The organism is uncultured Tenacibaculum sp., from assembly GCF_947494125.1.
Lineage (GTDB): Bacteria > Bacteroidota > Bacteroidia > Flavobacteriales > Flavobacteriaceae > Polaribacter.
Map to the genome: position 1 here is coordinate 288,357 of NZ_CANLTU010000001.1, position 115,343 is coordinate 403,699.

91 protein-coding genes (2 of these 91 cut by a window edge) are annotated in these 115,343 nt (G+C 29.6%); 46 read left to right on the top strand and 45 right to left on the bottom strand.

Features of this window, described 5'->3' with window-relative positions; translation table 11 throughout:
• The 5 genes from Q0881_RS01310 to Q0881_RS01330 all read right to left on the bottom strand — a co-directional run.
• A protein-coding gene (locus Q0881_RS01310) for a M4 family metallopeptidase (protein WP_299156208.1) crosses the window boundary here: on the bottom strand, positions 1-3,615 show its 5' portion. It extends 396 nt beyond the left edge of the window; the window shows 3,615 of its 4,011 coding nt (coding positions 1-3,615); its start codon is at positions 3,613-3,615; the stop codon falls past the left edge of the window.
• A gap of 190 nt (positions 3,616-3,805) precedes the next feature.
• Positions 3,806-7,288: a M4 family metallopeptidase gene (locus Q0881_RS01315; protein WP_299156210.1), complete on the bottom strand. Its 3,483-nt coding sequence runs from the start codon at positions 7,286-7,288 to the stop codon at positions 3,806-3,808.
• Between the two features lie 208 nt (positions 7,289-7,496).
• Positions 7,497-10,901, bottom strand: coding sequence for a GEVED domain-containing protein (locus Q0881_RS01320; protein WP_299156212.1), 3,405 nt, complete (start codon positions 10,899-10,901; stop codon positions 7,497-7,499).
• Between the two features lie 240 nt (positions 10,902-11,141).
• Complete coding sequence (locus Q0881_RS01325; protein WP_299156214.1) at positions 11,142-15,416, bottom strand: GEVED domain-containing protein; 4,275 nt, start codon at positions 15,414-15,416, stop codon at positions 11,142-11,144.
• A 90-nt stretch (positions 15,417-15,506) separates the two neighbouring features.
• Positions 15,507-17,861 carry a CUB domain-containing protein gene (locus tag Q0881_RS01330; RefSeq protein WP_299156216.1) on the bottom strand — a complete coding sequence of 785 codons (2,355 nt, stop codon included), beginning with the start codon at positions 17,859-17,861 and terminating at the stop codon, positions 15,507-15,509.
• Between the two features lie 289 nt (positions 17,862-18,150).
• On the opposite strand from Q0881_RS01330, the gene Q0881_RS01335 reads away from it, so the two are divergent.
• From Q0881_RS01335 to Q0881_RS01360, 6 genes are all read left to right on the top strand, one after another.
• Positions 18,151-19,812, top strand: a complete 1,662-nt coding sequence (locus Q0881_RS01335; protein WP_299156218.1) for an ABC transporter ATP-binding protein — start codon at positions 18,151-18,153, stop codon at positions 19,810-19,812.
• A gap of 57 nt (positions 19,813-19,869) precedes the next feature.
• A complete protein-coding gene (locus Q0881_RS01340; RefSeq protein ID WP_299156220.1) occupies positions 19,870-20,886 on the top strand; it encodes a sugar phosphate nucleotidyltransferase in 1,017 nt (338 codons plus the stop codon).
• A 7-nt stretch (positions 20,887-20,893) separates the two neighbouring features.
• Positions 20,894-21,850 (top strand): hypothetical protein, encoded by a 957-nt coding sequence (locus Q0881_RS01345; protein WP_299156222.1) that lies wholly within the window; start codon positions 20,894-20,896, stop codon positions 21,848-21,850.
• A 119-nt stretch (positions 21,851-21,969) separates the two neighbouring features.
• Positions 21,970-22,644, top strand: coding sequence for a DUF4292 domain-containing protein (locus Q0881_RS01350; RefSeq protein WP_299156224.1), 675 nt, complete (start codon positions 21,970-21,972; stop codon positions 22,642-22,644).
• Positions 22,644-23,864 (top strand): peptidoglycan DD-metalloendopeptidase family protein, encoded by a 1,221-nt coding sequence (locus tag Q0881_RS01355; protein ID WP_299156226.1) that lies wholly within the window; start codon positions 22,644-22,646, stop codon positions 23,862-23,864. The genes Q0881_RS01350 and Q0881_RS01355 overlap by 1 nt, the downstream gene beginning before the upstream one ends.
• Positions 23,865-23,871: 7 nt before the next feature.
• Positions 23,872-24,897 carry an AI-2E family transporter gene (locus Q0881_RS01360; RefSeq protein ID WP_299156228.1) on the top strand — a complete coding sequence of 342 codons (1,026 nt, stop codon included), beginning with the start codon at positions 23,872-23,874 and terminating at the stop codon, positions 24,895-24,897.
• A 6-nt stretch (positions 24,898-24,903) separates the two neighbouring features.
• On the opposite strand, the gene Q0881_RS01365 is transcribed toward Q0881_RS01360, so the two are convergent.
• Complete coding sequence (locus Q0881_RS01365) at positions 24,904-25,416, bottom strand: acyl-CoA thioesterase (RefSeq protein ID WP_299156230.1); 513 nt, start codon at positions 25,414-25,416, stop codon at positions 24,904-24,906.
• 60 nt (positions 25,417-25,476) lie between these two features.
• Positions 25,477-26,376 (bottom strand): SPOR domain-containing protein, encoded by a 900-nt coding sequence (locus Q0881_RS01370; RefSeq protein ID WP_299156232.1) that lies wholly within the window; start codon positions 26,374-26,376, stop codon positions 25,477-25,479.
• Between the two features lie 95 nt (positions 26,377-26,471).
• Here Q0881_RS01370 and dprA point away from each other — a divergent pair, with 95 nt between their 5' ends.
• Positions 26,472-27,578 (top strand): DNA-processing protein DprA, encoded by a 1,107-nt coding sequence (dprA, locus tag Q0881_RS01375; RefSeq protein ID WP_299156233.1) that lies wholly within the window; start codon positions 26,472-26,474, stop codon positions 27,576-27,578.
• Between the two features lie 31 nt (positions 27,579-27,609).
• Complete coding sequence (locus tag Q0881_RS01380; protein WP_299156235.1) at positions 27,610-28,668, top strand: hypothetical protein; 1,059 nt, start codon at positions 27,610-27,612, stop codon at positions 28,666-28,668.
• Here the strand turns inward: Q0881_RS01380 and Q0881_RS01385 are convergent.
• Positions 28,665-29,378, bottom strand: coding sequence for a DUF6503 family protein (locus Q0881_RS01385; protein WP_299156237.1), 714 nt, complete (start codon positions 29,376-29,378; stop codon positions 28,665-28,667). The two genes, Q0881_RS01380 and Q0881_RS01385, sit on opposite strands and share 4 nt — an antisense overlap.
• A gap of 55 nt (positions 29,379-29,433) precedes the next feature.
• Complete coding sequence (locus Q0881_RS01390; protein WP_299156239.1) at positions 29,434-30,306, bottom strand: DMT family transporter; 873 nt, start codon at positions 30,304-30,306, stop codon at positions 29,434-29,436.
• A 64-nt stretch (positions 30,307-30,370) separates the two neighbouring features.
• On the opposite strand from Q0881_RS01390, the gene Q0881_RS01395 reads away from it, so the two are divergent.
• Positions 30,371-33,124 carry an AAA domain-containing protein gene (locus Q0881_RS01395; RefSeq protein ID WP_299156241.1) on the top strand — a complete coding sequence of 918 codons (2,754 nt, stop codon included), beginning with the start codon at positions 30,371-30,373 and terminating at the stop codon, positions 33,122-33,124.
• Between the two features lie 31 nt (positions 33,125-33,155).
• Here the strand turns inward: Q0881_RS01395 and Q0881_RS01400 are convergent, their stop codons facing one another.
• The 3 genes from Q0881_RS01400 to Q0881_RS01410 all read right to left on the bottom strand — a co-directional run bounded on the left by Q0881_RS01400 (position 33,156) and on the right by Q0881_RS01410 (position 39,208).
• Positions 33,156-35,081 carry a tetratricopeptide repeat-containing sensor histidine kinase gene (locus Q0881_RS01400; RefSeq protein ID WP_299156243.1) on the bottom strand — a complete coding sequence of 642 codons (1,926 nt, stop codon included), beginning with the start codon at positions 35,079-35,081 and terminating at the stop codon, positions 33,156-33,158.
• 27 nt (positions 35,082-35,108) lie between these two features.
• Positions 35,109-38,435 carry a transcription-repair coupling factor gene (gene mfd / locus Q0881_RS01405; RefSeq protein WP_299156245.1) on the bottom strand — a complete coding sequence of 1,109 codons (3,327 nt, stop codon included), beginning with the start codon at positions 38,433-38,435 and terminating at the stop codon, positions 35,109-35,111.
• A gap of 98 nt (positions 38,436-38,533) precedes the next feature.
• Positions 38,534-39,208, bottom strand: coding sequence for a class I SAM-dependent methyltransferase (locus Q0881_RS01410; RefSeq protein ID WP_299156247.1), 675 nt, complete (start codon positions 39,206-39,208; stop codon positions 38,534-38,536).
• 247 nt (positions 39,209-39,455) lie between these two features.
• Here Q0881_RS01410 and Q0881_RS01415 point away from each other — a divergent pair, with 247 nt between their 5' ends.
• The 3 genes from Q0881_RS01415 to Q0881_RS01425 all read left to right on the top strand — a co-directional run bounded on the left by Q0881_RS01415 (position 39,456) and on the right by Q0881_RS01425 (position 41,673).
• Positions 39,456-40,190: a DNA/RNA non-specific endonuclease gene (locus tag Q0881_RS01415; RefSeq protein ID WP_299156249.1), complete on the top strand. Its 735-nt coding sequence runs from the start codon at positions 39,456-39,458 to the stop codon at positions 40,188-40,190.
• Between the two features lie 400 nt (positions 40,191-40,590).
• Positions 40,591-41,025 carry a TerB family tellurite resistance protein gene (locus Q0881_RS01420; protein WP_299156251.1) on the top strand — a complete coding sequence of 145 codons (435 nt, stop codon included), beginning with the start codon at positions 40,591-40,593 and terminating at the stop codon, positions 41,023-41,025.
• Positions 41,026-41,079: 54 nt separating this feature from the next.
• On the top strand, positions 41,080-41,673 hold the full coding sequence (locus Q0881_RS01425; RefSeq protein WP_299156253.1) for a hypothetical protein: 594 nt from the start codon (positions 41,080-41,082) through the stop codon (positions 41,671-41,673).
• A 55-nt stretch (positions 41,674-41,728) separates the two neighbouring features.
• Here the strand turns inward: Q0881_RS01425 and gltX are convergent, their stop codons facing one another.
• From gltX to Q0881_RS01440, 3 genes are all read right to left on the bottom strand, one after another.
• A complete protein-coding gene (gltX, locus tag Q0881_RS01430) occupies positions 41,729-43,246 on the bottom strand; it encodes a glutamate--tRNA ligase (RefSeq protein ID WP_299156255.1) in 1,518 nt (505 codons plus the stop codon).
• Between the two features lie 72 nt (positions 43,247-43,318).
• A complete protein-coding gene (locus tag Q0881_RS01435; protein ID WP_299156257.1) occupies positions 43,319-43,471 on the bottom strand; it encodes a hypothetical protein in 153 nt (50 codons plus the stop codon).
• Positions 43,472-43,570: 99 nt separating this feature from the next.
• On the bottom strand, positions 43,571-44,398 hold the full coding sequence (locus tag Q0881_RS01440; protein WP_299156259.1) for a hypothetical protein: 828 nt from the start codon (positions 44,396-44,398) through the stop codon (positions 43,571-43,573).
• A gap of 122 nt (positions 44,399-44,520) precedes the next feature.
• On the opposite strand from Q0881_RS01440, the gene Q0881_RS01445 reads away from it, so the two are divergent.
• The 4 genes from Q0881_RS01445 (at position 44,521) to Q0881_RS01460 (ending at position 51,225) form a co-directional block, all read left to right on the top strand.
• Complete coding sequence (locus Q0881_RS01445; RefSeq protein ID WP_299156261.1) at positions 44,521-47,844, top strand: DUF4175 family protein; 3,324 nt, start codon at positions 44,521-44,523, stop codon at positions 47,842-47,844.
• A 91-nt stretch (positions 47,845-47,935) separates the two neighbouring features.
• A complete protein-coding gene (gene ybeY / locus Q0881_RS01450; protein WP_299156263.1) occupies positions 47,936-48,352 on the top strand; it encodes an rRNA maturation RNase YbeY in 417 nt (138 codons plus the stop codon).
• Positions 48,353-48,380: 28 nt separating this feature from the next.
• Complete coding sequence (gene mnmG / locus Q0881_RS01455; protein ID WP_299156265.1) at positions 48,381-50,258, top strand: tRNA uridine-5-carboxymethylaminomethyl(34) synthesis enzyme MnmG; 1,878 nt, start codon at positions 48,381-48,383, stop codon at positions 50,256-50,258.
• A gap of 109 nt (positions 50,259-50,367) precedes the next feature.
• On the top strand, positions 50,368-51,225 hold the full coding sequence (locus tag Q0881_RS01460; RefSeq protein WP_299156267.1) for a class I SAM-dependent methyltransferase: 858 nt from the start codon (positions 50,368-50,370) through the stop codon (positions 51,223-51,225).
• A 142-nt stretch (positions 51,226-51,367) separates the two neighbouring features.
• Here the strand turns inward: Q0881_RS01460 and Q0881_RS01465 are convergent, their stop codons facing one another.
• A complete protein-coding gene (locus Q0881_RS01465; protein WP_299156269.1) occupies positions 51,368-51,766 on the bottom strand; it encodes a DoxX family protein in 399 nt (132 codons plus the stop codon).
• A gap of 127 nt (positions 51,767-51,893) precedes the next feature.
• On the opposite strand from Q0881_RS01465, the gene Q0881_RS01470 reads away from it, so the two are divergent.
• Positions 51,894-52,811, top strand: a complete 918-nt coding sequence (locus Q0881_RS01470) for an SPFH domain-containing protein (protein WP_299156271.1) — start codon at positions 51,894-51,896, stop codon at positions 52,809-52,811.
• A 3-nt stretch (positions 52,812-52,814) separates the two neighbouring features.
• Complete coding sequence (locus Q0881_RS01475) at positions 52,815-53,132, top strand: heavy metal-binding domain-containing protein (protein ID WP_299156273.1); 318 nt, start codon at positions 52,815-52,817, stop codon at positions 53,130-53,132.
• Between the two features lie 54 nt (positions 53,133-53,186).
• Here the strand turns inward: Q0881_RS01475 and Q0881_RS01480 are convergent, their stop codons facing one another.
• The 3 genes from Q0881_RS01480 to rnr all read right to left on the bottom strand — a co-directional run bounded on the left by Q0881_RS01480 (position 53,187) and on the right by rnr (position 56,374).
• A complete protein-coding gene (locus Q0881_RS01480) occupies positions 53,187-53,375 on the bottom strand; it encodes a twin-arginine translocase TatA/TatE family subunit (protein WP_299156275.1) in 189 nt (62 codons plus the stop codon).
• 34 nt (positions 53,376-53,409) lie between these two features.
• Positions 53,410-54,087 (bottom strand): head GIN domain-containing protein, encoded by a 678-nt coding sequence (locus tag Q0881_RS01485; RefSeq protein ID WP_299156277.1) that lies wholly within the window; start codon positions 54,085-54,087, stop codon positions 53,410-53,412.
• Between the two features lie 91 nt (positions 54,088-54,178).
• Positions 54,179-56,374 carry a ribonuclease R gene (gene rnr, locus Q0881_RS01490; RefSeq protein WP_299156279.1) on the bottom strand — a complete coding sequence of 732 codons (2,196 nt, stop codon included), beginning with the start codon at positions 56,372-56,374 and terminating at the stop codon, positions 54,179-54,181.
• Positions 56,375-56,489: 115 nt separating this feature from the next.
• On the opposite strand from rnr, the gene Q0881_RS01495 reads away from it, so the two are divergent.
• From Q0881_RS01495 to Q0881_RS01510, 4 genes are all read left to right on the top strand, one after another.
• Complete coding sequence (locus tag Q0881_RS01495; RefSeq protein ID WP_299156281.1) at positions 56,490-57,404, top strand: diacylglycerol kinase family protein; 915 nt, start codon at positions 56,490-56,492, stop codon at positions 57,402-57,404.
• A gap of 71 nt (positions 57,405-57,475) precedes the next feature.
• Complete coding sequence (locus Q0881_RS01500; RefSeq protein ID WP_299156283.1) at positions 57,476-57,643, top strand: hypothetical protein; 168 nt, start codon at positions 57,476-57,478, stop codon at positions 57,641-57,643.
• Between the two features lie 663 nt (positions 57,644-58,306).
• Complete coding sequence (gene rpiB / locus Q0881_RS01505) at positions 58,307-58,741, top strand: ribose 5-phosphate isomerase B (RefSeq protein WP_299156285.1); 435 nt, start codon at positions 58,307-58,309, stop codon at positions 58,739-58,741.
• Positions 58,741-59,181, top strand: a complete 441-nt coding sequence (locus Q0881_RS01510) for a GNAT family N-acetyltransferase (RefSeq protein ID WP_299156286.1) — start codon at positions 58,741-58,743, stop codon at positions 59,179-59,181. The genes rpiB and Q0881_RS01510 overlap by 1 nt, the downstream gene beginning before the upstream one ends.
• 2 nt (positions 59,182-59,183) lie before the next feature.
• On the opposite strand, the gene Q0881_RS01515 is transcribed toward Q0881_RS01510, so the two are convergent.
• From Q0881_RS01515 to Q0881_RS01525, 3 genes are all read right to left on the bottom strand, one after another.
• The gene (locus Q0881_RS01515) at positions 59,184-60,359 is read right to left on the bottom strand and encodes a T9SS type B sorting domain-containing protein (protein ID WP_299156288.1); all 1,176 of its coding nucleotides are present in this window, start codon (positions 60,357-60,359) and stop codon (positions 59,184-59,186) included.
• 70 nt (positions 60,360-60,429) lie between these two features.
• Entirely contained in the window at positions 60,430-61,002 is a 573-nt protein-coding gene (locus Q0881_RS01520; RefSeq protein ID WP_299156290.1) for a pseudouridine synthase, read from the bottom strand.
• A gap of 8 nt (positions 61,003-61,010) precedes the next feature.
• A complete protein-coding gene (locus Q0881_RS01525; protein ID WP_299156292.1) occupies positions 61,011-61,802 on the bottom strand; it encodes an aldose 1-epimerase in 792 nt (263 codons plus the stop codon).
• Positions 61,803-61,918: 116 nt separating this feature from the next.
• On the opposite strand from Q0881_RS01525, the gene recA reads away from it, so the two are divergent.
• From recA to Q0881_RS01545, 4 genes are all read left to right on the top strand, one after another.
• Complete coding sequence (gene recA, locus Q0881_RS01530; protein WP_299156294.1) at positions 61,919-62,926, top strand: recombinase RecA; 1,008 nt, start codon at positions 61,919-61,921, stop codon at positions 62,924-62,926.
• Positions 62,927-63,051: 125 nt separating this feature from the next.
• Positions 63,052-63,912 carry a GyrI-like domain-containing protein gene (locus tag Q0881_RS01535; RefSeq protein WP_299156295.1) on the top strand — a complete coding sequence of 287 codons (861 nt, stop codon included), beginning with the start codon at positions 63,052-63,054 and terminating at the stop codon, positions 63,910-63,912.
• Positions 63,913-63,932: 20 nt separating this feature from the next.
• Positions 63,933-65,624 (top strand): amidohydrolase, encoded by a 1,692-nt coding sequence (locus Q0881_RS01540; protein ID WP_299156297.1) that lies wholly within the window; start codon positions 63,933-63,935, stop codon positions 65,622-65,624.
• Between the two features lie 2 nt (positions 65,625-65,626).
• Positions 65,627-66,166, top strand: coding sequence for a GNAT family N-acetyltransferase (locus tag Q0881_RS01545; RefSeq protein WP_299156299.1), 540 nt, complete (start codon positions 65,627-65,629; stop codon positions 66,164-66,166).
• On the opposite strand, the gene dut is transcribed toward Q0881_RS01545, so the two are convergent.
• On the bottom strand, positions 66,163-66,594 hold the full coding sequence (gene dut, locus Q0881_RS01550) for a dUTP diphosphatase (protein WP_299156300.1): 432 nt from the start codon (positions 66,592-66,594) through the stop codon (positions 66,163-66,165). The two genes, Q0881_RS01545 and dut, sit on opposite strands and share 4 nt — an antisense overlap.
• Positions 66,595-66,691: 97 nt before the next feature.
• On the opposite strand from dut, the gene Q0881_RS01555 reads away from it, so the two are divergent.
• From Q0881_RS01555 to Q0881_RS01565, 3 genes are all read left to right on the top strand, one after another.
• Positions 66,692-67,687, top strand: a complete 996-nt coding sequence (locus Q0881_RS01555; protein WP_299156302.1) for an NAD(P)H-dependent glycerol-3-phosphate dehydrogenase — start codon at positions 66,692-66,694, stop codon at positions 67,685-67,687.
• 226 nt (positions 67,688-67,913) lie between these two features.
• The gene (locus Q0881_RS01560; protein ID WP_299156304.1) at positions 67,914-68,573 is read left to right on the top strand and encodes a hypothetical protein; all 660 of its coding nucleotides are present in this window, start codon (positions 67,914-67,916) and stop codon (positions 68,571-68,573) included.
• Between the two features lie 9 nt (positions 68,574-68,582).
• Complete coding sequence (locus Q0881_RS01565; RefSeq protein ID WP_299156306.1) at positions 68,583-69,851, top strand: MFS transporter; 1,269 nt, start codon at positions 68,583-68,585, stop codon at positions 69,849-69,851.
• A gap of 79 nt (positions 69,852-69,930) precedes the next feature.
• Here the strand turns inward: Q0881_RS01565 and Q0881_RS01570 are convergent, their stop codons facing one another.
• The 8 genes from Q0881_RS01570 to Q0881_RS01605 all read right to left on the bottom strand — a co-directional run bounded on the left by Q0881_RS01570 (position 69,931) and on the right by Q0881_RS01605 (position 77,375).
• A complete protein-coding gene (locus Q0881_RS01570) occupies positions 69,931-70,437 on the bottom strand; it encodes a hypothetical protein (protein WP_299156307.1) in 507 nt (168 codons plus the stop codon).
• Positions 70,438-70,539: 102 nt separating this feature from the next.
• Positions 70,540-72,186 (bottom strand): FAD-dependent oxidoreductase, encoded by a 1,647-nt coding sequence (locus tag Q0881_RS01575; RefSeq protein WP_299156309.1) that lies wholly within the window; start codon positions 72,184-72,186, stop codon positions 70,540-70,542.
• A gap of 111 nt (positions 72,187-72,297) precedes the next feature.
• Positions 72,298-72,732 carry a YHS domain-containing (seleno)protein gene (locus Q0881_RS01580; RefSeq protein ID WP_299156311.1) on the bottom strand — a complete coding sequence of 145 codons (435 nt, stop codon included), beginning with the start codon at positions 72,730-72,732 and terminating at the stop codon, positions 72,298-72,300.
• A 6-nt stretch (positions 72,733-72,738) separates the two neighbouring features.
• Positions 72,739-73,191: a YHS domain-containing (seleno)protein gene (locus tag Q0881_RS01585; RefSeq protein WP_299156313.1), complete on the bottom strand. Its 453-nt coding sequence runs from the start codon at positions 73,189-73,191 to the stop codon at positions 72,739-72,741.
• Between the two features lie 48 nt (positions 73,192-73,239).
• A complete protein-coding gene (locus Q0881_RS01590) occupies positions 73,240-74,436 on the bottom strand; it encodes an alanine racemase (protein ID WP_299156315.1) in 1,197 nt (398 codons plus the stop codon).
• Position 74,437: 1 nt separating this feature from the next.
• A complete protein-coding gene (locus tag Q0881_RS01595) occupies positions 74,438-75,724 on the bottom strand; it encodes a D-arabinono-1,4-lactone oxidase (protein ID WP_299156317.1) in 1,287 nt (428 codons plus the stop codon).
• A 1-nt stretch (position 75,725) separates the two neighbouring features.
• Entirely contained in the window at positions 75,726-76,337 is a 612-nt protein-coding gene (locus tag Q0881_RS01600; protein ID WP_299156319.1) for a TetR/AcrR family transcriptional regulator, read from the bottom strand.
• 63 nt (positions 76,338-76,400) lie between these two features.
• Complete coding sequence (locus Q0881_RS01605; RefSeq protein WP_299156321.1) at positions 76,401-77,375, bottom strand: acyl transferase; 975 nt, start codon at positions 77,373-77,375, stop codon at positions 76,401-76,403.
• A gap of 74 nt (positions 77,376-77,449) precedes the next feature.
• Here Q0881_RS01605 and Q0881_RS01610 point away from each other — a divergent pair, with 74 nt between their 5' ends.
• From Q0881_RS01610 to Q0881_RS01625, 4 genes are read left to right on the top strand one after another with little or no spacing between them, the layout of a single operon-like run.
• On the top strand, positions 77,450-78,160 hold the full coding sequence (locus tag Q0881_RS01610; protein WP_299156322.1) for a hypothetical protein: 711 nt from the start codon (positions 77,450-77,452) through the stop codon (positions 78,158-78,160).
• A 25-nt stretch (positions 78,161-78,185) separates the two neighbouring features.
• Positions 78,186-78,728 carry an RNA polymerase sigma factor gene (locus Q0881_RS01615; protein ID WP_299157008.1) on the top strand — a complete coding sequence of 181 codons (543 nt, stop codon included), beginning with the start codon at positions 78,186-78,188 and terminating at the stop codon, positions 78,726-78,728.
• Positions 78,729-80,039, top strand: coding sequence for a hypothetical protein (locus Q0881_RS01620; RefSeq protein ID WP_299156324.1), 1,311 nt, complete (start codon positions 78,729-78,731; stop codon positions 80,037-80,039).
• 10 nt (positions 80,040-80,049) lie between these two features.
• Entirely contained in the window at positions 80,050-80,445 is a 396-nt protein-coding gene (locus Q0881_RS01625) for a hypothetical protein (RefSeq protein ID WP_299156326.1), read from the top strand.
• Positions 80,446-80,465: 20 nt separating this feature from the next.
• Here Q0881_RS01625 and Q0881_RS01630 read toward each other — a convergent pair whose 3' ends face one another.
• Positions 80,466-81,506: an isoaspartyl peptidase/L-asparaginase family protein gene (locus Q0881_RS01630; protein WP_299156328.1), complete on the bottom strand. Its 1,041-nt coding sequence runs from the start codon at positions 81,504-81,506 to the stop codon at positions 80,466-80,468.
• 112 nt (positions 81,507-81,618) lie between these two features.
• Here Q0881_RS01630 and Q0881_RS01635 point away from each other — a divergent pair, with 112 nt between their 5' ends.
• Complete coding sequence (locus Q0881_RS01635) at positions 81,619-83,160, top strand: aldehyde dehydrogenase family protein (RefSeq protein WP_299156330.1); 1,542 nt, start codon at positions 81,619-81,621, stop codon at positions 83,158-83,160.
• 77 nt (positions 83,161-83,237) lie between these two features.
• Here the strand turns inward: Q0881_RS01635 and Q0881_RS01640 are convergent, their stop codons facing one another.
• The gene (locus Q0881_RS01640) at positions 83,238-83,621 is read right to left on the bottom strand and encodes an ankyrin repeat domain-containing protein (RefSeq protein WP_299156332.1); all 384 of its coding nucleotides are present in this window, start codon (positions 83,619-83,621) and stop codon (positions 83,238-83,240) included.
• A gap of 262 nt (positions 83,622-83,883) precedes the next feature.
• On the opposite strand from Q0881_RS01640, the gene Q0881_RS01645 reads away from it, so the two are divergent.
• Together Q0881_RS01645 and Q0881_RS01650 are read left to right on the top strand one after the other, a co-directional pair.
• The gene (locus Q0881_RS01645; RefSeq protein ID WP_299156334.1) at positions 83,884-85,257 is read left to right on the top strand and encodes a DUF1800 domain-containing protein; all 1,374 of its coding nucleotides are present in this window, start codon (positions 83,884-83,886) and stop codon (positions 85,255-85,257) included.
• Between the two features lie 12 nt (positions 85,258-85,269).
• Complete coding sequence (locus Q0881_RS01650) at positions 85,270-86,463, top strand: DUF1501 domain-containing protein (RefSeq protein ID WP_299156336.1); 1,194 nt, start codon at positions 85,270-85,272, stop codon at positions 86,461-86,463.
• Between the two features lie 6 nt (positions 86,464-86,469).
• Here Q0881_RS01650 and Q0881_RS01655 read toward each other — a convergent pair whose 3' ends face one another.
• Positions 86,470-87,192 carry a hypothetical protein gene (locus tag Q0881_RS01655; protein WP_299156338.1) on the bottom strand — a complete coding sequence of 241 codons (723 nt, stop codon included), beginning with the start codon at positions 87,190-87,192 and terminating at the stop codon, positions 86,470-86,472.
• 2 nt (positions 87,193-87,194) lie between these two features.
• Positions 87,195-87,752: a sigma factor gene (locus Q0881_RS01660; RefSeq protein ID WP_299156340.1), complete on the bottom strand. Its 558-nt coding sequence runs from the start codon at positions 87,750-87,752 to the stop codon at positions 87,195-87,197.
• Positions 87,753-87,869: 117 nt separating this feature from the next.
• On the opposite strand from Q0881_RS01660, the gene Q0881_RS01665 reads away from it, so the two are divergent.
• From Q0881_RS01665 to Q0881_RS01675, 3 genes are all read left to right on the top strand, one after another.
• Entirely contained in the window at positions 87,870-88,541 is a 672-nt protein-coding gene (locus tag Q0881_RS01665; protein WP_299156342.1) for a hypothetical protein, read from the top strand.
• A 119-nt stretch (positions 88,542-88,660) separates the two neighbouring features.
• Positions 88,661-89,905 (top strand): S8 family serine peptidase, encoded by a 1,245-nt coding sequence (locus Q0881_RS01670; protein WP_299156344.1) that lies wholly within the window; start codon positions 88,661-88,663, stop codon positions 89,903-89,905.
• 32 nt (positions 89,906-89,937) lie between these two features.
• Positions 89,938-92,655 (top strand): CHAT domain-containing tetratricopeptide repeat protein, encoded by a 2,718-nt coding sequence (locus tag Q0881_RS01675; RefSeq protein WP_299156346.1) that lies wholly within the window; start codon positions 89,938-89,940, stop codon positions 92,653-92,655.
• A gap of 15 nt (positions 92,656-92,670) precedes the next feature.
• Here Q0881_RS01675 and Q0881_RS01680 read toward each other — a convergent pair whose 3' ends face one another.
• From Q0881_RS01680 to Q0881_RS01700, 5 genes are all read right to left on the bottom strand, one after another.
• Positions 92,671-93,810, bottom strand: a complete 1,140-nt coding sequence (locus Q0881_RS01680; RefSeq protein WP_299156348.1) for an ATP-binding protein — start codon at positions 93,808-93,810, stop codon at positions 92,671-92,673.
• A 1-nt stretch (position 93,811) separates the two neighbouring features.
• Positions 93,812-94,678 carry an aldo/keto reductase gene (locus Q0881_RS01685; RefSeq protein WP_299156350.1) on the bottom strand — a complete coding sequence of 289 codons (867 nt, stop codon included), beginning with the start codon at positions 94,676-94,678 and terminating at the stop codon, positions 93,812-93,814.
• A complete protein-coding gene (locus Q0881_RS01690) occupies positions 94,671-95,426 on the bottom strand; it encodes an SDR family NAD(P)-dependent oxidoreductase (protein WP_299156352.1) in 756 nt (251 codons plus the stop codon). Before Q0881_RS01690 ends, Q0881_RS01685 begins: the two co-directional genes overlap by 8 nt.
• Positions 95,427-95,583: 157 nt before the next feature.
• On the bottom strand, positions 95,584-96,510 hold the full coding sequence (locus Q0881_RS01695) for a hypothetical protein (protein ID WP_299156354.1): 927 nt from the start codon (positions 96,508-96,510) through the stop codon (positions 95,584-95,586).
• A 101-nt stretch (positions 96,511-96,611) separates the two neighbouring features.
• A complete protein-coding gene (locus Q0881_RS01700) occupies positions 96,612-97,085 on the bottom strand; it encodes a hypothetical protein (protein WP_299156356.1) in 474 nt (157 codons plus the stop codon).
• 78 nt (positions 97,086-97,163) lie between these two features.
• Between Q0881_RS01700 and Q0881_RS01705 the strand changes: the two genes are divergently transcribed.
• Positions 97,164-98,270 carry an FAD-dependent oxidoreductase gene (locus tag Q0881_RS01705; protein ID WP_299157010.1) on the top strand — a complete coding sequence of 369 codons (1,107 nt, stop codon included), beginning with the start codon at positions 97,164-97,166 and terminating at the stop codon, positions 98,268-98,270.
• Positions 98,267-98,716 carry a 3-oxoacyl-ACP synthase gene (locus tag Q0881_RS01710; protein WP_299156358.1) on the top strand — a complete coding sequence of 150 codons (450 nt, stop codon included), beginning with the start codon at positions 98,267-98,269 and terminating at the stop codon, positions 98,714-98,716. The genes Q0881_RS01705 and Q0881_RS01710 overlap by 4 nt, the downstream gene beginning before the upstream one ends.
• 192 nt (positions 98,717-98,908) lie before the next feature.
• Here the strand turns inward: Q0881_RS01710 and Q0881_RS01715 are convergent, their stop codons facing one another.
• The 5 genes from Q0881_RS01715 to Q0881_RS01735 form a co-directional block, all read right to left on the bottom strand.
• Positions 98,909-99,841 (bottom strand): ABC transporter ATP-binding protein, encoded by a 933-nt coding sequence (locus Q0881_RS01715; protein WP_299156361.1) that lies wholly within the window; start codon positions 99,839-99,841, stop codon positions 98,909-98,911.
• A 167-nt stretch (positions 99,842-100,008) separates the two neighbouring features.
• Positions 100,009-101,478, bottom strand: coding sequence for a serine hydrolase domain-containing protein (locus Q0881_RS01720; RefSeq protein ID WP_299156363.1), 1,470 nt, complete (start codon positions 101,476-101,478; stop codon positions 100,009-100,011).
• A gap of 170 nt (positions 101,479-101,648) precedes the next feature.
• Complete coding sequence (locus Q0881_RS01725; RefSeq protein ID WP_299156365.1) at positions 101,649-103,739, bottom strand: M13 family metallopeptidase; 2,091 nt, start codon at positions 103,737-103,739, stop codon at positions 101,649-101,651.
• 19 nt (positions 103,740-103,758) lie between these two features.
• The gene (locus Q0881_RS01730; RefSeq protein WP_299156367.1) at positions 103,759-104,220 is read right to left on the bottom strand and encodes a hypothetical protein; all 462 of its coding nucleotides are present in this window, start codon (positions 104,218-104,220) and stop codon (positions 103,759-103,761) included.
• Positions 104,221-104,272: 52 nt separating this feature from the next.
• Positions 104,273-106,429, bottom strand: coding sequence for a prolyl oligopeptidase family serine peptidase (locus Q0881_RS01735; protein ID WP_299156369.1), 2,157 nt, complete (start codon positions 106,427-106,429; stop codon positions 104,273-104,275).
• Positions 106,430-106,598: 169 nt separating this feature from the next.
• On the opposite strand from Q0881_RS01735, the gene trxA reads away from it, so the two are divergent.
• From trxA to Q0881_RS01760, 5 genes are all read left to right on the top strand, one after another.
• On the top strand, positions 106,599-106,958 hold the full coding sequence (gene trxA, locus Q0881_RS01740; protein ID WP_299156370.1) for a thioredoxin: 360 nt from the start codon (positions 106,599-106,601) through the stop codon (positions 106,956-106,958).
• Positions 106,959-107,242: 284 nt separating this feature from the next.
• A complete protein-coding gene (locus Q0881_RS01745) occupies positions 107,243-108,214 on the top strand; it encodes a ribonucleotide-diphosphate reductase subunit beta (protein ID WP_299156372.1) in 972 nt (323 codons plus the stop codon).
• A gap of 171 nt (positions 108,215-108,385) precedes the next feature.
• Entirely contained in the window at positions 108,386-110,776 is a 2,391-nt protein-coding gene (locus Q0881_RS01750; RefSeq protein WP_299156374.1) for a ribonucleoside-diphosphate reductase subunit alpha, read from the top strand.
• Positions 110,777-110,858: 82 nt separating this feature from the next.
• Complete coding sequence (locus Q0881_RS01755) at positions 110,859-112,196, top strand: deoxyguanosinetriphosphate triphosphohydrolase (RefSeq protein WP_299157012.1); 1,338 nt, start codon at positions 110,859-110,861, stop codon at positions 112,194-112,196.
• 115 nt (positions 112,197-112,311) lie between these two features.
• Positions 112,312-115,343, top strand: partial view of a thrombospondin type 3 repeat-containing protein gene (locus tag Q0881_RS01760; protein ID WP_299156376.1) — the 5' portion only. Its footprint extends 1,210 nt past the window's final position; 3,032 of the gene's 4,242 nt are visible here — the first part of the coding sequence; the start codon lies at positions 112,312-112,314; its stop codon lies off the right edge, out of view.

Below are 115,343 nucleotides of genomic sequence, written 5' to 3' on the forward strand. Positions count from 1 at the left end.
AGGAATAGAGAAACTAGTAGATCTATTACCTTGCTGACTAGAAGCATTAGTCATAATACGTTCATTATTATCAAAAGAACCATTCTGATTGAAATCAATCCAAACAGCAAAAAACATTGTAGGTCTATTGTTATTACTAGCATAACCAGCACTTACAGTAATCAAAGAACTACCACCTTTACTAAGAGAACCAACTTTATTGGTAAAATTAGCATAGCCACCATTAGAACCAGAGCTTTTAGACATACCACCAACGGCAACATAATCAATCCAAGCAATACTAGTACTATTACCTTGAGCCGAACAATACGTAGGACCATTCGAAACAGTTTTAAAAGTAACATTAGCAACACCAGAAATATTACCGGCAGCATCTTTAGCATTCACAGAATACGTATACGTAGTACCAGCATTCAACCCAGTAACTTGTTTAGAAGTAGAAGACGTAGAGCTAACTAAAGTAGCACCGCTATAAATATCATAACCAACAACCCCAACATTATCAATAGAAGGGTTCCAGTTTAAAGTAGCCTTGTTTTTAGTAATACCAGTAGCGGTTAAATTACCAGGAACAGAAGGCGCTTCAGTATCACCTAAAGTAGTAAACGTAATTTCAGCAGCAGCAGAAACATTGCCAACAGCATCTTTAGCATGTACAGAAAAAGCATACGAAGTATCAATCGTTAAACCAATAACATCTAAAGAAGTACCGGTAACCGTTTCAACCAAGATAGCACCTTGATAAACATCATAACCAACAACACCAATATTATCAGTAGAAGCATCCCAAGCTAAACTAGCAGTAGACATGCCAATATTAGAAACAACTAAATTTAAAGGAGTACTAGGAGCTTCCGTATCATTTAAAGTCATGAACGTAGTTTCAATAGCATCCGAAATATTTCCAGCAGCATCTTTAGCATGCACAGAATAGGTATACGAAGTATTCATCGTTAAGCCACTAACAGCAAAAGAAGTATCCGTAACAGTTTCAACCAAAGAAGTACCTTGGTAAACATCATAACCAACAACGCCAACATTATCAGTAGAAGCATCCCAAGTTAAGGTAGCCGAAGATAAGGTAACATTCGTAGCCATAAAATTAGCAGGAATAGTAGGAGCATCAGTATCTAAAGAAGCAGAAGTAATAACAACAGTATAATCTTCAACTTCACCATAAGAAAATAACTTTTCACAAGCAGTAGGAGTAGCATCGTATTTCATAACAACACGCATTCTAGTAGCACCCAAAGTAGCATCAGAAGGAACAGTAAACGAACCACTCACAGGAGTATCATTCGATTTATCTTTAATCCAAACATTTTCACCAGGATCAGAAAAATCACCGTCATGGTTATAGTCAATCCATACACCATAACCTTCTTCATAAGCAGTAGCGCGCCATACAGGAGTAACCGTAATAGTATTCGAAGAACCAATAGCTAAATCAGTAGAAAGATCAGTATGATCCGTATAACCGCTACCTTTAGGGGTCGTATTATCAATACTACCTAATTGAACACGTCCAATATACTCATCATCAACATTATTCCCTTTAGAAATACAATAACGTAAAGGAGCAACACCAGAAGTAGTAACATGTAAAACACTAGTTTTACCACTACCACCATCAGTACATTTAGCAGTAACCTTACAAATATATTCAGTACCAGGATCTAAACCAGAAACTAAAGCATTAGCACTCGTTACCGAACTTTCACCAGGAGAATAAACACCAGCAACAACAGCAGTAACTTCTAAAGTATAAGCGTTATTAGAAGGAACAATACCCCAAGTTAAATTAAATTGATGGTCTTGAATATTAGAAGCAGCAAAATTACTAGGAGCGTCTAAGAAACAAAGTTCTCCAACTCCCACAGCATACCAAGCATTAATTACAGCAAAAACCTCAGCACTATCCTCACCATATAAATCAGAAGCAGCAATAATAGCACCTTCTCTAGCTTCTTCAAAAGTAGAATTAGCCGATAAGTAATTAGCTTCTAAACGATACGAAATATTAGCAGCCTTAGTCATACCAATACCACTAACATTAAAACTGTTACCAATATCATTTGTACCAGAACCACCAACAGTAAGTAAGTAAAACCAGTAGTTTAAAACACCCGAATTGGTATGAACACCACAATAATCATTAAATTGACTAGGAAAAGCACAGTTAGGATCTTTCCAATGTGTACCACCATAAGTATCAGGTTGCCCTCTTTCATTAGGATTACTCATAGAACGCAAAGCAACCGCGCCAACACGTCTATCAATTTCATCACCAATCAACCAAACAGAAGGGTCAGGAGCAGTGTCACTACCATTACCTTTAGCAAAATGCTCAACAGCAGCACCCCAAATGTCAGAAAAACCTTCATTCATGGCACCAGATTCACGTTGGTAAGCTAAAGCAGCAGTATTAGTACATACAGCATGTCCAATTTCATGAGCCGCAACATCAATACTTGTTAAAGCATCAAAACGTCCATTACCTTCAGTACCATCAGAAGAACCGTCACCATAAGACATAACAGAACCATTCCAAAAAGCATTATCATAATCAGTTTTAACATGAACATAACTACGAATAGCAGTACCGTTGTCATCAAAACTATCTCTATTATGATTGTTTTTAAAATAATCATACGTCATCATAGCACCCCAATGCGCATCTAAAGCAGCATTGTCTTTATTAGCACTATGCTCAGCAGTCGTCCAATTATTATCATTATCTTCAAACTCATCGAAGTTACTAACATAAGGATAACCAATATTGGTTTGATGCTTCGCATCTCTAGTATATACCTTTCTAGTTTCGTCATTCAAAGTATACACAGCACCATCTTTTCTGGTGTCAATAGAACGTGTACCGCTATAACGAGTTTGAGCAGAACCAGAAACAAATAAGGCATCTAAGGTTTCATTCTTATTAATCTTAGCGCTCTTTTTAAGATCACCAACATGACCAAACTTATCAACATGCTTAATAATAGCATTGTAAAATAAGGCTTTACCAGAGTGCGCATCGATATACAAATATCCACGACTAATTGGCTTAGCAGCAAAAATGTCAAATTTGTATGCTAATTTAGGAGCATCGCTACGTAAAACTTCTTTCGGAAGTATCACCAATTCACCAGTAGGCTTTTGGTAATTGTCCATTTCTTTGGCAGCTTTCGGATATTCCCAAAGATATTTTTCAGCACCAGTATGATCTAATGCTTTTTGAAAAGCCTGTTTATTAGATAACTTAGGTATAATGTTAACTTTACCAACATCATAAAACTGGCCATTCATAGTTCTTAATTTACCATTCTTAGCATGCGCAGCATAGGTGGCAAATTCTACTTTAATACCCTTAAAATTCTGTTGAAATTTCTCATGAGTAAAACCAAGATCATCACTTTTTTGCTTGATTTTTACCAAACCATCGTGGGAGGAGAGTTTTAATTTTTTTCGAAGAATTTCGGGGGCTTTTTGCAAAGATGCTTTTGAAGATTCAACCATCTTAATTTGCTTTAGACTTCTACTTTCTTGTGCCGTGGTAGTTAAAAAACCAGCAAGCATGAAAGATGCTAAAAACACATTTTTAATACAATTGTGTTTCATTGTTCCGGGGGGTTTTGATTAATAAAAAAATACATGAAAGATAAAATTTTAATAAAAAACTCTTAAAATTTTATTCTTCATGCAATAAATGTATTAAAAAAATAGTTTTTCAACAACGAAAAAAAACGAAAAAAACCTGAACGATGTTTCGTTCAGGTTTTCCCATAATATAAGTAAGGGTTTACCCTACTTACTCCTTCATTAATTTAGTCTTTAATAATTTCTGACCATCATTAACTTCTAAAATATACATTCCAGTATTTAGTTTAGAAATATTTATGTTAGATGAATTTAAACGACCAATTTGTACAACTTTCCCTATAGTATTTATAATTTTATAAGACATGTTAGTAGACTCAGAAGCTAATTTTAGCTGAATACTATTAGTAGCTGGATTTGGATAAGCCATTAAGTCCGTTATATCTTGAGTCGTAATCGTTTCTCCACTCACATTTGTATCAACAATACCTAAACTAGATGCAGTAATGTTTACCGTATAATCTTCAACCTCTCCATCACCTAAGTTAGCCTCACATGCGGTAGGTGCCGAATTGTATTTCATAGAAACACGCATTCTTGTTTGTCCTAAGGTTGCACCAGCAGGAACGGTAACATCAGCAGTTCTATTTCCTGCACTTGTTGAATTACCAGAAGTCACTTGTTCACCAGCATCAGAAAAATCACCATCACCATTAAAGTCAATCCAAACAATAAAGTGTTCGTTATAAGAACTACCACTAAAACCAGCACTCACTACTAATTGGCTTGTACTACCTTGGGCAACAGTTGCTACTTTAGAAGTAAAATCTCCATAACCACCATTAGCACCAGTAGTATTGGTCATTCCACCAAAAGCTACATAATCAATCCACTCATAAGTAACTCTAGTTCCAGCAGAAGCACAATAAGAAACCTGATTCGATAACGTAGTAGCGTTTACAACATTACTAGATGAAGATTCGTTACCAGCAGCATCTTTAGCTTTTACAGAGAAAGTATAAGCAGTTGCAGCAGTTAATCCAGTTACATTATAAGTAGTAGCAGTAGTAGTCGATCCAATTTTTGTAGCACCCCTATACACATCATAACCAGTTACCCCTACATTATCAGTAGAAGCAGTCCAATTTAATGTTAACGTAGTTTGCGCTATACTAGCCGCAGCCAAACTACTTGGTGCACTTGGTGCAGTAGTATCAGCTTGAGCAGCTCCAATAACTACAGTATAATCTTCAACTTCACCGTATTGTATAGAAGTTTCACAAGCAGTAGGCGTAGCATTATATTTCATAACCACACGCATTCTTGTAGCACCATTTGTTGCCGAAGCAGGTACCGTAAAGCTTCCACTTACAGGCGTTGTTTTAGATTTAGCTTTCGTCCAAACCGTTTCACCAGCATCAGAAAAATCGCCATCTTTATTATAATCAATCCAAACACCATATCCTTCATCATAAATAGTACCAGTCCATTTAGGAGTAATAGTTATAGTATTCGATTCACCTTTTGTTAAATTTGTTGAAATAGAGGTATGATCAGAATATCCATTACCACCAGTAGACGTATTGTTAATAGTACCTAATTCTACTTTTTGAATATACTCATCACTAACGTTCGCTCCTTTAGAAGTACAATACGTAAGAGGTGCCGTTCCTGTAGTGGTTACAGATACATTAGCAGCAGTACCACTACCTCCAGCAGAACAATTTGCAGTTACAGTACAAGCATACGCTGTTCCAGCATTTAAACCAGTAATAACTTGCGTAGTAGTAGTTACAGTAGTAGAGTTTCCATTAGCAGTTACAGTATACGATGCAGCGCCAGAAACAGCAGTCCATGTTAACGTAAATCCGTTATCATTAATACTTCCTCCAGAAAAATTAGTTGGTGCAGCCAAAGCACAAGCTTGTACATAAGCATCACCAACACCTACTGCATGCCATGCATTGGTAACAGATATTACTTCAGCACTATTTGCTCCATATAAATCTGTAGCAGCAGTAATTGCACCAGTTCTAGCGTCAGCAAATTTAGAATTAGCAGACAAATAATTTGCTTCTAAACGATACGATATTTTAGCAGCTTTAGCCATACCAATACCAGCAACATTAAAAGCATTGTTAATATCGTTAGTACCAGATCCACCTACAGTTAGTAAATAAAACCAGTAATTTAAAACACCAGAGTTAGTATGTACTCCACAATAATCGTTTGCTCTAGTTGGTGTTCCACAATTTGGTTCTTTCCAGTGCGTACCTCCATACGTATCTGGTTGACTTCTTTCATTTGGATTACTCATAGAACGTAAAGCTACAGCTCCAGTTCTTCTATCAATCTCATCTCCAATTAACCATACGGCAGCACTTGGAGCCGTATCGCTTCCATTACCTTTAGCAAAATGCTCAACAGCAGCACCCCAAATATCAGAAAAACCTTCGTTTAAAGCTCCAGATTCTCTCTGGTAAGCTAAATTTGCTGTATTAGAACAAACAGCATGACCAATCTCATGAGCCGCAACATCAATACTTGTTAATGCATCAAAGCTTCCATTACCTTCTTGTCCATTAGAAGAACCATCACCATAAGTCATCACAGAACCATTCCAAAAGGCATTATCATAACCAGCACCTCCAGCAATATTATCGTAATGTACATAACTATTTATAGCAGCACCAGAACCATTATAACTATTTCTACTATGTTTAGCTTGAAAATAATCATACGTCATCATAGCACCCCAATGTGCATCTAAAGCAGCATTATCTTTAGCAGCATTATCAAATTCAGCAGCGGTCCAATTATTATCGGCATCCGTAAAATTTGTTGATGGGTAACTTGGTTGACCACCACTATTATAAGTGTTCACTCCATTTCCTCTCGTATTGTCTCTTAACGCATAATTACCGCTAATTACTCGAGTAGTTATAGAGCGTGTTCCACTATATCGAGTTGCAGCATTACCAGTTGCTAGCGTTTCAATAAATTTAGCTCCCGCATTACTTACTGCACCTAAATTCTTTGAAGAATGCTCGTGTTCATCTAAATGCTTAATTGTTGCATTGAAAAACAGAACTTCGCCAGTATGCGCATCTACATACAAATCTCCTCTACTTAAAGGTTGAGTAGCATAAATATCAAACTTGTACACTAATCGTGCAGCTAGTGTTCCAATTACTTCTCTAGGCAGAATTAACAATTCACCTTCAGGTTTTTTATAATTCCCTAAAGCTTTTGCTTCTTTTGGTTGCTCCCAAAGATACTTCTCAGCTCCTGTATAAGCTATCGCTTTATTAAAAGCAGTTTGCTTAGATAATTTTGGGGTAACATTTACTTTACCTACATCATAAAATTCACCGTTCATGCTTTGTAAAGTACTATTCTTTGCATGCGCAGTATAAGTACCAAATTCAACTTTTATTCCTTTAAATTTTTGCTGAAATTTTTCGTGGGTAAATCCTAAGTCATCTACTTCAGATTTAATTTTTTGTAAGTTGTCGTTCGGGGAAAGTTCTAGTTTTTTTCTGATTAAATCTGGTGCTTGTTGCAAAGAGATTTTTGAAGATTTTTCAAATTTAATCTGTTTTAATCCTCTATTTTCTTGGGCGCTAACGGAAGTAATTCCGGCCAATAGTAAAGAAGATAAAAACACATTTTTTAAATAATTGTGCTTCATCATTGAAGGGTTTAAGTTAGTTAATTAATTGTATAATGATTTTTATATTAGATAAATCTTAATATTTTATCATTTACATTATAAATATAATAAAAAAACAAACAAAAACTACTTAAATATTTGATTTTCAGTAAAATACAATAAAAAAATCCGTTAAACCCAGTAATTGATTGGGTTTAACGGATTAAAAAAATAATTGAGTTTTAAACTCTTATTTCTTCATTATTTTAGTTTTTAATAGTTTTTGACCATCATTAACTTCTAATATGTATATACCTGAATTTAAACTAGATATATTCAAGTTAGATGAATCTAAACGACCAGCTTGTACAACTTTTCCAATTGTGTTAACAATCTTATAGCTAACTGCATTAGATTTAGATGCAAACTTAACTTGCATATAGTTAACAGCTGGGTTAGGATAAGCCATTAAATCTGATATATCATTCGATGTAATAGTTTCACCTTGAACATCACCAGAATAAACTACATTTAAACTAGATGATGATGCAGTAATATTTACCGTATAATCTTCAACCTCTCCATCACCTAAGTTTGCCTCACATGATGTTGGTGCCGAATTATACTTCATAGATACACGCATTCTAGTTTGTCCTAATTTTGCACTTGCAGGTACAGTAATATTCGCCGTTCTGTTTCCTGAACTTGTTGAATTTCCTGAAGTTACTTGCTCTCCACTATCAGTAAAGTCTCCATCACCGTTATAATCAATCCAAATTACAAAGTATTCATTATAAGCTGTACCACTAAATCCTGCACTTACTACTAATTGGCTTGTACTTCCTTGTGCTACGTTTGCTACTTTAGATGTGAAATCTCCATATCCTCCATTAGCTCCAGTACTGTTAGTCATACCTCCAAACGCTACATAATCAATCCACTCGTAAGTAACTCGTGTTCCTTTAGATGCACAATACGATACTACATTAGATAATGTTGTTGCATTTACTACATTACTAGATGAAGATTCGTTACCAGCAGCATCTTTTGCTTTTACAGTAAATGTATATGCTGTTGCTGCAGTTAAACCTGTTACATTATAAGTAGTTGCAGATGTAGTTGATCCTAATTTAGTAGCTCCTCTATATACATCGTATCCTGTTACGCCTACATTATCAGTAGATGCAGTCCAGTTTAATGTTAAGGTAGTTTGTGCTATATTAGCAGCAGCTAAACTACTTGGTGCACTTGGTGCTGTTGTATCTGCAACTGCTCCTTGTACATTAACAGTATAATCTTCAACTTCTCCATCAAAATTAGTTTGACAAGATGTTGGGTTTGCATTATATCTAGCAGAAACTCTCATTCTTGTGTTTCCTACTTTTGCACCAGCAGGAACTGCTACTACTTTAGTAGTTAAAGCACCATTAGATACATTACTAATATTTCCTAAGTCAAAAGTTTCTCCACTATCAGCGAAATCACCATCTTGATTCCAGTCAATCCATGCAATAGCATCAACTCTATAGTTACCATCTGTATTTACATTTACAATAAGATTTACATTAGAAGATTGAGATACCGTAGTACTCATACTAGTAAAGTCTTCATAACCTTTGTCTTTTGCTGTACCATCAGCATTATCAATAGATCCAAAACGAACTCTTGTTACACCAGTAGCATACGAAGTATTACCACTAGATGCACAATAATTAATTTGTACAGCTGGTGTAGTAAAGTTTACAGAAGCACTATAGTTAGAGTTCCCTGAAGAACACTTAGAACGAACTTGAACTTCATATTGAGTTGAAGCAGATAATCCACTTAACGCTTGTGTAGTTCCAGAAACTGCATTTGTAGTCCAAGAAGAAGAAGATGTAGCTTTATATCTAACATCGTATGTTGCTCCTGCTACTGCCGTCCAGTTTACTGTTGCTCCTGTAGCAGTTACGCCACTAGTTGAAACTCCTGTTGGTACTGTTGCATTACATACAACTGGCGTACCAGTAAGTCCTGTTACAATTAAAGAATAGTTTTGACTACCTCCAATTAAAGTACCTTTATGAGTTACTGTAATAGTATATGTTCCAGATGCTCCAGAAACATCAACTCTTTCAAAAGGATCTACATTGTTATCTCTTTTTGTATTCGTAGTTGCTCCAGTTAACTCATATGGTAAATGAGTAGTTCCACCTTTAGTAACTCTTAAATCTAAATCGTTTACTAAAACTGGTGTTGTAGAATTTACTGTTGTATTAGCAGTACCAGGTCTATCAGTCCAAGAAATTGAAGCTAATAATGGACTTGTTCCATCAGAATCAACAGTAATTGTATATGTTTGACCAGAAGTTAACGTTAATTCTTCAATTTTAGATTGATTTCCTTTGTTAGTAATTGCTTCTGCTGCTCTTTTAGTATGTAATAATCCCCATCCAAAAACTGCATCAGGTCCAGAAGCTCCAGCGTCATCTGCTGTATGCAATGCTAAACCTTTTAAAGTAGCAGCTTTCATAAAGTTACCACTATTTAAGTTTTTATGGTGTTGTTGTAATAATAATAATGATCCTGTTACATTTGGCGAAGCCATTGAAGTACCCGTTATAGAATTATAAGCAGTATCACTGTTTTGGTAAGTAGAGTACACTCCTGTACCATTACCTGTAATGTCTGGTTTAATTCTAAAATCATCAGTTGGTCCTTCACTACTTGAACTGTTTATTGAAACAGAAACTAAGTTACCACTAGCATCAATATTAGCATCTTGTGCATTGGCAACAACTAAGTTGTTTTTAGATGTTGAGTGCCCTGTTAATTTATCGAAACCTGAACCTCCTGTTGGATTTGTATTTGCAGTATTATCACTACCATCGTTACCTGCAGCCACAACCATTAAATAGTTTGGTGCATTAAACATAATCTCATCCCAAGCACGTGATTCTGCAATATAACCACCAAAATAATGTTGTGGTAATTGTACTTGACCAAACTGATTTCTAGTAGCATAACCATATGAGTGATTAGAAATAATCATACCGTTAGAAGCTTGAGTAGTTGCTTCTGATTTATCATTATCCCAGTATGCTCCTTTTACCTTAGAATGTGGTGCCATACCTTTAGCATTCGCAACAACACCAGAAGCCATAATAGTTCCTGTTACGTGAGCTGCGTGAAAGTTTAATGTTGAGTGACCATCAACAACAGAATATCTATTGTTACCTCCAGCTCCATCATATTCTTGGTGCGTAGCTCTTGCAATACCACCATCCCAAACATAGGCAGTCATTCCTTGACCCATTAAATTTAATCCTAATGATCCGCCAGAATTTAAATGATTTGTTCTAGTTGATTTTGCTGCTGCTACATTAAATGTTGTATAATAAATTGGTTTTCCATTTACTACTCTTTGTAACGACATAAATCTACCATCTTCTGTTTCGATAGTAGTTTTCCAACCTTTTTGTTTTGCTAACCTTAAAGCTTCTTTTCTCTCAGAATCTTCTTTGGTTTTTAAAGTTTTTTGAATTCTTTGAAGTTTACCTAAGTCATATTGACTTTTGATTTTTTCAACCTCACTTTTGCTCTGTGCTTGTGCTTGGAAACTTAATCCCAAAATAGCACTCGCTAAAACTATACTCTTAAAGTACTTTTGTTTCATTTGAAGGGTTATTTTGATTAGTTATTGTTTAGTGAAATAAATATTAAATTATCACAATATTTTATCATTTCGTCGACAAATATACTAAAAAAATGAATTATTCCTAATCCAAGTTAAAATACACAAAATAAAATTCAAAAAAACACAATAAAAAAACCCCATAAACCTAGTGTTTATATAGGTTTATGGAGTTTTGTAAAAAAAGGACTTATATTTTCATATAAGTCCCTGAAGTTCAAATTACTTCTTCATTATTTTAGTTTTTAATAATTTTTGACCATCATTAACTTCTAATATATAGATACCTGTGTTTAAATTAGACACATCTAAATTAGATGCATCTAAATAACCAGATTGAACAACTTTTCCAATTGTATTTACAAGCTTATACGTCATATTACTAGCTTTAGAAGCTAATTTAACGCGCACATAATTTCTTGCTGGGTTTGGATATGCCATAAAATCAGATGTAGCATCTTGATCTAAAAGACTATCAGCAATCTCATCAACATTAGTTGATGCTGCTGATGCTGTAATATTAACAGTATAATCTTCAACTTCTCCATAGTTATATGTTCCACAAGAAGTTGTATGTTGTGCAGTATCTTTCATTGCTACACGCATTCTTGTTTGTCCTAACTGTGCTGAGGCTGGAATTGCAATATCAGCAGATACATTTCCTGCATTTGATGCTGATCCAGAAACAACTCTTTCACTTGATTCAAAAGTTCCGTTTTTATTGAAATCAATCCAAACTGACCAATATTCTTTATAAACGGTACTTGCATAACCTACACTTAGTACAATTTTACTAGTACTTCCTTGAGCCGCTGTTGCCACTTGGGAAGTAAAATCAGCATAACCTCCATTAGCTCCTGTAGCATTTGTTATTCCTCCATAAGACACATAGTCAATCCACTCATAAGAAGTTGTTCCTTTATAAGTACAATAAGTAACAGATGCTCCTAAAGTTGTTGCATTAACTACATTACTTGATGCTGATACATTTCCTGCTGCATCTTTTGCTTTTACAGAGAATGTATACGCTGTTGCTGCAGTTAAACCTGTTACATTATAAGTAGTTGCAGATGTAGTTGATCCTAATTTAGTAGCTCCTCTATATACATCGTATCCTGTTACGCCTACATTATCAGTAGATCCAGTCCAGTTTAATGTTAAGGTAGTTTGTGCTATACTAGCAGCAGCTAAACTACTTGGTGCACTTGGTGCTGTTGTATCTGCAACTGCTCCTTGTATATTAACAGTATAATCTTCAACTTCTCCATCAAAATTAGTTTGACAAGATGTAGGGTTCGCATTATATAGAGCAGAAATTCTCATTCTAGTTGCTCCAACTTTTGCTTCTGCAGGTACAGCTATAGCTTTTGCTGGTAAAGCTCCGTTTGATACATTACTTATGTTTCCTAAATCAAAAGTTTCTCCACTATCAGAAAAGTCACCATCTTGATTCCAGTCAATCCAAGCAATAACATCAATTCTATAGTTACCATCAGTATTTACTGACACAGTAAGATTTTCTGATGAAGATTGTGATACAGTAGTACTTATACTTGTAAAATCTTCATAACCTTTATCTTTTGCTGGACCATCTGCGTTATTAATAGATCCAAATACAACTCTTGTAATCCCAGTTGCATACGATGTAGTACCATTAGACGCACAATATGTAATTGTTGCTGCTGTAGTAGTAACACCTACAGCACTACTTTCCGCAGATTCGTTTCCTGCTGCATCTTTTGCTTTAACCGTAAAAGAATATGCAGTACTCGCTGTTAAACCTGTTACATTATATGACGTACTAGTTGTAGTTCCTACTTTAGTAGTTCCTTGAAATACATCATAACCAGATACGGCTATATTATCAGTAGAAGCCGTCCAACTTAAAGTTAATGAAGTTGCAGTAACACTTGAAGCAGATACATTACTTGGTACCGTTGGCGCTTCAGCGTCAGCAACTGCATTTGCTGTAAAACTTCCTGTAAACACACCTCTACCATAAGTAGATGCAATAATTTTATTTTGAGCATGGTTACCATTTATATTCCAATAATCAAAAGAAGTTACACTTACATCACTCATACCGTTATATGCCTGAGCCCAAGTTGGATTAGCTTCATTAAAATTAGAAGTAGACCATACACCTAATTGTGTTGCTAAAATAGCTTCTGTTCTATCTAATGGATTTTGTAAAATGTCTCTTACTGGAATATTTGGTAAGTCTCCTTCTTTATTTACCCAATTAGTTCCTCCATCACTAGTTACCCAAACACTTGTTACACCATAATTATGCATTGTTACAAAAATATCATCTTCAGTAGCTCCAAAACGAACTGATGATATTGATCCAACAAACGGAGTAACAACATTTGTCCATGTTGCATTACTATTAGTAACATTGGTTAATTTTAATAGTTTACCATTAGATAATCCAACATACCATGTATTGTTTGCAAAAGGAGACGCTTGAAAAGCAGTAGGACTCGCATCTAAAAGAGCGTTTGTAATATTTCCTTTTGTATTAGATGCTACATTAATACTTTTAATAGATTTAGTAGCAGCAGAAGCATTCGATAATAAACGATTTGCTTGACTATCATACCCCATTGGGTTTACAAAATCACCTGTAGTTCTTTCATTTAATATCGTTGTTGCTCCTCCTCGTATTCTACTCACTCCATTCCAAGGTAAATTAAACCTATAGATAACATTGTTAGTATAGGTTGCTATCATATACTGCCCATCTTTATCAATAAATGTATAAAAACCATCACCTCCTGATACTTCTGTTGAGCTGTTAACTCCAGCTACAGCATTCCTAAACCCCTGGGTACCATTATCCTGAGCTCCAGCACTAAAAATACCATCAACATCTCCTGCTCCATCTGGACCTATAGCTGCTTTTACAAATTGTGTTACATTGTATCCTTTATTTCTCTTACTAATTGCCGCTCCTGCATTACTTGAATAATAGATTCCTCCATCATTACCAAATAACATTCTTGTTGATGAATTATTCCCAAAAGCAATTGAGTGCTGATCAGCATGTACATTATTAGCTATTCCAAAACCACCATACCAGTGAGATAATTGAGACCAAGAAGTTCCTCCGTTGGTAGTTTTAAACAAGTCAATTCCTCCAACATAAACAATATTATCATTTGCAGGATCAGCTTCTATCACTAAATCATAAAACGATTGTCCTCTTGTAAAATCTTTTGCAGCAATATCTGTATCAGCATCATTTGGTAATGAAGTTGCTGTTATTGTTGTAAAACCATTTGTTGTTTTATAGATATGAACTGGGTCAATTAATCTATCTTGAGCATCTCTTGCTAAACCTTCTGTAAGAGCATAAATTTTATTTGCATCCGTTGCTGAAGGTTCTAATTCAACTCTATTTGAATCTGTTAAAGGAGAAGTTGCAGCCTCAGTCCAAGTAGAACCATTAGTTGAACTATACACTCTACCTCCGCTAGTTGCACTTAATACAGACTTAATTGTCCCCATCCAAATAGTATTATTAGCACTTACTTCTAAATCATTAGGTATGTAATAATAATCATTCCCGCTAAAAGTATACTTCATATTGTCAGATTCTATCCTACTCCATGTAGTTCCATTATTAGTAGAACGATAGATACCTGCTGATTGCAATCCTAACCAATTTTTTGGAGTTGATGAATTTTTATAAACATATGCTCCAACTGCAACAAATAACTCTGTTGACGCTCCGTTATCCCATGCCAAAATATCGTTTACAAAATGTACTCCTGAAAGAAAAATATTACTTGCATTATGGTTAATAATTGCGGTACCAGCTGCTGGAATATTTACTGAAACCCAAGTAGTTCCTCCATCAGTTGTTCTATATACACCATTACCAACAACATCTCCTCCAGTATATTGCTCTCCAGTACCTACATACCAAGTATTCGAATTTCTTGGATCTACTGTAATAGAAGTTACTGATAAGTTTCCTGGCACATTCTGAACTCTTTGCCATTGCGTGTTGGCATTGCTAATATTTGTGTTTTTCCACAAACCTCCACTTACTCCACCTGCGTAAACAGTATTGTTAGTAGCATCATTAGGATCAAACATTATTACTCTAGTTCTACCTCCTACATTGTTAGGTCCTCTTTCTTCCCATGAATTACCATCTTCTCCAGGAGATTTTTGAGCTTGCCTATTCATTACAATCTCTTCTCGCAATTTATTCAAATCACCTTCATCTAATTCACCAGTAGAAGGGTTGATTGAAAGTTCCCACATCTGCTCGAAATATCGATTTGGTGGTAAACCATAGTTTTTTCTCTTTTTTTTATCCCATTTCAAGGTTTCTTGATAAGGACTGTTTTTTAAAAATTCTGCGTGAATTTGTCGTTGTTTTTCAACATCTAAGCTCTCTTTCTCTTCAGAAAAATGCTTATAGCCTATGGTTGTAACCAAAGCTAATGACAAACCACCCATTAATAACTTTAAATTGTTATTCATTGTTAAAGGGTTTTGATTGGGTTAATAAAATTTATGAAAAAACCCGAGCAAAAAGCTCGGGTTTCCTATAGCCTAATTAGTTTTAGTAAGCTATTTCTTGATAATTTTAGTTTTTAATAATTTTTGACCATCATTAACTTCTAAAATATATATTCCTGAATTTAGGTTAGATACATTTAAACTACGAGAATCTAAACGACCTTCTTTTACAACTTTTCCGATTGTATTTACAACCTTATATGTTATTTCATTTGATTTAGAAGCTAATTCAACCTGTACAAAATCAGATGAAGGATTTGGATAAGCCATTAAACTTAAACCTGATTCATTTCCTAATTTATCAGCTCTAACTAATTCTGAATCTCTTGTTGTACTTGCTGTAATATTTACAGTATAATCTTCAACTTCTCCATAATTATATGTTCCACAAGAAGTTGTATGTTGTGCAGTATCTTTCATTGCTACACGCATTCTTGTTTGTCCTAATTGTGCTGATGCTGGGATTGTAAGATCTGCAGATACATTTCCTGCACTAGATGCAGATCCTGCAACAACTCTCTCACTTGTTTCAAAAGTTCCATTTTTATTAAAATCGATCCAAACTGACCAATATTCTTTATAAACTGTACTAGCATATCCTACACTTAATACAATTTTACTTGTACTTCCTTGTGCAACAGTTGCTACTTTTGAAGTAAAATTTCCATAACCTCCATTTGCTCCAGTAGAATTTGTCATACCTCCATATGATACATAGTCAATCCATTCATAAGAAGTTGTTCCTTTATATGAACAGTACGATACTGAATTTGATAAAGTTGAAACATTAACTGTATTACTATTTGCTGATACATTTCCTGCTGCATCCTTAGCTCTTACTGAAAAAGTATAAGCTGTACCCGCAGTTAAACTTGTAATATTTACAGAAGTATTTGCTGTAGATCCTAATTTTGTAGATCCTCTATATACATCATATTCTATTACTCCTACATTATCTGAAGAAGCTGACCAGTTTAATGTTAAAGTAGTTTGTGCTACATTAGATGCTGCTAAACTTGCTGGTGCACTTGGTGCTTGTGTATCTGCACTTGAAGTAGAAGAAGTATAATTTGCTGCCCATCCTGCTGCTGTAACAGATCCATCAGAGGTAAATTTAACAAACATTGCATTTCCTGTAGAAGTTACTGCACTTGGAGTAGAAGTTCCTGAGAATTTCCCTAACTGTGTTGCGCTTGCTGTTGTTCCATCATAAACAGTTACAAAATCATAACCACTTTCAGTATTAAAACTACTAAAGTTTAAAGTGACCTTTCCTCCATTAGCTGGTTTGATTAACCAAGTACAATTTTTATTACTTGCATAGTCTTGACTTCCACTTCCATCGTTGAAAGAACCACTATTATCTGTTACTGTAGCTCCACCGTTACATGGGTCTTGTGTAGTACCACCACCATTTCCAAACTTATCAGATAATGCTAAAGCACGTCTAGAACCTCCAGATTCTAACACTGCACGCATTCTGTTTTTTTGACCAGTAGTAAATAAATTCATACAAGCGTCATCTGAATAATCCATATAGTTTTGAACCATATCTTCAGATCCACAAGAAACATGTCCTGTTTTACAACCATAGTTTGCCGCATCAGATTTTGGTGTATCTGAAACAAAATCATCTTTACTACAATCTCCATCTCCCCAAATATGACGTAAATTTAAATAATGTCCTATTTCATGTGTAGTTGTTCTTCCTAAATTAAAAGAAGGATTTAATGTTCCTGTAGAACCAAAAGCATCATGTATCATTACTAAACCATCAGTAGCAGCTGCACCTCCTGGAAATTGAGCATATCCTAATATAGTTCTATCACCTTGTGGGCTAGTATTAGTCATTTTAGGAACAATCCACATATTTAAATACTCAGCAGTATTCCATGGACTAACTCCACCTGAAGATGAACTCTTCATTGCATTATATGACTTATATTTTGTTCCCCAATCTGATCCACTTACTTGTTTTCTAGTAATTGCAGTAGTCGCGTTTCCACTTGGATCTACTTTAGCCATAGCAAACTCTATTTGAGTATCTGCTGCTTGTGACCATTTATTTGTTTTATCAGTATTATTTCTTCTAAAATCTTTATTTAATACATCAATTTGAGAAAGAATTTGTGCATTACTAATATTATTTGTAGAATTAGTATATAAAACATGCACTACAACTGGAATTGTAATAATACTTCCAGCTACTTTGCCTTGAGTATTTTCCATTTGTTTAACTCTCTTTTGAGTAAACTTTTCTATCTCTTTCATTCGGTTTTCAAGACCTTGATCATTGAGCTTTCTATGCTCTAAATCTTCCATTACAGAACAAGTTCTTTTTTGTTGAGCAAATGCTGCTCCAATAAAAAATAAGCATAAAAATGCCAGAGTAATTTTGTTTTTCATTTCTGAAGGGGTTTTTAATTAATTATTTATCAATAAAGAGGCACGTATTATCATATTCACAACAAAACCTCTTAAATTTTTGTTAAACGGGCAACAAATATAGAAAAAAACATTAGTTATGCTATTTTTTTTGCAAAAAACAAATATTTTTAATACCTTCAAATCTTTTCGTTTTTTTAAAAACCCAGTACTACAGTAGGTTTAATGCTTTTTTAAAACTTTTTAAAAAAAACACTTGCCAACAAATTTTCAATAAGATTAATTGTATTTTTATTAAAATTTTATGCGAATGCTTCAAATAAAAAATTTAGAAATAAGTTTTAAAAAATCGCCTGCTGTTGTTAAAAACATTTCTTTTAGTTTACAGGAAAATGAGATATTAGGTATTGTAGGTGAAAGTGGAAGTGGAAAATCTATAACCTCGCTCGCTATTTTAGGGCTTCTTCCTAAGTTTGCAGATATAAAAGGTGAGATACTTTTTAAAGAAAAAGATTTACTAACATATAACAATAAAGAATTTCAAAAAGTTAGAGGTAGCAACATCGCTATGATTTTTCAAGAACCTATGAGTTCATTAAACCCTACCTTAACTTGTGGTTTTCAAGTTGCGGAAATTTTGCAATTACACACAAGTTTATCTACCAATGAAATAAAGCAAGAAGTACTTTCTCTTTTTAACAAAGTTAAATTACCTAGACCTAATGATATTTATAACTCTTATCCTCATCAAATAAGTGGAGGCCAAAAACAACGAGTTATGATTGCTATGGCTATTGCTTGTAAACCTCAGTTATTAATTGCAGATGAGCCTACAACAGCTTTAGATGTTACTGTTCAGAATGAAATTATTCTACTTTTAAAAGAGTTACAGCAAGAATTTAAAATGGGAATACTTTTTATTTCCCATGATTTAGCTTTAGTTTCTGAAATTGCCGATACTCTTGTTGTAATGCATAAAGGTAAAATTATAGAACAGGGTGTTTCTTCTAGTATTTTTCTTAGACCAAAAGAAAACTATACTAAAGCTTTAATAAATTCAAAACCCACTACTAAAAAACGTTTTAAAATATTACCTACTGTAACTAATTTTATTAATAATTCGGTAGATACTACTTTATATACAAATGAAGAACGTTTAGAATATCATAAAAACATCTATAGCAAACCTCCTTTATTAGAGATTAAAAACCTCCATAAAAATTTTATATCTAATGCTTCTTGGTTTTCTAAACCTAACATAGTTAAAGCAGTAAATAATATTTCTTTTAAAATTTATAAAGGGGAAACCTTAGGTTTAGTTGGAGAAAGTGGATGTGGGAAAACCACCTTAAGTAGAACAATTTTACAATTAGAAACGCCTAGTTCTGGGCAAATTTTATATAAAGGCACCGACATTAGCAAGCTTTCAAAATCTAGTTTTAAGAAACTAAGAAAAGACATACAAATTATATTTCAAGATCCTTTTTCTTCTTTAAACCCAAGAATTACAATTGGTAATGCTATTCTTGAACCAATGAAAGTTCACAATATTTTAAATTCTTCAAAAGAAAGAAAAAATTATGTGCTCAATTTATTAGAAAAGGTTGGTTTAGAAAAAGAGCACTTTAATAGATATCCTCATGAATTTTCTGGAGGTCAAAGACAACGAATTGGTATTGCTCGAACTATTGCTTTACAACCAAAACTAATTATATGTGACGAATCTGTTTCTGCTTTAGATGTTTCTGTTCAAGCTCAAGTTTTAAACTTATTAAATAAATTAAAAGCTGAATTTAATTTTACATATATATTTATTTCACACGATTTATCTGTAGTTAAATATATGGCTGACCAACTAGTAGTTATGAACAAAGGTAAAATAGAAGAAATTGCTGATGCTGATGAAATTTATAATAATCCAAAAACAATATACACTAAAACATTAATAGAAGCCATACCTAAAGGGCTTTAACTTTTTTCAATACTATATTAATAGTATATTGCACTGTTAAAAAACGAAAAGAAAAACATGAAAATTATAGTCCCTATGGCTGGTATTGGATCTCGTTTGAGACCTCATACTTTAACTATCCCAAAGCCTTTAACTGTTATAGCTGGTAAGTCAATTGTTCAACGTTTAGTTGAAGATATTACCTCAGTAGTAAACCAACCTATAGAAGAAATTGCTTTTATAATTGGCCCTGCTGCTAAAGGTTTTCCTGCTAATACTGCTGATAAACTTAAAAATATAGCTGAAGATCTTGGAGCTAAAGGTTCTGTATATGTTCAAGAAGAAGCTTTAGGAACTGCGCATGCAATTTACTGTGCAGAAAAATCATTAGACGGTCCTTGTGTAGTTGCTTTTGCAGATACTTTATTTAAAGCTGATTTTAAATTAGATTCTAATGCAGATGGAGCCATTTGGGTAAAACAAGTAGAAGACCCAAGTGCTTTTGGTGTTGTAAAATTAAATAATGGTATTATTACTGATTTCGTTGAAAAACCTAAAGAGTTTGTTTCTGACTTAGCTATTATTGGTATTTATTATTTTAAAGATGGTGCTAAGGTTCGTCAAGAAATAAAATATTTACTTGATAACAATTTAACAGAAAATGGTGAATATCAATTAACCAATGTCTTAGAATCGTTAAAACAACAAGGAGCACAATTTATTCCTGGCAAAGTTGATGCATGGATGGACTGTGGAAAAAAAGACCCTACTGTAGATACAAACAAACAAGTTTTAGGTTTTGAGCAAGCTAATGGCAACAATTTAGTAGCTAATGACGTTGTATTAGAAAACTCAGAAATTATTCAGCCTTGTTATGTTGGTAAAAACGTAGTTTTAAAAAATACTAAAATTGGACCTTTTGTTTCTATTGGTGAAAATAGTATAGTTGAAAACTCAACTATTATAAACTCATTAATACAAACAAATGTTCAAATTTCTAATGCAAATTTAGATAATGCCATGATTGGTAATCATGCAAAATATAATGCTAATTATACATCGGTAAGTATAGGTGATTATACAGAACTCACATAAAAAAAAGATGCGAAAAATTAAAGAGGCAAGAAAAAAGTATTTTTTGTCTCTATTTTTCGTTTTTTTCTCTTTTTTCTCCCTAAAAGCTCAGGATAGTATTCCTCCATCTGAGGATGTTAGTGAAAAAGATAATATAGAATTTCAAGAAAACTTCTTTAAAGCGCTATCTAATAAAGCTATTTTTAATTATCAAAAAGCCATTCAATTTCTAGAAAAATGTAATGAATTAGATTCAAATAATAAATCTGTTCTATTTGAGCTTTCTAAAAATTATTTAAAATTAGGAAGAAATAACGAAGCTTTAGAATATATAAAACTAGCATTAAAAAATGATTCTGAAAACATTTGGCTCTTAGAGCACCAAGTTTATATTTTAAGAAAAATTGCTGCTTTTGATGAAGCTATTCAAGTACAAAAAAAAATTGCTCAACAATTTCCTAAAAAAAAGCGGTTCTTAGTTTTTTTGCATTTGCAAAATAGAGACGTTTCTTCTGCAAAACGAGTTTTATTAGAACTTAAAGATGCTAAATTATTAAATTCAAGGTTAAGGTCAATTCAAGAAAAACTAGACTATAAACAACCTGAAAAAGAAGAAGTAAAAAACAAAATTGTAAGTACTGATTTAAGATCTGCTTTTGAAAAAGAAAAGTCATTTAAAACCTTAAAACTTTTATTAGATAAATTATCACTCAATAATCATGATGATTTATTAAAATACAGTGAAAAAGGTCTAGCTTTATTTCCAGCACAACCGTTTGTATATTTTATGAATGGAAAAGCTTTAAATAATAAAAGTCAATATAAAAAAGCAATTCAAAGCTTGCAAAATGGCATCGATTTTGTAATTGATAATAACGAAATTGAAGCTAAATTATATTTAGAAATTGCCAGAGCTTATCAAGGTTTAAATGATACCAAAAAAGTAAAATCTTATAAAAACAAAGCAGCTAAGATTTTAAAATAATTTTCTTCGCTATTATTTAATTTATGAAATATTATACACTAATTTTTATATTACTTTTAGGTTTTACCTCTTGTAAATCCAGTAAAAAAGTCACTAATAATTCTTCTATAATTAAAAAAATGTCAGCTCGTAAAGTAGCTAAAAAGCACATTTCTTCTAATTTTGACGAAAAAACTATTGATGCTCGTTTAAAAGTAAATTATAAGGATAATAAAGAAAAAATAGGCTTTTCTGTACGAATGAAAATCAAGAAAGGTGAAGTTATATGGTTAAAAGGAACTAAATTTATTACTGTTTTTAAAGCTAAAATTACTCCTACAAAGGTTCAGTTTTACTCTCCTTATTATAAAAATTATTTCGACGGTGATTTTTCTATGTTAAAAAAAATGCTGGGTACTGACATTAACTTTGAGCAATTACAAAATATGCTGTTGGGGCAATCGTTATTAAATGTAAAATCACAACGTCAAGAAATTATAATAAAAGATGCATCTTATCAACTTTCACCAAAAAAACAAGCTAGTTTATTTGATATTTTCTTTTACGTAAACCCACAACATTATAAACTCGATGGACAGTCAATTGTAAATCCATTAAAAAATCAACGTTTAGATATTAGGTATCCAAAATATTCAACAAAAAAAGGTGTTTTATTTCCTGAAAAAATTATTATAAACGCAAAAGAAAAAGAAAAATTTACTAATATAAATCTTACAACTCGTTCGGTAGAGTTTAACAAAAAGTTGAATACAGATTTTAAAATTCCTAACGGATATAAAGAAATTAAATTATAATGAGACACATCGTTTTTTATTTCTCTTTTTTATGCCTCTTTTTTGTAGGTTTTTCTTCATTTGGTCAGAGTAGAAAAGCTCTCGAAAACAAGCGTAAAAAACTTAAAAATGAGATAAAGCAGGTTAATACTTTACTAATTAAAACTGAAAAGAAAAAAAGTAATGCTTTAGATGATTTAAAAGATTTAAGTCAAAAAATAAACGTTAGAGAGCGTTTAATTGAAACAATTGAGTTAGAGGCTAAAGTTTTATCTAAAGAGATTAAATCAAACGAAAAGCAACTTAAAGAGTATAACAATCAACTTAAAAAACTAAAAAAAGAATATGCTGATATGGTTGTAAAAACCCATAAAAGCAAATCACAACAAAGTAAAACGATGTTTTTACTCTCTTCTGAAAGTTTTTATCAAGCTTATAAACGCATAAAATATATGCAACAGTACAGCGATTATAGAAAAAAGCAAGGGGAGGAGATTATTATAAAAACTAAGGAAAAAGAAAAATTAAATGATTCTTTAATTCAGAGAAAAAAATCTAAAGAACTTTTAATTACCGATGAAAAAGATCAAAAAGATCAAATAGAATCTGATAAGAAAAATCAAGAAAAATTAGTTTCTAAAATTAAAAAACAGGAAAAAAAATACAAACGAGATTTACAAAAGAAATTAAAAGAAGAAAAACGTATAAATGCACGTATTGATAAATTGATTAGAAGTGCTATTGCTCGTGCCAACAAGAACAAAAAAAACAACAAGAAAAAGTCGTCATCTGCTAGTTTTGTTTTAAATGCAGCTGAAAAGAAATTATTAGCAAATTTTGAGCAAAATAAAGGTAGTTTACCTTGGCCTGTAAATGGTATTATTACTCGAAAGTTTGGAGTACAACCTCATCCAACCTTTCCTGGAATTAAGGTTAATAGTCCCGGTTTACATATAACAACAAAATCTAATACGAATGCTCAAAGTATATTTAACGGAAAAGTATTAGTTATTCAAACAAATTTAGGTGGTAAAAAAGCTGTTTTAATACAGCATGGTGATTATATTTCTGCATACAATAACCTTGAAAAAATTTATGTAAAGAAAGGTGATGTAATAAAGACCGGTGATAAATTAGGTAAAGTTTTTACAGATAAAATTTCTGGTAAAACAAAATTAGTTTTCGCTTTATACAAAAATATAGTTCGTTTAAATCCTGCTCATTGGATACGAAGTAAATAAAAAACACATGAAAAATTCAGCTAATTTCATTATTATTATTATAGCAGTAATTGCTACCTTGGTTATTGGAAAAGGAATCTTAATTCCTTTTATTTTCGCTTTAATCTTCTGGTTTTTAACACGTGAAATTCGAAAATCCATTTATAAAATTCCTTTTGCTAAAAAGTTTATTCCTTTTTGGCTAAGTAATGTTTTGGTTTTCACCCTAATTATTTTAAGTTTTGGTTTTATTTCTGGAATTATTACGAATAGTATTTCCGACTTAACAACTTCGTATTCTAAATACGAACCAAATGTTGATACTATTATCAAAAATTTAAATAGCTATTTTCATATTGATATAATTACTTCTTTAAAATCAGTAGTTGGTAATTTTAATTACGGTACAGTATTAGGGAGTATTGCAAACGGTATTAGTGGGTTACTTGGTGATACATTTATGATTGTTATTTATGCTTTATTCATTTTCTTAGAAGAAGCTAGTTTAAAAAAGAAATTAAAGAAAATTTTCTATAAAGAAGGAGGGAATACTCAGGTAATTTTAAATAAAATTGAAAGCTCTATTTCAAGTTATTTAAGACTTAAAACTTATGTGAGTTTACTTACTGGTATTTTAAGTTATATCGTTTTAACTTTAGTAGGAGTAGATAGTGCTCCTTTCTGGGCCTTTTTAATCTTTTTATTAAACTATATCCCAACAGTTGGTTCTTTAATTGCAACCGTATTTCCAGCTATTTTTAGTTTGATACAATTTGGGGAGTTTACACCATTTTTAATTGTATTAATTGCTGTAGGTAGTGTACAAGTAATTGTTGGTAATTTAATAGAACCTAAAGTATTTGGGAAATCATTAAACCTAAGCCCGCTTGTAACCATACTTTCTTTAGCTATTTGGGGAAAGATATGGGGGGTTACAGGAATGATTTTAAGTGTACCTATTACCGTAATCATGATTATTATTTTTTCTCAATTCGAAAAAACAAAATCAGTTGCAATATTATTATCTGAAAATGGCGATTTAGATACGATTTAAACTAGTTTAATCTGAGAACAACGCTCTTAGTTCAGTTGCATCTTTAGGGTCTAATTTACTAGCCAAAACTAAACTTAATTGCTTTCTACGTAAAGCTCCATCGTAACGTTTTTTCTCTAACTCAGTTTCTGGTTCAATTTGAGCAATTGGCACTGGTTTACCTGTTTCATCAACTGCAACAAATGTATAAATACCTTCATTTACTTTAGTTTTTTCACCAGATTGACGATCTTCTATCCATACATCAACGTACACTTCCATTGATGATTTAAAAGCTCTGGAAACCTTAGCTTCTACTGTAACAACGCTTCCTACTGGAACTGACTTCGTAAAAGCAACGTGATTTACAGATGCAGTAACTACAATTCTTCTTGAATGACGACGAGCAGATATACTACAAGCTCTATCCATACGAGCTAGTAATTCACCTCCAAAAAGGTTATCTAAATAATTTGTTTCTCCTGGTAAAACTAGATCGGTAAGTACCGTTAATGATTCTTTTGGTGCTTTAGCTCTCATCAATTAAATTTTGATGCAAAGATATACATAAAGCTAAAAAATAAGTAATTTAAAATGTGATTATTTAGCCAATAACCAAGCTTCTTCATTAACCGTTTCTTTAATCAATTCTAATGCTTTTCTAGCCTCTTGTTTGTCATTATAACTATTAAAAGAAACTTGAATTAAACCATAATTATTTTTTCCAATGATTTTCGCATCATAACCAAGCTCTTTTAATTCAACTAACTTATTTTCAGCATTTTCAACTTCTTGAAAAGCACCAGCAATAATATGAAAGTTATTTTCTTTAGCTTTAGTTACATTTAAATTAATTGTAGGTAATGGATTATCAATTACAAAAGTTGCAGACTGTATTTTCTTTTGTAATGACTTTTCTTGACTAGCTAATACTTCTTTTTGTTGTTTGTTTTGAATACCATTCCAACCAATATATGCAATTCCCACAACGGCTGCAGCAACCGCAGCTCTTTTTAATAAAGCAGGTGTTCTCTGTTTGTTATGTTCTGTAACTACTGGTAATGTTTTTACTTCTTCTTTAAATCTTTTTACTGCAGGACTTTCTATTTCTGCTAAACCAAAAGATTCTGTTAAAAAATTACTAGAGGTGTTTGGTTCAAAAACAACTTGTTTTGCTTCGTTTAAAGATAATGTTCCAACAGAAGCTACTTGAATAGTTTTAGATTCTAACTCTTTTTTCCATGTTGCTACTTCAGCAACAATAAAACTAGTTGCTTTTTCAAAAGAAATATTTTTGTTTGAAGCTATATAATTAGCCAATAAACCATCATTATGTTGTAAATACGAATTAAAAGTAATCTGCTTCTTTGGTGGAGAAAATGTGTGTGTAAAGTTATTCACTTTAGCACCAATCTTATTGGTTACAAAACCTCCAAAGTTAGGAACAATTACGCAATCGTATCTGTATAATAAATCGTTTATATAGTTGGCTAATGTCATAATAACAAAGATAGCTTTTTTAGTGATTCTTGTCAAGGTTCGTTTTAAAATTTATCAACAGTTTTTTTGTATCTTGATAATCAAAATATTGCTACATGAAAGATGAAAAATTAATAGCTATTCTTAGGCTTCAGGCTACAAAGAATATAGGCAGTGTCCTTGCAAAAAAGTTAATTACTACTACTGGAGATATTAAACAAGTGTTTAAAGAGAATAAAAAATCACTCCATAAAATAAATGGAATTGGTCCTCATATTACAACTCATTTATTTGATGATGAAAATTTAAAAAGGGCAGAGGAGGAGCTTAAATATATCCAACAAAAAAAAGTTGATTATTCTTATTTTTTAGATGATGATTATCCTAATAATTTAAAACATAGTGTTGATGCTCCTATTCTCATTTTTAAAGATGGTAATCTTAACTTAAATAACTCTAAAATTATCTCTATAGTTGGAACAAGAAACAGTACGTCTTATGGACGCGACTTTTGTAATCGATTAGTGGAAGAGTTAAAAAATTACAATCCAATTATTGTTAGCGGTTTTGCCTATGGTGTAGATATTTGTGCTCACAAAGCAGCCTTAAAAAACAACTTACAGACTATAGCCGTTTTAGCACATGGTTTTGAAGATATTTATCCAAAAACACATAAAAAGTATATTTCTGAAATAAACAAAACTGGTGGTTTTATTACCGAGTTTTGGCATAAAGAAAAACCGCAACGCGAAAATTTTTTAAAGCGTAATCGTATCGTTGCTGGGCTTTCAAAAGCAACTATTATTATTGAATCTGCAGAAAAAGGCGGATCCTTAGTTACCGCAGACATAGCAAACTCTTATAATAGAGATGTTTTTGCATTGCCAGGAAGAACTAGTGATATTTATAGCAAAGGGTGTAATAATTTAATAAAAAGTAATCAGGCTCATTTATTAACCTCAGCTGAGGATATTGTAAAAATGCTAAATTGGGATTTGCAAGAAATGAAAATACCTATCCCTATTCAAAAACAATTATTTCTGAATTTAAATGAATCGGAACAAAAAGTATATGATTTCTTACTACAAAACGGTAAACAACTTATGGATACGATAGCTTTAAAATGTGAAATACCTGTATATCAGCTTTCTTCTATATTATTACAAATGGAATTAAAAGATGTTGTAAAACCTTTACCTGGTAAAATGTTTGAAATAAACTAAACTTAAGTATTTTTGAAAAAACACTTTTAAAATGTCTTCAGAAGAAAAATTAATGTCTCAAAAAAAACCTGCTTTTCCTGTAACTGAAGAGTTACATACTTATTTAGCAGAACATAGTAGAAACATTAAGATTCCTATTTTTTATGATGATTTATTACGCTTCCAAGGTTCTGTAGTTGTATATGATAAAAACGATATAGATACACTTTGGGTACGTACATTTTATTCAGAGTTTGATCGTGAAGAAATTGATTTAAGTCTTAAAAAAGTATATACTATTTTACATTCTAACGGAAATGAAGAAACCATTCCTTTTTTAAATATTGATGCTATCGACTATTGTACGTTTGGAAATTCTAAACCTTTTCGTGTAAAAGTTCGTAATATTTTAAATGATAACTACACGTATTTTTATGTAAAAAAAACAGATGCTTCTCGTATTTATGGGCTGGAATTGGAGCATATTTTATCGCCGTATAACCTCAACTTTTTAGTATATAAAGACACCCTAATTGAAGAACATATTGCTGGAATTCCGGGTGATGTTTTTATTAAAGACTTTTTACCTAAATGTACTGAATCTGAAAAGGCTCAAATAGCAAAAGAATTTGTAAAATTTAATGAACGTTGTATGATTCGTTTACTAGGAGATATGCGCTCTTATAACTATGTAATTGTTCCTACCCACGATTTTGATCATGTGGTATATAAAATTCGTGCTATTGATTTTGATCAGCAGTGTTTTGAAGGTAAATTCAAAGTATACTATCCACAATATTTCAAAGAAAATTTTTCAATGGTAACCTTAGTAGGGCAGAAGCTAGAAGAAACTTCAATTAACCAATATAAAGTTGAAGAAAGGTCTATTGTAGCAAAACGTATTTTAAGTTCTGAAAACAGAGTAGATCAACTTATTTTCTGCATGAAAAATGATATTATTTCAACTGAAAAAAATATTAATTTATTAAAACAACAAATTTTCGATTTCACCAAAGATGTTCTTTTTAAAAAAAGCAATAATATGGGGCAAATATTAGATACAGCTCTTGAGTTTGTAAAACGAAATTATGAAAACATGAGAGTATCTTAATCTAAACTTTTTAATATAATATCTGAACCTGAGTACTCATTTGTAAGTTCCTTCCAATGACGCATTCTTGGAAGTATTATGCTGCCCAACTTAAATTCTCCCTCAAAAATTAAACGTTCTCCTTTAGTAGCGTCTTCAGGAAAAACCATTTCTAATCCAATAATTTTATGTTCGTTTTTTGAGATGTAAAGTATCCAATGTTTAGAGAATAATGGTTCTTGTAATTCTAAAGGAATTTTGTAGCTCTCTTTAGAGTTAAATATGGTTTCTTTTGCTACTCCAATTTCTTTTATTTCGTTTGTTATAGACATTGGAAGCCCTAACAAAGTTTTATAAAAACGCTGATATCTTTTATTTCTCTTTGGCTCTAATCGGTATTTTTTAATCTGTAAAGAATCAGTAGCTATTTCTCCATCTAACAAGGTTATACTGCCTTTTTGAGTTACTTTATGAGTTGAAATATGTTCATCTCTATTTCTTTGTAACTCGAAAGTATTTTCTTTATTATTCAATGTTACAATAGAATATCTGTATGGATTACCAACTCTTGGTTCTTGAATATGTATTGTAAAATTGGCATTATTCCATTCATTATTTTTATCATGATATTTACTGCTTTTTTCTAACAATAAACTTCCGTTTAATTTAGTTTCTTTTGTTTTACAATTAACAAAAGAGAAAACACAAAATAGTAGTATTAAAGACCTCATATGAAAGTTTTTATAAAGTAACTAAAAAAATAAATTCAGGCATACTAAAACACTGTTAATTTCTATTTTTCTTACTTCGAATACTTTCTATAATTACTGTAGCTAATATTAAACTTCCACCAAATAAAGTGTTCCACGTGGGAACTTCTTTTAAAAATAAAAAAGCTAAAATAATTCCAAAAATAGGTTGAACACTACTAATTATACTCGCTGTTGATACTGAAAAAAACTGTAATGAATGTACCATCAAACTATGCCCAATAGCTGTAGTTAATAAGGCTAATAATAACAAATAAGGTAATTGACTTTCGAAACCTGAAACATCCATAAAGAATAACACAGGAACTAAACAAATTGTAATAATTAATGTTTGATAAAACATTAACAATACTCCATCGTATTGAACAACATATTGCTTTAAAATTAAAATTCTAATTGAGTAACATAGGGCAGAGAGCAAGCCAAACAAAACTCCTTGTACATTAGAACTTTCTAGATTAAACTCTGGTGCTAAAATATAAACTCCTAGCAATACCATTAATCCAAGAACAATATATATTGGATTAAATTTTACCTTTAAAAACAACGGTTCTAAAAAAGCAATCATTACTGGAAATGTATACAATGATAACATTCCTATAGCTACACTCGATTTTTTTAAAGCATAAAAATAAGTAATCCAATGTACTGCCATAAATATTCCGCTAATTACAAACGGAACGATATGTTTTCTAGATTTTATAGAAACTTCAATCTTTTTAAATCTACAAAAAACATATAAAAATAGCATAGCAAATGCCGATCGAAACCAAACGATTACTTCTGAAGGCATGGCAATATATTTACCTAAAACACCTGAAGTACTAATAAAAAATGTTGCTAATAATAAGCCTGATAGGTTTCTAAAATAATTTTGATTATCACTCAAGGTTACATCTATTTACTGCAATTATAAGTAATTTTTACTTATGTTAGCCACTCTTAAAAAAACTATGATAACTAACTATATTTCTTACTTTCATTCTTGTTATAAAGCTGATAATAATGAAAATGGGATTCTTAATTTTTTTTCATCAAAATATGAAAATCAGTTTATAATAAAACCAGAAGAAGAGTTAATTAATAATCAATATCCAATTCAGTTTTTAACCAAAAAACAAGCAGAACAATGCTTGCAAACGTTAACCTTGTTTAAAAACGACAAAGAGTTATGGTATGGTAGTTTATTTTGTTTAGGAAAACGAAGAAATTTTAAGAAAAGGATTAATTCTATTACAGCCCCTTTATTTTTATATAAAGCTGAAATAATAGAAAAAGAAGACGATTTTTTTATAAAAATTGACCATCAAACAAGACAATTAAACATTGCTTTTTGTAAAAGCTTATTATATAAAACTTCTTTTGAAGATTTTTTAGTTGATGTTGAAACGTTTTTAGAATATAATTTACATCTTACTTTTGAAGCTCTTAATCAGTTTAAAAGATTACTAGAAAAACACGTTAAAAACTTAGAAATAGATACAGATTTTTTACTGTTCCCTAAACTTAAAAATCAGTCTTATCTAAAAAAAACACTTCAAAATATACAAGAAGTAGAAGAATTTAGTTTGGTAGCTAGTTCTGGTATTTTAATTTCTAGTAGAGCAAATAACATAAACGCAGTAGTTAACGAATTAGAACTTTTAAAAAATAGTACAGATTATTCTCAAGCCATTCAAGCTTTTTTCTCACACGTTCCTCAAGAACAGCCACACATAAACAATACTATTCAAATACCTTTATTGTTAAATGCTGCACAAGAACGTATCGTTCATAATGCTTCAAAATACAATAAATCAGTCATATTTGGTCCTCCAGGAACAGGAAAAACGTACACCATAAATGCTATAGCGCAAGACTATGTTAATAAAGGAAAAAGTGTATTAATCGTTACTAAAACACCACAAGCATTACAAGTTGTTTCTGATAAATTAATGGCTTCTAAAATAGGGGGTTTTGCTATTAAAGTAGGAGGGAACTACTATAAAAGAACGCTTTTAGCCAAACTTAGACGAATTAGTAGTGGTCGTTTTTATCGTTATAATCATAAAGGTGAAGCTATTAAAGCTAGTTTAAAACAAAATGAATTACATAATACTTTAAAATCTTTAGAAACAGATTTTACAGAAAAAACAACAAAGGAAATTGATCGTGTTGAAAAACTATTTTCCGATAGTTTTATACAAAGAACACTTTCTAAAATAGACATTAACTTTATCCGATCTTTCGAAACTGAAGAATGGGATATAATTCTAAAATATTTTGATACACTAAGCTTGTTTGAAAGAAAGGCTGATGAAGCACTTTTTAAAAACTTGATTAGTAAGATTAATATACATTCAAACAATGAATTAAAAAAACTAATTACATTAACAAATATATTAGAAACGGAAGAAAAGTCTTTAAAAAACCAACAATTACAAGGCTTGGATGCAACTCCTCTTACTCATTTTTTACCTGTATGGCTAGTTAAAATAGATGAGATTTCTTCTTGTTTACCTATGCAAAAAGATCTTTTTGATATTGCTATTGTTGATGAAGCTACACAGTGCGATATTGCTTCTTGTTTACCCATTATGCAAAGAGCTAAAAAAATAGTAGTAGCTGGTGATACTAATCAGTTACGCCATATTAGTTTTTTATCTAAGGCTCAAATGCATCGATCTCAAAAACAATATAATATAAGCGATCCTTTACGTTTTGATTATCGTAAAAAAAGTCTCCTTGACTTTACTTTAGAAAGCACTGAAAAAGGGAATCAAATTGTTTTACTTGATGAGCATTATCGTTCTTTACCAGATATAATACGCTTTAGTAATACTACATTTTACGGAGAAGCGCTTCGCATTATGACGCAAACTCCTGCAAACACACATAAACAAGCGGTTTTTTTACATAAAACATTAGGAATTCAAGAAGAAAATGGAGTAAATAATGAAGAAATAAACCTCATTATTAAACATGTAAAAAACATTGTTACTCAACAGAAAGAACTACATAAAAGTAAAGCTACAAGTATTGGTATCTTATCGCCTTTTAGGCAACAAACTTCTTTTTTAACAAAAGCTATTAAAGACGTTTTTACGTTACGGGAAATTAAAAAACATAAAATTAAACTAGGAACTCCGTATCATTTTCAAGGTGAGGAGTGTGATATTATGCTACTATCCATGGCGGTTAGCGATCAATCTCACTTTGCTAGTTTGAATTACTTAAATAAAGAAGACGTTTTTAATGTTGCAATTACCCGTGCTCGACACGAACAACACATATTTTACTCGGTAACTTCTCAAACGCTGCCTGAGAAATCGCTATTAAAACATTATTTAAGCTCTTTTGAGCAACAAATTTCTAAAGAGGTTACATCTTCTTTGAAAATTGAAGATGATCTCTTTAGTAAAGAAATACAGGCTTTCTTAAAAGAATTTCAAATCAAAATACATTTAGGTTATACAATTGCTGGCTTAAGTATAGATTTACTTTTAGAAAACAATCAAAATTACTTAGGAATTGATTTAATTGGTTATCCTGGAAGTTTTACACAGGCTTTTAACATAGAAAGATATCGTATTCTACATCGTGTTGGTATACAAATTATTCCTGTTTCTTATCTCTCATGGAAATATAGAAAAGATGAAGTACAGCGATTCTTAACTAGCGTTATCAAAAGTAAATTACCTCAACCAGAAGTTTTAATGAGAAGTTAGAAAAAATAATCTACAACAATAAAAGTAATTTTTATAAAGTTATAACCTGTTTTTTACTAGGAATAACAATACATATAGTAGTTCCTATATTTTCTACTGATTCAATTATTATCTCTCCTTTTAGCTCTTCTATTCGTGATTTTATATTCTTAATACCTATACCTTTTTTTGTGTTTTCTTTTTTAAAACCAACTCCATCATCTTCTATCTTTATCTCTATATTCTGTTTTTTAGAATAAATACTTATACTAACATTTTTCGCTTTAGAGTGTTTAATAATATTCTGCATAGCTTCTTGAATAACTCTATAAAGGTTAGTTTTTTCTTTTTCAGTTATAAAACTCCAAGAAAAATTTGGTTCAATTTGTAATTTATAATCAAAGTTTCCAATTACACTTTTTTTAATTAATAATTGCTCAACTAATAAAGTAAAGTCTACTAATTCTTTCTTTGTTTTATAACTTAATTTATGAGAAACATCTCTAATTTCTTTTTCTATTTCTTGAAGTTCCTTTAAAAAATGTTGATGCTTTTTAATTGTTTCTTTATCTCCTTTAATATTTAAAAAACCAAGACCAAAACGGGTTCCAAAAAGCCTTCCTAAAATACCATCATGTAATTCTCTGGAAATTCTATCACGCTCTTTATAAGTAGTTTCTACTTTTTGTAATTGGCTTTTATGTAGTGTTTTTCTTCGTTTTAATATAAAAAATAACGTACTTAAGCCTAAACCTAACAAACTACTAACAGCTAATAACCAACCAATAGTTTTTTGTTGTTTTTGATATACAATCTCTTCTTGTTGCTGTGCTTTTTCTGACCTTAAAATTATGTTCTCTTTTTCTTTCTTACCTGTTTCATATCGAATTCTAGCAAACTTATTTTTTATTGTTCTTTCTTTTTCAATTAAACTATCTCTTAATTTAATATATTTTTTAAAATATTCTTTTGCTTCTTCTCCTTTTGTTAATTCAGAAAGATTTTCTAAAGCTTCTAACCATTTTTTATTATGATGGGTTTGTTTAGCATACTTTAATGCTTCTAAAGAAGCCTGTTTTGCTTTGTTAATCTGTTGTAAATCACTATAAAAATTTGAAATATTTATATATGTAACTGGTAAATTATAAATATCTTTTATCTTTTTCCTAATAGTAACTACCTCATTATATTGTTTTAATACATTTTTTTTATTTCCTAATAAAAAATTACTCGCTGCCAAATTTTCTAATAGTAAGGCATAATGTAAAGGATATCTCTCTTTAATCTTGTTATAACTCATACCTAAATTAAAATAAGCAATAGCTTTTTTATGCTGTTGCCTTCTTTGATAGGAAAAACCTAAATTGTTTATTACATATAAATATGTAGATTCTGTATATGTAGTTTTCGTATTTAAGGCATTATACGATAATGCTTTTTCAAAATATTTTTTTGCATTTTCTTGATTTTCTAACTCAATAGAAACAATCCCTAAGTTATTATATACACTTTGTAAATACTTATACGATTTTATAGGTTCTAAATATTTAAGTCCTTTGATTGAAGTAACTTCACTCCCTAAATAATCCTTTACTTCTCTTTGTATATGTGCAATACTCAAAAGTCGTCTCCCTGCTTCTAAAGAATCACTAATTATCATAGAAACATCTTTAGATAAGTCATAATAATAACATGCACTATCTTTTTTATAATCTAATTCATGAAACATTGCTTTATATTGATAATACTTAGCTAGAAGAATAGAATCATTTGTTTGTTTATATAAGTTCAACAACTTATTCGTTGATTCTTTAAGTACTATGGTATCTTTTTTAAAATATGCAGCAAGACCTTTTTCTATAATTTTTTCTTTCTCTTGTGAAAAAACCACAGAATTAATAAATAAAAACAAAAAGAGCACATACTTTAATGTGTAGTGCTCTTTATTCGTTTTAATTTTCTTTATATAATTATTCATTTAGTAATTTAATATAACACTTGTTACTTAAACTTTCTGTAACGTTTGTAAAGCCTTATTTACCGAATCTATTTTTATAAATGTAATTAATAAACGTAGGCCGTTTTTAGTTTCCTTTTCTTTCATAACACAACTTTTCGGGTTGCGTTGTACATATTGTAACATTTTGGTAAATGCTTGAGTTTGGTAAAATGCACTTTGTTGATCTGATACAAAGTACCCAATCATACGTTTTTGCTTTAGTATCATCTTTTCAACACCCAATTCTTTAGCTAACCATTTTATACGAACACTGTCTAATAAATCTTGAACTTGCGTTGGATATTCACCAAAACGATCGGTAATTTGACTCTCAAACTCCTGTAATTCTTCTTCAGTTGTTAGAGTCGATAACTTGTTATACAAGCTCAAACGTTCGGTTACAGAATTCACATAATCATCTGGGAAAAGAATTTCAAAATCAGTATCAATTTGTACCTCTTTTACATATTCTTTTGGAGCGTTTTCATCTGTTGGATACAACTCTTTAAATTCATTTTCTTTCAACTCCTCTATTGCTTCTTGTAATATTTTCTGATAGGCATCAAAACCAATATCGTTAATAAATCCGCTTTGTTCACCCCCTAATAAATCTCCAGCTCCACGAATTTCTAAATCTTTCATCGCTATATTTAATCCACTTCCTAATTCAGAAAACAGTTCTAATGCTTCTATACGCTTACGAGCATCATCTGTCATCATATGATACGGTGGCGTAATAAAATAACAGAAAGCTTTTTTGTTTGAACGTCCTACACGACCACGCATTTGATGCAGGTCAGATAATCCAAAGTTATTCGCATTGTTTATAAAAATAGTATTGGCATTCGGTACATCCAATCCACTTTCAATAATAGTAGTTGATACCAATACATCAAATTCACCATTCATAAAACCAAGCATCAGCTCTTCTAACTTTTTACCTTCCATTTGCCCATGTCCAATACCAATTTTAGCACTTGGAACCAATCGTTGTAATAAGCCTGCTACTTCTTTAATATTTTCTATTCTATTGTGAATAAAAAACACTTGTCCTCCACGTGAAACCTCATACGAAATGGCATCTCGAATAGTTTCTTCGCTAAAGCGAATTACATTAGTTTCTATTGGATGACGGTTTGGTGGCGGTGTTTTTATTACCGATAAATCACGTGCTGCCATTAAACTAAACTGCAGTGTTCTTGGAATTGGTGTTGCTGTAAGCGTTAAAGTATCTACGTTTTCTTTAATTGTTTTCAACTTGTCTTTTACCGATACTCCAAACTTCTGTTCTTCATCAATAATTAACAGGCCTAAATCTTTAAATTTTATTTTCTTATTTGTTAGCTGGTGTGTTCCAATAACAATATCTACACTACCATCGGTAACTCCTTCTAAAACACCATTACGCTGTTTTGTGGTTCTAAAACGGTTTAAGTAGTCTATGGTAACCGGAAAGTCTTTTAATCGTTCAGAAAAGGTTTTAAAGTGCTGAAACGCTAAAATAGTTGTAGGTACTAAAACCGCTACTTGTTTTCCGTTATCTACAGCTTTAAATGCTGCACGTATGGCAACTTCTGTTTTACCAAAACCAACATCTCCACAAACCAAGCGGTCCATAGGTTGTTCTTTTTCCATATCTAGCTTTACATCTTGTGTTGATGTAAATTGATCTGGTGTATCTTCATATATAAAACTTGCTTCTAACTCATGCTGCATGTGCGTATCGGGTCCGAAAGCAAATCCTTTTTGTAGTTTTCTCTTTGCATATAACTGTATTAAGTTAAATGCTATATGTTTTACTCTTGCCTTGGTTTTTTGTTTTACTTTTTTCCAAGCTCCAGAACCTAATTTATATACTTTAGGTGGTTTCCCATCTTTACCGTTAAACTTTGATATTTTGTGTAATGAGTGAATACTTACATACAAAATATCACGATCGCCATATACCAGCTTTATCGCCTCTTGTTTTTTCCCTTCTACATCTATTTTTTGTAAGCCTCCAAATTTTCCAATTCCATGGTCAATATGGGTTACATAATCGCCAACATCTAGTTTTGTTAACTCTTGTAAGGTTATAGATTGCTTTTTTGCATATCCATTTTTTAGGCGAAACTTATAATAACGTTCAAATATTTGATGATCGGTATAACAAACAATTTTATTTTCTAAATCTACAAATCCTTGGTATAAAGGAAATACTATAGTTTCATAGGAAACTTCTTGGTCTCCATCATCAAAAATATCGTGGAACCTTTGTGCCTGCTTCTCATTTCCGCAAAAAATATAATTCGTAAATCCTTTAGCTGAAAATTCGTTAAAGTTCTGAATTAATAAATCGAATTTTTTATTGAATGATGGTTGTGGATGTGTATCGAAACTAACTTTTGTTTCTATTTCTGAAGTACCAATATTTACTGTTGTAAATTCTTGTAATTGATTTTTTATTAGTTCTCCATTACAAAATAATTCAGATGGTTCCGAATGGTTTACTTCTTCTGATAATTCATTAAATGACAGTTCTGCTTTTCTAAAAAACTTATCTAAATTTCCTGTAAGTGTCTCAACATTTTTTACAAAAATAGCTGTTTTTGAGGAGATGTATTTTAAGAAGCTTTCTCTACTTTCCTGTAATGCCTTGTTTTCTACATTTGGCATTATACTTACTTTCTTCAGTTTTTCTTTAGAAAGTTGTGTTTCTACATCAAAAGTTCGAATACTATCTATTTCATCTCCAAAAAACTCTATCCGATAAGGCTCATCATTTGAAAATGAAAACACATCAATAATTCCACCTCTTACTGAAAATTCTCCTGGTTCTGTTACAAAATCTACACGATTAAAATTGTATTCAAATAATACTTCGTTTACAAAATCTGGCGATACATTTTCACCTACCGAGATTTTTAGTGTATTTTTTTCTAACTCTTTTTTAGTAACCACCTTTTCAAATAGGGCAGTAGGATAGGTAACTATTATTGCTGGTTTCTTTCGAGAATTTATACGATTTAATACTTCCGATCGCAGCAATACATTAGCATTGTCTGTTTCTTCTATCTGATAAGGTCTACGGTAGGAACCTGGATAGAACAATACGTTTTTATCGCCTAATAATTGTTCTAAATCGTTTAAATAATAAGCAGCTTCTTCCTTATCGTTAAATACTAACAAGTAGGGTTTGTCTGCCTTTTTAAAAGTTTCTGATATAACAAAAGACAACGAAGAACCAACCAAATTCGTTATTTGAAAATGGTGTTGTTCTTGTTGAAGTGCACTAACAACCTGGTTTACGTTACCGGATTGTTGGTAATGATTTACAATAGTTTGCTTACTCAACCTAAAAAATTTTGAGCTAAAGTACGAGTATTATTTTTTTCTGATTTTAATTTTCATAAAATTCATTTTTTTTTTAACACCTTATTCAAATAACGAATTTAATTCTCCCATTTTTTTGTTATCCATCCCATATAAATTGACGTTTGAAAAAAGCGTACTGGAGCTTCAAAACCGGCTTCTATTAATAATTCACTTAATCTTTCTTCAGAGACTGCATTTAACTCGTTTTCTATTCGGTAAAATCGATTATTAATGTCTTCTTCAGTCAAATTATTTGGTAATAATTGTTTTAGAACTTGCAAGTTATCTTTTAGTTGTTTTTTAGTTCCGGTAATGTCTAATAATACAAAAGGCGCATTACTTTCTAATCTTTCAGCAATACTCTTTAATAAACTAAGTTTTGTGCCATCGTCTTTCATAAAATGTAGTACCAATAAAAGCGTAGCTGCACCAAATTTGTGTGTTTTTTCTACATCGCTAACTACCCCTTTTATTAAATTTACATTATTGTAGTTTTTGAGTTTTTCTTTTGCTTGTATTATCATTTCTGGAGATGGATCTACTCCAGTTATACTCCATTGTTTTGAGTTCTTAACAAAACATACTATTTCATTACCTGTTCCACAACCTGCTACTAATAAATCTTTATTTTTTGTTTCACTTAAAAGATCTGGTAACTTGCTTAAGAAATAACTATAATTGGGTATCCAAGCTCCTACAAATTCATTGTATCCTGTTGCTCTTTTATTCTCAAATACTTCTACTTTTTCCATGTTTAAAATTAATTATTTAATAGGAGAGGACATAGCTGTTTTACAACTATTTATGTAATAGTTTTTGTGTAGAGAAATTTGTTTATTTTAATATGAATCCGAGGAATTCTCTTGAAACACTTTTTATTATTTATTCATACTTTTTAAATAAAACACCTCTTTATAAAATTGTTAAGGCTTGTACATTAATATTTTAAATAACTTATATTCAGTATATTAGATGTAAAATAATTTATAAAAAAGAAAAATGAATAATCCATTTCAAATCCAACCAGAACTTCGGTATGGTGCTCCTGTTTGCGATGAAATACTTATTGGTCGATATTTTACTATTGGCTACTCTTGGTACTTTAGACAAGCTAAATGGACACTAGAAATTATTAACAGAAATAAGTATTTACTAACCAAAGCTGAACGTATGAATAACTTTCGCGCTGATACTAGAATTCCTAAGCGTTTTCGTGCTGGTTTAGATGCTTACAAGAATAGCGGATACGACCGTGGACACCTTGTGGCTAGTGCTAATAATGATATTCTTGAAATTCAGAATAGTGAAACTTTTTTACTATCGAACATGTCTCCTCAAAAACCCTATTTTAATCGCAGAATTTGGAGAAATTTAGAAGAAGCTATTAGAAAACTCAATAATAAACCTGAGATTTTAGAAACTTACGTGCTTACAGCACCTGTTTTTTATTTTGATAAAAAAGTTAAAACTATTGGTGATGATTCTAACGATTATGGCATTGATGTACCTATTCCGCATGCATTTGTAAAAAGTGTATTAACTGAAAATAATAAAGGTCGTTTATCTTTATGGACTTTTGAAATGGAAAATAGACAATTGAGTGGTGAATTAGAAGATTATTTAGTTGTTACGTATGATGTTGAACAAAAAGTTGGTGGACGATTTTGGGATCGTATTGATGGTGGTCATCTTCATAAGCAAAAAAAATATCCAAATCCAATGTGGGAATATTAATTGAATATTTCAAAAAATAAAGTTTTTAGCGTGGAACATTATTTATAAGAAATTTCTATTTTATTTTAAAATAAATAATAAAAATTGATGTTTTTTAAAAAAACATCTAAATTTAAAATCCTCCCTTTTTAAAAAGGTAAAAAACTAATTAAAAGTAGTTTTTAGAGTTTTATTATTTATTAACAACAAATCTATAAGTCCTTTTTTAAAACAAGCTTAAAACCTTTTAAAATAAGTCGGTTTTATTATTAAAAATTATACTTTTTAAAGTTTAAATAAATAAAATCAATTCTTATTTTTTAGCTAGATTTCTTAACTTTAATAAAAAAGTTATTGGTGACTTTTTTAAGATCCCTGCTTCTAAAGATTAAAAACTTATTAATTCTAAAAATATAAAAACATGGCAATATCAGATTTATATTCAAGCGGAAAACACAAACAAGAAAAAGGACATTTTGCAAGTATTGTTAAAATAGCAAAAGCTAATGGGATTATTTCTAATGGTGAGCAAAAACTATTAGATAGGGCTGCAAAGAAATTACACATTAATCAAGTAGAGTATGCTGAGATTTTAAAAAGTCCTGAAAAATTCCCTGTAAACCCACCTATAAGTTACGATGAACGTATTGAACGCTTATATCGTTTAACAAAAATGGTTTTTGCAGACGATCATGTTCATAAAGATCAGGTTATATTAATGCAAAAAATAGCTATTGCTTTACATTTTCCAATAGATAATGTTGAGAAAGTTTGCGATGAAGCTTTACACTTGGTATTAAATAATAATGACTTAGATAATTTTACAAACGCCATTAAAAAAGTAAACGCTATTTAAACAGATTTATACTAAATTCGCGCTAACCTAGTTATTATTATAAATCTACTATTAATGAAAAATAAAATTTTACTTATAGCCATACTTTGTTGTTCTTTAAATTTGGTTTCTCAAAATTTAAACGATACTTGGCAAATTGGTATTGGTATGGGAGTTACAAAATTTAGCGCTAGTGATGCTGCTTTTATTGGAGATGGATATCAGTTTCAAGTACCTGTGGTTAGTTTAACAATGCCTGTTGGCGAACGTTTTTCTATTGATGGTGCTATGTCTATAAACACTATTGATAATATTGGTTTAATTGAAAACTCAGCAAGTTATTTCTCGTTAGACGCGTCTTTACGTTATAATTTTGATGCCGTTTTAAATAATTTTAGTCCGTATGTTTTTGCTGGTGGAAGTGTTGTTGATTCTGAAAGAAAAATGACTCCAACGTTTAACATTGGTGCAGGTGGAATTTATTGGTTAACCGATACTATTGGTGTAAACCCACAAGTATTTTACAAACATTCTTTTGAAAGTTATGAGAGTATGCGCTCTCATATACAAGGAACTTTAAGTGTTGTATTTAGACTAAACTGGGGTAATACATCTGGTGGAAATTCTCCAACAAAATCTAATGCTTCTTGTTATTACAATCAGTTTTAAAAAAGTAATATTTATACAAATAAAAAAATCCGGTTTAAAACCGGATTTTTTTATTCTATGATAATTTTTCTATTGCGTTTTTTATTCTTTGCAATGTTGTTTCTTTACCTATCATTGTCATTATATCAAACAAATCTGGTCCTGCTAATTTACCTACCAAACTCAATCGAAGTGGTTGCATTACTTTACCAAAACCAATTTCTTTAGAGGTAATCCATCCTTTAATTTCTGTTTGAGCTGTTTCTATAGTAAAATCTTCAATGTTTGAAATTACAGCAGTTAATTCTTCCATTAACGCTCCTGTTGTTTCTTTCCATTGTTTTTTAGCTGCTTTAGCATCATATTCTGTTGGGTTTTGGAAGAAAAAACTTGATAAATTCCAAAAATCTGCAACAAATACTGCTCTTTCTTTTATTAAAGAAACTACTTTTTCTGCATAAGCTTCATCAGAAGTAATTCCTTTTTCTTTAAGAATAGGTAAATATAATTCTGTTAATTCTTTATCTGCTTTTTGCTGTAAATATTGCTGATTAAACCAGTTTGTTTTATCTGGACTAAACTTTGCACCTGATTTACTTACTCTACTTAAATCAAATGATTTTATTAATTCTTCTAAAGAAAATATTTCTTGTTCTGTACCAGGATTCCATCCTAATAAAGCAAGCATGTTTATAAATGCATCATTAAAATATCCATCTTCTTTATATCCTCTAGAAACATCTCCTGATTGTTCATTTGTATATTCTAATGGAAACACTGGAAACCCTAATTTATCACCATCTCTTTTACTTAATTTACCTTTTCCTACTGGTTTTAAAATTAAAGGTAAATGTGCAAATTTAGGTGCAGTCCAATCAAAAGCTTTGTATAATAACATGTGAAGTGGGAGAGAAGGTAACCATTCTTCTCCTCGTATAACATGCGATATTTCCATTAAATGATCATCAACAATATTTGCTAAATGATAGGTTGGCATTCCATCTGATTTAAACAATACTTTATCATCTAAAGTATTCGTCTCTATTTTAATTGTACCACGTATTTCATCTTGTAATATTAAAGTTTCATCTTGTGGTGTTTTAAAACGTACTACGTATTTTTCACCTGCTTCTAGTTTAGATGCTACTTCTTCTTTTGAAAGCGCTAATGAGTTTTGTAACTTTTCACGATTATGCCAATTATATATAAACGTTTTACCGTTTTCTTCATGATTTTTACGATGCGCATCTAGTTCTTCTGCAGTATCAAACGCATAATATGCCCACCCTTTTTCAATTAATTGATCTGCATATTCTTTATATAATTCTTTTCTTTCTGACTGACGGTATGGTCCAAATTTTTCATTTTTACCTGGTCCTTCATCAAATGGAATATTACACCATTCTAATGAATCAATTATGTATTGTTCTGCATTAGCTACATAACGTGTTTGATCTGTATCTTCTATACGTAATACAAAAGTTCCGTTGTGTTTTTTAGCGAATAAATAATTGAATAGTGCTGTTCTTACACCACCAATATGTAAAGGTCCTGTTGGACTAGGAGCAAAGCGTACTCTTACGTTATCAGTCATTTTTTTTTATTTGAAAGCGCAAAGATAGTTTTAATATAATCATAAAAAAAGCGAGCCTAAGCTCGCTTTATATTATTTGTATTGACAATATCCATTATAACAAAATGAATCCCATGGTGGACAATCGCTATCTTTAAAACACCTAATATGTCTCCATCCTCCACTAATTGTTTTTTGTTCTTCCTTATTTAGTGTAATACCTAAATTTGAAATGTTTTTTAACATGATTAAAAATTTTAAGATTAGTTAGTATAGCAATCTACTATTAAATAAAAATCTTAAGAGATTTTTTCCCATAAAAAAAGTAAGGATATACCTTACTTTTTAAAATTTATGATACAATCCAAAAGTTAGTGCTGGTTTCTTTGCAACATTTCTCCCTGCTAATGCTCCACCAAAACCTAAATTAACTCCTGTTTTATTGTTTATTTCTCCTATAAACTTCAATCCAAATGCAGCATAACTTTGGTTATTAACATACAATCCTGTTAATACATTTTGAATTGGTAAAGCAACATCTCCATTTTTTAAAGAAGCTACTCCATCTAAAAATCCTGCAATCCATAACCAATCAATTGCTTTGTATCCTATTTCTCCTCCAAGTTTATAATTACTACTATAATCATTCGTACGGATATCAAAACCTGTAGATGCTTGAATATACCATTTATCAAAACCTCTTCCAGCAATAAATAATGGTGTTAATGTCCACGCATCATAACCTGTTCGTAAACCCGAAGCATTTTCATAACTTCCTGTATTTGCTTCAACAGTTAATTGACCAGACAATAGCCATTTTTTATTATAAAAATTGTGCTTTATTCCTAGTTGAATATTTCCTAATGATGTTTTAGATTCTCCTATGGTTAATGATATTGGTTGAGCCAAACCTCCAGATTTCACCATTTTAAAAGGCACTGATGCTATTAATGTTGTTTTATCAGTCAGTCCATATTCACCATATAACTGTAGTGTATTGTCTGTGATTTTACGGTTTGTACTATAATCAGGATTTCCAAACAACTTATCGTAATTAGCAATCGTTGTAAACGATAATTGTACATATCCTTCATTCTTCTTTTTTGTCCATGGGCTTTGCGCTAAAAGATTTAAGGAGAAAAAGAATAAAAGTAAAATAGATAGTTTTTTCATGTTTAACGTTTTTAATTTTTTAATAAATAAGAATTTTAAAGTTTTAGTAGTTATTAATAATAAATTCTTACACATATCTTTAACAATAACTTACTTTTAAAAATAGTACTTTTATACTTGATATGGAGAAATTTAATATAATAGAGCAAAAATTACTACAATTTAGTAAGAAGTACTACACTAACGAATTAATAAAAGGAGGTATCCTTTTTATTTCTTTAGGTTTAATATACCTTTTTTTTACCTTATTTATTGAATATTTCTTGTGGCTTAAACCCAATGCAAGAACTATTTTATTTTGGTTATTTATTGTTGTTGAATTATTTCTATTTTTCCGTTTTATTTGTTTTCCAATTTTTAAAATTACTGGATTACAAAAAGGAATTTCTTTTGAAGAAGCTTCAAAATTAATTGGAAATCATTTTCCTGAAGTTAAAGACAAACTTTTAAATGTACTACAGCTAAAACAAAATAATGAAAACTCTGATTTATTATTAGCTAGCATTGAACAAAAATCTAGTGTATTACAACCTATTTCTTTTAATAAAGCTATAGACTTTAAAAAAAATAGAAAGTATTTAAAGTACGCTTTAATTCCTCTTTTAATTTGGTTCTTTACTTTTTTAACTGGAACTACTAGTAAACTATCGCAAAGTTTTAATCGTGTAGTAAATCATTCTGTGGCTTACACTCCTCCAGCTCCTTTTTATTTTAATTCAACTACAGAAAATTTAAAAGTTATTAAAGGAAAAGATATTACTGTGTATATTCAAGCAACTGGTGATGTTATTCCTCAAGAAGCTAAAATTCATTTTAATAATCAGCAATACTATTTAGAGAATGAAGGTAACGGACTTTTCTCTTATACTTTTATAGAAGTTCAAGAAGCTTTTAGTTTTTATACTAGTGCTAATACTATTAAATCCAATTCATTTGATGTATCCGTAATAAACACACCCTCTATTCAAAATATATCTTTAAACTTAAAGTATCCAAACTATACTAAAAAGAAAAATGAAACAATTTTAAACACAGGAAACATAAATGTTCCACAAGGAACAATTGTACAATGGGACATAAAAACAACTGAAACAGATAGTGTTAACTTAATTTTAAACAAAGAACGTTTTAATTTTTCTAAAAAAAACATAGCTGAATTTCAACTTAAAAAAAGAATTTTAGAAAGTATTAATTATCAAATAACAACTTCCAATAAAAACTTAAAAGATTACGAACAGTTACAATTTTCTATTGATGTTATTAAAGATGAATATCCAACAATTAATGTTAACTCTAACATCGATAGTATTAGTAGAGGTAATGCACAATTTGCTGGTCAGATTTCAGATGATTATGGTTTTAAAAAATTAGAATTGGTTTACTATGATAAAAATAATATTCAAAATACTAGTAACCGAATAATCAATATAAACAAAAACAATATTCAGAATTTCTATTTTGAGTTTCCAAAAAACCTTAATTTAATAGAAGGAGTTAATTACGAAATGTATTTTCAAGTATACGACAACGATGTAATTAATGGCAGTAAAAAAACGATTAGCAGAAAATTTTCTTATCGTCAAAAAACCACAAATGAAATTGAAAACGAACTTTTACAGGAACAACGTAATTACATTCAAAATTTAGAAAACTCATTAAGTAAGCAAGAGAAAAGTAAAAAGGAATTAGAGAAAATTCAATTTGAACTTCAGAATAAAAAGAATGTCAATTGGAATGATCAGAAAAAAATTAAGAATTTAATTAAGCGTCAGGATCAGTATAAAGAAATGATGCAACGTCAAACTCAAAAACTACAAGAAAATTTCTCAGAAAAAAAAGAGAAAAACGAAAAACTGCAGGATAAAAAAGAAGATTTAAAAAAGAGAATTGAGGAGCTTAAAAAGTTAGAAAAGCAACAAAAATTATTAGATGAATTAAAAAAGTTAGCTGATAAACTTAACAGGGAAGATTTAATTAAAAAAACAAAAGAATTAGCTGAACAGAATAAGCAACAGGAGAGAAGCTTAGAACGTATATTAGAAATGACTAAACGTTATTATGTTGAGCAAAAAATGCAGAAGATAGCTGATGATATTAATGAGCTAGCAAAGAAGCAAGAAGGTTTAAACAAAAAAGAAACCGCTAAAGAAGAACAGAATAAAATTAATAAAGAGTTTCAGGATATAAAAAAGAAGTTAAATGAATTAAAGAAGGATAATAATAAATTAAAATCTCCAATGGAAATTCCTTCTTTAGAAAAACTAACTAAAGAAACTCAAGAAGAATTAAATAAAGCCGATGATAATTTAGATAAAGGAAAACAACAAGAATCTAAAAAGAATCAGAAAAAAGCCTCAGAAAAAATGCAAGAAATGAGTCAGAAAATGCAAGACTCTATGCAACAAATGAGTGCTGATATGGAAGAAGAAAGCATGGAAGGTTTACGACAAATTTTAGAGAATTTATTAATTTTCTCTTTTGACCAAGAAGCCTTAATGAACATATTTTCATCTAGTAATTCTTCGCATCCTAATTTTGGTAAAAATCTACAAAAGCAACATTTACTTAAAAGCTATTTTGAACACGTAGACGATAGTTTATTTGTTTTATCAATGAAGGTTCCTAAGATATCTTCAAAGGTTCAAGATCAATTAGCATTAGCTCATTATAATTTAAATCAATCTTTAGAAAACTTCGCAGACAACAAATTTCAAAAAGGCATTTCAAATCAACGCTATGTAATGACATCTGCAAACACTTTAGCTGACATGTTAAGTAATACTCTTGACGCTATGAATAATCCTAAACCTGGAAGCGGAAAAGGGAAGGGGAAAGGAAAATCATTTAGCTTACCAGATATTATTCAAAAACAAAATGAGTTAATGAATAAGATGAAAAAGGGAATGAAGAAACAAAACCAAGGAAAACCTAAAGATAGTAAAGATGGAAAGAAAGGCGGAAAGATGGATGGTAAAAAAGGTAAAGATGGAAAGAAAGAAGGAGAAAGCGGTGAACAAGGTGAAGGTTTAAATGGTGAATTATATCAAATATATAAAGAGCAATCACAGTTAAGAGAACAATTAGAAAATGCAATAAAAGAAGGAAATGGTTCTAATGGAAAAGCTAAAAAAGCTTTAAAAGAAATGGAACAATTAGAAAATGAAATTCTAGAAAAAGGATTCACTCAACAAAGCATTAATAGAATGCAGCAATTAAACTACGAACTCCTTAAATTAGATAAAGCAACCTTTGAACAAAACCGTGATAAAAAGAGAAAATCAAATACTAATTTACAAGAATTTAATAACGGTACTTCTAAAGAATTAAAATTCAAAAAGCTGTTTTATAACCAAACAGAGATATTAAACAGACAATCACTACCTTTGCGCCAAAATTATAAAAAGAAGGTACAAGAGTATTTTAACCTTCCTAAAAACAAAAAGTAATCCATTCAATTTAGTATTTAAAACTATCTATTTTATTTATTAAATTGATTTATTACTGAATTAATGAATTAATTATCCTGATAAATAAAGAATGATTGACTTTAATTATGAAACCAATTTTCAATTAGAAAGTGAACAAAAAACTTCCAATTGGATTCAAAGCTGTATAGAAGAAGAAGGCTTTGAATTAGGTGAGATTAACTATATATTTTGTGACGATTCATATTTACACAAAATTAATATTGAATTTTTACAACACGATACTTTTACTGATATTATTAGTTTCGATTATACACTTGGAAAATTAGTGGGTGGAGATATTTTTATATCTATAGAGCGTGTAAAAGAGAATGCAGAACAATTTAATGTTTCTTTTGAAAATGAATTACACAGAGTTATAATTCATGGTGTTTTACATTATATGAAATACAAAGACAAAACAGAAGAAGAGAAACAAATTATGCGCGATAAAGAAAACAATTGCTTAAAAAATTTAAATAATAACTAAAACCGTTCCACGTGGAACTGAATTAAAAATGAGTTTATTTAATACAACATATGATGTTATTGTAGTAGGTGGTGGACATGCAGGAAGTGAAGCTGCAGCAGCAAGTGCAAACATGGGCGCGCACACATTACTTATTACTATGAACTTGCAAAATATAGCTCAAATGAGTTGCAACCCTGCAATGGGTGGAATTGCTAAAGGGCAAATAGTTCGTGAGATTGATGCATTAGGTGGATATAGCGCTATTGTAACAGATAAGACAGCTATACAGTTTAAAATGCTAAACAAATCGAAAGGACCAGCTATGTGGAGTCCGAGAGCACAATCAGATAGAATGCAGTTTGCAGAGTGCTGGAGGAACATGTTGGAACAAACAGATAATTTAGATTTCTATCAAGATTCTGTTAATGGGTTAATATTTGAAGGAGATAAAATTACGGGTGTAAAAACAGTTTTAGGTTTAAATATAAAAGCAAAAACGGTTATTGTAACGGCAGGTACTTTTTTAAATGGCTTAATTCATATAGGTGAAAAAACATTTGGAGGAGGTAGAGCAGGAGAAGGGTCATCTACAGGAATAACAGAAGATTTAATTTCTAAAGGATTTGAATCTGGAAGAATGAAAACTGGAACACCTCCAAGGGTTGATGCTAGATCTTTAGATTTTTCTAAAATGACTGAACAACCTGGAGATGATAATCCTGAAAAATTTTCATACCTACCAATAACAAATAAACTAACAAAACAACGTTCTTGTTACTTAACATATACAAATCCTAAAGTACACGATTTATTAAAAGAAGGTTTTGATCGTTCGCCAATGTTTAATGGTAGAATAAAATCTACGGGGCCACGTTATTGTCCTTCAGTAGAAGATAAAATTAATCGTTTTGCAGAAAAAGAACGTCATCAAATTTTTGTAGAACCTGAAGGATGGAATACTGTTGAAATATATGTTAATGGATTTTCAACTTCATTACCAGAAGATATTCAAGATAAAGCTATACGTGCTATTAAAGGTTTTGAGAATGTAAAATTTCTAAGATATGGTTATGCTATAGAGTATGATTATTTTCCACCAACACAATTAAAACATAACCTAGAAACTAAGTTAATTGAGAACTTGTTTTTTGCTGGACAAATAAATGGTACAACTGGATATGAAGAAGCAGCAGCCCAAGGTTTAATGGCAGGTGTAAACGCAGCTTTAAAAACTCAAAACAAAGAACCTTTTATTTTAAAAAGAAGTGAAGCTTATATAGCCGTTTTAATAGACGACTTAATTACTAAAGGAACAGAAGAGCCATATCGAATGTTTACTTCAAGAGCTGAGTACAGAACTTTATTAAGACAAGACAATGCTGATTTACGTTTAACAGAAAAAGCATTTGAATTAGGTTTAGCTTCTCAAGAAAGAATGGATAGAGTAGAAGAGAAGAGAAGAAAAACAAAGGAACTAATTAGTTTTATAGAAAAACTAAGTGTAAAAAAAGAAGAGGTAAATCCTATATTAGAAAACAAAGGTCTAACCACAGTAAATCAATCTATGAAATTATTTAAGATTGCAGCAAGACCTCAATTAAGTATTATCGATTTTAAATCTATAAATAAACTAGAACAATATTTTACAGAAAACAATATAGATAATGAAATAATAGAGCAAGTAGAAATTCATTTAAAGTATTCTGGTTACATAGAAAAAGAAAGAAACAATGCTGATAAATTAAATAGATTAGAAAATGTTCCTATCCCGTCTAAGTTTGATTACAGTAAAGTAAAATCATTATCATTTGAAGCTAGAGAGAAATTATCAAAAATTCAACCTACTTCAATATCACAAGCTAGTAGAATAAGTGGAGTTTCACCAAGCGATATATCTGTTCTTTTAGTTTATATGGGTAGATAAAAATATAAGTAAAAATAAAACGTTCCATGTGGAACGTTTTTTCTTTTTATGTAATATTGCAATTAATTAAACATACGTTCCACATGGAACAATTTTAAAATAATAAAATTTGAATAACAAAAAAGAGTTATATAAAGATTTAAAACCTTTTTTAAATTGTATTGATTATACAGTTTCAAAAGAAAGCTATGAAGTAATGTTAAACGAGGAATACGATATGTTAGTAACTTCTCCTGTTCCTTCAAATTTAGAAACTTACTATATAAGCGATTCATATATTTCTCATACTGATAGTAAAAAAAGTTTTATTGATAGAATATATCAACTAGTAAAAAATTACACCTTAAAACAAAAAGTAAAATTAATTAACTCTTTTAATACAGAATCTAAAACAATTTTAGATGTTGGTGCAGGTACTGGTGATTTTTTAAAAGTATGTAAAAAAAATGATTGGAATACATACGGAATTGAACCTTCAGATAAAGCACGTAAAATTGCAACTGAAAAAGATATTAATTTAAAACAAGATATTTCAGAATTAAAAAACGAATTATTTGATGTAATTACTCTTTGGCATGTTTTAGAACATATTCCAAATTTAATTGAATATATAGATCAATTAAAAAAATTACTAAAACCAAATGGAGTTTTATTAATTGCTGTTCCTAACTATAAAAGTTACGATGCAGAATACTATAAAGAACATTGGGCAGCTTTTGACGTACCAAGACACTTATGGCATTTTTCAAAAGAATCTATTCAAAAATTATTTTCACAAGTAAACATGAATGTTGAAAAAATACTTCCTATGAAGTTTGATTCATTTTATGTTTCATTACTATCTGAAAAGTATAAAAATAAAAAGAACAAGTCTTTTAAAGCATTTTTAACAGGGCTTAAGTCTAATTTAAAAGCTAAAAAAGACGGAGAGTATTCTTCATTGATTTACATTATAAAAAACAGGTAAAAACCTACTTAAATAGCATTTTAATAAAAGTAAATTAACTCATAGCAGAAATACCTTACTGAAAATAAAAAACCTCTTAAAACGTTTGTTTTAAGAGGTTTTTTAATAAATTTTATTTATTAAAAATAAATAAAAATAAATATTAACTATTTAATATATAAACACCAAAAATGGCTATTATAAAGTAAACTGCTAATGTCATTGCTCCTGCATAATCTTTTGCTAGACGTTGACCAATTAATAAAAATATTAATGATAAAGCAGCTAACTCAATTCCGATTAAAGCTAAATCTTTTGCTCCTGTTGTAGCTAAATTAAAAATTCCTACAAACATTAAAGCACCAGCTAATAATTCCATTACTAAGATAATAACTAATAATAAAGGTACAGAGTTTTTAAAAGGTGAATTTTTAAAATGTTCTTTAATAAAAGATACATTGCCATTCCAATCAGTAACTTTATCTATTCCTGATTGTAAAAAAGTAACTATTAAAAAAAGTAATATTAAAATTTCTGTAACGTGAGTTTGTATAAGATTCATATAATTGATTTTTAGCAAATATAAAATTAAAAACAAAAAATGTAACAATTAGGAAAAAAAGCGTCTAATAATTTGAAACTTCTTGAGTATCTTTATAAAGATAAATATTAACTAAAAAAATTAAACTATGTCATACTTATTGTATCCAATTATTTTCGTCGGATTAATTATTTTATTGTCTTCAATTTTTATTGTGAAACAACAAACTGCAGCTATAATAGAGCGTTTTGGTAAGTTTCACAGTATACGTCAATCAGGATTACAATTTAAAATTCCAATTTTTGATAGAATTGCTGGTAAGCTAAGTTTAAAAATTCAACAATTAGATGTAATTGTAGAAACTAAAACTTTAGATGATGTATTTACTAAAATAAAAGTATCAGTTCAATATGTAGTTATAAAAAATAAAGTATATGATGCCTTTTATAAATTAGAATATCCTCACGATCAAATTACTTCTTATGTATTTGATGTTGTTAGGGCAGAAGTACCAAAAATGAAGCTAGATGATGTTTTTGTTAAGAAAGATGATATCGCAATAGCTGTAAAATCTGAATTACAAGAAGCAATGATTAATTATGGTTTCGATATTATTAAAACGTTAGTTACTGATATTGATCCAGATGCACAGGTAAAAGAAGCAATGAATCGTATTAATGCTGCTGATAGAGAAAAAACAGCTGCACAATACGAAGGTGATGCTCAACGTATTTTAATAGTTGAAAAAGCAAAAGCTGAAGCAGAAAGTAAACGTTTACAAGGACAAGGTATTGCAGATCAACGTCGTGAAATTGCACGTGGTTTAGAAGAGTCTGTAGAGGTTTTAAATAAAGTTGGTATAAACAGCCAAGAAGCATCTGCTTTAATTGTTGTAACACAACATTATGATACTTTACAGTCAATTGGTCAGGAAACAAATAGTAATTTAATCTTATTACCTAATTCTCCACAAGCAGGAAGTCAAATGTTAAATGATATGGTAGCTAGTTTTACAGCTAGTAATCAAATAGGTGAGGCAATGAAAAACCCTAAAAAGAAGAACTAAATTATGATAATATCTACAACACATACTATTGAAAATAAACCTTCTAAAGAATATTTAGGTATTGTTACTGGTGAAACAATTATTGGTGCTAATATTATCAAAGATTTCTTTGCTGGTATTAGAGACATTGTAGGTGGTCGTTCTGGTTCTTATGAAAAAGTATTGCGAGAAGCAAAAGATACTTCATTAAGAGAAATGCAAGAACGTGCAGAAAAACTAGGTGCTGACGCTATTGTTGGCGTAGATTTAGATTATGAAACTGTAGGTAAAAACGGTGGTATGTTAATGGTAACTGCCTCCGGAACTGCCATTAAGTTATAAATAAAAAAGCCGATACTAATAGTATCGGCTTTTTTTATATAAAGAAAATAAGCGTTATTTCTTATCTTCTGTTTTTTCTTCGTCTTCAGTATTAGTAGCATCTTTAAACTCCTTAATACCTGTACCTAAACCTCTCATTAATTCTGGAATTTTCTTACCTCCAAACATTAATAATACTAAAGCTACTACTATGGCTATTTGCCATGGTCCTATCATTCCTAAAAATATATTCAGTGAAATCATTTTATATTAAATTTTACATTACAAAGATACAAAATTAACTTCTGTGTTCAATTACACCACCTATTACTTTTTTATCTTTAAATACTTCTGGTGTTCCTTTGTAAAAAATTGAACCTCCAAAAGAAACTTTAGCATCAAGAGTTTCACCAGATTGAACTTCTACTTTTGATCCTGATCCTGCTCTTACCATTGTCATATCACTAACTTGTAATTTGTAACCATGATACATTCCTCCAAGATCTGCATCTACAGTTTGGTTTTTAGATGCTCCTGAAAGCCTAATAACAGCCCCTGAAGAACTTTTAACCCTTAAATGCTTAACCTTAACCACCAAATTAATAAAAGCTCCTTCTTGTCCTTTAATTTCAATTTGTGTTTGCTCAATATTTTTACCTGTTATTATTGCTCCTTCATTTGCATCAATCGTTTTTAAATTTGATGCATAGTATAAGGTAATCTTTACTTTTCCATCTGCTGTAGTTTCAGGAAACCTTAGTGATATTCTTAATGTATTTCCAGAACTTTTTATTTTTACTTTTTCAGCTTTTTCACCAGTTACAATAATTTTTGATTCATCACTTTTAACAAGCTCAACATCAATACCATTATATACTTTTACTGTTGTAAAATCACCTAATTTTTTATTTATAGTTGTTTGTGCTGATGCTAAAACGGTCATCAAAAACAAACTTAAAAATGCTAATTTTTTCATTTTAAACTTCATTAGTTAATTAGTATAACCAAAAATTATACCATTACTATAAAGACAAATATTAAAATTTATTGTTACAAAGTGAATAAAATTAATGTGAAATTAGATCAAAATCTAAATGCTTACGCTCTAAATCTGTCTTTTTTACTTTTACAACAACAGTATCTCCTAATTGAATCATGTTTTTAGTTGATTGACCTACAATAGCATACTGCTTTTCATCAAAAATATAATAATCATCTTTTACATCTCTAATACGAACCATTCCTTCACATTTATTAGAGGCTATTTCTACATAGATTCCCCATTCTGTTACACCAGAAACAACTCCTTCGAATTCCTCATCTTTATGATCTTGCATATACTTAACTTGCATATACTTAATAGAATCTCTTTCTGCTTTAGATGCTAATTCTTCCATTTTTGAAGAGTGTTTACACTTTTCTTCATAAATTTCTGCTTTAGGTGAATTTCCTTCATCTAAATAATGTTGCAATAAACGATGTGTCATTACGTCTGGATAACGACGAATTGGCGATGTAAAATGACTGTAATAATCAAAAGCTAAACCATAATGTCCAATATTCTGAGTAGTATATTCTGCTTTACTCATAGAACGTATAGCTAGGGTTTCAACCATATTAGCTTCTCCTTTACCATGAACATCTGCTAATAATTTATTAAGCGATTGTGATGTTGTTTGCTTATTTTCTGTATTAATTTTATAACCAAACTTTCCAATAATATTCTGTAATGATGCTAATTTTTCAATATTAGGTTCATCATGTACACGATAAATAAATGTATTTTTAGTTACTTTTCCTTTAGTAAACCCAATAAATTCAGCTACTTTTTTATTAGCTAATAACATAAATTCTTCAATTAGTTTATTAGCATCTTTCGCTTCTTTAAAGAAAACTCCTATTGGATTTGCTTCTTCATCTAAATTAAATTTTACTTCAACTCTATCAAAAGAAATTGCTCCAGAACTCATACGATTCTTTCGCATTTTTTTTGCTAATTCATCTAATTTTAATGTAGCTTCAACTATATTTTCATCTACTTCATAAGCTTCTCCTGTTAGAGAAACATCAGCAGGTATAATATTCTTTTTTGTTTCTATAATTGCTTGTGCTTCTTCATAAGCAAAACGTTTATCAGAATACGTAACTGTTCTACCGAACCATTTGTTAATAATTTGTGCTTTTTCATTCATTTCAAATACTGCCGAAAAAGTTAATTTTTCTTCATTTGGTCTTAATGAACATGCACCATTACTTAACATTTCTGGTAACATAGGCACCACTCTATCAACTAAGTAAACAGATGTTGCTCTATCATAAGCTTCATTATCTAAAATAGTTTTTGGTTGTACATAGTGTGAAACATCTGCAATATGAATTCCTATTTCGTAATTACCATTTTCTAATTTTGTAAATGATAATGCATCATCAAAATCTTTTGCATCTTTTGGATCAATAGTAAAAGTTAAATCACCACGCATATCACGTCTTTTTGCAATTTCTTCTTCTGTAATTTCTAAAGAAAGTTTTTGAGCATCTTCTTCTACTTCTTTAGGAAACTCATAAGGCAAACCATATTCTAATAAAATTGAATGAATTTCTGTATTATGATCTCCTGGTTTACCTAAGACTTGTGTAATTTTTCCAAATGGGTTTTTAGAATTTTCTGGCCAATCAGTAATTTTTGCAACTACTTTATCGCCATCTTCAGCATCATTAAGTTTGTTTTGAGATATAAAAATATCAGCATACATTTTGTTGTTATCAGGAACAACAAAACCGAAGTTTTTATTCATTTGTAAAACACCAACAAATTCTGTTTTAGCTCTATCTAAAATTTCAACAACATCTGCTTCCAATTTATTACTTCTTCTCTTTTTGTACACATAAACTTTAACAGTGTCTTCATGTAAACCTTTACCTAAATTTACTGATGGTACAAAAATGTCATTTTCAAAATCTTCAGAAATAAAATAAGCATTTCCATTTGATGTAACATCTAATGTACCAACATGATATTTTCTATCTTCATTTATTTGGTACTTACCTCTATCTATTTCTTTAATTTTTTGACTTGCTGTTAATTCTGCTAATTTTTTTAAAACTTGAGTTTTTCCATCAGTATCGGAAATTCCCATTTTACCAGCAATTTGTTTATAATTGTAATGTTTTGAACTGTCTTCGTTAAGAATTCTAAAAATATTTCGGGTAAGATCTTTAATAATTTTCCCTTTTTTCTTGTAGATTTTTTTCTTTCTAGTCATGAATCTTTCGTCTTTAATAATTTTCCACCAAAGTACGAATAAAATTACACCTCGTTAATTAAATAACAGTTATCAATTCTATTTTGTACTTTGTCGGACTTTAATTTATTTTTTTATGCAAACATCTTGGTTTATAATTGTTAATCCTATTGCTGGTAATGGGAATTTTAATGAACTGTGGAATGAAATACAAAAACAATTAAATTCTCATCAAATAACTTATAAATATTCAAAAACTGAATATTCTCAACATGAAATAGAGTTAGTTCAAAACGCTATAAATCAAGGTTATAAAAATATAATTTCTGTTGGTGGTGATGGTACATTACATCATATTGTAAATGGTATAATGAAACAAAATATAGTAAAAACTGAAGAAATTACGGTAGGTGTTATTCCTTTAGGTACTGGAAATGATTGGATTAAAACCTATGGAATTTCAAAAAATATTGAAAAGGCTGTAGCTTTAATTAAAAATAAAAATAAAATATACCAGGATATTGGTTGTTTAGAATTAAAAGACAAAACATCTTATTTTAATAATGTTGCCGGTATTGGTTATGACGGATATGTTGTTAATAAACTAAATAAATTAAAACGTTTTGGTGCAATTGCTTATTTATTAAGTGGTATTGCTGGCTTATTATTTTATAAAAAAACAACTTTTAAAGTAGAAGTTAACAATAAACTCATTGAAACTAAATGTTTAATGACCCTGTTTGGAATTTGCAAATATTCTGCTGGTGGAATGCAACTAACTGATTATAAAGATTCTACAAATGGTTTATTTGATATTACTATTGCTAAAAACCTCACATTAAGCGACTTAATACTCAATATTAAAAAATTATATAACGGTTTAATTACCAAACATAGGAAGGTAGAAACACATTTATCAAATACTTTGTTAATAACTCCAACTGTAGTAAATGATAAACCATTTATTCAAGCTGATGGAGAGTTAATTGGGCAAGGAACCGTAAAAGTTAGTCTAATACATAGAGCAATTCAATTCATTACACCACAATAAGTTAAAGAAATCTTAAGAAAAATGTAACATTTCTTAAAATTTAACGTCTTTATAATAAGAAGTCGTTAAAGATGAAAAATCTAAGAAAAATTATCGCTTTATTTTTATTCATATTTATTACAGGAATTATTGTAACCGTAATAAGTATAAACACTACGTTGAATAAAAAAACACCTACTGAATTAGTTAAAGCTAAAGACAGTGTTTACCTTATAAAAAAACTACAAAAAACTGCTTAAAAGCATTTTTATAACCAAGTATCTTACTTATAAACAAATCTAGTTTTATAACTTACTCTAGTACTCTTTTCTTCTTTTAGAAAAGAAACATAACTTGTTTTTTAAAAATACATTGATTTAAAATTTTTAAAAATAGATGTTATTAACATATAATATAATTAATATAAAAGATTTTAAAAATTTAAAAAAAGAAATGATTGTTATTATAGTGTGTTAATATGTACAATAAATAATTGTTTCAATATTTGGTGATATCACTTATTAAATAAAATAAACAAGTTATTAAGTTTATAAAATCTTAAAAATCAACTATGATTTAGAGTTATTAACAAAACTTATAAACAGTAGTTCACTAAAAATTATGAATAGATATTTTTAATTTCAATGTAAATAAAGGGTTAATTTTATGTTGATAAATGTTAGTTAAAAACTCAAAAAAAAAGTTGCATATGTAAAACTAGTTCTTGTATTGTAAAAAAAATGCAAATAATCAAATAATCTTTTTAAAATATACTAGTAGTTCTTAACAATTAAGTAATATAGTTTAAGTCCTTAATATTAAAGAGGTTATTAAGAATAGCAAAAAAAGCATTGTTAATTACTGTTGATAACCGTGAATAACTGTATTTTTGTAACTCACAACTAAATTAAAATCAACAAATTATGACAATTGCCATCGGAAATGACCATGCAGGTACCGAATATAAATTTGAAATAATAAATCTTTTAGAAGAGTTAGGACATAAGGTTATTAATTTTGGAACTAACACAAATGATAGTATGGATTATCCAGATGCTATTCATCCAACAGCTGAAGCTGTAGAAACTGAACAAGCAGAAATGGGTATTATTTTATGTGGAAGTGGTAATGGAGCTCAAATGACAGCTAATAAGCATCAAGGAGTTCGTGCTGCTTTATGTTGGAACAATGAATTGGTTGAATTAACACGTCAACATAATAATGCTAATGTTTTAACAATTCCAGCTCGTTTTGTGTCTTTACAACAAGCTTTAGGTTTTGTTAAGTTATTTTTAGCTACAGAATTTGAAGGTGGACGTCATGCGAATAGAGTAAATAAAATAGCTTGTAATTGCTAATGAATTTTATAGTAAAAACATTTAAAGAGCTAACAACTTCAGAATTGTATGAGATACTTCAATTACGTTCTGAAGTTTTTGTTGTAGAGCAAAACTGTGTATATCAGGATATTGATGGGAAAGATCAAAAAGCACTACACGTTTTAGGTATTAAAAAAGGTAAAATTATAGCGTATACACGTTTGTTTAATAGTGGAGAATATTTTGATACACCAAGCTTTGGTAGAGTTATAATAAAAGAAACTGAGCGAAAGTATGGTTATGGTCATGATTTAATTAAAGCTTCTATACAAGCCGTTGTTGATAACTACAATGAAACAAAAATTACTATTTCTGCTCAGACATATTTAAAGAAATTTTACGAATCTCACGGTTTTATAAAAATAGGAGAAGACTATTTAGAAGATGGTATTCCGCATATTAAAATGATACGAGACTAAACTTAGTTTCTTAAAAGAGAAAAATACCCAATTTTTAAAGAATCGTCATCAAAAATTATTTTATACCAATAACTATTAGATTCTACTTTTTTACCATTACTTAAACCATCCCAGCCTATTTCTGGGATAGGAGATGATATGAGTTTTCCAAATCTGTTATAAATTAAAACTCTCTTAATTTTTTTTATAGATTTAATTTTCCAATAATCATTTACACCATCATTATTAGGAGTAAAAAAATATGGAAATGATTCTTTTTCTGTTGGAGATTCGCATATAGTAACTTTAAAACTACTTTCTTTAAAGCAATCAGCATCATTTATATCAACATTATATATATAAATTGTTTGAGAATTTGATATAATATCACCAGTATTTAATATCATTCCTTTTCCTCCAGATTCAGAAAAAAAAGCACCATGATTTAATGAAGGAAGTATAAAAAAATTACAAGTATTAATATCATTTAACTCATCAACATTAATATTACAAGATATATTATTACATTGTTTTTCAGTTTCAACAAAAAAAGAAGTACTATCTATATTTAACCAATTAGTATTACTATAAGCTATAGTATCAACAAATATGCATTTTAAATTAGGATTATTTTTAGAGTTAAAAACATTTATTTCTTCATTTTTATTATTTCTTAAGTCTAAAAAATTAAGATTATTATTATTAAGTTCAACTAGTGTTAATTCTGTATTTAAAGAAAAGTTTAAACTTTCTATATTGTTATTAACAATAGATATAAAAGAAAGTAAAATATTTTTATCTGTATTTAAACTTTGAAGAGAATTATTATCTAAAAATAGATTTTTAAGATTAATATTATTAGAAATATCTAAAAATGTAATATTATTATTTTCACAAGATAAAGTGTTTAACTTTAGTAAGTTGTTTACGCTTATAGTATTAAGGTTATTGTTATTTACTTGAAGATGATTTAAATCAGTAAAATCTTCTATACCAGTTAAGTCTGATATATTTAAATTCATAAGAAATATTTCTTTTATAGAATTAATATTAGAAGTAAGAACATAATCATCTAAAGGACCACTGTCATATCCTTTATTAATTAGAGCTTGTTCAAAATTATCATCAGGAACATAAGTCTGTTGTGAGAAAAGACTTACAGAAAATAAAATGAAATATGTTAATATAACTTTTTTCATTTATAATAAAATGATTTTCTGTAATATACAGAAAATTATTTTACAGAATAAAATTATTAAAGAAAGGGTATTATATTATAGATTTTAATTCTTTTACCTCTCCAGATTCCATTTTTCCTAATAAAAAATTCCCAACACGAACACGAACTAAACGTAATGTTGGAAACCCAACAGCTGAAGTCATTTTACGAACTTGTCTAAATTTACCTTCAGTTAAAGTTACAGAAATCCAAGAAGTTGGTCCATGACGATCGTCACGTATTTTTTTAGAACGTTCAGGTAAATCTGGAATATCAATCATGTTAACTTCACATGGTTTGGTCATGTATTTTTTTCCATCAAAACCAATTTCAACACCATTCTTTAATTGTTCTATTTCTGTAGAAGTAATTTGTCCGTTAACTTGCACATAATATTCTTTTTCAACTTTACCTTTGGTAGTAATAAAATCACTCACTTTACCATCAGTTGTTAACAATAATAAACCTTCTGATTTTACATCTAATCTGCCAATAGCCATAGTGCCTTCTGGAAAACTATGTAATTCTCCTAACATTTTATGTTTACCTCCTTTTTTTTGATTGGTAATAAACTGAGAAAGAAAACCATAAGGTTTATGAATAATAAAATGACGATGCTGCATAAAAGACTTTATAAAGTGCTAATTGTTATTGAAAATAAATCTTTACCAGTACTTATTCTCATATTTTCTTCTGAATATTTTTGAGTTGTTAACAATGGATATTGAGTAATAGGTTCAATACAAACCATGTTATTAACTTCTGTCCATAACATAAAATTATTAAAATTTTCGGTCGTAATTTTTATACTTGGTGTGCTACTTTTAATTAAACTAATTTCATTAGTATTTAAAACTTTATAAGCGGCAGAACCCACTTGAAAAATATCATTCAACGTAATTTCTTTTTCTTTAGTTTTAATTAATTCATTTCCTGAACCAGAGAGTTTAAAACTAGGATGATAGCCTAACATATAAGGCATTTCTTTATTACTAATAATTTCAAAATCAATTTTCAAAGATGATTTTTTAATTGAAATATGCTTTCTAAAAACAAAATCATAAGGCCAAAACAAATATTCTTGAGAAGATTTATTAGGAAATTTTGAGTTTTTTATACGTGTATTTTTTACATATTTTTTTTCAAAAATAGCAGTTGAATCATTATTAGAAATTAATTTATAATCAAGTTCTCTTAACAATCCATGCTGATCTTGTTTACCTAAACCATTTAAAGTTTCAATAGTATAGTTATTAAGTTTCGTAGGCCCAATTATAGGAAACATTTCAATATCGGAAGCATTCCAACCTAGAGCTTCTTTATTATGTATAAGTTCTTCGTTGTTAACAATAAAACTAACAAGTTCCCCTTTATTTATGGTAGCAGAACTATGTATACTTTTTAAAAAAATATTAAAATCCATTTTTTAAAAAATTAAGGAAAACAATATTACAAAATGTAGCATAAAAAAGATAGGAAAATAAGAGGAGTTTTTTATAACTTAGCGTCTCTTATTTTATAATATAATTAACACGATTTATGGCAGCAGATAAAGAAAAAGAAGCAAAATTAAAAGCGCTTCAACTTACCTTAGATAAGTTAGATAAAACTTATGGAAAAGGTTCGGTGATGAAGTTAGGAGATAGTCAAGTTGAAGATATTGAAGCAATTTCATCAGGATCTTTAGGATTAGATTTAGCTTTAGGTGTAGGAGGATATCCTCGTGGTAGAATTATAGAAATTTACGGACCAGAATCATCAGGTAAAACAACTTTAACATTACATGCAATTGCTGAAGCTCAAAAAGCAGGAGGTATTGCAGCTTTTATAGATGCAGAACATGCATTTGATCGTTTTTATGCAGAAAGTTTAGGAATAGATACAGACAATTTAATAATTTCTCAACCAGATCATGGTGAACAAGCATTAGAAATTGCTGATAATTTAATCCGTTCAGGAGCTATTGATATTGTTGTAATAGACTCGGTAGCAGCATTAACACCTAAATCTGAGATAGAAGGAGAGATGGGAGATTCTAAAATGGGATTACACGCTCGTTTAATGTCTCAAGCATTACGTAAATTAACAGGTACCATTAGTAAAACAAAATGTACGGTTATTTTTATTAATCAATTACGTGAAAAGATTGGAGTAATGTTTGGTAACCCAGAAACAACAACAGGAGGTAACGCTTTAAAATTTTATGCATCAGTACGTTTAGACATTCGTCGTAGAACACAAATTAAAGATGGCGATAGAGTTATGGGTAATAGTACGAAAGTAAAAGTTGTAAAAAATAAAGTAGCGCCACCATTTCAAATTGCAGAATTTGATATTATGTATGGGAAAGGAATATCTAAAGTTGGAGAAGTTTTAGATATTGGTGTTGAATACGGAATTATAAAGAAAAGTGGTTCATGGTTTAGCTATGGAGATACGAAGTTAGGGCAGGGTAGAGATGCAGTTAAAAATTTAATTAAAGACAACCCTGAATTAGCAGAAGAACTTGAAGGTAAAATAAAAGATGCTATTGAAAATCAAGATTAAGTTTTAAATTAAAAGTTCTAACTATTACTAAAAGCTGTTGAAATATTCAACAGCTTTTTTTTGTATATTTTAGTTTGTCAATTTAAGACAAAGGCTGAATAATATCTTCAATTTACATTTGTGGTATGGAAACAAAAGAATTCTATAAAAACCGGTTACAACAAGTAGTTTCCTATTTACGAACCCAATACAGTGAAAAGATTTTAATAGAAGAGTTAGAAGAGCTATCTAATTTTTCATACAGAAATCTCCAACGTATTTTTAAAGCATATTATAATGAAACTATAGGAGCTTATGTAACAAGAGTAAAAATAGAAAACAGTGCTAAAATGTTATTATTTTCAAAAGATGAAATTAGGCTAATAGCCGAAAAAGTGGGGTATGCAGATGTACAATCTTTTAGTAAATCTTTTAAAAAACATTTTGGAATAACACCAGCTGTTTATAGAAATAAAAAAGAAGAAATTCTTAAAAAAAATAGTAAAAAAATAAATACAATTATGCCTTTTTATGAAGACAGAATTACTGTTTTAGAAACAAAAAAAGTGGTGTATAAAACGTATAGAGGAGATTATTATAGCGTTAAAGTTGATGAAATTTGGAATCAATTAATAGAAGAAGTTGAAAGCTATCATGTAAGAACAGATAAACTTGAATCTTTTGGAATTATTTGGGATGAGCCTATTATTTCTGAAAATATAACGTACAATTACGATGCATGCTTAGTAATAGATGATACTTTAAAAATACCTAATAAAAAATTTAAAGTAAAAAATATACCAAGTAAAGAATATGCAGTTTTTACACATATAGGAAATTATCAATCTATTAGTAAAACCTATGATAAAATATTTAGTAGTTGGTTGTTTACAACAGATAAAGAAATATCCGAAGATCCTTTTTTAGAATTTTATACAAAACACGAATCTCATACAGAGAACCCAAACGAATACGAAACAGAAATTTATGTACCTTTAAAAGGTTGATTTTTAAAATCGACATTAAAATGAAGAAAATGAAAATAATAGCCATAATTTTTAGCTTGATTTTATCTACTAAATCTTGTACAAAAAAAGAAGATATAGCTATAATAAAAGCAAATTTAAGTACGCAAAAAATGTACTTTAATGGTAAAATTTTTACAGTGAATGATGCAGAACCTTGGGCAGAAGCATTAATTATTGATAAAAATAAAATAGTTTTTGTAGGATCTAATTCAGAAGCAGAAAAAAAGGTTGAAAAAGGAGCTATAAAAATTGATTTACAAGGAAAGGTAGTATTACCTGGTTTCCATGATGTACACATGCATCCCATGGAAGTAGGATCAACAACAACAGCGTTTACATTAAATGAAAATGAAAACAATGCAGAGAATTATATTCCAACAATAAAAAAAGCAGCAAAAGACAATCCGAATGTAAAATGGTTAATAGGGTTTGGACATTCTATAGGTGCATTATTAGAAGCCAAAAGAAGTCCTTTAAAAATTATTGATGAAGCAGTTTCAGATCGGCCGGTAATTATTATGGAACAAACTTCACATTCTATGTGGATAAATTCTAAAGGTTTGGAGTTAGCAGGAATTACTGTAACTAGCAAAAATCCGCAAGGCGGAATAATAATGAAAGAGAATGGCAAATTATTAGGTATTTTAATAGACAATGCAGGAGATGTTGTGTTTCAAAAAGCAGTTGAAGCTTTAAAAGATGCTAATGGCGAATATGACGGAATGGTGAGTTATGTATTACCAGAATTAGCAAAACATGGAATCACATCGGTTTCAGATGCTAGGACCTATTGGAAACGAGACCAACATAAAACGTGGAAAAATTTAGCAGAAGATGGTAAATTAACAGCACGTTTTAATTTAGGACTATGGGCATATCCAACAGCAGAAGATGCAAGTCAAATAGCATCGTTAAAAACATTGTTTTTAAATAATGAAAACAGTTTCTTAAAAATAAATCAAATCAAATTGTATTCTGATGGAATTACGCACAATACCACAGCAGCATTGCATTCCAATTATAAAGAAGATTATTTTAAACAGTCAACAAACAATGGTTTAAATTATTTTACTGAAGACAGAATTGCTACATATATTCAAGAATTAGAATCTATAGGTTTTGATTTTCATATACATGCTATTGGTAATAGAGGAGTAACTGAAGCCTTAAATGCAATTCAAAAAAGTGGAACTGCTAAGGGAAGACATCGATTAACACATGTAGAAATGATTACTACAGCAGATATGAATCGATTTAAAGAATTAAATGTAACAGCAGATGCACAAGTGGCAGGAGAATTTACACAACCACAATATTGGCATGATAATGATCATTTATTAGGAAGCACATTAGCAGACAATCAAGTACCTATAAAATCATTAAAAGAAGCAGAGGCAAGGTTAACGTTAAGTAGCGATTGGAATGTGAGTTCATTAAATCCGTTTGTAGGATTACAAAATGCAATAACAAGAGTACCTCAAAATATAACATTAGAAGAAGCAATTAAAGCCTATACAATTAATGGAGCTTATGTAATGAGACAAGAAGATAAAGTAGGTTCTTTACAAGTTGGAAAATTAGCAGATTTTGTAGTTTTAGATAAAGATATATTTACAATTCCTCCAACACAAATTAAGCAGACAAAAGTTATTTTGACTATTTTTAACGGGAAAGAAATTTATAAAAAATAACCTTGATAAACATATCAGAAAAGATACAATTAAAGGAGATTTCGGTTACAGATTCGGAATCTCTTTTTATATTAATGAAAGAAGTTTACCCAGCTGCATATAGTCATTTTTGGGAAGATTTTGGAGATTGGTATGTAGATAGTCAATATTCAAAAGAGAATATAGAAAAGGAACTTTTAGAAGAAAATGCACAGTACTATTTTGTGCTATTTAAAAATGAAATAATTGGTAATTTCAGAATTATTTGGGATAAAAAACTAGCTGGTTTTGAAGAGAAAAAATGTGTAAAACTACATCGAGTTTATTTACATTCAAAAACGCATGGAAATGGGATAGGGAAGAGGCTCTTGAGTTGGTTAGAAAAAGAAGCAGAAAAAAAACAATATGAATTGATTTGGTTGGATGCTATGAACGAGCAACCACAAGCTTTTGAGTTTTATAAAAAGTTAGGGTACCAATACCATTCACATTGTTTTTTAGATTTTGAGTTGTTACATGATAATGTTAGAAAAATGAGTCAACTTTATAAAAAGTTAACTTAAACTCCAGTACTACCAAAACCACCAGCACCACGTTCAGTTTCATCTAAAACAGTAACTTCTTGCCAGTTTACACGTTCATGTTTAGCAATTACTAATTGTGCAACGCGCTCACCATCGTTAACAATAAAGTTTTCATTAGACAAGTTTACCAAAATCACTCCGATTTCTCCTCTATAATCAGCATCTACAGTACCAGGAGAATTTAAAACAGTGATTCCTTTTTTTGCAGCCAATCCACTACGTGGACGAACTTGAGCTTCAAAACCAACGGGTAAAGCAATAAATAAACCAGTTTTTATAATAGCGCGTTCTAATGGCTTTAAAGTAATTGCGGCATCGATATTTGCACGTAAATCCATTCCTGCAGAACCTTCGGTTTCATAAGCAGGAGTTTGATGCTTAGATTTGTTTATAATTTGTACGTTCATATTCTTCAAAAATTTTTCAACCTTCAAATATAATACCCTTAAGTTATAGAAAGTAGGTTATAGTTTTATTAATTTTGTATAACAAACAAACTACAATATGAGTAAGCAAACCAAAATAGCGGTTTTAGGTGGAGGAAGTTGGGCAACAGCCATTGTAAAAATGTTATCAGAAAACCTTGATACTATTGGTTGGTATATGCGAAGTGTATATGCAATAGAACATATAAAACGTAATAAGCATAATCCTAGTTATTTAAGTTCAGCAGAATTGCATCCAGAACAATTAGATTTGTCTGATAATATGAATCATATCGTTGAAAATTACGATATTTTAATATTTGCAATTCCATCAGCATTTTTGAAAACAGAATTAGAAAAACTATCTATTTCACTTGAAAACAAAATAATTTTTTCAGCGATAAAAGGTATTGTACCAGAAACTGGACTTATTGTAGGAGAGCATTTTCATGATATTCATAATGTTCCTTTTGAAAATATCGGCGTAATTACTGGACCATGTCATGCAGAAGAAGTTGCTATGGAACGACTTTCATATTTAACATTGGCTTGTCAAGATGAACAAAAAGCAAAAGATTTAAGTGAATTTATTGCCGGACGTTATATAAAAACGAAAATATCTGACGATATTATTGGTACTGAATATGCTGCCATGTTAAAAAATATTTATGCAATAGCAGCAGGAATAGCTCATGGTTTAGGATATGGAGATAATTTTCAATCGGTATTAATGAGTAATGCGATTCGTGAAATGAAACGATTTATTAAAAAAGTTCATAAAATGAAACGTAATATTAATAATTCGGCCTATTTAGGAGATTTATTAGTTACAGGATATTCGGTTTTTAGTAGAAACAGAATGTTTGGAAATATGATTGGGAAAGGATATACTGTAAAATCAGCTATGTTTGAAATGAGTATGGTGGCAGAAGGCTACTATGCGACTAAGAGTGCATATGAAATTAATCTAAAAAATGGTGCAAAAACTCCTATTATCGAGGCTGTATATAACGTGTTATACGGCAAAAAAGAAGCGAAAGATGAGTTTTTAAAGTTAACAAATAGATTAGATTAGTTGTCTGCATTTGTACAAATAATCCTTCTTAATAAAAAGAAGTCTGCTCATCAATCGCTTCTATAATTGAGTTGTGTGTAGGTTTTGTAACGAATTACAATAACGACAAATTTAATTTAAAATTCTGATTGACAAACTTTTTTGTAAAATATATTTATTTTTTAAATTAATAAATAATTTCACAGTTAGTTTAAAATTTTATAGATTCGTTTAAAATTAAACAATAATGAAAACGATACAAGAGGCTGTAGAAATTACAATTAGAAAAACTCCGTTTATTGAAGAAGCTTTAAATGAGAAGTTAATAAATGTATCTTCTTTAGCAAGAGAAATTCTACCAGAAGTATCTAAACTTTTGAAAAAGGAGGTTAAAGTAGGTGCAGTTATGATGGCTATAAATAGGCTATCTCCAGCAAATGAATTAAGAGTGCGTAAAAACATAAAACGTTTGGCTCTTGATTTAGGAGATGTAATTGTACGTTCAGATTTGTGTGATTTTACATTTAAAAACACCACTTCTTTATTAAAAGAAATAGCTAAAATATTAAGCAAATCTGCTGATAGTAATGATTATTTCTTAACGGTTTCTCAAGGAATATTTGAAACAAATATTGTTACTAGTAAAAACTTACAACCATACGTTGAAGAAATTTTTAAACGTGAAACATTAATTAATAATGTAAACGATTTAGCCTCAATAACTATAAAATTACCTAAAGATAATTTAGAACAATCTGGAGTTTACTATTTTATTTTAAAACAATTTGCTTGGGCAAACATAGCAGTACAAGAGGTAATATCTACGACACATGAAATGACTATTGTTGTAAAAGAAGAAGATGTAAACGAAACATTTGCCATTTTAATGGATTTAAAATTGAATTAAAAAAATAGAATGGAAAAGAAAGATCCCTACGCTTCACTAAGAATTAAAGAGTTTAATATTTTCCTTTTAGTACGTTTTGCCTTGGTATTTGCATGGTCTATGCAATTTATTATTATAGAATGGCAAGTATATAGTATTACTAAAAATCCATTATCACTAGGTATTATAGGCTTAATGGAAGTAATACCAGCAGTGTCTATGGCATTATTTGCAGGGCATATTGTAGATCAGAAAGAAAAACGAAATTTATTAGCGCTTTGTATTGGTGTATTTTCATTAATAAGTTTAGGCTTATTCTTTTTAACTTTACCTAGTTTTATTGAAGGTTGGGAAACAAATACGGTTTTATATGCTATTTATGGTTTAGTTTTTTTTGGTGGATTTTTGCGTTCATTTTTTGGACCAACTATTTTCTCTTTAATAGCTTTAATAGTACCAAAAAAATTATATCCAAATGCAGCTACTTGGAGTAGTTCAACATGGCAAATTGCTTCAGTATTAGGACCTGCTTTTGCTGGGTTTACAATTTCTTGGATGGGAGTACATTGGTCATTATGTATAGTTTTTGGTTTAGTTGTATTTTCATTTTTAATGGTCTTTTTAATTAAAAAGAAACCTATTTTAAATCCGAAAATAGGAGAACCTGTTATGAAGAGTTTAAAAGAAGGTGTTCGTTTTGTTTTTAAAACAAAAGCTATTCTAGGAGCCATTACTTTAGATATGATTTCTGTATTGTTTGGAGGAGCTGTGGCTTTATTACCAGTATATGCACAAGATATTTTAAAAGTTGGGCCAGAAGGGTTTGGCGCATTACGTGCCGCACCAGCTATAGGAGCCTTTTTAACGATGCTAATTACAGCCTATATACCAATTAGCAAGAATGCAGGAATGAAGCTTCTAGCGGCTATTTTTGGATTTGGAACATGTATTATTGTATTTGGACTTTCTTCTGTGTTTTGGATTTCTATTGTAGCCTTATTTTTTAGTGGAGTTACCGATGGTGTTTCAATGGTAATTCGTCAAACGATTTTGCAGTTAAAAACACCTGATCATATGAGAGGTAGAGTTGCCTCTGTAAATTCTATGTTTGTTGGATCTTCTAATGAACTTGGTGCTTTTGAAAGTGGTCTTACAGCAAAATTAATGGGAACTGTAACTGCTGTTGTTTTTGGTGGTACCATGACTTTAATTACAGTAATTACAACAGGAGTCATAAACCCAACCTTAAGAAGGTTAGATCTAACCAAAGATCTAGAGGAGCATGAGAAGATGGAATAATATTTTTTAGCCTTGTGATAAAAAAATAAACCCCATTAGAAAATTTTCTAATGGGGTTTTATATTATAAATAACTTATTTTAAGACATGTCTAAATAACTTATTTTAGTTATGATATTGGTAGCTTGATCAAATTCAATATTAATAAAGCTATCACAGTCTTCACAAACAGTATATAAAATACTTTTAGAACCGTTTCTACCTACACTAAATACAATATCACCTAATTTACTAATATTGTCTCCAATTGTAATCTTTGCTCCTTTTATGGTAATAGATGAAGCATTAGTATTAACTTCAAAAGATTCTATATAAGGATTACTTTTATCCATAGTAGAAAAATCTACTTTTAGACCATTAAATGTAAAATAACAATAAGTATCAGTTTCATTTACACTAAAAGAAGCAGCGGCACCTAATAATTTTTCAACAGCAGGTTGATTACCATTTGTTTTTTTTAGATCACTTAACGAAGTAGCATTTATTTTAATTCCATCAAATTCCGAAGAAGTAATAATATTGCTTGTTTGACTTTTAGCAATAAGACTACTTAATACAAATATAAATACAAATATTTTATGTTTCATTTTACGTTAATTATTAATTGTAGAAAAACTATTTAAGGGGCTTTTTAAGCCTGCCAAAGATATAATACTTTTTTTTTCTAACAATTAAATTATGTAAAGTGATTAGTTAAAGTTTACAGTAAGTTTTATTTTATCATCTAATTCTTGTAAATACTTCTGATTTTCAGTATCCGACCAATTGTAATAATTTGAAAATTCTTTTAAAACAGCACCTTTATAAGTATCAACACTAGGTTTATCGAAGAATAATCGTCCAGTTCTACGCATAAAAAAGTCAGTAGGAGTGCAGGTCATCTCATGTTGAATAGTAAACCAAACTTCAGATTTTAATAAACGAAGCTCATTATTTTCTTCTTTTAGTTCGTCAAATTTATCAATAATTAAATCGGTTTGTTTTCCATAGTTGTGAACTAAATATGCAGCATCAGTCTTAGTAAGGCCGTAGTTTTTTAGATTTTCAGCTATTTGATTTATATATAAATTTACAGATTTGTAATTTTGAAATGGACCTCCTGCTAATATTATATCCTCTGTTTGAATTGGATCAAATTCAATTTCAAAACGACGAGCCATTTTTTTAGCAACTAAATCAACAATACGCTCTGCCATTTTTCTGTACCCTGTTAGTTTACCTCCAGCTATTGATATTAATTTAGTGTCTGAAACAAAAATTTCATCTTTACGAGAAAGTTCAGAAGCAGATTTTCCTTCTTCATGAATTAAAGGGCGTAAACCTGCCCAAGAAGATTGAATATCGTCAATTACTAAATTTACCTCAGGAAACATATTATTAACAGCTGCTATTAAATACATAGCATCAACATCACTTGTTTCTACAGTATTTTTATCCTGTTGAAAATTGGTATCGGTAGTACCAAAATAAGTTACTTTTCCACGAGGAATAGCAAACATCATTCGTCCGTCTGGAACATCAAAATAAACTGATTGTTTTACAGGTAATTTTTCATGAGCTACAACTAAATGTACACCTTTAGTTAAATGTAATCTTTTACCAATTTTAGAATTATTTATTTGACGAAGTTCATCAACCCAAGGACCAGCAGCATTTACTACATATTTAGCCTTGATATCATAATTTTCATTGGTAAATTGATCTGTTACTTTAGCACCAACTACTCGTTTATTCTTATAAATAAATTCGTTAGCTTTTGTATAATTAAGTATTTGAGCGTTGTATTGACTGGCTGTTTTTAATACTTCTATAGTTAAACGAGCATCATCTGTACGATACTCTGCATAATAACCCGCCCCATTTAAAATATTTTCTGGTAATAAAGGTTCTTTTTCCAGCGCTTCATTTTTATCGAGCATTTTTCGTTTATCATCTCCTTCTACAGAAGCTAATACATCGTATACTTTTAAACCTATAGAAGTTAACCAAGAACCATAAGTTCCACCATCAATTAAAGGCAAAATCATTTTTTCTGGAATAACTAAATGTGGAGCTATTTTATGAACAATTGCTCGTTCGGTACCTACTTCTTTAACCAACCAAAAATCAAATTGCTTTAAATATCGTAAACCTCCATGAATTAATTTTGTTGATTTACTTGAGGTACCAGAGGCGAAATCATTCTTTTCTATTAAAGCAACTTTCATTCCTCTAGAAGCAGCATCTAAAGCAATTCCTGCTCCAGTAATACCTCCTCCGATAATTAAAATATCAAATTCAGTTTCTTGTATTTCTTTTTGAGTATTTGTTCGGTTAAAAAATGAAAATTTGTTCATAGAATATTTTTTTACCTAACAAAAATAAGAATAAAAAGTAAGTAGATATCATAAAAAAAGAGTTGAAAAACTCAACCCTTTTATAGTTACCATTGAAACAAATAAATTAAATTAATGATTTATTTGTTTCCAATTTTTATCTGCATTATTTTTTAATTCATCTGCTCCTTCTTTTTGCCAAAGCTCAAGTGTATTGGTTCCCCAAGAGTTGTAAAACAAGTAAAGTTTCCCATCTCTTATTTCGAAAGTTTTTGGGTTAACATTTACTTTTTCTCCTGTTTTACCAATAGCGTATGCACAGTATCCACCATATTGTGGAATATATTTTTTTGGATTCTTTTTAAATGAATTTAAGTTTTCTTGGGATGAGAAACGAAAAGAAACACCATCATGTTTTGTTGTAATTTGTTTATTTCCTTTTACAGCTTTGTTAGAAAAATAAGCTACTACATCATAACCATTGGCTACTGCTCCTTTTTTAGTATTGTACTCTTGTGCAACTATAGTTGTTGATATAAGTACAAACAAAATCCATAATTTTTTCATCTATTGTTATTTTTTAAGCTTTAATGTTTCCCAATTTTTATCACCTTTCATTTGTCTTTTCTTCACATCACCTTCTTGCCAATCACCAAGTTTACTTCCTATCCAAGAACTGTAAAAAAGATATAATTTACCATCACGTATTTCATATACTTCTGGATCTATATACATTTTCTTTTTCTTTTCAGCTACAGCATATGCACAATAACCACCATATTGAGGGATATATTTTACAGGATTCTCTTTAAAAAGAGTTAAGTTTTTTTCTGAAGAGAATTTAAATTTGGTTCCATCATATGTGGTTTGAAACTTCTTTTTTCCCTCTAAAGGTTTTTCATCTTCAAAGTATGATACTACATCAAAGCCTTCAGCTACGTATCCTTTTTTAGTATTATAATCTGTTTTTTGAGCTAGTAAAACAGTAGAAACTGTTAGTAACAGCAGTGTAAGAATTTGTTTCATCGTTTTTTAATTTTAAAGATAGTCGATGAAAAAGATATATAATTACAATTATTTATTTTTTAATAATTGCCAAGCTTTTAGAATTTTTCCATTTCTAATAGGAAGTATTTCCCCAAATTGTAAAAAAACGAACTCACTTTGTTGAGGTTTTAAAAACACAAAATCGTCTATTTTTAGATTTATTTTTTTTGAAGCATTTATCATTGTTTGATTTGTTGAATGCCCAAACAAACTATTTTCTTTTATTCCTTTAGGATAATAATAACTAGCTTTCCAATATCCACCGTATATAAAATATGATTGCTTATTAATTGGATTTATAAAATTTAAAAGACTTTTAAATTTTTCAATGCCAGGAATCGTTGTGTTTTTGAATTTTTTTAAAATAGGAGTAGCAATAAAAGCTGCAGAATGAAACTCTTCTAATGAAGGGATATTAAAAGTTGTAGGTTTTACAAAACAAGAGCCAATTGCAATATCATTAATAGGTGATTCTTTTGTTTTATGTAAATTTAATGTAGGACTTCCAGCTCCGTTAAACGTTAAATTTTCCTTCCATAATGAAGGAAAATTTTGTTGAACTTCATTTTTACATTGTTTATAAAATTCATTGGCTTTTTTTAAAGCTTTTTTTTCTGAAAGTATAATTTTTGGAAGCTTTACCACATGAGGATCATAGCCCATATAACCTGAGAACTCTATAAAATTAGAATTTTCTTTTATAAGTTCAAGTCCTTCTTTTAATAGTTCTAAAGAAGAAAAACCACCTCGATGCAAACCAACATCAATTTCAATATTTAATCGTATTTTTTGTTGAAGTTGTTTTGCTAAATGAATGTATTCTTGAATTCGCTCTTTGGTATCTACCAACCATTGAATTTGTGTATAAGGATTAAATTCATTTGTTTGTTGTGGTAAATTTTGATAAAAATATTCTGCAGTTTTTATAGGCATTGGTTTGCCTAACAAGACATCTTTTTCATTATCTAATTTAGAAGCTAAATCAGTTAAAAAAGGTTGATGAAAAACCATCAACTTATGCGTATTTATTTTTTGTAATATATAATCGATTAAATCTAAAGAAGGTAAAGATTTTACTACAATTCTAAGGTCTGCATTAGGTCTTAAGTTTGATTGTAAAGTATTTATATTTTTATCTAAGACATCTAAATCTACCAATAAACAAGGAATTGCTCTTTGGTAATTTTTAAGTTTTTTATTTAGATTCTCAAAATATGTATCCATTTTAAATATCAAATAAGGTTTGAAGATACGGATTCACAAATATATTTTGTGGGTCATGTTCTTTTCTATGTAACATAAAAACATCAAATTTTGGATACATATTTATAACATCTTGAGTTGTGAAAGTATTCATTTTACCCCAATGAGGTCTTCCGTTATAAGCTTTAAAAACTTCTTCTAAAGCTTTGAAATACGCTTTGTATTCTTTCTTGTTATATACATGACAAGCGATGTATGCAGAGTCTCTTTCATAAGCAGGACTCATAAATACGTCATCTCCTTTAACCCAACGATTTTCAATTGGGAAGTGAATATTAAATTTTTTAGAATTCACTATTTTTTTTATGTCTTTAAAAGCATCATCATAAGCTTCCGAAGGAATATTATATTCCATTTCATGAAATTTTACTAATCGTTGAGTTGCATATACTTTATGACTGTAATATGTTTTGTCTACATTACTTATACTTGCTGCAGTAATATTAGCTACTATTTTATTTTGAGAAGGAAACAGTTTTGCAAACTCACAAAACACTTTAAAAACATAGTTTTCTAAAACAAATTCGGTCCAATAATTAAAAAAGTTAACTTTATCTGGTTCTGAATCTTCAACAATGTTTGATGTTTTGGTCCATGCAGTGTTTGTGTAAGGAATCCAATAATATTCAAAATTTCTATTTTGTGAGTTTCTTTCTTTTAAAGTTGCCAAAACATCACTTAATTTTTCTTTTTTATTTTGAAGGTTTAGTTTATAAGTTGGAACACACTGTATAGTTATTTCAGTAATTATACCTAAACAACCCAAAGAAACTTGAGCTGCTTTAAATAATTCAATGTTTTTAGTTTGTGAACATTCAATAATTTCTCCTTTTCCGTTTACAAATTTTAAAGCTGTTACTTGATTACTTATAGATTTTAAATTTACACCGGTCCCGTGCGTTCCTGTACTTATAGCTCCTGCTATGGATTGAACATTGATATCGCCCAAATTTTCCATAGCAAGCCCTTCTTTAAATAACAATTCTCCCAGTAACGACAATTTTGTTCCTGCTTTAACTGTTGCTAGATTTTTTTCTTTATTTATAGCTATTTTACCTTGATATTTATCTAAACTTATTAATATTTGATTGGTACTACATAGTGGAGTAAATGAATGACCAGATCCAATAACACGTATTTTTTTATTAAGGTGAATCGCTCTTAAAACAACATCTTGGATTTCTTTTTCTGAAGCAGGGTATAGTATTTCTAGTGGATTCCATTCTACGTTATTTGCCCAATTTTTCATATTAATTGTTGTCTATTATTAAGTTTATGTAAGGTTGAATAACTTCATCAAACTTTTTTAATAAGAACGATTTGCTATTTTTTTCTAGAGTAGAATGATGGATTGCTATTCCTTCAATCATACTCATTAATTGTTGTGCAATGATTGAAACTGGAAGGGTTATTTTTATTTCGTTGTTTTTTAAAGAAGAATGAACAATATTCTCTATTTCTTTATGGTAATCACGTAAAGTTTCAATAATTTTTGTTCGTACAGTTTCATCTTCTTCACTTTCTAATTGAAACAAAAAATATCTACGAATAGGGTAGGTGAGACCATTATCAGATTTTTCAACAAAATCAATTAAATTGACAAAAAACGAATACCTATTTTTTATTCTTTCTAACAAAGATTCATTAGAGTCTTCAATTAAAAGGTCTTCATATAGTTTAAAAAAGTATTCATCTAAAGCAGCTAAATATATAGCATGTTTGCTTTTAAAATGATGATATATGGCTCCTTTTGAAGAATTGGTAGCTTCAATAATATCATTTAAACTAGTCTTTTTATAACCTTTATTTAAAAATAAAGTAAAAGCAGTTGATATTATTTTTTCTCTTCCTTGTTTAGCCATTATAAACTGTAATTTTCTCAAATATAGAGAAAAAAACAGAAACAGACCATTTGGTTTGTTTTTTTATAAAACCATTAAATTACAACCACGAATATCAGAATTATCAAAACGACCAATAATTTCGAAACTAGTATCTGTGTATACTTTTCCTAAATCTTGCGTAGCAATAAAAGAACAAGAGTTGTAGTTTGCTAGGTCAATAACATTAATTCCGCCAGATTTTTCTTTTGATAAAATTGAGAGCGCGTCTTCAGTATCTCTTGTTAAAATTTGCATCCATGGAGGGCAATTAAAAACACCATTTCCTTTTGAATATCCTTGACTTAATAATTCGGTCATTCCATATTCAGAGTGAATTTGTTGAACTCCAAATCCATTCGTTAATATTTGATGTAATTCATTTCTAATAAGCTCTTTTCTTCTACCTTTCATACCACCAGTTTCCATTATTATGGTGTTTTTAAGATTGAAATCATATTGCTCAATTAAGTCTAATAAAGCAAAGGAAACTCCGATTAGTAATATTTTTTGACCTTTTTTGTCTAATTCTATTAGTTTTTTAGCTAATTCAGATAAATTATTAAGGTAAAAACCGCTTTCTGGCTGTTTTGATCGTTTAATAAGGTCGTTAACCATATAAACTAAAGAAGAGCCTTTTCGTTCTAAATAATTAGGTAATAAAGCTAAAACAGTATAATCTTTAATATCTCCATAGAAATACTCAAAACCTTTTAAATAACTAGTTTCATACCATGATAAATCGGTAACTAAATGTTTACTGGTAACATTACCAGTAGTACCTGAACTTGAAAAGGTTTCTTGAATTTCATTTGTTGATGATACTACCTTCTTAGTTTTGAAGAATTGAATTGGTAAAAAAGGAATTTGTTCAATTGTTTGTACATCGGATGGATGGATGTATAATAAATCACAAAACGAACGGTACACTTTATTATTTTTAAACTGGTGCTTAAAAACGTTTAAAGCTACTTTTTTAAATTCTTCTTTTGATTGTATGTTAAAAACTTGTTCTTTCATAAGGTTTGACAAAAATAATAGTATTTAACGCAACCTTTTTAATTTTTCTTCATCTAGTAAGTAAAGAATAAGATATGAAGAACGTTTATTGGTTAAAAACTATAGTATTCACTTTATTTATAACTGTAATTTCCTGTCAAAATAATGATGAAATAGTTATAGATTCAGATAATCTATTAATAGGGAATTGGACAAATGCTATTTATAATTCAGATACAGAAACTACTACTTTTAAACGTATTAATAAACTTCCGAACGAAGCATATGGAGTTTCTTTTCAAAAGAATGGAGCTTTTATACAAAGAACATCTGGGTGGTGTGGAACACCTCCGTTAATATTTTATAATGTAGAAGGGAGTTTTTTGTTAAATAACAAAATTATAAAAGTTACATCTCAAGAGTTTCCTGGGAACTTTAATTGGAAAATTATTTCAGTAAATGAAAAACAATTAGTTGTAAAAAGAGCGTTAACAAATCAGGAAAAAGATCACCAAAAATTAATGTTATTATTTTCAGAAATAGAAACATTATCAGCAAGTGTTACTTGTGTAAATGGCAATGATTGGAATTTCATAGGTTATGGAACAAAGGGGTGTGGAGGCTTTCAAGGTTATATTGCGTATTCAAATAAAATAGATGTAACTGCATTTATACAAAAAGTAGGAGATTATACAGAAAAAGAAGACGAGTATAATAAAAAATGGGGAATTGTTTCAGATTGCAGTGTTCCATCAGAACCATTAGAAGTAGATTGTGTAAATGGATCTCCTGTGTTGAAATATTAATTATTTTTAATAAAATATTAAACACATTAAACTAAAAGAACTTATACAAAAATGTTGCCAACAAGATATAAAGGCTCAAGCTGAAGTTTATCAACTTTTTGCAAAGAAGTTGTTTGCAATATGTTTAAAATATTCTAAAAATTATGAAGACGCTGAAGACACATTACAAGATAGTTTTTTAACTATTTTCAGTAAAATAAATCAATTTAGACATAAAGGTTCTTTTGAAGGGTGGATAAAAAGAATAACTATTAATATAGCTATAGAGAAGTATAGAAAAAAAACACCATTACGAATTATTAAAGAAGAAATTATAGAGGATCATGAAGATGACATAATGATAAACGAAAACTCTTTAAATGTAGATTTTCTATTAAACAGTATTCAACAATTGCCCGATCGATATCGATTAGTTTTTAACCTATACGTTTTGGATGATTTTTCTCATAAAGAAATAGCAACTTTATTAGAAATATCAGAAGGAACATCAAAATCAAATTTGTCTCGAGCAAGAAAAATTTTAAAACAAAAAGTAGAGAAACATTATCAAAAAATAAAGGAAGCATAGATGGATGATTATAAAAACATAGATCGATTGTTTCAAGAAAAGCTTAAAAGTTTAGAGACTGTTCCAAGTCCAGAAATTTGGGATGCTATTGAAGCAAAACTTCAAAAGAAGAAAAAAAGACGTGTGTTACCTATTTGGTGGTATAGTGGTATTGCCGGTGTTTTAATTATAGGAATACTTATTGTTCTTAATAAAAACAAAACACAATCAAATGATATTTTTAATAATGTTCCAATAATAGTTGAAGAAAATAAAAAGACATTATTTAAAGAAATACCAAGAATAGAGAAAGATACAATTGATACTGAAATAGTATATAAAGAAAACAACAATTCAGAAATTTTAGAAAATAAAAAAGAAAATAAATCACAAACAAAACAAGAAGAAAATTTAATTAATACAGATTTTATTCTTAAAAAAAGCACCGCATTTACTCATAAAAAAACGGAGAAGAATAATAAGGAAGGGTTCTTATCTGATAAAAAAATTGCTATAGAAAAAGAACAAATAGTAGCTAAGAAAGATTCTGTTTTTAATATTGAAAAGAAAAAAGACTTTTTAGCAGAAGTAAATAAATTGGATAGTATTAAAGATGTAAAATTAATTGAAAAAAAATGGTCAGTTATACCAACAGTTGCCATAGTAAATTCGAATTCTTTTTCTAAAACATCACCTTTAGATCAAAGTCTAGCTTCAAATACAAGTGGAGATAATTCTATTTCTTATGGAGTGAGAGTAGATTACAAATTAAATAATAAATGGTCTTTACAAACTGGTTTTTTTAAGAGAAATTTGGATTTTTCAACAAATAATCTTTCTGTGGTATCTAATGTTTCTGGAAGTAACTTTAAAAATGTAAATTATAATTCAGATGTTTCATTCATATTAATAAACAACGAATTTTCAAGTAATTCAGCCATTCTAAGTGGAGCAAATATAACAGAACAAAAAGTTAATTTAAAACAAACATTTGGGTATGTAGAAATACCAATTGAAGTAAAGTATACTTTAATTAATAAACAAAAATTTAACACCAAATTAGTATCGGGTTTTAGCACATTATTTTTAAATAATAATAATATTTTATTAGAAACACTTAATACATCTAAAACAATAGGAAGAGCAACAAATTTAAACTCTATTAATTTTAGTGGAAACTTAGGAGTTGATTTTAATTATTCATTGAATAATAAATTAAATTTTAATATTACTCCAATGTTTAAAGTGCACATGAATACATTTTCTAATAAAGCAAATGGTTTTCAACCTTATACTATAGGTATATATAGTGGATTGTCATATAAATTTTAAAAACAAAAAGATGAAAAAATTAGCATTAATTATTTTAACATTAATAATAACATCGTGTAGTGTTGATACGCCAGATTATCAATATAAACTGCTTGAAATAAAAGACTTTACAGTACCACAAAGTTTTAATTATGGAGAAGTGGCTACAATAAAAGTAACTTATGAGTTACCAAGTTCCTGTTATGAATTCCATAGTCTATATTATCAATATAAAGAAACAACAAGAATCGTAGCAATAAGATCATTAGAAATTTTAGGTAAAAACTGTCCTCAAGTAGTTATTGAAAAAGAGTTAGAAATTCCAATTACAGTATCACAAAAAGAAGATTATTTATTTAAATTTTGGAAAGGAAAAGATAATAATGGGGAAGATATTTTTGAAGAAAAAGTAGTTCCAGTAAATTAAAAAGAGGCACATGCCTCTTTTTAATTTTTATAAATTTTTAAAATTAATTTGCCTTTATCGTCCATAGAAGCACGATACATACCAGCAGTGTTAAATTCAAAAGACATGTTTCCATTTTTATCTAATGCTACAATACCTCCTGTACCACCAAGTTTTGTAAGTTTGTTTTGAATTACATCTTTAGTAGCATCTTTTAAGGTTTTATTTTGATACTCCATTTGAGCAGAAATATCATAAGCAACTTGAGCTCTTATAAAATATTCGCCCCAGCCAGTAGATGAAACACCACAAGTTTTATTATTAGCATAAGTACCAGAACCAATAATTGGAGAGTCACCAATTCTATTCCAACGTTTATTTGTCATACCACCAGTAGATGTACCTGCAGTAATGTTTCCGTCTTTATCAAGAGCAACACAACCAACAGTTCCAAACTTACTGTCTTTAATTTCTGGATCGTAAAAAGCAGATTTTGTATCGTGGTCTAATTCGGTTTTCTCTTTTTCTTTTATTCTTTGAAGTGACTTAAATCGTTTTTCAGTAAAAAAATAACTAGGATCTACAATTTCTAGTCCCTGTTCTTTGGCAAAAATAGATGCGCCTTTACCAGAGAGTAAAACATGGTTAGAGTTTGTCATAACTTTACGAGCAGCAGAAATAGGGTTTTTTACATTAGTAATACCAGCAACAGCTCCAGCATTTAAATTATTTCCATTCATAATAGAAGCATCCATTTCATTTGTTTCATTATGTGTAAAAACCGCACCTTTCCCAGCATTAAATAATGGGGAGTTTTCCATAATATGAATTGTTTTTTCTACAGCATCTAAACTAGTACCACCATTTTTTAAAATAGTATAACCAGTGGTAATAGCTTCTTTCAGTTTAGTTTTATACGCTAATTCTCTTTCAGAAGTCATATTCTTTTTTAAAATAGTACCGGCACCTCCATGAATAATAATAGCAAATTCATTTTTTTTAATAGGTTTAGAATGCTCTTTATGCGTGGTACAGCTAAGGATACAACAACTTAAAGTAAAGAAAATAAATGTTTTTTTCATTTTATTATTGTTTAATATTAAACAAAAACTAAAGGTTTTGTTTGATTTATAAAAATGTAAAATTATTTGTAGTTTTGACAAAAAATTTAAAACAACTAAAATTACAATAAAAATGGCAGATTTTGGTATTAAAGAAGCTTTAGCTCAATTAGGCTTAAAAGACATAAATGAAGGAACATCTACAGGTTCAGTAAATTTTTCTAATGGAGAAATTATTGAAAGTTATTCACCAGTTGATGGCAAGTTAATAGGAAAAGTAAAAACTACTACTAGAGAAGATTACGATAAAGTAATGGATGCCGCTACTTCGGCTTTTAAAACTTTTAGAACAATGCCAGCTCCACAAAGAGGAGAAATTGTTCGTCAGTTTGGAAATAAATTAAGAGAGTTAAAAGAGCCATTAGGTAAATTAGTTTCTTATGAAATGGGTAAATCTTACCAAGAAGGTTTAGGAGAAGTTCAAGAAATGATTGATATCTGTGATTTTGCTGTAGGTTTATCACGTCAGTTAAACGGACAAGTAATTCCTTCAGAAAGACCAGGACACGTAATGAGAGAGCAATGGCACCCAATTGGTGTAGTTGGAATTATTTCTGCATTTAATTTTCCAGTAGCTGTTTGGGCTTGGAATACTGCTTTAGCTTGGATATGTGGAGATGTATGTGTATGGAAAGGTTCAGAAAAAGCTCCTTTATGTTCAGTAGCATGTCAGAATATTATTGCTGATGTTTTAAAAGAAAATAATTTACCAGAAGGTATTTCTTGTATCATCAATGGTGATTATAAAGTAGGAGAGTTTATGACTAAAGATACTCGTATTCCTTTAGTATCTGCTACAGGATCTACTCGTATGGGAAGAATTGTTGGAGCAACAGTTGCTGAACGTTTCGGAAATTCTTTATTAGAGTTAGGAGGAAACAACGCAATTATTATAACACCAACTGCTGATTTAAAAGTAGTCGTTCCTGGAGCTGTATTTGGAGCTGTTGGTACTTGTGGACAACGTTGTACTTCTACACGTCGTTTAATTATTCACGAATCAGTTTACGATAAAGTAAGAGATGCTATTGTTGGTGCTTATGGGCAGTTAACTATTGGTAATCCTTTAGATGAAAAAAATCATATTGGTCCATTAATCGATCACGATTCAGTAAATACTTATTTAGCTGCTATTGAAAAAGCAAAAGCTGAAGGAGGAAAGGTATTAGTTGATGGTGGAGTTTTAGAAGGAGAAGGTTACGAAAGCGGATGTTACGTAAAACCAGCTATTATTGAAGCTGAAAACCATTTTGAAATTGTACAACACGAAACATTTGCTCCAATTTTGTACTTAATGAAGTATTCAGGAGAAGTAGAAAATGCAATTGAATTACAAAACGGTGTTGCTCAAGGATTGTCTTCATCTATTATGACTAACGAAATGAAAGAAGCAGAGAAGTTCTTATCATTTGCAGGATCTGATTGTGGTATTGCTAACGTAAACATCGGAACTTCTGGTGCAGAGATTGGTGGTGCTTTTGGAGGTGAAAAAGAAACTGGTGGTGGACGTGAGTCTGGATCTGATGCTTGGAAAGTATACATGCGTCGTCAAACAAATACAGTTAATTATTCAGATGAATTGCCTTTAGCACAAGGAATTAAGTTTGATTTATAGAATATAAAATTTATTATAAATAGAAAAAGTCACATCTTTAAGATGTGACTTTTTTATTTTTGAGATAGTTCTATTTTTTATTTATCCATAGCATCTTTTATTAATTTATAAGCTTCATGAGCTTTAGACATTTTAGCATATTGAAGAGCAGTAAAGTTACCTCTTTCTGATTTTGTATTTAATTTAGCTCCTTTGTCAATTAATAATTTAACAATTTTTACTTTATTATATCTAGCGGCAAACATTAATGGAGTTAATCCAGTAGATATTCTATTAATATTTGTTCCGTTTTCTATCATAGCTTTTACAGCTTCATAGTTTCCAGCTTTAATTAATTTACAAAAAGTACTAACTTTTGGATATTCAATTGATGTTTTCAAATTTGGTTTATGTAAATCAGAAGCAGTAATGGTTCCAAAAGATAATAAGATTGCGAATGCGGTAAAGATTAATTTTTTCATGATGTTGAGTTTTTCAGATTAGGATTATGTCTAATAGACGCTTATAAAAAAAAAACGTTTCAGTAAAATGTAATAGTTAACATATATTTAATAATTGTTCTTAAAAAGTTCTTAAAATCAACAGTTTATTTAAATTAATGTATTTAAAATGAATTGTTTATAAATTTGTTAGAGTTGAGTAATAATTAGATATCATAAAATGAAAACACTTTTAATATTTTATATTTATTAAACCTTTTAGTCCAAAAAAAGTCATATAAATATGGAAACAAGACATATACAACATTTATATAATCGAATTGGTTTTGGAATTACTCCTATAGAAATAAAAGAGCGTAAGCATAACACAAAAAAAGAAATTGTAAAAACTCTTTTTGAAGAGTCAAAAAAAATACGCCCATTAGAAATAGATATTTCTTTTATTTCGAATCTTACTAGAGAAGATTTTAAAAATAAAAAGAAACGAAGAGAGCTCATGAAAATGAGTAGAAAAAAAATTATTGAACTAAATAAAGCCTGGTTAGATAGATTATACAATCCAACAGAATTGTTGCGAGAAAAAATGACACTCTTTTGGGCAAATCATTTTGTATGTGAAGATAAAAACGTGTTGTTTGCTCAACAATACAATAATACATTACGAACCCATGCATTAGGCAATTTTAAAACTTTTGTTAAAGCAATTTCAAAAGAACCTGCTATGTTAAAATACTTAAATAATAAGCAGAATAAAAAGAAAAGTCCGAATGAGAATTTTGCAAGAGAACTCATGGAGCTTTTTACTTTAGGACAAGGAAATTATACAGAACAAGACATTCAAGAGAGCGCAAGAGCATTTACAGGGTATAATCATAATTTTTTTGGAGAATTTAAAATGCGTAGACGCCAACATGACGAAGGAGAAAAAACATTTTTAGGATATACAGGAAATTTTAATGGAGATGATATTATAGACATTATTTTAAAACAGAAACAATGCGCACGATTTATTTGCGAAAAAGTGTATTGTTATTTTGTAAATGAAAAACTTAATTCAGATCATATTAATAAAATGATTTCGGTGTTTTATCCGAATTATAATATAGAAGAATTGATGCGATTTGTATTAACTTCTGATTGGTTTTATGTAACAGAAAATATAGGAACTAAAATAAAATCACCAATAGAGTTTTTGGTAGGAATGCATACAATAGTCCCTTTTAGTATAGAAAAAAATAAACATAGTTTATTAATTCAAAAATTATTAGGACAAATATTGTTACGACCACCAAATGTAGCTGGATGGAAAGGAGGAAAAACATGGATAGATAGTAATACCATCGTTACCCGATTAAGACTTCCTTCTGTATTATTAAATAATGCAGAAATAACATATTCAGATAAAGGAGGATTAGAAGATGAGGTAAAAAACTTTAGTGAGAAAAAATTAAGGCGAAGAACATTTATTAAATCCACATCAAACTGGAGTTCTTTTGAAAATAGCTTTCCAACAGAATCTAACAAAGAGTTGATTAAACAAATTCTTATAAGTCCTATAAACAAAGGAACATTAGAAATACTAGAAAATAGTGAGTTAGTGTCTAAGCAAGATTTTTGCGTACAATTATTGTCGTTACCAGAATATCAATTATGTTAAAAAATAGAAGAAATGGATAGAAGAAATTTTATAAAAAGAACTTCATTAGTAAGTGGCGGACTATTTTTTGTACCTCAGTTTGTAAAAGCATTTGAACAACAAGCACAGCAATTATTTGGTAATAAAAAAATAGTAATAGTTCAATTGAAAGGAGGAAATGACGGTTTAAATACGGTAGTTCCTTTTAGAAACGATATTTATTATCAAAAAAGAAACAATATTGCCATATCAAAAAATGATGTATTAAGATTAAATGAAGAGGTTGGTTTGCATAAAAATTTGGCTCCTCTTCAAAAGTTATATGACAAAGGGTATTTAAGTATTATAAACAATGTAGGGTATCCAAATCCAAATCGTTCACATTTTCGTTCTACAGATATTTGGCAAACTGCAAGTGGTAGTAATGAATATTTACAAAGTGGTTGGATAGGGCGTTTTTTAGATGTAACAAATTCAAAACCATATAAAGCTATTGAAGTAGACGAGAGCCTCTCTTTAATGCTAAAAGGAGAGCAGCAAAACGGATTGGCATTAACCAACCCTAAACTTTTATATCAGTCGCTAAAACAGCCTTTTTTTACCGATGTTTTAAATAATTACAACGATACACATTTAAGCGAACATAATTTAGGGTATTTATATAATACTATGATCGATGCAAAGTCTTCAGCAAAATATATTCATGAGAAAAGTAATACCTCAACATCAAAAGCAGCTTATCCTAAAAATGTATTTGGAAAACAATTAAAAACAATTTCAGAGTTTATTAATTCAGGATTAGAAACGCAGGTATATTATGCTGCTTTAAGTGGGTTTGACACGCATGCCAATCAAGCAAATAAACAAGCTCGTTTGTTAGAATTATATGCTAATAGCATGGAGGTTTTTGTAAACGATTTAGAGAAGAATAATAATCTTGACGATGTATTAATTATAACTTTTTCTGAATTTGGTAGAAGAGTGCAGCAAAATGCAGCAAATGGTACCGATCACGGTACAGCAAACAATGTTTTTATAATAGGGAAGCACTTAAAAAAGCAAGGATTATATAACGGGTTACCAGATTTACAAAATCTAGATGCTAATGGCGATTTAAACTATGAAATAGATTTTAGAGAAATATATGCTACTCTTTTAGATAAATGGTTACTGGTAGATGATACACAGATTTTAAACAAACAATTTTCTAAATTAAGTTTTGTGTAAAATTTATTATTCTAGAGACTTTAAAATACTTTTTGCTTTATTATAGTTATAGTTGGTTGGATTTTTAATAATTATTTCTAACGAATTTTTTAGAGCAATTTTATTATTCAGTTTCATATACGTAATAGCTTCATACCAGTTTCCTTTGCTAGCATCAATAGCGTCGCTTTGCTTTAGTTTATTAAAAACGATTAGAGCATCTTTTTCATTATTTAAATTTAATAGAGAAATTCCCTTATAAATAAGAATATTGGGATTTGATTTAGAAGAAGTTTTTAATTGGATATCACAGAAACGTATGCTTTTATTATAATTTTTGTTTTTAAATGCAATTTCAATTTCTTCAAGAGTTTTTTGTTGATTATTCCCTTGAACGATAAAAGAAGGCATTTCTATTTTATTTGAATGAATAGCATATAACTTTTCTAAGTTAACAGGAATAGATTGATAATATGAAAAGATACTTATTAGTAGTATTGCCGCTGCCGCTACAGACCAATAAAAAGGATTGAATCTTTTTTTATTGTTTTGTAAATATTTTTTTTCAGCAGATAATAAATTCTTTTTAAAAGCAACATACTCATGCTTTTCAACTAATTTTTTACTTAATAAAATATGCTCTTTTAAATCATCATTAACAGCAATTATTTTTTCAAAAGCTAACTTTTCATCAAAAGACATTTCTCCAGCTAAATAACGTTCAGTTTGTATTTCTATATTATTCTCCATAATTAAACATCTTTCAAATCATTAAATCTTTTGTCATTTTTAATCAATTTAAACAACTTTTTTTTACACTTAAATACTTTTTGTCTAGCAGCGTTTTCGTTAGGTAAATTTAGTTTTTTAAAGATTGATTCGTAAGGAGTTTTTTGCAACATTAATTTTAATATAGTAGAACAATCTTCTTTTAATAGGTTAAATTTTTCTTCAAATAATTTCCATTGACGCTCTTTTAATTCAAATGTATTTGTGTTAACCTCATCACTTACTAGAGTAGATAAATCACTTTCTGTTACCTTATTTTTAGTTACTTTTTTAATCCATAAGTTTTTACAAGTAAAAAATAAATAACTATCAAAGGCTATAATTTTTAAATCACCATTTTTAAGTCCAGTATATAAAATTAGTAAGGCTTCCTGAAAAATATCTAAGGCATCAGCTTTAGTACCATTATTTTTGAGAATATATTTTTCTACTCCAATAAAATTTTTAGTATAAATTTTCTCTAAAACCTGTTGTTTTCCCTCTATAAATAGCTTTATAAAATTCTGCTTTTCATCTGTCATAGATTTTTTTTCAAAAAAAGTAGTAACAAAGATGCTAAAATTACTCTTAATAAAAAACAGCGTTAAATATCTAGTACGTAAAACAAAACCTAGATAAAAATTTAAACTAACCAAACAATGAAAAAAATTTTATTTTTTATAGCGATAGTAATTTTAGCTAGCTGTAATTCAAACGAAGAACCTTTAAATGTAAATGAACAATCTAAGGAAGAGTTTTTAAATAGGAGTTCTAATGAAGATTATAAAGATGATCAATTAGGATATTATAAAAGTATTGATGCTAATTCAATTGTTGATGGAAAAATAGATAAAGCTAATGTAATGACAACTTGGATAACATATGGAGAATATAAAGAATTAAGAAGTAATCCAAATTATTCATTTTACGTTAGGGAAGTTAAAGCAAGTACTGATGATAATCCAATTCTAGTATCAGCAAAATATATAGGAGCAGGTGGAGGCTATAGTGGTCCTTTTGACCACGATGATTTAGATGACGATGATTACCCATGTATTTTAGCAAGACAAATGGAGTCTAATACTTTTTACAGTGAAAATATGGGATGTTTATGGTCTATTAATAGATGGAGAAATCATCTTCAAGGTGTCGCTAATGCAACCTGTAATAAAATCAGTACTCGAAAAATATGTTGCAAAGGTGTATTATATAGTTCTATTGTTGTTTTTCCTCCATCTCCATGTACCCCAAGAGGTATTCATGAACCAGGAAGAGAAACAGGAGCCACAGGAGGTTGGGTAGCTTATAATCCAGAAACAACACATAACTAATAATTAAAGCTGATTAACTGTATGTCTTTATTTGAAAACATGCAGTTAATTTTTTCTATTTTTAATACAACAAGGTTTATTAGAATTAATAATAAGCAAACACGAAAAAACAACTGAAAATGACAAGATATTTTCTATGCATACTATTTGTTTTTATACTAATAGGTTGCCAAAACAATGAATTTGAAGAAGTAAATTTTAATAGTGAGAATTTACTTTCTAAGAATAGATCAACAGATAAACAAGAGCAACAAGCTACAGTTGTAATTCGTTTTAAAAAAGGGTTAAGCGATGGTGAAAAAGCTACAATTAGATCAAATTACAATGTTTTAAATTTTGATGTTTGTTCATGTGGAGATCCAGAATTAGAAAATTGGTTTTTTTCAGGGAATTTAACTTTTGCCGATTTAGAAGAAAAAGTTTTATCAATGGAATCGGATACTGAAATGGAAGGTGCCGACCTTAATTTTAATATAACTATTGATACAAACGGAATAAGTAAACAAAATATAAATACTCAAAGAGAATTATCTGTAGGTACTTCTAAACGAAATACATCGGATAAAATAGATGTAGTTGTAGGTGTATTGGACTCAGGAATTAACCCATCATATTTTCAATTTACAGAATCATTTTTATTTGATAGTACCTCGATGACAGATACTTGTGGGAACGAAATTTTTGGATGGAACTTTGTTAATAATGATAATGCTCCTGTTGATGACAGCGGTCATGGAACTCGAGTAAGTTATTTTATTTATGAGCAGTTGATTAATTCTCAAAAAACTTTTCAAATACTACCTGCAAAAGTTTTTGACGTTAATGGAAGTAGTTCTCTTTTTACAATTAATTGTGGTTTTAGTTATCTTATAAAAAGGAAAGTTAATATTATTAATATGAGTTTCGGATGGAAAAATAATCCATCAAGTGTAATGAAATCATATATGGATGACATCGAAAACCATATTTTAATTAATGCTTCAGCAGGAAATTTTGGCGAAAACAACGATTTAATACCACACTATCCTTCTTCTTATAAAAACAAAAATATCCTTGCTGTTACTGCTATAGATAATGCAATACCTCCAAATTTAGTTTTGGGAAATGTTTCTTTATCTAATTATGGTGAACATTCGGTAGATATTGGAGTTAAAGGATTAGGAATCCCATATCATATTTCACCTAATAGTGCACCTGTTTTTATAAGCGGAACCTCTTATTCTAATGCAATTGCTTGTGGTTTTAATGCTAGATTATATAAAATGAATATGCCAGTCATAGAATGGCATCATGACATAATTCAAAACAGTATCATTTCGTCTAATCTTAACTTAATAAAATACAGTGCTTATTTAGATTTATAACAGTATATTAGAAAGGAATAAAAACAATTCCTATGCATATACTAAAGAAACGTAAACGATTATTAAAATTATGTTTTTTATTACTTAGTACGTGTGTTTTTAATTTTCATGTTTGTTCTCAACAGTTAAGTCAATATGAATTTGATAGTATTCTAAATATAGAAAGGATTAATAGCTCTCAAAAAATAACATTATTAAAAAGGAAATTAAAAAATTCAGAAAAGCAACAAGAAACTGCCAAATTATATTATAAAACTGCTGTTTATTGCTGGAATAAAAAAAAGCAGTTTTCTTGGGCATTAAAAGAAGGAATTTATTTTTTAAAACAAGAACAATTAATTAGAAACATTTTAGAGTCTAAAAAAACGTCTTTAATAGAAAGAAATTTATTTAACCTTGGTTTATTTTATAAAGAACTAAAAGACTATACAAATGCAATAAGCTATTTAGATGAACTTATTTCTTATATCAAAACACCAAATAAACAGCTTGCAAAATGTTATAAGTTAAAAGGAAACATTTATACAAATTTAGGTGACTTTGAAAGAGCTAATAACAATCTAAATAAAGCTAAACAAATATTTAAAAAACTTAACTTAGAAGGACAATTATTTAAAGTAAATAATGACTTATTAAAATTATTAATTGATAAAAAAGACAAAAATTCTTTTCCAGTTTATCAAAAAATATCAAAAGAAAATGAAAAATTAATTACTAAGTTTCCAAAAACTTCTTTTAAATATAGGTTTGATTTTTTGTATAACTCAGCAAGTATTTTATATAACCATAAGTTTTATAAGAGGTCTATTCCTTGGTATAAAGATGCTTTAAAAGTATTATTACATACTAAAGACTCTGTTAGATTAGCTAATTTTCATAATAATTTTTCACTTGTTTTTTTAAAAGTATCAGAACCAGATTCTGCCAAATTTTATTGTAAAAAAGGACTTACATATACAAATTCAAAAAACGTATTAGAAGAAAGTGCTTTGTATGATAATTTAGGAGATATATATCTTTCAGAATCTAAATTTGATAAAGCTTTTTTTTATTATGATAAAGCGATTCAAACAATTTCTTCTGACAATTCTAATGAATTTTCAATAACAATTTATTTTAAAGACCTATTAGGTTATCATTTAGATAAATTGAATGCACTAATTACATTTTATGAAGCTAAACAAGACCCTAGTGTTTTAAATAAAGCTTATGAACTATTAATTAAAATAGATTCTCAATTTGATACAATTTATTATACAAGTAAAGAACGAATATCAAAGCTTTTTTGGCGAAAAAAAGGACGAGATTTTTATATTAATGCTGTTAAAATTTGTTATCGTTTAAATAAACTGAAGGAGGTTTTTTATTATGTAGAAAAAAGCAAAGGAATGCTTCTTTTAGAGAATACGAATAATCAATTTGCTAAAAAATTGGCAAACCTTTCAGACACCTTAATTCAAAAAGAAGATAGCTTACAAAAAAGAATATTATCTTTTAAAGAACAAATTAATAATACTCCTAAAGCTGCACTTAACGACAGTTTATTTTTGGCTAAAGAAGCCTATTTTAATTTTTTAAACATTCTTGAAAATAAGAATGTAAATTATTACAGATATAAAACAAATATTCCTATAACAACCATAAAAGCAATAAGAAAGAACTTAAGAAATGATGAGGTGGCTATTTCCTATATTTTAGGAGATAATAGTGGATACGTATTGATTATATCTAAAAATGAATATGAAGTTTTACCTATAAAACATTATAAAACATTAGTTTCTTTAGTAAATGAATATAAAAAACTCTGTTTATCACCTATTCAGTATAAAGCAGAATTAAATAGGTTTAAGGATGTATCTAATAGATTGTACCAAATACTATTTCCAAAAGAGTTTGAAGCTTATTTTAAGCGTTATAATAAATACTCAATTGTTACTGACGGTATCTTAAATACAATTTCGTTTGATGCTTTAATACCTTTTGTAAAAGAAGATAGTAGTTTTAAGTATTTGATAGAAGAAAAAGAGATTGTATATCATAATTCGCTATCATTAACCTTATTAAATAATACGTTAAAAACTCCTTTTTTTAAAACCCAATATAATTTTATAATTAACAATTTTAAAGATTCTAGTTTTACATCTCTAACTACTAAAAAAGAACCTTTTTTTAATGATAAAATGTTTACAGATAAACAGGTATCAAAAAAGAACTTTATTAAAGAATTTAAAGAAGCCTCTTCAGTTTTTATTTCTAGTCATGCTAAGGGTACAAATAACATTCCTTGGATAGCTTTGTATGACCAAAAGTTATATTTAAACGAATTATTTTTCCTTAACAGTCCTAAAAATTTTGTGGTTTTAGATGCTTGTGAAACAGGAGTAGGGAAGTTACAAACAGGAGAAGGAAGTTATAATTTAACTCGGGGATTTTTAAATGCAGGAGCGAAAAGTGTTTTAGCAGCACAGTGGCAGGTAAATGAAAAGTATAATACAGAAATTTTAAAAACCTTTTTTAAAGCTTTAAAAAAAGGAAATTCAAAATCAACAAGTTTAGCTTTTGCTAAAAGAGCTTATTTAAAAAAACATGAGAATACAAATTTAAATTCGCCATATTATTGGGCGGTTACTACAATCACAGGAAATGATTCTCCTTTGCCATTTAATTATAATTACACAATACTTATAACTGTTTTAGTTATTTTAGTAATACTCTATGTTTTAAGGTATTTAAATAAACGTATTGATTAAAAATATTTTGAGTTATTAATTATACTTTACTTTACGCAATACACGCATAGCTTCTTTATATTTAATATAGGTGGTTTTATCGTCTAAAGCTTTAATATAACTTTTTGCTTTTTTAAGTTGAATAGGGGCATCTAAAAAACCATTTAAAAAACAAATTAAATAGGAAGTAGGTAGCTTAAAAACATCTTCATGCTCAGTAACAGATAATGCTGTGTTGTTTTCTATTTTGCTGATAATAGTATTATTGTTCTCGTAAATATGTTTAATAATCGTGTTATCATACTGAGGAGACTTAAATAAAAACTCAGTAACAATATCATGTTTTCCATTATCTTTAAAATTAATAATTGTTTTTTCTAAAGGATAACGTTTTTCACTTTTATCAATTCCTAAGACAATGTATTCGGTAATAATAAAAGATTGTTCATTATAACTTATTTGAACATCGTCTAAAGCAGAAAAAAATAAACGAACTTGTTCGTTTATTAACTCAATATCTACTCGAGTTAAAAACTCTTTAGTATTAATAAGCTTTTTTTTTCCTGCCCAGCATAGAACAAATTGTTCATTAAATACTTTGTATTGCGGATTGTACTCAGGTTTATGATTGTTTATAAAATCAAAAACACCATCTAAAGTAAGTTTAATATTGTTGCTGGCATTTTTTTCAATAGCTTCTACAATAGCACTATTTTTATCTTTATGCTCAAATACATCTTCCAAAGGCATTGAATTACTTCCTCTACGAAAAAACACCGTTCCCTTACGATATTTCCATGTGTTTTTAGATAATGAAGTAACTCTATCATTTGGGTAAATAGTGACTAAACCAATTACTTTATGACGAGGTAAACGAGGAAATGGAACATTTTCGTACTCAACTTTAGGAGGGTTATTTAAATAAGCATTTATTAAATTTTGAATTTTACTATCATCATAAAAATCAACACCCATAATTTTGTTTTCTTCATCTTCAACTCCAATAACAATATATGAGTTGTTATTAGGATTTGAATTTGATAAAGCGCAAATATGTTTTATAAACTTAGCTTTTCCTTCTTTAGAACTTAAAGACAATTTTTGCTTTTTATCATAAAAACTATTCTCATCGTTATGAGACAGTAATTTTTTAATAAGTAAGCGTTTATTAATCATTTTAAGGTACTTTATGGCCTTGACTAGCTATTAATAAAGAAAACCAATCTTCAGTTTCTAATGAAATAAATTGTGCTTGATTTGCTTCTTCTATTCGTTGTGTATTAGTAGTTCCAATTACAGGGATAATCTTAGCTGGATGTTTGTATAACCAAGCTAGTAATAGTTGGCTTTCAGTAGCATTATATTTTTTACATAAATGTACTAATTCTTCTTTAATTCTGCTGTTTTGATCCGTTTCTTCTTTAAAATATGATCCTAAAGGACTCCATGCCATAGGCATAATATTATGCGCTTGCATATAATCTAAACGACCATTTAACATAGAAGAAAACTGTGTTAAGGATACTTCAATTTGATTTACTGTAATAGTATTTTCACTAGTAATTAAGTTTGTTTGAGAAGGAGTGAAGTTAGAGAGTCCAAAATCAACAATTTTTCCTTGTTTTTTTAATTGAGTAATTGCTTCAGAAATCTCATCAGCTTGCATTAATGGACTAGGTCTGTGTAATAACAATAAATCTAAATATTCTGTTTGTAAGTTTTTAAGAGACTGTTCTACACTCCAAATAATATATTCTTTCGAATAGTTGTAATGTTTTACTTTATTATCTCTCGTTTTTCCAACATATTGAATTCCACATTTAGAGATTAATTGAATTTTATCACGGTTAATTTTACTATCAACTAAAGCTTTTCCAAAAGCAGTTTCAGTAGTATAATCACCATAAATATCGGCATGATCAAATGTAGTAATCTTATTTTCTAAACAAGTATGAATTAAGGTGCTCATTTCTTGAGTGTTTAGGTTTTTACCCCAAACCCCCCAGGTCATACAGCCTGCAATAACTTTTGAATAATTAGACATTTTTATTTAAAATTGTAGCACTTGCTTGTGCAGTTGGATATACAACTAAGTCTTCAATATTAACATGATAAGGTCTAGTAACGACAAAGTGAATAATATCTGCAATATCTTCAGCCTGTAAAGCACTATAACCTTTATACACATTCTTAGCTTTTTCTTTATCTCCTTTGAATCGCACATCAGAAAATTCTGTTTCTACGGCACCAGGGTGTATTCCTGAAACTCTTATTTTATGTTTATTCAAATCAATGCGCATAGACTTGTTAATGGCATTTACAGCATGTTTAGAAGCACAATACACATTGCCATTAGGATATACTTCTTTTCCTGCTATAGAGCCTATATTAACAATAAAACCATTGTTTCTTTCAATCATTTGAGGAATAATAGCTTTTGTAACATAAAGTAAACCTTTTACATTAATGTCAATCATGGCATCCCAATCATCTAAATTTCCATTTTGTATAGAACTTAAACCATGAGCATTACCGGCATTGTTAATTAAAATATCTACTTGACGAAAGTTTTCCGGCAAATTAGCTATTACTTCTTGTACTTGCTTTCTATTTTTAACATCAAAATTTAATGTAGTAACTTCTGTATAATTTTTTAACTGTTCTTGTATTTCTTCTAATCTATTTTTTCTACGACCACAAAGAATCAATCGAATATTATTTTTAGCAAAAATTTCAGCAGTTGCTTTTCCTATGCCCGATGTAGCACCAGTGATAAGAGCTGTAAGTTTCATTATTTTTGTTTTGGTTAAAGGTAGCATATTCAACTAAAAAATAAAATCTTTATAACAATACTTAACAAAAATTTTATAAAAATAAAAACCGCCCCTTTTCGGGGGCGGTTCTTTTTTAGTTGGTAACTACACCAACCAAAAATCAACTAACCAAACTTTATTTTAAATATTTTCTATCAACGGTCTTTCGTTGTATTTTAGTACGTTTTCTACCATTATTCCTTACGATAGATTTTGCAGCACTTTTATTTTCACTTTTTAAATATTGTACAAATCCTCTACCAGAAAAAGTGTACATTGTTTTAGAACTTAAATGAAACAACTTTACCGTTTCATCATTTATAACGCTCAATTCAAATCTTTCAGTATCCCCTCCATCATAATTAAGTGTTAAAAGTTTTAGGTCATCATATCCTGTAATATTGGCTACTTCATAACCTCCAACGTAGTCCCACTTTATAATATCAATATCCGTGCCAAAGGTGTCGTGAGATGAATAGAATGTTACATCATTTTCTGGTGTAAACTGTAAAAAATGTTCATCATCAAAAGCGTTTGGAGTACCTCCTGTTGCATCTGTTCTTTCCCAAGCTACATATTCTTGTAAAAAGTATTCAATGTTTTCATAAAATAATTTATCATAATCAAAATTATTTCTTTGATAACCTATTAAATAATAACTAAGATTTTGTGATAAGTCATCAATTCTAATTTCATTATTTGATAGTTGTACTACATCAAAATTATAATTCCCATCTAATTTATGATATGTTTCTAAAATAGTCCCTCGAGTATTATAATTTCCAACAATGACTCCTAAACCATTTCCTGTTTTACCTATGTCTACAATATTGTTATTAGCATACATTCTTCCGTTTAAAAAAGATACAGTAAATGCTTTTGAAAGAAAAGGTATATCTCCAGTACCAGTAGTTCTATGATAATCTATATACCATAAATCGTAACTAGATACATATTCGTTTAATGAAAAAGCATCATCATCAATTATTTCATTTTGTACAATACAAGATGTTAACGTTACACTTGCAGTAATAAATAAGAAAAGTAGTTTTATGCGTTTCATAAGCATTCGTTTTATGGTTATGCTTATAAGTTTTCAAATTGCGTGCCAAAAATAAAAAACACCTCAATTGAGGTGTTTTTTATTTGAAAAAAAATAGATTTTTATTGCATAGAAACCTTTTTCTCTTTTTTAATATTTTCTATTTTAAAATAATGAGTTTTAGCACCTATTTTATAGCTAACTATAGCTTCATTTTCTTTTAATTTAAATGGAAATTCTTCTTTTACTTTTTCATTAGTAGTATTTCCTAATTCTTCTTTAGAATTAGCATGTAAAACTAAATCTTTTCTGTCTTCTTTAGGAGAGGTATTATAACGAGCAGCAATATATTGCTTGTCTTGTTTTTTCTCAATAACAACCTTCGTTATTCTATTTTGAAAAAAAACATTTTCAAAATTAATAGTATTTTCTGAAGAAAATTCAATCATTAAATTAAGACTATTGTTTCCAGGTAAGCCTCCCGTAATATGAGTATATGTTGCAGATTTTACAGTAAAAGGTGGATTATTATCCATTTTCATACTAGCACATTGAGTAAATGTAAGAGCAAATATTAAGATTCCGAATAATTTCATAGGATTACTATTTATTGTTTAATTTTAGACATTCAAGGAATGTGCCAAGGTACAAATATATTTATATTTTTTAAGATGTTGAATTACAGTTATTGGGAGTTAAAAGAATGGTTTACCAATGTTGATTTTACTATCGTAGGTAGTGGAATTGTTGGGTTAAATTGCGCATTAGAGTTAAAGAAAAAACATCCAACCGCAAAAATTTTAGTTTTAGAAAAAGGAATATTACCTCAAGGAGCAAGTACTAAAAATGCAGGATTTGCTTGTTTTGGAAGTTTATCTGAATTAATAGATGATTTAAATACACATACTGAAGAGGAAGTATTTAGTTTGGTAAAAAAAAGATGGGAAGGTTTAGAATTGTTAAAAACTAATTTAGGAGAAAAAAATATTGATTTTCAATTAAACAAAGGATACGAATTATTTCAAGATACGAAGCTCTTTGAAAATTGTTTGACTAGAAAAAATGAAATAAATAAGTTATTAAAACCATTATTTAATTCAGAAGTTTTTAGTGTTAATGAAAATGTTTTTGGATTTAATAATATTCATAAAAATTATATTGTAAATAAGTATGAAGGCCAGATTGATACAGGTAAAATGGCAGCAAAATTATTAGAATTAGTTCTTTCGTCTGGAATAAAAATTATTAATAATATTTCGGTTGAAGATTATTCTGATATTAATGAAGGTGTTGTTGTAAAAACAAATCAAATAGAATTTGTAACTAAGAAAATACTTATTGCAACAAATGGTTTTGCAAAACAATTACTTAATGAAGAAGTACAACCAGCAAGAGCACAAGTTTTAATAACAAAGCCAATTAAAAACCTTCTTATAAAAGGAACTTTTCATTTAGATAAAGGATATTATTATTTTAGAAATATTGATGATAGAATTTTGTTTGGAGGCGGAAGAAATTTAGACTTTAAAACTGAAGAAACATCAGAATTCGGTGAAACCGAATTAATTCAAAACAAATTAGAAGAAATTTTAAAAACTACCATTTTACCAAACAGCAATTTTGAAATAGAGCATAGATGGAGCGGAATTATGGGAGTAGGAATTCAGAAAAAAGCAATAGTGAAACAAATATCAAATAATGTTTTTTGTGGTGTTCGTTTAGGGGGTATGGGAGTAGCTATAGGTAGTTTAGTAGGAAAAGAATTAGCTGATTTAGTATGAATATAAAAGAAGAACTATTTAAAAAATGTGTAGCTTATGTAAATAAGCGAATGGAGACAGTAGAAGAAATAATTTCATCTAATAAAAAAGCATTACAATCTGAAACGAAAAGTTCTGCTGGAGATAAACATGAAACTGGTAGGGCAATGTTGCAATTAGAAATGGAAAAAGCAAGTCAGCAACTTAGTGGAATTGAAAGAATGAAAGAAACTCTTTCTAAAATTAATTTAGAAAGAACGAGTCAGTTAGCTCATTTAGGAAATATAATTGTAACAGATAAAAATTTATACTTTTTAAGTATTAGTTCTGGACAACATGTAATTGCTAATAAAACTTATTTTTCTGTATCAGTTTCTTCTCCAATAGGACGTTTGTTATTGGGTAAGAAAACAGGAGATTTTTTTGTTTTTAATGGTAATAAGCAAACAATAAAAGAAATTTTTTAAATTAAGAAGTAGGGTAAGATAAACTATAACTGTTTTAGTATAGGAAAGGTTGCTACCCTTCAATAAGGAAAAGAAGTCTTACAGTACACTTTTATCATTTTTTAGTGTTTAGACTGGTAAGAGTGTATTTTTTTATAGATATAAAAGTATTTAAAATAGTTGAGTAATAATTATGAGATAGTTATTATTGGTTTAAACAGTTTCATTAAAACTTAATGAAACTGTTTTTTTTATTTCTATAACCGAGTGGTGATTTAAAAAAATAGTTTGGTCATTGTAATTAACTTCAATAAGCCAATAATATCCTTTAAAATAAGCTTTTTTAATAATAGCCTTATGGTTAGAGTTTTCAACAACTCGTATTTGATGAGGATATAATAAAATTTGCTTTTTGTTAAAAAAAAATTCATTTACATCATCAAATAAAGAAGCAACATATTTTTGCTTCAAATCTTTATATAAGTTAGAAGGAGTATCTTTAGCTATTATTTTTTGATTTTGAATTACAATCATTTTATCAGCAAAAGATAAAGCGTCACTTCCATCATGTGTTGCTACAATACAAGAAATATTATTTTCTTTTAAATAAGAAAATAATTTTCTTCTTAATGAATTCTTTTTAAAATTATCTATTTGGCTAAAAGGCTCATCTAATAATAGTAATTCGGGTTCTTTAGCCAAAGCTCTGGCTATAGCAACACGTTGTTGTTGTCCACCGCTTAAGTTTTTAACTTTTTCATTAGCAAACTTGGTCATTTCAATAACCTGAAGTAATTCTTGTGTTCTTTTCTCAGCTTCCTTTGGATAAAAACGAGAAAGAAATTTTTTAATATTTTCACTTACTGAAGTATAAGGCATTAAGTCAAAATCTTGTGCTACGTATTTAAAAAAATCCATTCCAGGTACTAAGTGGTGTTTTGGACCTAATATTTGAATATCATTCCAAAATAGAGTACCGTTATCTAAATCTAATAAGCCATAAATAGCTTTTAATAAAGTAGATTTTCCGCACCCACTTTCACCCATTATACATAAATGTTCTCCTTTTTTAAGAGAGAAATTGATGTGATGTAAAATTTTTTCTTTTGAAGGGTATGTAAATGATATATTGTTTACCTGTAGCATTGGCACAAAAGTAACAAAAGGAAGAGAAAAACTATTTAAGTTTTAAATCAAAAAAAATTAACGACAGAAACTCTAGGTTAGATTCATTTAAACAAAATAAATCATCCTTTAATATTAAATCTAAATATAACAGTATCAAATTTAATATCAAGAGATGATTTCAATGATTAATTATTTGACTCTAGCAAATCATGAATATGATTAGAAATAACGCTACCTGCCATTGATCCATAATTACTTAATATAATCACATAGTAATCTGTTCCTGGATGATGAGTAAAAACACTTCCAACTCCAGGGTAGACACCTCCATGTCCAATTCCATTATCAGATAGATAAAAACCATAGCCATAAATTTTAGTGTGTTTCTTATGTAGTATTTTGTGTGTTCGTTTAGTTATAATTGAATGATTATTAATAGCTTTAAAATAGGTGTATAAATCTCTAGTAGTAGAGTAAATTCCTCCAGCGGGGCTAAGAAAAATTCCTCCCATTTTATCATTCTCACGTCTTATACCTCCAATAAATTCATCTTGAGTATTCTTATATGTATAACCAATGGCTATGTTTTGGTGACTCGTTAATTTATGAAGATCTGCAAATGAGTTTTTCATCTTAAGAGGCTCAAAAATGTTCTTCTCTATGTATTCTGCATAAGATACTCCACTTGCTCTCTCAATAATAAGACCTAACAACGAAAAGTTTTCATTTGAGTAGTCGAACCTATTTAATACTTTAAAATCTTTTCTTCTATCTTCATTAAGAGAATCAATATGTTTTATTTGAGCTTTTAATAAATCATCCATGCTCTTTGCTTTTTTTACATCTTCATTAAATGGTTTATAATCATCAAGTTCAATTCCAGAGGTATGTGTAAGTAAATGATGAATGGTTACTTGATTAGCAATGTCTTTTGGGTATTCAGGAATTAATTTACTTATTGGATCGGTAAATTTTAATATTCCTTGTTCTGCTAATTTTGCAATGGCTATAGCTGTAAATGTTTTTGTGGTTGAAGCAATATTAAAAGAGGTATTTACATTATTCTTGGCACCCAATTTTTTGTTACTTTCCCCATAAGTTTCTTCAAATAAAATAGTGTTTCCTTTTGCTATTAATACAGATCCTGAAAAGCGATCTAGTTTATGTAATTGTCCAATATATTTTTTAAAATATGGAATCATTTCTTTTGAAGAAATGTGATTGTAAGATGGAAGGTTTCCAGAAGGTTTCTCACCTCTCATTACGCCTTTTCCAATAATTTTAGTGTTATCTTTATTCATTCTTAGCATTATCATAACCCAACCTTTCGTATGTTTTCCCTGAAACCAAATAGCAAGTCTGTTTTTATTTGTCCATTTTTTTGATACTCTAAAAGCTTCTATTTCTCCGAAATCAGCAAAAACACTAGGCCAATATGTTGCATTTTTCACAAAGTCTTTTTCATAATTTTTTGTTGTGAATGCTTCTAGCTTTTTTAAATCATTTGTATTGTAAGCTTCTACAAATTCAATAAATATTGGCGTGATTTTATTTTCTGGCCATTTGAATTTTGTAATGTTTTGAGAAAACAATGCAGATGTTAATAAGCTAGTTAGTAGAATTAAGTAAATTAGTTTTAAGCTCCTTAGTCTCATTTTAAATTGGTTTAAAAGTGAATTAAAAAAATAAAGACGAAGGAATGATTAAGGCGTTGCAAGTAATTATCATTTAGTAGAAAGCACAAAAAAACCGACACTTTCGTATCGGTTTTATATTTTATGATATGATTTTCTGAAAAGAGAATCATATCAAAAAGCTTGTGACCTTACCAAATTCTAACTCTTTCTTCTGGTTTTAAATACATTTTATCACCATCTTTTACGTCAAATGCTTCATAGAAAGCATCTACATTTTTAAGAGGCATATAAGCTCTGTATTGACCTGGAGCGTGTGTGTTAGTCATAATTAAGTTCTTTAATGCTTCATCACGCATTTTAGTTCTCCAAATAGTTCCCCAAGAAAGGAAGAAGCGTTGTTCTGGAGAGAATCCATCAATATCAGCAGGACGACCACTCTTTTTCAAGAATACTTTTAATCCTTCATAAGCAGCTTGAACACCACCTAAATCACCAATATTTTCTCCTAAAGTATATTCACCATTTAAGTGCATACTATCAATAGCAATAATATCGCTATATTGTTTTACTAATTTACCTCCAACAGTTTTAAACTTTTCAGAATCTTCTTCAGTCCACCAGTTTTTAAGGTTTCCATCACCATCAAAACGAGCACCAGAATCGTCAAAACTATGAGATATTTCATGCCCAATTACAGCACCAATACCACCATAATTTACAGCTTCATCAGCTTTATAGTTGTAAAAAGGAGGTTGTAAAATAGCAGCAGGGAATACAATTTCGTTGTTTACTGGATTAAAGTAAGCGTTTACAGTTTGAGGAGACATTCCCCATTCAGTTCTATCTACTTTCTTACCTAATTTTGCCATGTTTTTATTAAAGTTCCATTTAGAAACATTAATAGCATTGTCAAAATAAGTACCTCCATTTTTTAATCCTTTTACTTGTAAAGCAGAATAATCTTTCCACTTATCTGGATATGCAATCTTAACAGTTAATTTGTGTAATTTCTCTAAGGCTTTTTTCTTAGTTTCTTCACTCATCCAAGGTAATTGAGCAATACGGTTTTCGAAACCAATCATTACATTGTCAATCATTTCCCTAGCTTTTTGCTTAGCTTCTGGTGGAAATTTAGCATCTACATATAATTTTCCCAAAGCTTCACCAATAGCTCCATTTAAATTACCTAAAGCACGTTCGTCTCTTGGACGTTGTTGTTTAGCTCCACGCATTTCTTTACTATAGAACTCCCAATTAGCTTTTTCTAAATCGGTAGATAACAATCCTAAAGAAGTATTAATAGCATTCCAACGTAAAAATAATTTAACATCTTCAATAGAAGTGCTTTTAAGTACCTTACTCATTGCTTTGAAATATCCAGGATCGGTAACAATTACTTTATCAATATTGTCAACACCAATTCCTTTTAAATGCGCTGCCCAATCGATAGTTGGAGCTAAAGCAGTTAACTCTTCAATAGTCATAGGGTTGTACATCTTACGAGTATCTCTACGCTCTTCTTTAGTCATCATAGGTTCTGCTAAGCTTTTTTCGAAAGCTACAATAGTAGCAGCGTTCTTTTTAGCAGTAGCTTCATCGTCACCAAATTCTTGTAACATTTTAGCTACAAACTCTTGGTATTTTTCAAGCTTATCTTTTACTTTATCATCTACATAATAATCTCTAGATAAACCAAGTCCGCCAGCACCCATATAACCAGCATTCATACTACTATTTTTAAGGTCGTTAAAAACACCAAAACCATAAAAACCACCACCTCCATAAGGAGCCATGTTAGTAATAAAATCTTGAACGCCGTTTAAATCTTTAATCTCTTCAATTTTTTGAAGGAAAGGTTTAACTGGAGCTTTACCAGATTTATTTCTAGCTACGGTATCCATAATAGTCTCGTAGTAGTTTACAGCTTTTTCTTGATCAGAATCAATTTCATTTCCTTCAGAATCTTTTATTTTTGGAAAATTTCCTTCTTCGATAGCTTTATTTAAAATAGCAAGAACATCTGCATCTGTCTTTTTACGAAGCTCTCCAAAACCTCCCCAAGAAGTTCTATCAGCAGGAATCTCAGTTTTATCTAACCAAGTTCCGTTTACATATCTAAAGAAATCATCTGTAGGTTTTACAGAAGTATCCATATTTTCTAAAATAATCCCCTGAACTTTTTCTTCAGGTTGTTTATCTGTTTTTTTATCTGTTTTACACGAAGCAATTGCTAAGGAAGCGACAGCAGTGGTAAACAGCATTTTGTGAATGGTTTTCATTGTGTATAATTTGATTGATTTAATTACAAGTGATATTTATTTGTTTTCCTTCTTGTTTCGCTTTTTTATCTTTTTCTTTTCCAATTGCAATACCAAGCAACATACCAAAAGGTAAGCCAATACCAAGTAAAGCAATATTATCTAATAACATTCCAAATACAACTCCAAAAGAAATTCCAAATGTGCTCATTCCTATAGCTAACCATTGATTCTGATAGTATTTTTCATGAACATACCCATGGTTTTTTCTAACGAGTTCGAGAATATTATGATTTTTAACTACTAGCTTATTCCTATACTTTTTTAATTTTCCTTCAAATGAATTTATCTCTCCGATGTCTTTATCTATCTCGGAAATAGTCGCATCAGATAAAGATAAATTTTCTAAAACAGATAAGCTTTTTTCCAGCTTATTAAAAGCTTTCAAAACACTTTTATCAGAGATAAAAAAATCTTTTTTCTTTAAAGGAATAAATGCCATAGTTTATTTAGTTTACTTATATAAGAATACTAAAAGTAAAAAATGTTACAGTTTAGCTCTTAATTTTTGATTTTGGTGGATTTGGTAATTGATCAAATCCCATGTTAAATAATGTAAAACCAAAAATATCAGCATACTGTTCTATCGTTTTAGCAACAGGTGTTCCTGCACCATGACCAGCATTTGTTTCAATACGAATCAACACAGGGTTTTCACCTTGTTGTTTGTCTTGTAATTCTGCAGCAAATTTAAAACTATGAGCTGGTACTACACGATCATCATGATCTCCAGTGGTTACCATCGTTGCAGGATATGCTTCTTTTTTAACATTGTGTACTGGTGAATACCTTTTTAAATATTCAAACATTTCTTTGTTTTGTTCAGCTGTTCCGTAATCGTATGCCCAACCAGCACCCGCAGTAAATGTATGGTAACGTAACATATCTAATACTCCAACAGCAGGTAAAGCTACTTTCATTAAATCTGGACGTTGTGTCATTGTAGCACCAACTAATAAACCACCATTAGAACCTCCTCGAATTGCTAAGTAATCAGAAGCTGTATATTTTTCTTTAATTAAATATTCAGCAGCAGCAATAAAATCATCAAAAACATTTTGTTTTTGTAATTGAGTCCCAGCTTTATGCCATTTTTTACCATATTCGCCACCACCACGTAAATTTGGTACAGCGTATACACCTCCTTGTTCCATCCAAACAGCATTTGCAATACTAAAAGAAGGAGTTAATGAAATATTGAAACCACCATAACCATATAAAATAGTTGGATTTTTACCATTTAATTCTAATCCTTTTTTATAAGTAATAATCATTGGTACTTTAGTTCCGTCTTTTGAAGTATAGAAAACTTGCTTACTTTCATAGTTATCAGAATTAAAAGAAATAGCAGGTTTCCAATATAACTTATAAGTTCCATCTTCTGGATTAAATTTATAAGAAGAACTTGGAGTATTGTAATTTGTAAATGAAAAATATAATTCTTTAGCATCTGTTTTTCCACCGAAACCACCAGAAGAACCTACACCTGGTAATTTAACTTCACGAATTAATTTTCCATCAAAATCATATTGTAATACTTTAGAAACAGCATCAACCATATATTCTGTAAAGAAATAACCAGCACCAGTAGATGGAGATAAAACATTTTCAGTTTCAGCAATAAAGTCTTTCCAATTTTCAGGTGTTGGGTTTTTAGCATCAACTGTCACAACTTTTTTATTTGGGGCATTTAAATTAGTAACTAAATAAAGTTTGTCTTCACGATTATCTATTACATAAGTATCACTCTTGTAGTTGTCAACAACTGTAATTAACTTACTGTTTTCTTGTGTTAGGTCTTTTAAAAATAATTTATTTCCAGAAGTTGATGTCGATGCAGAAATAATTAAATATTTATCATCTTCAGTTAAATAACCACCAACATATCTGTTTTTTTCTTCTGCAGTAGCTCCAAATATTACTGGATCTTCATTTTGTTTAGTACCAAGTTTGTGGTAATATAATTTATGTTGATCTGTTTTTGCAGAAAGTTCACTTCCTTTAGGTTTGTCGTAACTAGAATAGTAAAAACCTTCGTTACCTTTCCATGCAATTCCAGAAAACTTTACATCTATTAAGGTATCGCCAAGAATTTCTTTGTTTTTGGCATCCATAACAATAATTTTTCTCCAATCGCTACCACCTTCAGAAATTGAATAAGCAGCAATCTCTCCATTTTTAGAAAAATTAACTGAACCTAAAGAAGTAGTTCCGTCTTTAGAAAAAGTATTAGGATCTAAAAATACTTCCTCATTACCATTACTATCTTTTCTATATAGTACATATTGATTTTGTAAACCATTATTTTTATAGAAATAAGTATGATTACCTTCTTTAAAAGGAGTACCTACTTTTTCGTAATTCCATAACTCAGAAAGACGATCTTTTAATTGTTCACGATATGGTATTTTACTTAAATAGTCGAAAGTAACTTCATTTTCGGTTTTTACCCAGTTTTCAGTTTCTGGACTACGATCGTCTTCAAGCCAACGATAATTATCGGTTACTTTAGTACCGAAATAATCTTCTACAACAGGTTTTTTGGTTGTTTCAGGATAATTCACTGTAATATTTTTCTTAGGTTGTTTTTGTTCTTTGCAGGAAACTAATATAACACTAGCGCAAAGTATAGGGAAAAGGATTTTTTTCATGACGTAAAAATTAGTTAATTCTTTCAAAGTTAGAAGAAAATGAATGGGAAGCTTGTTTTTTAAGATGAATTTAACATTAAATAAGGTTTGTGTAATCTTTAGAAATAAAAACGACTATTTTTATGCTTTAAGATATTACTAAGTTAAGGATTAGTAAAAAAATAAAATAATGACAGAAAATTTAACAAAAGAAACTTTTTTAAAGAAAGTATTTAATTTCGAAGAAAATAAAGAATGGAAATTTGAAGGAGATAAACCAGCACTAATTGATTTTTATGCTGATTGGTGTGGACCATGTAAAGCTTTAGCTCCAGTTTTGGAACAATTAAGTGAGCAATATGAGGGGAAGGTAGATATTTATAAAATAAATACAGAAGAACAACAAGAATTGTCTGCAGCTTTTGGAATTCGTAGTATTCCGTCAATGTTATTTTGCCCAGTTGAAGAAGAACCCCAAATGGCACATGGAGCCCTTCCTCAAAAACAAATAGAACAAATTATTAAAGATGTTTTAAAAGTTGAAAAATAAAATTAAAAGTGATGTGAAAAGCATCACTTTTTTTATAACAAAAACTTAAAATAAGAAACTCAGTGATTATCACTACACAAGCTCTTTTTTAGTTTTTAAGTGTTTGTTTTTAAGTGTTTTGAGTTTTTTGAAAAAAGACGTCTTTTTTTAAGAAAAGCTCAATTTGTTAAAAACTTCAAGGGATTTGTGAATAAGTATCGCTTTCAATTTTTAGCAATTTTTTGAATCTTTGTTTCTCCCCCAATGAAGACAAAATAACACATAAAATTTAGCTCAAAATAAAGATGGCTGTTACTGAACCAATTTTACAAGAAAACAAAGATAGATTTGTAATTTTTCCAATTGAACATAATGATTTATGGGAATGGTACAAAAAACAGCAAGCTTGTTTTTGGACAGCTGAAGAAATTGATTTGCATTCTGATTTAAATGACTGGAATACAAAATTAACAGATGATGAGCGTTACTTTATAAAACATATATTAGCTTTTTTTGCAGCTTCAGATGGTATAGTAAATGAAAATCTAGCAGAAAATTTTGTAAACGAAGTACAATATTCAGAAGCAAAGTTCTTTTATGGATTTCAAATAATGATGGAGAATGTTCATTCAGAAACATATTCGTTATTAATAGATACTTATGTGAAAAATGAAGAAGAAAAAAATAAATTATTTCAAGCAATTGAAGTTTTTCCTGCAATTAAGAAAAAAGCAGATTGGGCGTTAAAATGGATAGATTCAGATTCTTTTGCAGAAAGATTAATAGCTTTCGCAGCTGTTGAAGGAATTTTCTTTTCAGGTTCATTTTGTTCAATTTTTTGGTTAAAGAAAAGAGGGTTATTACCAGGGTTAACTTTTTCTAACGAGTTAATTTCTAGAGATGAAGGGATGCATTGTGATTTTGCAGTTCATTTACATAACCATCATATAGTTAATAAAGTACCAAAAGAACGTATCCGTGAAATTATCATAGATGCGCTTACTATTGAAAGAGAATTTATTACAGAATCTTTACCTGTGAGTTTAATTGGAATGAATGCCAAGTTAATGACTCAATATTTAGAATACGTAACAGATAGATTATTACTAGAATTTGGTTGCGAAAAAGAATACAATGCAACGAATCCATTCGATTTTATGGAAATGATTTCGTTAGAAGGAAAAACAAACTTCTTTGAGAAAAGAGTATCGGAGTACCAAAAAGCTGGTGTATCATCAGGAGGTACAGGAGATATCAGCTTTGATGCTGATTTTTAAATAAAACAACTACTGCTATTACCCCTACATGCGGTAAATTTTCTTAAAGAACAATTTGTGCTTTAAGATCATAAGTTTCCCCTAAGAAACAAAATTATTTTAACATATAAGAGTTACTATTAATGTGGTGCTATAGTAGCTCTATTAACCAATTTAAAAACCAATAAAAATATGTATGTAGCAAAAAGAGATGGCAGAAAAGAGCCTGTGATGTTTGACAAAATCACAGCAAGGGTTAGAAAAATGTGTTATGGATTAAACAAAATTGTTGATCCAGTAAAAGTAGCAATGCGAGTTATTGAAGGTTTGTATGATGGAGTAACCACTTCAGAATTAGATAATTTAGCCGCAGAAATTGCTGCAACAATGACAACAGCTCACCCAGATTATGCTAAATTAGCAGCAAGAATTGCCGTATCTAACTTACATAAAAACACAAAGAAATCATTTTCTGAAACGATGACTGACTTATATTTATATGTCAACCCACGTACAGAAAAAAAATCTCCACTATTAGCAGATGATGTATATGAAATCATCATGAAAAATGCTGATAAATTAGATTCTACAATTATTTATAGTCGTGATTTTAATTACGATTATTTTGGTTTTAAAACATTAGAGAGGTCATATTTATTAAAGTTAAACGGTAACATTGTTGAGCGTCCACAACAAATGTTAATGCGTGTTTCTATTGGTATACATAAAGAAGACATTGACGAAGCTATTGCTACATACGAGTTAATGAGTAAAAAATACTTTACACACGCAACACCTACTTTATTCAATGCTGGAACACCAAAACCACAAATGTCATCATGTTTTTTATTACAAATGCAAGATGATAGTATTGATGGTATTTATGATACATTAAAACAAACAGCAAAAATTTCACAGTCAGCAGGAGGTATTGGTTTGTCTCTTCATAACATCCGTGCTACAGGAAGTTATATTGCTGGAACTAATGGAACATCAAACGGAATCGTACCAATGTTACGAGTATTTAATGATACAGCACGTTATGTAGATCAAGGGGGAGGAAAACGTAAAGGGTCTTTCGCTATGTATTTAGAACCTTGGCATGCAGATATATATGATTTCTTAGACTTAAAGAAAAACCATGGTAAAGAAGAAATGCGTGCACGTGATTTATTTTACGCTATGTGGATTTCGGATTTATTTATGAAAAGAGTACAAGAAGATGCTGAATGGACATTAATGTGTCCACATGAATGCCCACATTTGTACGATACTTATGGTGAAGAATTTGAGCGTTTATATACAAGTTACGAAGCAGCAGGAAAGGGTAGAAAAAAGATTAAAGCTCGTGATTTATGGGAGAAAATATTAGAATCGCAAATTGAAACAGGTACACCGTACATGTTATATAAAGATGCAGCGAACCGTAAATCGAATCAAAAGAATTTAGGAACTATCCGTTCTTCAAATTTATGTACAGAGATTATGGAATATACAGCAAAAGATGAAGTAGCTGTATGTAATTTGGCATCAATAGCAATACCAATGTTTGTTGCAGAAGATGAAAATGGAAATAAGTTTTTCGATCATAATAAATTATTTGATGTAACTAAAAAAGTAATTAGAAACTTAGATACAGTTATAGATCGTAACTACTATCCAGTAAAAGAAGCTGAAAATTCAAATACTCGTCATCGTCCAGTAGGTCTTGGAATTCAGGGATTAGCTGATGCTTTTATTATGTTACGTATGCCGTTTACATCAGAAGAAGCAAAAAAATTAAACCAAGAAATATTTGAGACATTATATTTTGCATCGGTAACTTCATCTATGGAAATGGCAAAAGCAAAAGAGCCATATTCAACATTTAAAGGTTCACCAATATCTCTAGGAGAATTCCAACACAATATGTGGGGAATTAACGATGATGAATTAAGTGGTCGTTGGAATTGGAATGCATTGCGAAAAGAAGTAAAGAAACATGGAGTACGTAATTCATTATTAGTGGCACCTATGCCAACAGCTTCAACATCTCAAATTTTAGGAAATAATGAAGCTTTTGAGCCATATACATCTAATATTTATACACGTAGAGTATTATCAGGAGAGTTTATTGTAGTAAATAAACACTTATTAGAAGATTTAGTAGAGCTAAACTTATGGGATAACAATATGAAAGAAGATATTATGCGTGCAAACGGATCTATCCAACATATCGAGACAATTCCACAAGAATTAAAAGATTTATATAAAACAGTTTGGGAAATGAGTATGAAAGATGTTATCGATATGGCACGCCATAGAGGATATTTTATCGATCAATCTCAATCGTTAAACTTATTTATGAAAGATCCTGATTTTGCAAAGTTAACATCAATGCATTTCTATGCATGGAAAAGTGGTTTAAAAACAGGAATGTATTATTTACGTACAAAATCAGCAGTAAACGCGAAGCAATTCACGTTAAATATAGAAAAGAAAGAAAAAGAAGAAGATAAGCCAATGAGTGCCGAAGAATTCAAGGCAATGGTAGATGCTTCTAAAAATGAAGGGCCAGACGATTGTTTAATGTGTGGATCTTAATATTAGGATTAAATTAAAAGTGATAAAGAGAGGCCGAAAGGCTTCTCTTTTTTAGTATTTTCGAAAAAATTTTATTCAAATGATGAACTGGGAACAATTACTTTCTTTAAAACGTTTTGGAGACACACAAAAACGAGAACGAATAAAACAAGATGAAACTCGATTAGGTTTTGAAGTAGACTTTGATAGAATTATATTTTCATCGGCGTTTCGTAGCCTTCAAGATAAAACGCAGGTAATTCCATTATCAAAAACAGATTTTGTACATACACGTTTAACGCATAGTTTGGAAGTGTCTGTTGTTGGTAGAACGTTAGGGCGTAGAGTTGGAAAAGTGTTGTTAGAGCGCCACCCAAATTTAAAAGATTTAGGATATACCTTTAATGATTTTGGTGCTATTGTAGCTGCAGCATCAGTAATGCACGATATTGGAAATCCACCTTTTGGGCATTCGGGAGAAAAAGCAATAGGAGAATATTTTAAAACGGGGAAAGGACTTCAATATAAAGAACAACTTACAGAAAAAGAATACCAAGATTTAATAGATTTTGAAGGAAATGCAAATGGGTTTAAAATTCTAACAGAAAATAATCAAGGAACAGAAGGAGGTTTACGATTATCATATGCAACTTTAGGGGCTTTTATGAAGTATCCTAAAGAGAGTCTTCCTAAAAAACCAACAAAACATATAGTTGATAAAAAATATGGATTCTTTCAATCGGAAAAAGAAGCATTTTTAGATGTCGCTAATGATTTAGGATTAAAACAAAAAGAAAGCGAAGGAATATCATACTTCAGACACCCATTAGCATACTTAGTAGAAGCGGCAGACGATATTTGTTATACAATTATTGATTTTGAAGATGGAATTAATCTAGGTTTAATTGATGAAGACTATGCTTTAGAGTATATGATTAAGCTGGTAAAAAACACTATAGATAGTAAGAAATACCATTCACTTCAGCATAAAAAAGATAGAGTAAGTTATTTAAGAGCTTTAGCTATTGGAGTTTTGATTAACGAAGCAATCGATATTTTTTTAGAAAATGAAGAAGCAATACTAAATGGAACCTTTGAAAAATCTTTGTTAGATAAATGTAAGTTTGAAGCACAAATTAACGACATAATTAAAATTAGTGTAGAAAAAATATACCGAAGTAAAGAGGTGATAGAGAAAGAAGTAGCAGGCTATAAAATTATTGCAGATCTGTTAAATGTATTTGTTGTAGCTTTAAATAATAAGTTTGAAGGAAATCAATCAAATTACGATAAATTAGTATTGAATTTACTACCTAAAGAATATCAGCAAGAAAAAGAAAAATTATACGATAGAATAATGCAAATTGCAAGTTACGTATCTGGTTTATCAGATGGTTTTGCAATAAGATTATATAAAAAAATAAAAGGTAATGTTGTTTAAACGACTGTTAAAGTTCAGTTTTTATGTTAAATTTTTCAATATATTAGCTTTTTTTTAAAAAAAAGGTAGGGAAAAACAAACCAAGCCTGTTATACGTGTTACAAATAACCTTATTATGAATAAAAAAATACTTTTTTTTAGCTTATTACTTATAGCTATAAGTGGTGTTGTTTTTAAAACTTTGAATTCAAAGGATTCTGAAGTTGAAAAATTAAGAAAACAACATGCAGAATTTTTAAAAAACCACCCTTATCAAAAAACGGGAGAGTTACCAAAAAAAGAAAGAAAAGCACAAGGTTTGCCACCGAATGCTTATTTCGAACAAAAATATTTAAGTGAAATAAACCCTAATACAGGAAAAACACACAAAGAAAATGTATTTAAACTTCGAGAGCAATTAAGTAAACTTAGAGCTGGACAAAAAGTTCCAGGTGAAGCTACGAATCCTTGGATAGAGAGAGGACCAGATAATGTAGGAGGAAGAACAAGAGCATTATTGTTTGACCCTAATGATGCAACAAACGAAACAGTTTTTGCAGGAGGAGTTTCTGGAGGTTTATGGAAAAATACAAAAATTTCTGACCCAGCAAATAAATGGGTACGTATAGGTATTCCAGAAAACTTGTCAGTTTCGTGTATTGCAGTAGACCCAAATGATTCAAAAACTTTTTATGTAGGTACAGGAGAGTCTTATGTAAATGGAGATGTGAATGGAGATGGTTTATGGAAATCTACTGATGGAGGAAACTCTTGGACAAACGTATTTGGAGGAGTTTCAGGAGCAACATATTTAGATGCTAATTCTACAGTAACTGTAAATTCACCAGCATCAATAGCTGGAGTATATATTTCAACATTAGCAACTGCTTTTGGAGGTGATTTGAGTGCACCTGTAACAGCAGACTTAGTTTTGGTTGAAGATGATACAGCCCCAACAAGTGATGCTTGTTCTGATCTTGTTAATGGAGCTGCAATTAATGGGAAAATAGCTATAATAAGAAGAGGTAGTTGTAATTTTGACGAAAAAGTTAAAAGAGCTGAAACTGCTGGAGCAATTGCTGTAGTTATGGTTAACAATGTTGACGGTAACCCAATTGCGATGGGAGGAGATGATACTACAATTACTATTCCTGCAGTTATGACACCAAAAACAGATGGTGAAGCAATGATTAATGCATTGACATCAGGAGCAGTAAATGTAACTTTAACAAAAGGAAAAGACAATGCAACGAATGCGTTAATTGTACCAGGGGTTCATCATATTAATGATGTTATTGTTAGAAATAACGGAGGAACATCAGAAGTTTATGTTGCTGCAGGAGAATCTGGTTACACTGGAGGAGCTGCTATAGGAGCTGATAGTTTTGGGTTATATAAGTCTACTGATGGTACTAATTTTGCAAAAGTTAATGTTCCAAAAACTTCTACAGGAAGTGATTATGAGCCTAACAATTTAGAACTTGGTTCAGATAATTCAATTTACTTAAGTACAATTCAAAGTTTCGCATATGGAAACGGTGGAGGAGCTATTTTTAAATCTACTGATGGTACAAACTTTAGTTTGAAACATACAGTAACAGATGGTAATAGAACAGAGATAGCTACATCACCTACAAATCCAGGAGTAGTATATATTTTAGCCCAAACAAGTACTTCTGGTTCACCAGTAAAAATGTTTAAAACAAGTAATGACTTTGCAAGTGTAAACGATTTAGCATTACCAAATGATGCAGATAACGGTATTCCTGCAAATGATTTTACCAGAGGTCAAGCGTTTTATGACTTATTACTAAAAGTTGATCCAAATAATGAAGATGTTGTTTATGTTGGTGGTATTGATTTATTTAAATCAACTAATGGAGGAACTACATGGGATCAAATATCAAAATGGTCAAATAACAATAATTTAGCTGTTTTATCAGTATCTGTAGTTCATGCCGATCAACATGGTTTAGCGTTTGCTTCATCATCAAAAATGGTGTTTGGAAACGATGGAGGAGTGTATTACACTAATAACTCAGGAGGTACTATTGATGCTCGTAACAATAATTATAATACACTTCAATTTTATACATTAGGAGTTGCACCGACAACTGCTTTTGGAGGAGATGAATATTTTGTTGCTGGTGCTCAAGATAACGGTACTCAATTAGTTGAAAAAGCTAGTGCAGGAATAAATAGTTCTATTAGAGCAGCCGGAGGAGATGGAGCAGCAAGTTTCTTTGATACCGACGGAACGGATAAATATTTTATTTCAAATTATGTTTATAATCAGTCAATAGTTTTACATAAGGTAGATCCAAATGTTAATATAACGATTAATAGTGAAGGTTCATCTAATGGTGATTTTATAAATCAAGAAGAGTTAGATTCAAATTTAAATATACTGTATTCAAATTATACATCAGACTTAGGTAATACTATTAGAAGGTATTCAGATTTATTGTCAATAATTATAAAAACTAATTTAACAGATGCGTTGATGAACTCTGAGCCATCAGCTTTAAAAGTATCACCTTATACAACTACAGCTAGTAATTTATTTGTAGGACTTAAGAATGGAAAACTTTTAAAAGTTAAAAATGCAAATATTGGTACAGGAGAATGGTCGGAAATTACAGGTCCAAATTTTGTAGGGTCAGTTTCAGATATCGAATTTGGTGAGAATGAGAACGAAATATTTGTTACAATGCACAATTATGGTGTTACAAGTATTTGGTTTACTAATGATGGAGGAACAAATTGGTTAAATAAAGAAGGTAATTTACCAGATATTCCAGTAAAATCTATTTTACAAAATCCAGTAACAACTAATGAAGTAATTATTGGAACAGTTTTAGGTGTTTGGAAAACGAAAAATTTTAATGCAGCAGCACCAACATGGACTCAATCATATAATGGAATGAGTTATGTACCTGTATTAGATTTAGATTTACGAGATGATAATACTGTTTTTGCAGCAACGTATGGTAGGGGAGTTTTCTCTGGGAAGTTTGTATCAGATCCAAATGGAGATGATGATGGAGATGGAGTTTTAAATGGAGTAGATAATTGTCCTTCAACATCAAATGCAGATCAAAAAGATACTGATGGAAATGGTGTAGGAGATGTGTGTCAAGATACCGATGGAGATGGTATAATGGATAA

Bases quoted from the DNA above. Each gene is read 5' to 3' on its own strand.
- Q0881_RS01745 (WP_299156372.1), top strand. From the start codon at position 107,243: ATGGCTGTTACTGAACCAATTTTACAAGAAAACAAAGATAGATTTGTA.
- Q0881_RS01710 (WP_299156358.1), top strand. From the start codon at position 98,267: ATGAATATAAAAGAAGAACTATTTAAAAAATGTGTAGCTTATGTAAAT.
- Q0881_RS01595 (WP_299156317.1), bottom strand. From the start codon at position 75,724: ATGAAAAATTGGGCAAATAACGTAGAATGGAATCCACTAGAAATACTA.
- Q0881_RS01435 (WP_299156257.1), bottom strand. From the start codon at position 43,471: ATGTTAAAAAACATTTCAAATTTAGGTATTACACTAAATAAGGAAGAA.
- Q0881_RS01665 (WP_299156342.1), top strand. From the start codon at position 87,870: ATGAAAAAAATTTTATTTTTTATAGCGATAGTAATTTTAGCTAGCTGT.
- Q0881_RS01400 (WP_299156243.1), bottom strand. From the start codon at position 35,081: ATGAATAATTATATAAAGAAAATTAAAACGAATAAAGAGCACTACACA.
- Q0881_RS01335 (WP_299156218.1), top strand. From the start codon at position 18,151: ATGCTTCAAATAAAAAATTTAGAAATAAGTTTTAAAAAATCGCCTGCT.
- Q0881_RS01600 (WP_299156319.1), bottom strand. From the start codon at position 76,337: ATGGCTAAACAAGGAAGAGAAAAAATAATATCAACTGCTTTTACTTTA.
- Q0881_RS01555 (WP_299156302.1), top strand. From the start codon at position 66,692: ATGAGTAAGCAAACCAAAATAGCGGTTTTAGGTGGAGGAAGTTGGGCA.
- Q0881_RS01425 (WP_299156253.1), top strand. From the start codon at position 41,080: ATGAAAAATAAAATTTTACTTATAGCCATACTTTGTTGTTCTTTAAAT.
- Q0881_RS01485 (WP_299156277.1), bottom strand. From the start codon at position 54,087: ATGAAAAAATTAGCATTTTTAAGTTTGTTTTTGATGACCGTTTTAGCA.
- Q0881_RS01670 (WP_299156344.1), top strand. From the start codon at position 88,661: ATGACAAGATATTTTCTATGCATACTATTTGTTTTTATACTAATAGGT.
- Q0881_RS01610 (WP_299156322.1), top strand. From the start codon at position 77,450: ATGAAGAACGTTTATTGGTTAAAAACTATAGTATTCACTTTATTTATA.
- Q0881_RS01420 (WP_299156251.1), top strand. From the start codon at position 40,591: ATGGCAATATCAGATTTATATTCAAGCGGAAAACACAAACAAGAAAAA.
- Q0881_RS01445 (WP_299156261.1), top strand. From the start codon at position 44,521: ATGGAGAAATTTAATATAATAGAGCAAAAATTACTACAATTTAGTAAG.
- Q0881_RS01690 (WP_299156352.1), bottom strand. From the start codon at position 95,426: ATGAAACTTACAGCTCTTATCACTGGTGCTACATCGGGCATAGGAAAA.
- Q0881_RS01750 (WP_299156374.1), top strand. From the start codon at position 108,386: ATGTATGTAGCAAAAAGAGATGGCAGAAAAGAGCCTGTGATGTTTGAC.
- Q0881_RS01480 (WP_299156275.1), bottom strand. From the start codon at position 53,375: ATGATTTCACTGAATATATTTTTAGGAATGATAGGACCATGGCAAATA.
- Q0881_RS01380 (WP_299156235.1), top strand. From the start codon at position 27,610: ATGTCTTCAGAAGAAAAATTAATGTCTCAAAAAAAACCTGCTTTTCCT.
- mnmG (WP_299156265.1), top strand. From the start codon at position 48,381: ATGAGTTTATTTAATACAACATATGATGTTATTGTAGTAGGTGGTGGA.
- dut (WP_299156300.1), bottom strand. From the start codon at position 66,594: ATGAACGTACAAATTATAAACAAATCTAAGCATCAAACTCCTGCTTAT.
- Q0881_RS01680 (WP_299156348.1), bottom strand. From the start codon at position 93,810: ATGATTAATAAACGCTTACTTATTAAAAAATTACTGTCTCATAACGAT.
- Q0881_RS01535 (WP_299156295.1), top strand. From the start codon at position 63,052: ATGGAAACAAAAGAATTCTATAAAAACCGGTTACAACAAGTAGTTTCC.
- Q0881_RS01625 (WP_299156326.1), top strand. From the start codon at position 80,050: ATGAAAAAATTAGCATTAATTATTTTAACATTAATAATAACATCGTGT.
- Q0881_RS01675 (WP_299156346.1), top strand. From the start codon at position 89,938: ATGCATATACTAAAGAAACGTAAACGATTATTAAAATTATGTTTTTTA.
- recA (WP_299156294.1), top strand. From the start codon at position 61,919: ATGGCAGCAGATAAAGAAAAAGAAGCAAAATTAAAAGCGCTTCAACTT.
- Q0881_RS01695 (WP_299156354.1), bottom strand. From the start codon at position 96,510: ATGAAACGCATAAAACTACTTTTCTTATTTATTACTGCAAGTGTAACG.
- Q0881_RS01540 (WP_299156297.1), top strand. From the start codon at position 63,933: ATGAAGAAAATGAAAATAATAGCCATAATTTTTAGCTTGATTTTATCT.
- Q0881_RS01325 (WP_299156214.1), bottom strand. From the start codon at position 15,416: ATGAATAACAATTTAAAGTTATTAATGGGTGGTTTGTCATTAGCTTTG.
- Q0881_RS01640 (WP_299156332.1), bottom strand. From the start codon at position 83,621: ATGAAAAAATTAATCTTTACCGCATTCGCAATCTTATTATCTTTTGGA.
- Q0881_RS01685 (WP_299156350.1), bottom strand. From the start codon at position 94,678: ATGTCTAATTATTCAAAAGTTATTGCAGGCTGTATGACCTGGGGGGTT.
- Q0881_RS01655 (WP_299156338.1), bottom strand. From the start codon at position 87,192: ATGGAGAATAATATAGAAATACAAACTGAACGTTATTTAGCTGGAGAA.
- Q0881_RS01720 (WP_299156363.1), bottom strand. From the start codon at position 101,478: ATGAGACTAAGGAGCTTAAAACTAATTTACTTAATTCTACTAACTAGC.
- Q0881_RS01465 (WP_299156269.1), bottom strand. From the start codon at position 51,766: ATGAATCTTATACAAACTCACGTTACAGAAATTTTAATATTACTTTTT.
- Q0881_RS01755 (WP_299157012.1), top strand. From the start codon at position 110,859: ATGAACTGGGAACAATTACTTTCTTTAAAACGTTTTGGAGACACACAA.
- Q0881_RS01365 (WP_299156230.1), bottom strand. From the start codon at position 25,416: ATGAGAGCTAAAGCACCAAAAGAATCATTAACGGTACTTACCGATCTA.
- Q0881_RS01650 (WP_299156336.1), top strand. From the start codon at position 85,270: ATGGATAGAAGAAATTTTATAAAAAGAACTTCATTAGTAAGTGGCGGA.
- Q0881_RS01350 (WP_299156224.1), top strand. From the start codon at position 21,970: ATGTCAGCTCGTAAAGTAGCTAAAAAGCACATTTCTTCTAATTTTGAC.
- Q0881_RS01340 (WP_299156220.1), top strand. From the start codon at position 19,870: ATGAAAATTATAGTCCCTATGGCTGGTATTGGATCTCGTTTGAGACCT.
- rnr (WP_299156279.1), bottom strand. From the start codon at position 56,374: ATGACTAGAAAGAAAAAAATCTACAAGAAAAAAGGGAAAATTATTAAA.
- gltX (WP_299156255.1), bottom strand. From the start codon at position 43,246: ATGACTGATAACGTAAGAGTACGCTTTGCTCCTAGTCCAACAGGACCT.
- Q0881_RS01470 (WP_299156271.1), top strand. From the start codon at position 51,894: ATGTCATACTTATTGTATCCAATTATTTTCGTCGGATTAATTATTTTA.
- Q0881_RS01525 (WP_299156292.1), bottom strand. From the start codon at position 61,802: ATGGATTTTAATATTTTTTTAAAAAGTATACATAGTTCTGCTACCATA.
- ybeY (WP_299156263.1), top strand. From the start codon at position 47,936: ATGATTGACTTTAATTATGAAACCAATTTTCAATTAGAAAGTGAACAA.
- Q0881_RS01605 (WP_299156321.1), bottom strand. From the start codon at position 77,375: ATGAAAGAACAAGTTTTTAACATACAATCAAAAGAAGAATTTAAAAAA.
- rpiB (WP_299156285.1), top strand. From the start codon at position 58,307: ATGACAATTGCCATCGGAAATGACCATGCAGGTACCGAATATAAATTT.
- Q0881_RS01415 (WP_299156249.1), top strand. From the start codon at position 39,456: ATGAATAATCCATTTCAAATCCAACCAGAACTTCGGTATGGTGCTCCT.
- Q0881_RS01725 (WP_299156365.1), bottom strand. From the start codon at position 103,739: ATGAAAACCATTCACAAAATGCTGTTTACCACTGCTGTCGCTTCCTTA.
- Q0881_RS01320 (WP_299156212.1), bottom strand. From the start codon at position 10,901: ATGAAACAAAAGTACTTTAAGAGTATAGTTTTAGCGAGTGCTATTTTG.
- Q0881_RS01515 (WP_299156288.1), bottom strand. From the start codon at position 60,359: ATGAAAAAAGTTATATTAACATATTTCATTTTATTTTCTGTAAGTCTT.
- Q0881_RS01495 (WP_299156281.1), top strand. From the start codon at position 56,490: ATGCAAACATCTTGGTTTATAATTGTTAATCCTATTGCTGGTAATGGG.
- dprA (WP_299156233.1), top strand. From the start codon at position 26,472: ATGAAAGATGAAAAATTAATAGCTATTCTTAGGCTTCAGGCTACAAAG.
- Q0881_RS01355 (WP_299156226.1), top strand. From the start codon at position 22,644: ATGAGACACATCGTTTTTTATTTCTCTTTTTTATGCCTCTTTTTTGTA.
- Q0881_RS01500 (WP_299156283.1), top strand. From the start codon at position 57,476: ATGAAAAATCTAAGAAAAATTATCGCTTTATTTTTATTCATATTTATT.
- Q0881_RS01580 (WP_299156311.1), bottom strand. From the start codon at position 72,732: ATGAAAAAATTATGGATTTTGTTTGTACTTATATCAACAACTATAGTT.
- Q0881_RS01570 (WP_299156307.1), bottom strand. From the start codon at position 70,437: ATGAAACATAAAATATTTGTATTTATATTTGTATTAAGTAGTCTTATT.
- Q0881_RS01330 (WP_299156216.1), bottom strand. From the start codon at position 17,861: ATGAAAAACAAAATTACTCTGGCATTTTTATGCTTATTTTTTATTGGA.
- Q0881_RS01730 (WP_299156367.1), bottom strand. From the start codon at position 104,220: ATGGCATTTATTCCTTTAAAGAAAAAAGATTTTTTTATCTCTGATAAA.
- Q0881_RS01370 (WP_299156232.1), bottom strand. From the start codon at position 26,376: ATGACATTAGCCAACTATATAAACGATTTATTATACAGATACGATTGC.
- Q0881_RS01635 (WP_299156330.1), top strand. From the start codon at position 81,619: ATGGCAGATTTTGGTATTAAAGAAGCTTTAGCTCAATTAGGCTTAAAA.
- Q0881_RS01575 (WP_299156309.1), bottom strand. From the start codon at position 72,186: ATGAACAAATTTTCATTTTTTAACCGAACAAATACTCAAAAAGAAATA.
- Q0881_RS01395 (WP_299156241.1), top strand. From the start codon at position 30,371: ATGATAACTAACTATATTTCTTACTTTCATTCTTGTTATAAAGCTGAT.
- Q0881_RS01360 (WP_299156228.1), top strand. From the start codon at position 23,872: ATGAAAAATTCAGCTAATTTCATTATTATTATTATAGCAGTAATTGCT.
- Q0881_RS01510 (WP_299156286.1), top strand. From the start codon at position 58,741: ATGAATTTTATAGTAAAAACATTTAAAGAGCTAACAACTTCAGAATTG.
- Q0881_RS01520 (WP_299156290.1), bottom strand. From the start codon at position 61,002: ATGCAGCATCGTCATTTTATTATTCATAAACCTTATGGTTTTCTTTCT.
- Q0881_RS01475 (WP_299156273.1), top strand. From the start codon at position 52,815: ATGATAATATCTACAACACATACTATTGAAAATAAACCTTCTAAAGAA.
- Q0881_RS01585 (WP_299156313.1), bottom strand. From the start codon at position 73,191: ATGAAACAAATTCTTACACTGCTGTTACTAACAGTTTCTACTGTTTTA.
- Q0881_RS01660 (WP_299156340.1), bottom strand. From the start codon at position 87,752: ATGACAGATGAAAAGCAGAATTTTATAAAGCTATTTATAGAGGGAAAA.
- Q0881_RS01735 (WP_299156369.1), bottom strand. From the start codon at position 106,429: ATGAAAAAAATCCTTTTCCCTATACTTTGCGCTAGTGTTATATTAGTT.
- trxA (WP_299156370.1), top strand. From the start codon at position 106,599: ATGACAGAAAATTTAACAAAAGAAACTTTTTTAAAGAAAGTATTTAAT.
- Q0881_RS01620 (WP_299156324.1), top strand. From the start codon at position 78,729: ATGGATGATTATAAAAACATAGATCGATTGTTTCAAGAAAAGCTTAAA.
- Q0881_RS01315 (WP_299156210.1), bottom strand. From the start codon at position 7,288: ATGATGAAGCACAATTATTTAAAAAATGTGTTTTTATCTTCTTTACTA.
- Q0881_RS01630 (WP_299156328.1), bottom strand. From the start codon at position 81,506: ATGAAAAAAACATTTATTTTCTTTACTTTAAGTTGTTGTATCCTTAGC.
- Q0881_RS01345 (WP_299156222.1), top strand. From the start codon at position 20,894: ATGCGAAAAATTAAAGAGGCAAGAAAAAAGTATTTTTTGTCTCTATTT.
- Q0881_RS01385 (WP_299156237.1), bottom strand. From the start codon at position 29,378: ATGAGGTCTTTAATACTACTATTTTGTGTTTTCTCTTTTGTTAATTGT.
- Q0881_RS01645 (WP_299156334.1), top strand. From the start codon at position 83,884: ATGGAAACAAGACATATACAACATTTATATAATCGAATTGGTTTTGGA.
- Q0881_RS01590 (WP_299156315.1), bottom strand. From the start codon at position 74,436: ATGGATACATATTTTGAGAATCTAAATAAAAAACTTAAAAATTACCAA.
- Q0881_RS01560 (WP_299156304.1), top strand. From the start codon at position 67,914: ATGAAAACGATACAAGAGGCTGTAGAAATTACAATTAGAAAAACTCCG.
- Q0881_RS01410 (WP_299156247.1), bottom strand. From the start codon at position 39,208: ATGGAAAAAGTAGAAGTATTTGAGAATAAAAGAGCAACAGGATACAAT.
- Q0881_RS01440 (WP_299156259.1), bottom strand. From the start codon at position 44,398: ATGAAAAAACTATCTATTTTACTTTTATTCTTTTTCTCCTTAAATCTT.
- Q0881_RS01565 (WP_299156306.1), top strand. From the start codon at position 68,583: ATGGAAAAGAAAGATCCCTACGCTTCACTAAGAATTAAAGAGTTTAAT.
- Q0881_RS01700 (WP_299156356.1), bottom strand. From the start codon at position 97,085: ATGAAATTATTCGGAATCTTAATATTTGCTCTTACATTTACTCAATGT.
- Q0881_RS01715 (WP_299156361.1), bottom strand. From the start codon at position 99,841: ATGCTACAGGTAAACAATATATCATTTACATACCCTTCAAAAGAAAAA.